The sequence below is a fragment of the Oceaniferula marina genome, assembly GCF_013391475.1.
In the GTDB taxonomy this organism is placed as follows: Bacteria; Verrucomicrobiota; Verrucomicrobiia; order Verrucomicrobiales; family Akkermansiaceae; genus Oceaniferula; species Oceaniferula marina.
Genome location: NZ_JACBAZ010000002.1, coordinates 461373 through 576715 on the forward strand (window position 1 = coordinate 461373; position 115343 = coordinate 576715).

A 115343-nucleotide genomic window follows, 5' to 3' on the forward strand; every position below is an offset into this window, starting at 1 on the left:
CTGATGAGGAGGAAATCTATTTGATTCCGGCATGGCCGGAGGGGTGGAATGCTTCTTTCAAGTTGCACGCACCGGACAATACCACGGTTGAAGCCTGCGTAAAGGACGGGAAAGTGACGCATCTCAAGGTGCAGCCCGAGTCGAGGAAGCAGGATGTGATCATCAAAAGCGCACAGTAGTGTGCCCACATGGAAGAACGAAATAGATAGTGATGACGAATCAAATGACTCCGGATCTCCAGATTGTAGTAGGCTCACATGGTATCGATGTGTCGTTGAAGTTTGCTGTGGAATCGGCGGATGCCGGTGCAGAGTGGGTGGAGCAGGGGAAACGTTGGGTCTGTTTGTCCCCTCAACTTCACTGTGAAGTATGCTTGAGTCAGCTGGGTGACCATTGTGTCTATGAACTCCGGGTTTCCAACTGTGGAGATCGGCCTGTTGCGATTCAGGGTATGAGCCTGGGGCCGGATCGCGTGAAATGGACGCGTGGCTTGGACCAACCGCATGCACTTTATGCGTTGCATCCCCGGGTGACGGGTGTCAATGATTACGATGCGGATGAGGTGTTGGGCTTGCCCCCGCTTGCTGCATTACCGAAGGACGAGTGGCATGCCTTGAGTGAGCGCTGTGCCGAGTTGCCCCACCTTGAGGCTTTGGTTCTGACCGATGCTTGGGACCGCCCGTCCCTGGTCGAAGGCCCACTGAGCCAGAATCACGCGCATCAGCGGAAACGGGTGCGCTGGACAGGGGCGGGTCAGATCGATTTCGAGAGCACCTATCGGTTTATGGGCATTCGCGAACGGGTCTTGGCTCCGGGAGAATCCATTGCCGAATCAGGTTTTATCCAGTGTCTGCCGAATGGTGATTTGAACAACGCGCTGCGCGATTATTTGGATGCTTTGGTGGCATCCACTGGAACGCGAGCTCCTCTCAACCCGCTGGTTGATCAACGGTTCTTCTGCACTTGGAATAATTACATTTACTGGGAAGCGAATCAGGAAGAAATCCTGCCATCCGTTCGTAAGGTTAAAGAGAAGCTTCCGGCCGTGCAGTGGTATCTGCTCGATGACGGCTACATGGTTTCGCAAGGGTCATCCTCGAAGCTGGAGCGTAAGGAAAATGGTGAACGTATCCATAGCCTGGAGCGGGAGTTGCCGTGGTTTCATCATTGCCCCGGGATATCGTTTCTTTTCGATGGTGGCGAGGGGGTTGATGATGAAAAATTTCCGGACGGGTTGGACGGCTTCGCCCGCAAGGTGAAGAGCTTGGGTATGCGTCCGGGGATTTGGATCGGAATGGAGACCTCGCGTTACGCCCCAGTGGCGGTTAAGCACCCGGATTGGTTTATTGATATCGGGCATGAGTCCCACCTGTTACCCGACTTGTCTGTTCCCGAGGTTCGAGTTCAGATGGAGAAGGCCTTTAGCATTTTGTTTCACGATTGGGGGTTTGAGGCGGTGAAGATTGATTTTGTTACGCATCTAACTGATCACCCGAAGTTGAATTACCGATACCAGGAGAAGAGCGGGGCGGAGTTGAGGCGGTGGTTGTTTTCCACTGTGCGGGAGTATCTGCCCGAGGATGGATTTATTTCACTCGCCTGCTGGCTTTGTATGGGGTCTCCTTGGATTGCCCCCTGGGTGGATAGTTATCGGGACTCGATGGATGCCCGCGATGGCAATTGGCAAACCGTGCTGAGCAATGTGCGTTGGAGTATCCTACCAGCTCTGAGTGGTGGCTCCGGTCAGCCGATTCCCGATGCTGATAGCGTGAGTGTTTTCAAGGGGCTGGAGAAACAAGCCATGCAAACCTGGGTGAACTATGCGCGTGTCGGAGGCATGGTGCTTGAGGCGGGAGGTGATCTCTTGCGTTGGAGCGACAAAGAGGCGGCGCAGGTCAATGATAGCCTTATCGACGGGCAAGCGGGTGGTCGGGTATATTTTGCGGATACAACGTTTTGGTCACGCGATGGACTACCATGTGCCAGCTACCGTGCGCTTGATGATGAGAGCTACATCCTCGGACTCTATAACTGGCAGGATCATGAGACGAACGTCAGCCCCGATTGGGTCGGTCCTATTGGAGCATGCTCAAAATTCATCTCACTGCTAACCGAGGAGGTGCTTTCACGTGATGATCTTACCCATTATCGACTACCTGCACGCGGTAGCGCCCTCTTTCGTGCAATCTAACTAAATTTTACAAATTGAATATTTAACAAACAACCCAAACAACAGAGAAAAAATGAAGAAACATATCCTTAGCTATGGCCTGGCGGCTATAACGTTGACGAGTTCTCTTGGCCAAGCAGGGACATTCCATGTAGCTCCAGATGGTGACGACGCCTATCCGGGAACCAAAGCCAAGCCGTTTGCCTCCCTTGAACGGGCTCGTACGGCCGCCCGGCAGTCAAAAAAATCGACGGTTGTTCTTGCTGAAGGAACCTATCGCCGGACGAAGACCTTTGAATTAAATGAAAAAGATTCCGGGACGACTTACCGTGCAGAGGAGGGGGCCGAAGTCAGGATTACAGGGAGTATTGATGTGCCGTCCCGTGTGGTGAAGCCTGTTTCCAGTCCGGCGATCCTTAAGCGATTGCTGCCAGAGGTGAGTGACAAGGTGCTGGAGATTGATTTACACGCGTATGGAATCAAAGATTTTGGTGAGGTGGGGCCACGAGGTTTTCGTCGACCCTATATTCCGGCACCACTGGAACTGATTGTCAACGATCAGCCATTGGCCATTGCCCAGTGGCCGAACCCAGGCAAGCCGGGAGTGCGTATTGGTAAGGTGTTGGATCGGGGTTCGATCACTCGTAACGGAGAAAAACCGGTTCGAGGCGGAGTTTTTCAATTCGATACCGATCGTCCCGCGCGCTGGGCCAAGGCCAAGGATATTTGGATCACCGGACTTTTTCAAAATGGGTATGCCGATAATACGGTCAAGGTGAAGTCCATTGACATGGATAAGAAGACTCTCACTACCGTCCACCCACATATGTATGGCTTTTCCTCAGGCAGGTCGTGGAACCGCTGGACCGCCATGAATTTGATCGAAGAGATTGATCTTCCCGGTGAGTTTTGCGCCGATGAGGCATCAGGTAAAATATACTTCCTGCCGCCTGCGGGTCTGGAGATGGGCAAAGCCAAGTTGACGATCACGATGCTGAAAGATCCCATGGTGGCCATCGAAGGCGCAAGCGAAGTGGTGTTTGAGGGAATGATCTTTGAAAATGCCAGGGGGATGGGGGTTTATATTGAGCGGGGAGCTAACAACCGGATTCAAGCTTGTACACTGCGTAACTTCGGCATGGTTGCTGTCTGCATCGGTAAGGGGGTTTCTCCGGATCCGGATTACCGTCACGCATTTACCGGAAAACCCGTTTCTCGTGAACTCGGGTCTTGGCATGAACATATTTACGATAACATTCTCTTCGAGCGTGAGGCCGGAACAGGTCACGGAGTCGTGAGTTGTGATATCTACAATATTGGTGAGGGGGCGATATCATTGGGCGGCGGTGATCGAAAAACGCTCACTCCAGCAGGTAATTTTGTGAAGAATTGCGATATCAGTCATTTCAACCGCTGGGATCGGACTTACCGAGGAGCGGTGAATATCGATGGCGTGGGTAACCGGATTGCTCATTGTAAAATCCACCAGGCCCCAGCACTCGCGATTTATTTGCATGGCAACGATCACATCATTGAATACAACGACATTCACCATGTCATGATGGAGGGAGATGATATGGGGGCCTTCTACATGGGGCGTGACCCGACTGAACGAGGTAACATCATTCGTTATAATTATTGGCATCATCTTGCTCCGGCGCATATGACCTGGTGTCTGTATTTTGATGATTCTGGAGGAGACTCCAGCCAGGTGATTGGCAATGTATTTTATCGTGCAGGTAACCGCAGCAGTGTCTTCGTTGCTGGTGGCAGTGATTTTAAGGTGGAGAACAACCTGTTCATCAACTGCCGCAAGGCGATCGAGCCACAGAGGTTCCGTGGGCGCTGCGCTCCCATTTTCAAGGAGCGTATGGCTGAGGTTAACTATAATAAGGGGGTGTGGGCAGAACGCTACCCCGGGTTTGTCGACTACTGGGAGAAGCCAAGACCCCATAATAATTCCTTTAAGAATAATTGGATCACCAACGATCAGGACGAACGCTTCGTTAATCCAAGCGGTGGCGACTTCACGCTCAAGTCCGGTGCTGATAACGGAGTGGCCGAGTGGAAACCCATTCCGTTTGGCAAGATCGGATTGTATGTAGGAGACGGCAGGACATCACTGCCCTTTGGTAAGCCAACGATTCAGACTAACACCCTTATCTTTGAAGATGAGCTGGAAGTAAAACTGGATGTGCCGAAAAATGCAGAGGGCCTTGTCTACACTTTGGACGGAAGTGAGCCTGACGCATCTTCGAAGCGATACACCAAGCCAATCCGCTTGACCAAAACAAGCACTCTAACGGTCAGAGCCGTCGGGGCGGGTGAACACCCGGTGCTTAGCCCCTCAGTAAGCCAAACCTATACAAAAATCAGTCGGGAGAACTTAGTCGCAAAGATTAACTTTCAGCCTTCGGATAAGGCAGCGCCTGACGGCTGGCTGAGCGATGATGGGTCCGTATACAAAAAGCATGGCAAGGGGATCGCTTACGGTTGGAGCAAAGACAATCGTAAGGCCGCCCGCCGTCGTGGCAAGGTGGCCAATGATCTTACCGACACCTTGGTGCATTTTGCAGCCGGCAACCAATGGCAAATGGAATTGGAGAACGGGAAATACCAAGTGGTGGTGTGTTTGGGTGATTCAGAATTTCATTCGAACAAAGCCGTTTTGGCCATCGGTGCAAAGCAGGTTGTGAAAGGTGAGCATCTTCAAGCCAAGCAGTTTCGACTGTTGGCTTTCGAGGTGGAGGTCAAGGATGGCAAGTTGACGTTGTCTTCGGACGCCAGTACGCATGGACCTGACTTGACCCGTATGAACTATATCCTGGTTGAGAAGATGTAGCTTGAATGATGGGTTATCCATACACTTATACCAAGCAGTAAACAGACGGAACTCTCATGGATCACGCAGAGCTTTTCCAAATACCTCAACAACGATCAATCGTTTCGTCTGTTTTGCGGAGTGGTATTATACCAACTCAAAAAACTATCTGGTAGAATTTGAGGTGATCTCGTTTAACCATTGGCTTCGCAGGGAAAAAATTTCGGTAATTTTGGCTCTCTATTTGATGGGTGGCTCCGGGGTACTTTTCGGATCGAATAGATTGAAATAGCCGGTCCCTTTCAGATCCAGTCTTTGAAGCATAGGCTTCAGCCGCTTTTCAAAATCCGCGTAATCCTTCCCTTCCACGGGTGTCCATGTGGTTTCAGCCAAGGCAAATAATCGGGGGTAGATCAGGAAATCCGCCCGTTTTTTGTTGGTGACCTTTTCGGTCCAAAGCGCAAGCTGAATACCAAGCACTTTCGACCAATCTTTTTGGTTGAAGCCGTCCAGAGACTTGGGATAGTCATAAATATTGGGGGTCGAACAAAGTGTTTTCCACCGGCGGAGAATTCGGTGACTCTCGTGCTGCGCAGTAGATATATAACAGGGAATATGAGGGCACAGGATCACATCGTATCCGCTTTTAACAAAATCGTGTCGAAGTTTATTTTTACCATCCATCCACCAGATCTGCACAACATCTTCAGTGGGAACTTTGGCTGCTAGCATGTTCCCCCAGGAAACCCCCTTTTTTCCCAAGGCTTTGACCTGTGAGGCTACACGGCGGTGAAAATGGTTTTCCAAGTCATGTGTGTCCTTATAGGCATGCTTGGACATAAGCTCCTTAACTCCAGGAAGGGAAAGCCAATTCAGTTTGATAAAATGAACTTCATCTCCCCCGGTATGAATCCATTGACCCGGGAACAGACCGGCAAGTTCAGTAAATACATCATTGGTGAAGGTGTAGACATCTTCGTTCGCCGGGTTGAGTGTGAAGCCCGGAAGCCTTTTATTCCCACCACCCGAAAATTCGGGGTAAGCCCTGGTAATCGCCCCTGAGTGACCAGGCATGTCAATTTCAGGTATGATGGTGATATGTCGAGCCTCAGCATAGGCAACGATTTCTCTGATTTGATCCTGCGTGTAAAACGTACCCGGAGCACGCTCCGCCGTTAGCTTGGGGTGTTTTTTTATTTCAATCACCCATCCCTCTTGATCCGTCAAATGCCAGTGCAGTCGGTTCATTTTGCACATCGCCATATTATCGAGTAGTTCGAGAACATACGCTTTACCTAAAAAATGACGAGCCTCGTCCAGCATGATGCCGCGCCAGCTAAAGCGAGGGGAGTCGATGATGCGTGCCGTTGGAATTTGCCACATCCTGTCCTTGATTACCTTGGTGGATTCAATCTCCGGAGGTAGTAAGTGCCTGAGACTTTGGCTGCCATAAAAGAGTCCTGCGGCATCTTTTGCCACGATGTGGATTAGGTTTTTCTGAATGTTTATCTGGTAGCCTTCTGGTTTCAGATCCTTATCACCGGACAGTGAAAATGAAATATGGTTGTTTGTGGGTGGCGCAGCCGGAGAGGTTTGCACGACGAGATCAAACCCTGTGGCTTGTTTGAGAAACTTTGAAAAGTGGCGGGCACATGCTACCGCCTTTGGCTCTGTAGCGTGTATCACCGTCTTTGAGTTAAGCTCAAAGTGGCCCACACCGGCTCGATAAGATACTGGTTTAGGCGTAATCGGGCAGAGCGAAACGTCTGCGGCCCCTACTGTTTGGGCTGACCAAGCGGTGAAGAGGGTCACCTGAAGAGTAGCCACTACGAGGATCCGCTTGATTCGTGATAAAATATTCATTCTTTTGTTCGTAGGATTTATGATTTGGCGAAGGATGGGTGTGGTAGTGTAAAACTTTGCGCCACCCTCTCCGGGGTGCAAGTGCCCGTCCAAAGCTTTTAAATGAAAGTTCTAACACAGTCAAATAAGGCATTGAACGGAAAGAGCCAAACTACACATAACGAAAAAATCATCAACCTTCTTCTCTCCGACGGACTTGAAAATAGTCTCTCGAAAATTGCCGAACTCTTCTTGAATGCCGCCATGCTCCTTGAGCGCATCCACCATATTGGAGCCGGCCCCTACGAAAGGAATGCGGAGCAACGCACCGCCAATGCCTGCGATACACTCAACAGCCAGATCAAACGCCGCACCCGGGTCCCCCAATGAGGACTCGTTACTGCGTCTCGTCACCGCTTTGCTGATCGAAATCTCCGAGACCTGGGAAACAGGGAAATCCTACCTCAAGCTCAACTAACCAAACAACAAACAGAAGCAAAATTCAAACCTTCAACAAAAATAATCAGCCTCTTACAGAAAAATGAGAGAGCGGCGGTGCGTTCCACAGGAAAAATTTCGTAATGGCCCGCTGCTTGCGACAGAGGATAGAAATTTTAGCGTGCCGCGATTTTTATTCACAGATGCTGGCAATTTTCATGTCGCCGATTTAGACTCTGCCTATGGCATCAGCTATGGAGAAAGTTTTGAAAAAAGCAAGGCTGGCATTGCAGTCTTCATTTTTTTTTCTGTAACTGATGCCATGGTCAAAGTCTATAGAATTAACCATGAACATGACAAGTTTCTGTGAAGAAAATCCAAGAGTTCAATCCAAGCTTTCAACACCTAGACTGTGGACATCATTCCATACTTCTTGCGCCATCGGTGCCGGGTAGCCACGGATATTTGCTTCTGCTGACAGAAGCTCTCTTGGCTCATGTCACTGGCATCGCATTCGCGTAATAGAAGGGAGATTTTCTCGGGTTTGTGTCTTTTCTGTTTGTTCATGTTGTTTGGATTTGGATGTTACCAAATCCTCTCACTCAACATGGATCACTTTTTCTGGCGGCGGCCATGGTTATATCTGTCTGAATTATCGCTGAAACGATGTGAGACGCAGGTTTTCTAGAGCCTACTCTTCTTGCATTGAGATTTTGCCTTGCAACGCTACTTATCAGAGGGGCTCACTATTCTCGTCAACTCGAAGAAGTCGACATTGATCACCGCCTTTGATTTTTTCGTGTTCTTAAGACGAATCAACACTTTGTTGGCCTCTTCGATGCGGATGCTCTTCAATGCTATCTCTTGCGAAAGCTTTCCTAGGGTCGCTGTCTTGTAACTTGCGGATACTTGAGCTGCATCATTCTCCACAATGGCATACGACACTTCGATCTGAGATGCAGTCTTACCAGCTTCATGCCCAATCGAAAGTTGATACGTTCCAGGTGCCATATCGACAACAAACTCAACATAGCTTCCAGCCCCCTTAATGAGCGCAGCCGATAGGACCTTGCCCCCTGAAGCCTGCCTAGAGCTACCTACATAATGATAGTTTCCGCGGCTTCGATACTCAGCAGAAGTTTGACGCGCTACACTTTCAGCCTCCAGTTTCACCCTACTTTCAACACGAGGTACAGAAAAAGTCAAATGCTCTGATAGTTTGTCAATCACCGCCTGGCTTTCCTTTTTAGCTGCTATATTTCGAAACTCGTGAGGATCATTTCTGAGATCATACAGCTCGACTTCTCCTGTAATCAACCTTGTCATTCTATACTGATTGCTCAGCACTACATCATAGCGGACACCATCTTCTTCATGTGACATGACCACTGGCTTGTCCCACTCAAGCTCTGACTCATCGGGATCTATCAACTTACTCAGGTTTCGCCCGTCCAAAACATGCGTTTTAGGAAGTTCTATCCCCATCTCAGAAACTAAGGTGGGGTAGAGATCGAGCAACGACACGGCATGGTCACAGCGCCGATCTTTCGCAACCCCAGGGCCCGCTATGATGAAATGTGAACGACAAGAATCGTACCATGGCTTAAACTTCCCCCATCCGCCTTTCTCGCCGAGCATGAAACCATGATCACTCCACAACACAATGTAGCCGTTTTTTGAATGAGGTGATGCATCCCAGGCGTCGAGTAATCTACCGAGCTGTTCGTCAGCGAAAGTAACTGCAGCCAAATACGCTCGCGCGAAATTCTTATCTTGACCCGCATCAACCAACTTCTGATGATATCCTTTATCAAACTTCGCTTTATTGCGTGCTAACAATTTCAGCCTTTCTGGAAGATCGCCAATGTCATTGTTTTGCATCTTCGGCATCTGAAACTTATTCAAGGGGTGCATCTCAAAGAAGCGCTTTGGCAGTATCCATTTCACGTGAGGCTTGTAAATCCCAACGCAAAATAAACTGTGTCCTTCCGAGGACTGTATCTTCTTAATACCCCAATCAACCATCAGCTCATCTGGCATTTTTTCGCCAGGCTTAGCGTAAGCCCATCCAAGAGGCCCTGACGAAAATCCAACACCGGGTAATTTTGTGGGCTCCTTCTTCTTTAAAGGTAGGTATTCCTCAAATTCGCTGTCATTCCTACCATGTAGATTTTTCCCACACGCATAAGTTGCCCAACCGTTATCCGCTAGGTGTTTAGGTAAAGTCCTTGCGTTCTTGGTGTAAAATTTCCATTCCTTCGCCCAATTGAAGTTTGATACGGCTCCTGACTTCGATGGGTGAATTCCACTATAAATAGCTGTTCGCGAAGGAAAACAAACTGGCGAAGGGCAAATGGTGTTTGTGAACACAGTGCCACGCTTCGCCAAACGATCCAAATTTGGGGTTATAGCTTGCGGATGTCCTCTTAAGACAGTCGTCCAGTCGTTCAAATCATCGATGTTTACCATCAACACACTAGGTTTCTGATAAGTATTATCTTCACGACCAAACCCGATTTCGGATAAAAACAGGCAACAGCCAAATGTAACTAGCAATTTCATAATTTAATTTCCTTTCTTCATTTCACGTTGCCATGCCACAAGCTTCTGCTTTAGCTCAGCGACTACTTCTGGGTTATGCTCAAGTAGATTATTCATCTCACCGATATCCTTTGATAGATCATACAGCCGCCAGCCAATCACTGAATCCACAATCTGCAGACGAGAATTTGGGGGTTTATCTGTGTGAACGAGTTTCCACTTTCCTTGCCGCACGGCTTGTTCACTGTGCGTAGCCCAAAACAACGGACGTTCCGCCAACAACTTCCCATCGATTGCCTCGATAAGATTGGTTCCATCCATCTTAGCATGACCTGGGTGAGTTAACACTTTGGAAAACGTCGCGAAGAGATCCGTAGACATTACCGGCTGCTCGACGGTCCTAGCCTTCTTCCCTGGCCAACGCACTACCATCGGAACTCTCACACCACCTTCGTCCAAGGTATACTTGCCACCTTTCAATGGTATGTTGTTAGCATAGGTTACTAACGATCCACCATTATCACTAAGCAGCACAACGACTGTGTTTTTACCAACCTCCGCTAAAACCTTATCAATCTCCTTGTCCAGCAAATGTAACTGTCCTCGGTAGTAATCACGCCCATGCTGGTCATTTGGGAAACCTATCTTCTTTCTCCAGTGCCAATACTTCTCATCCTTAGGTTGGAAGTCGGCGAGTTTCGGCAGCTTATGGGCTTTTAAATAGCCATCTGGCAACTGGTGCACGTAATTATGCACTGCGTTGAATGACAGCATTAGAAAGTAGGGCTTTTCTGACTGCTCGTTGATAAAGTTGCGAGCTCTCACACCAAACATCTCGGTGAGAAATCCATCACATTGTAATCGTTTTTTCCCGTCCCATAACGCCCCCTGATGCACCATATCTCCCTTGAAAGAATAGGCATCGCGATGACGAAGGTAATGCTTCGTTCCTCCTGAAAACCCAAAGAAAGTCTCAAATCCGTGATTCATCGGGAAATCTCGCCCGTCTGTTGACTTATTCGTAGCACCATAGTGAAACTTTCCCACATAGCCTGTGCGATATCCCTTCTCTTGAAACATCTCCCCTAAGGTCGGGACGTCTGCTGGCAACCCTTTGCTCGTATACCAATACGTCCCAAACCGTTGCTGATACGCACCAGTCATCAAGCCTATGCGCGAGGCATTGCAAATCGGCGAAGTCACGTAGGCCGCGTTAAAGCTCACACCCTCGCGAAACAGACGGTCCATCGCAGGCGTTTTCACCTTCGGGTCCTTCGACCACAGCCCGACGTCATTGTAACCCAAGTCATCTACCACGATCATAACCACATTTAGCGGCGCTTCTTTAGCCTGAGCTGACATACTCGCTAGCCCAAGTATTCCAAATATTGCAAGTTTCCTCATCATACTTAGAGAATGTCTTACCTGCTACTGGTTAACACAACAAATTTTATGACCTAGGTCTAGGTTTTGGCTTTTTTTCTTTTCTTCTTAGTCTCAGGATTAGGAGCACTTGCTCGCTCTTTTCTGATGTCAGATTGCATGATCCACTTCTTTTTCTCTATGAGCATTTGCTGAACGTTTTTCAAGGTACTAGCGTGCTCTGGATCTTTCACTAAGTTAACGAACTGCTGCGGATCTTTGACCATGTCATAGAGCTCAGCTCCATTGTCACCGTTTGCGTATTCAATATAGGCCCAGTTCTTGGTGCGCAGCAGCATGCCGCGACCATTCATAGACAGGGCTGCATCACGGACACTGTGGGCCGGGTCATCGAATGTCTTATAGAGGCTCTTGCCTTGAATGTTTTTTGGGATATCAAGACCACAGGCTTCGCTGATCGTGGGGTAGAGGTCTACCAGCTCTGTTAGAGTGTGGCAAACAGTGGCTTCTTTCCCTGGTACTTTGATGATCATTGGGACTCTAGCAGACTCTTCATGAACGCTAATTTTCATCCAGAAGTTGTGCTCACCTAGATGGTATCCATGGTCGCTAGTGAAAATGATGATAGTATCGTCTTCTAAACCTTGTTCCTTCAATGTGGTTAGTACTTTGCCGACCTGTGCGTCCATGTGCGCCACTGCGGCGTAGTAGGCTGCCACTGCTTTTTTCTCCTGAAGTGGAGTGACCTTGCGTTCGCTGCTAGTGAACTGCCCCAAGCCAGCTTCTGGGATATCCTCGTGATCTCCTTCTACTTTTTTAGGCATGACGACCTGATCGATAGGGTAGGCCTCAAAGTATGATTTAGGGGCTACGAATGGGACATGTGGACGAACAAAGCCAACAGCTAAGAAAAAAGGCTTGTCCAAGCTCTGCTTATACTCCTTCAGTAATTCACAGGCTTTGTCCGCAGCTTGAGCATCGGCGTAAAGTTCATCCGCTTCACCGCCTTTAACATACTGGAGGTGGTTGCCGAATTTTACAGGTTTGGTTCCGTCTGGATTACGTTCGAGCATTTCGCCTTCCCCCTCCATATGCATTTCTTGAGCTTTGACGTTGTGGCGCTCGTTCCAGGAAAGAGCGTCATCAGCGCCATTAGAGCCGCTACAGATATTACCAGGAACATTCATGTGGAAAATCTTGCTAACACGGGCGGTGTGGTAGCCGTTGTTTTGAAAGTGCTGCGTCCAGGTGATGCGATCACCAATTTGTTTGCGCCCGCTGGCGTAACCCATAGCGCCACTGCCCAGTGGGTAGTAACCTGACATTAATGAGGCACGTGATGGGCCGCAGACCGGGAACTGGCAGTAGGTGCGAGTGTAGCGAATGCCTTCAGTGGCAAGCTTGTCGATATTGGGAGTTTTACTGGCTTTGTTCTCATAGCATGACAAGGCTCTAGCTGTGAGGTCATCAGCAATGATGAATAGAACGTTCTTCTTTTTCTCAGCGGCAGCACTGAACGTACAGCTAAGCAGTAAAGCTCCAGTTAGAATTTTTAGGTGTCGGTGTATCATATAATCGGTGTGCGTTATTAATGGGCAGTATTTAGGGCTGCATAGCGAATCTCGAGCTAAAGAAACATTTCTTACTCGATTGGGTGATTTTTTGGTCTACGTATTTAAGTGATGATGGCATCCTTCCAGTTTATGGTCCGCCTTGAATCGATTGATGGGTGATCTTACTTCTACTTCTTTTGATAAGGCTTAGCCGCAATCATAGAGTAACCCCGTCAAGCGGACAGTTCAAAAGTAGATCATTGTGGTGAAAATTCGGGAACCGCTTCCCAAGTTCCCAAATACTGAATTTTTGTTCATATAATCCTGCCATACCCTCTAAATGTCCTGACCGCCCGGAAATAACACAAACTTATAAAATTTGTGTTACTTTACCCTTCTGGTTACATATTATCAATATCGATGGAGAGTTCTCGACAGGATCTGGATAATATCAAGCTGAGCCAAACAGGTGACCTGAATGCGTTTGGTGTGCTAGTGCGGGCCCATGAGGGCTGGCTTCGGGCTTGGTTGAGATCTCGACTCGCTGATTGGACGGCGGCAGACGATCTCGCGCAGGATACCTTTGTGACAGCATTTCTGAAAATCCGTGATTTTCGGGGTGAGGGCAGCTTTGAAGCGTGGCTGCAGCGTATTGCCCACAACCATATTCGGAATTATCGCCGGAAAATGCGGGAGGAATACATCGGAGGCGATCCTGAACTTCAGGTACTTTTAGCAACGGATGATCCGAATGAAACGGTCCACGGTAACGCATCACTCGATGCCCTGCACGAATGTCTGACACTTGTGGCAAAACCCGAAATCAAGCTGCTCAATGATCGTTACGCCCTTGGTAAAACCTTGCGAGAGGTTGCTCAGGAAACAGGGGCTGGCTATTCCGCTCTGACGATGAAGTTTCATCGGCTCAGACAGTCCCTCGCAGATTGTATTGAAACTAAGTTAAACCCGAAAACACCATGAATAAGAAAAACCATATTTTGGCATTATTGGCTCTTGTGCAGGACGGTGAGGCGACACCAGTCCAGGTCTCCGAGTTAAAAGAGGTCCTGCGTGAAGATGCGTCTCTCCTTGAATTGGCTAGAACGCAGAACCAAATGCATGCCCGGCTCAGTGTTATTCTTGAGGACGAGGTCTCCAGCGAAAGAAGAGTTCAGGGCATTTTAGACAGCCTGAAGGATGCCGAGACGAATCAGTTTGTCGACAGGGTAGGGCGAAGGTTGAGTCTGCTTCGCTGGAGGAAGTGGGCGATGACTGCTGCAGCATTGGTGATGATTGGTTTGGTTTCAGGGATATATTTTTATCAGCACAGGTCGGCTCAGCACAGGTCGGATCAATCCGTGATGGCAACTTTGCAGCGGGCTATTGGAGTGCAGTGGTCAGGTGCCGCTATCGGCAATGGTTCGGTGCTCACGGCTGGGGCATCGGTAGAGATTGAAAAGGGTCTGTTGGAGTTCGAACTGGCCGGTCGAGGTCGACTGATCGTGGAGGGTCCCGCCCAACTGAATTTTCCGGAAGACGGGCGTGCCATTTTACATCAGGGACGTGTCGTAATGCGGGCCACGGAGAAAGGGCGCGGCTACAGGATAGAAACGCCTCAAGGCAAGATTATCGATATTAGTACCGAGTTCGGTGTTGCCGTGCTTTCCAATGGGCTGGTGGAAACTCACGTTATCGAGGGCAGTATCGAGGCAATTTCTAACGATGGTAAACGTGTGACTTTGACCCGCAATGATGCTATGGAAATGGGGCCCGATGGAGGCAAGCTAATCGCTGCCGATGCCGGTCAGTTTTATACCCTGATGCCGCCTCCGTCCGAATCGAAACCCGAGTTTATCCACTGGTCATTTAACGAAGCCGAAGGCAACATCGCTCACAGCCGGGGTGAGTTGGCCGCAACGATAGCAAACAAAGCCGATATGATTTTTCACAAGATGGGTCAGGGGGCATTACCATCAAGGGTTCCGGGGCCGACCCCTGAGGCGGGAAATGCCCTGCGTTTTGACGGCAAGGGGAGTTATGCCGAGAGTGGTTACCGTGGTATTGGCGGCGGGAAACCCCGCACGGTATGTTTCTGGCTTAAGGTGCCTGAAGACTTTTCTGTGAGACAGGGATTTGGAATTGTATCCTGGGGAAAACATCCTCTTCCTGGTGAGGTCTGGCAGCTATCGGTTAATCCACTGGCTAAAGATGGCCCCATCGGGCGACTCCGGTTGGGCCTTGAGGGGGGGCAAATCATAGGTTCGTCCGACTTGCGTGACGGCAAATGGCATCACATCGGTGTTGTCATGTATGGAGGGGGTCAACCGAATGTGGGGACCCATGTTATTCTTTATATTGATGGTGAACTGGAGCGTCTATCTCGCAGATCTTTGCAGGAAGTCCGCACAGAAATCGATCAGGCCACGCACGGTGTCTGGCTTGGACGTAATGTCGTCTATTTGAAAGATCGACCACACCCGCACGGCGGTTTCTTCCGTGGTGAAATTGATGATCTCTACATCTTTGATGCCTCATTGAGTCAGAGTGAGTTGCTGCAATTAATGGAGGGAAACTGAACGACCCCGGGCGATTCTATCTGATCCAGGGAGTAACATTCTCCGAGAAGCCCTTCTCCAAGTCTGCCAATCCAGCTCAATTCAACGGCCCGCCCCTAAAATCGGGCCGCTAATCCCGCCATTGTTTTCAGGAATTGAGGGTGATTTGGGCGCTTGCATGAAAAAAATGCAATTCCATGTGTTACTTTTTGCGTGCCGTTACTTCTTATATCTAAGAGAGAACATTTTAAAGTTCATCTTGAAGCGCCGAGATCACGTCTGCAATGATAGATTTAAGGCCACAAACTAACATGAATCAAACGATATGAAAACAAACTACCATCAATCAAACGATATGAATAATTTGAACCAGGCAAGCACCTGGGGCAATTATATGACCCGTTCCGTATCACTCACCGTCCTAGGCCTCGCACTGAGTTCAGCTTCCCATGCCGCAGTCCTCGTCGAATATCCGTTTGCCGGTTCATTGGTCTCAACCGACAGCTCGATCTACTCGTCCGTGTCCACCTACGACGTGCGCTCCGCAGCCATCGGGGCGGCTGACGACCCCGGCACGGACTATGACGATGACTCAGCTATCTCAGGCAATGACGGTGTCTTCATGCGTGCGCAGAACACCCCCACCAACACCAGCCCGGTTGGCGTATTCTACCACTCTTTCAGTATGACGGTTCAGAACCTCGGCGTGGGTGAGATTCTCAATCTCACCACTCTTGACTTCAAGTATTACGCGAGCAGAATCGACGGAACCTTCTCCCTTGGTCTCTATTCGGATGCGGTCGGATACACCGGCACGGGCGACAAGCTCACCACTACCACTAACATCAACGCCAACGAGGGATCCACCTTCAGTATCGACCTGACCTCGACCAACACGGTTGCAGGCACTGCCTTTACCGGCCTCACCAACGGCGATACGATCGATTTTCGCTTCTATTTCGCCGACAATGCCTCCTCCATTAACACCGATAACCAAATCCACCGTCTCGACGATATCTCCATCAACGGGGTAGTCACAGCCATTCCCGAGCCATCCTCCGCAGCGCTGCTCGGACTCGGCCTCCTGACACTCTGCAATCGTCGTCGGCGCTAGTTAAAGTCATAAAAATTGGGAAAGGCTGGCGTCCCTGTGTGGGTTCCAGCCTTTTTCCTAGGTGACCGCACTCCAGACACTATCAGATCAAACCATTTAATAGGGTTCAATGAATCATTGTACCCTATCAAATGACATTCACGGTGTAAGAGTGGTTGTTGAAATCCGCTAAGATAACCCCTCAAATTTGAGTGGAAAATATCCCAACCTTAAAAATATATGAAAATATACCTACTAGCCTTTACCTGTCTTTTCACCGCGTTCTCCACGGCTGATGCAGAAGAGCAATACAGCGGTGTTTACCCGCACCTGACAATGTATAACAATGAGGGCGAGTGCGGCACCGGCGCTGTGGTTCCGTGGGCGGGGAAACTCTGGGTGATTACCTATGCCCCACATTTGCCAAAGGGCTCATCTGATAAGCTCTATGAAATCACGGCTGACTTGAAACAGCTTATCCGACCCGAGAGCATCGGTGGCACACCTGCCAACCGGATGATTCATCGTGAATCTAAGCAACTTTTCATCGGACCCTACGCGATCGATGCCGAAGGTAAGGTCCGCGTGATTCCTTATGATAAAATGCCTGGACGGCATACTGGCAATGCAAGGCACCTAACTGACCCTGCTGGCAAGATTTACTATGCGACCATGGAAGAAGGGCTCTATACCGTTAATGTGGATACATTGGCCGTGGAAGAGCATATCAAAGATGGGAACTCTGGAATCAAAGTGGTTGGAGAGGGTGTGAAATCCATGCTGCATGGCTATCACGGGAAAGGACTCTATTCCGGACAGGGGCGTGTGATCTATTCCAATAACGGGATGAAGAGTGGAGCGGCCAGGAAAAACCCCACAACGACATCCGGTGCCCTTGCTCAATGGTTTGGTGAGGGCGACTGGCAGCTCGTCCGAAAAAACCAGTTTACCGAAGTCACTGGACCTGGTGGAATATATGGAAGCAAACACCCCGCAACGGATCCCGTCTGGACCATGGGCTGGGACGCGCGCTCACTTCTTCTCGGGCTGCTTGAAAACGGAGAATGGACGTTTTACCGCCTGCCCAAAGGCAGTCACTCCTACGATGGTGCTCACGGCTGGAATACCGAATGGCCCCGTATCCGCGAAATCGGAGAAGATGATTTTCTCGCCACTATGCATGGCACCTTTTGGCGCTTTCCGCCAACGTTCTCTACAGCCAATTCGGCTGGCATTGTTCCACGTTCCAACTACCTCAAGGTTATCGGTGATTTTTGCAAATGGAACGACCGGATCGTCTTCGGTTGTGATGACTCAGCCAAAGCGGAATTTCTGAACACGCGGACTTACAAGGCCAAACACGGGGCCGCTAGGCAGTCCAACTCCAACCTCTGGTTTGTTGAGCCGACGCAGCTCGACACCCTCGGCCCTCTCATCGGACGCGGTTCCGTCTGGTTGCGCGACGACGTCAAAGCCAATGTCGCCAGCGACCCCTACCTCTTTTCTGGCTATGATTATCGCCAACTCTGCTTAACGCACTCCAGCTCTTCACCTGTCACCTTCACTCTCGAAGTGGATAAGGAAGGGACTGGCAAATGGACGACGCTCCGCAACATCACAGTCGGCTCTAACGGATCGGCCATTCACCAGTTCACGGCAGAGGAAATAGGCGAATGGATTCGGCTCACGGCGGATCAGAATGCCACCGGTGTTAGCGCCCATTTCCAATTCCGCAATCGCGACCTGCGCCCGGCGATAAACGATTCGTTGTTCGACGGTATTGCTACTCTGGAGAAGACTGCAACTACCACCGGCGTAATGCGTAGCCTCGCTTATGACAAACTGGGCATCGCGCTCACGGATGGCGGCTACTATGAGCTGAACCCGCAAATGGAGTTCACCAAAGTTAATGATGCTAAACAGGCTGCAGCATTGATCAAAGCGGTCAAACAGCCAGCCAAGGCATTTCGCGTCGATGCAGCATCGGTGATACTGGAAGAAGACGGGCAGCGCTATCGGTTTCCGAAGAGTGATCGCTATACATCCCCATCCTCGCCACCTGTAAAGCTCGAGAACCTGGCCGCAGGGGCAAAGGTTGTCGCCAGTTCAACACACCAGACAGACTTCGCCGCCGCAAATATTGTGGACGGTAAGACGGGGGAAGATTCCCGCTGGATTTCCAAACAGTCCGGTGAAAAATGGGTCGAGATCGATCTCGGTGAAACAAAGCAATTTCGTAGTATTCAAATCATCACCGGATGGAAGCGTGAAGCCAACTACAGCGTCGACAACATCGCAGTGCAAACCAAGGTGGATGGCGCATGGGAAACACTCCCGGGAGCTGAAATTCGTGATAATCAATCGATAGAAATCACCATTAATTTGCCGAAGCCTGTTTCCGCGCAAGAGTTGCGATTGGTTTCGACTGATCAGCGGCATGTTCGCATTTACGAAGTGGCACTCTACAACCAGATCCTGCAACCAGCCGTCACTGAAAGTCTGGCGCGGGTCTGTCGTGAAGTCGCCACCGAGCGCGATCTGCTCAACCTGCACGGCACCTTCTACGAATTGCCTGCTCGCAATGCGCAGGGCGTCGCCAAGGTCCGCCCCGTGGCGAGTCATAACCTTGCCATCCACGATTTCTGCTCCCACAACGGACTGCTTTACTTCACCGGGTTGGACGCTGAAACAAAGAGTAGGCACATTCTACGCAGTGCAGACGGCAAGGCCGCCATCTGGGCAGGTGTGGTCGATGATCTTTGGAAGCTCGGCAAGCCGCGTGGGCAAGGCGGCCCGTGGAAAGATTCGCAGGTCAAAGCCGGCGTCCCGTCCGATCCCTATCTCATGACTGCCTACGACGAAAAAAGTGTCGAACTCTCTGCTGAATCGGATGCGCGTATCACATTAGAAGTGGATCTTGATGGCACAGGTCTGTGGGTGCCTTATAATATTTTCGAACTCAAAGCCGAAGAGACCGTGACGCACAATTTCCCAGAAGGCTTCAGCGCCTATTGGGTGCGTGCAGTGAGCGATGCCGACACTACAGCAACTGTCTGGTTTAAATATGAATAGTTTGCTGAAACCGATTGTCGCCGCCGTGTTCGCGTTGCTCCCGGTTTGTTCTCTGGGAGCTGCGCCCGTGGGGGACGATCTGGGCTATGTCGACCTGTCCTACACGGGGTTGGCCAAAGTTTCGTATAAATCCGGAGGAGCAACGTTCACACGAAAATACCTTTGTTTCCGTTAACCATCATGCAACAAGTAAAGACAATGAAAATAGACCTGATTAGCCATATTTGTAATCATCTTATGCTCGGCCTGACTATAGGCTTCGCATTGCTTATGGACAGCACCATGGCATCTGTGTTGCCCAAAACGGATCAACCGAATATTATCATTATTATGACGGACGATATGGGGTTCTCTGATCTCGGTTGCTACGGCAGTGAAATCAAAACACCCCACCTTGATACTCTCGCCCATAAAGGTATTCGCTTTACCCGGTTCTATAACACGGGACGCTGTTGCCCAACCCGTGCCAGCCTCTTGACCGGTCTATACCAGCACCAAGCAGGTGTTGGCAATATGACGAATGACGCGGGTCCAAGCAAACCGGGTTATCGTGGTAGGTTGATGGAACGTTGCGTCACGATTGCTGAAGTTCTTGGACAAGGCGGATACAGGACTATTCAAACAGGCAAGTGGCATGTGGGCGACAAGAAAAAGGAGTGGCTGCCGTCGGGCCGAGGTTTTGACCGTAACTACAGTTGCCCTCAGGGTGGTGGGTTCTACTTCCGCCCATCGGCATTTAAAAAAGAGCGTCATGTAGTCCGTGGGAATGAAGTCCTCTACAACAAACAGAAGGATCCTCCCGAAGGTTGGTATGCCACCGATGCGTGGACGGACGAAGGCCTCAAGTATGTCCGCGAAGCGGTTGAAGAGAAGAAGCCATTTCTATGGTATCTCGCCCATAATGCCCCGCATTACCCACTGAAAGCAAAGCCGGAAGATATCGCCAAGTACCGTGGTAAATACAAAATAGGGTGGGATGCGATACGCCAGCAACGCTACGAAAAACTCATCAAACTTGGCATCATTGACCCGAAGTGGAAGCTCTCTACCCGCGAGAAAGGCATTCCCGCATGGGACAGTCTTTCAGAGAAGCAGAAGGATGAGCAGGATCTAAGAATGGCAACCTATGCCGCCATGATTGACTGCGTTGATCAAAATGTTGGAAAGATCGTGGCAACCTTGAAGCAGCTAGAGGTTTACGAGAACACACTGATTCTATTCCTTCATGATAATGGCGGATGCGCCGAAGGTGGAACCATGGGTAGAAATACAGGTAAAGGCATTTGTGGCACAGCGGAATCGTTTGCTCTTTACGGAGCATGCTGGGCGAATGTGTCTGATACGCCGTTCCGGAAGTATAAAAAATTTATTCACGAAGGTGGCATTTCCTCACCGTTGATTGCCCACTGGCCCAAAGGTATCAATGCCAAATTAAACGGAAAACTTACCTCTGAACCCACCCACCTTATTGACTTAATGGCTACCTGCGTGGATCTATCTGGCAGCTCCTACCCAGAATCCTTTAAGGGAAACGAGATCATTCCTATGGAGGGAGTCAGCCTTAACCCCATCTTTCAAGGGAAGCAATTTAAACGCAACGCACCTCTCTTTTTTGAACATGTTGGCAATCGAGGAATCCGTTACGGCAAGTGGAAACTTGTAGCCGTCAAAGGAAAACCATGGGAACTCTACGATATGCAGGCCGACCGAACAGAACGCAACAACATGGCAAAAGAACTTCCAGAGAAAGTAAAGGAGCTGACGAACCTTTATAAAGCGTGGGCCGAACGGAGTTTCGTTACAAAAAACATGAACTTTATCAAGTATGATGAGTTTAAGAGCCCCATTATCAACCCCTTATCAACTCATTATCAACTCATTATCAACTCATTATCAACTCATTATCAACTCATTATCAACCCATGAAAGCCCTTCCCGCCACCTTACCAAAAAAGGAAATTTCTAGCAGTATGTTTTATTTAGCTGTATGTTTTATTTTAAACAAGAGCCAACTCACTATGATAAAAAAAGTAGCTCAAATGGGCTTGGTGGGGCTTTTGACAAGCTCTGCTTTAGCGGGAGAGAAGCCAAATATTATCTTCATTTTTGCAGATGATATGGGGGTGGGCGATGTGTCGCACACCACGGGGAGGGCCCCAACGCCGCATCTCGACCGACTAGCCAAGGAAGGCATGCAATTCACGGACGCGCATACAACCTCCTCTGTCTGCACACCATCACGCTATGGGCTGCTCACTGGCAGATACAACTGGCGCACGCGATTGCAAAAATGGGTGTTCAGCAAGCCAGAGTGTCAGCCTTTGATCAAGGAAGGTGAGTCTACAGTGGCTTCGCTGTTGAAATCACAAGGGTATGATACTGCTATCGTAGGAAAGTGGCATTTGGGGATAGGTTGGCACATTATTGATGGCTCCAAGCCTAAGAAAGGCCAAACAGGGCCTGGATGGAACATCGACTACATAAAACCTGCTGTGACACCAACTTCGAATGGGTTTGATTATTTCTACGGGATTGCTGCTTCGTTAGATATGCCCCCGTATGTATATATTCATAACAACAAAGCCATACAGGTTCCGTCTGTTTCAAAGGGTGTTCCATCTATCAAGGGCGGGATTGCTCGGGTTGGTGCTGCGGCATCTGATTTCGAAGCCAACGAGTGCCTCAAAGTGTTTGCTCAGAAATCGGTTGAATATATCAATGAGCAGAAGAATTCCGAGAGGCCGTTCTTCCTCTATCTGCCACTGACCTCACCACACACACCGATTGTGCCGAGTAAGGAGTGGTTAGGGAAATCACCAATCGGTAAGTATGGCGACTTCTTGATGGAAACCGATTGGGTTGTTGGGGAGGTGTTGAAAGCCCTTGATGACAACCAGCTTGCGGCGAATACGTTGATCATTTTTTCCACTGATAACGGCTGCTCTCCCGCTGCTAATATCAAGGCTCTCCAAAAGAAGGGACATTTTCCGAGTGGTGAACTACGAGGCCACAAGGCGGATATTTATGAAGGGGGGCATCGAGTTCCTACAATTGCTCGATGGCCGAAGGTGATCAAGCCAGGTACTAAGACTGATCGTCTCACCACCCTTGCGGATTTCTATGCGACCTGTGCTGAGATTACTGGGGTCAAGATGGCTCCTAAGGCAGGGGTGGATAGCGTCTCGTTTCTACCGTCTTTGAAGAACCCAAAGCTAGTCGATCGTAGCGCGATAGTGATGCACTCCGCTACTGGTTCCTTTGCGATCCGTCAGGGTGACTGGAAATTATGCTTCTGCGGTGGCTCTGCTGGTTGGAGTAAACCGGCGCAAGCTCCTCCTGGAGCACCAAAGTGGCAGCTGTATAATCTAAAGGATGACTTGGCGGAGACCAAGAACCTCTACGATGAACATCCTGAAAGAGTGAAAGAGCTCCACAGTCTGATGCTGGAATACATCACGAATGGGCGTAGCACTCCTGGGCCCAAGCAGGCGAATGACGTCAAGGGGGTCAGTCTCGGAAAAGAAAAGCGAAAGAAGTCAAAAACAAAGAAGTAAAGTTCATGAACTTTACACCCTTTATATGTGCCTTGGCAGTGCCTTTAATCAACCACGGCAAGCATAAATTCAGCTCCATCATCGGTGGCCGGTCAGGTGAAGCCTGTAGCTTGACATCAGTGCGTAGGCAAGGCCTACTGTCCCGATATTGACTCAAAACAGGAAACAAAACATGACGAATAACAAGGTAATCGCGACACTTTGTGCAGTTACGACAATCGCAAGCGGTTGCGGAGTCCAAGCTGCGGAGCCACCTATAGAGAACAAGCCAAACGTACTGTTTGTCCTGATCGACGACTTTGGTTGGAAAGACGTTGGCTACAACGGTTCTACGTTTTACGAAACTCCGGAACTCGACAAGCTGTCCAAGGACTTTATGCGGTTTGACCGGTGTTACACCCCCAGCCCCATGTGCTCTCCCACCCGAGTCAGTATAATGACCGGCAAGAACCCGGCCCGCCACGGCGTTACCCAATGGTTGCCTGGGAAAGCGACATGGCCGAATCACCCGGTTGCGCATCAACGCGTTATCTGCAAAGTGCCAAAGAGCCCAGCCATCAAAAATTCGGAAGTAACACTTGGAGAGGCACTGCAGAAGGTCGGATATGAAACGGCATTCTATGGCAAATGGCACATGGGACCATTGAAGAAGACAGGGGGGCCGAAGGCTCACGGATTCGACAGTCAGATGGCTGTCATCGAAGCCAACAGGTGCGCCATGTTCTATCCATTCAGAGGACATCCGGAGTATTTTCCAGCGGCCAAAGAAGGCGACAATTTCACTGACCTTCTCACGAATAATGCCATTGAGTTTGTCAGTAAGAAGCGGGATAAGCCGTTCTTCCTTTACCTAGCCCACTTTGCCATGCATGCCCCCATTGCGTCAAAGCCGGAACTGGAAAAGAAATTTGCAGAGAAAGCCAGGAAACTTTCACCCATGTCGGAAGACGAATTAAAGGTTAAGGATTCTCATGCACATCAGCCCTATAACCGGCGTCAACAGTTCCCCGACTACGCTGGCGAGCTTGCCACACTGGATGAGAATATTGGCAAACTGATCCAGTCACTGAAGGATACAGGCCAATATGACAACACCATCATCTTCATCACCGGCGACAATGGTGGGCGCACCGCGTTCTTCCATAGTTCGCCGACTGCCGTCCAACCCTTGCGCGCCGGCAAGACTTTCACCTTCGAAGGCGGTCTCAGAACTCCACTTCTGATCCATTGGCCGGGAGCCACCAAACCCGGCATGCACACTCAAACGTCAGTCACCAGCACCGACTTTTACCCAACCATCCTCGGCATGCTCGGCTTGCCACTTCAGCCGGAACAACACAAGGATGGCGTCAGCTTGCTCCCGTTGTTCAAGGACCGTAAGTTGTCTCGAAATGCTATGTATTGGCATTTCCCTCACTACCAAGGCGAAGGCAGCTATCCGAGCAGTGCTATCCGTCAGGACGACTTCAAACTGATCGTCAACTATCATCTCAAAGACGTACAACTATTTAACGTTGTCGACGATATTGGTGAGACCAATGACCTTGCCGGTAGCATGCCGGAAAAGGTTAAGGTCATGAGAAATAAACTGATGGATTATCTCAAGGAAACGGGTGCGCACATTCCGACCGACAACCCAAGATACAATCCCAAAGCAAAGCCCATCCCGGCAAAGAAGGCTAAGGACGCCAAGGAAAAGAAGAAGTAGAAATCCAGGGTGATGGCCACACTGCCGAGCTTTCTCCACCTACAGAACCGTTCTCCCGCGCTTCAACATTCTGTTGGCAAGGAAGACCTCTGGAACGACACCAAGGTCGTTGCCTTGGTCGGGTTGGTATAGAATGAAAAGGTTAACGGATGATCTCAACCAACTTCGAAGCCAGCCCTCATGGGCGCACATCAGCATACCAAACGCATTCAGATCATTTGTTTGGCTCAGTTTGATTGTCGAGTGCTCTCCATTGATATTAATATGTAACCAAAAGGGGGGAGTAACAAAAATTTCATAAGTTTGTGTTATTTCCGGGCGGCTAGGACATTTAGAGAGTATGGCATTAAGTTACTATAATGAAAAACGAGCAAATCATACGCGGCATCGCACAGCGGAAGTAAAAAACAAAAAGTAATAATCTTTAATAACAATAATATGCATACAAAACATTTCATTTTGATTTTAGTCTTACTAACATCTATAAGTATCCCATGTTTCTCCCAGGAGAAAGATCTTACATGGGAAGAATTACGCGAGCATTATGAATGTCCAAGCTGGTTTGCTGAAGCCCGGTTTGGTATTTGGGCACATTGGGGAGCGCAAACACAGCCTGAAATGGGTGGCGGTTGGTATGCTCGGCATATGTATCAGCAGGACGTTGGAGGACAGCAATGGGGAAAGAATGCCTACGAGTACCATTGTAAAACGTATGGACACCCTTCAGAAATAGGATTCAAAGATGTAATCAATGAATGGAAAGCAGAAAAGTTAGATACCGACGCTCTACTAAAGTATTTCAAGAGCATAGGAGCTAAGTACTTTATGATTATGGCGAATCACCACGACCGTTTTGATAATTTCAATTCAACACATCATAAATGGAATTCTGTAAATATAGGACCAAAGCGTGATATCGTTGGAGAATTTGAAAAATCTTCAAGAAAATATGGGCTCCCTTTCGCTGTAAGCTCGCATGATGATCGATCTCTTAGCTGGTGGTTACCTGCATTTGGTGCAGATAAAAGCGGACCCTACAAAGGGGTTCCTTATGATGGACACATGACCAAAGAAGATGGTATTGGGAAATGGTGGGAAGGATTTGACCCATCTGAGCTTTATGGCTTACCTCCAGAAAAGAGAACGCCCGAATGGATTAAACAGATGAAGGAAAATTGGGTTTTACGTCATAAAGAACTGGTGACAAAATATGATATAGACATGCTTTGGTTTGATGGCGGGGGGTTCCCGTATGGAAATTATGGAAAAGAAGTATGCACAACTTATTATAATCATAGGCTGAATGAAGATGGTAAATTAGATGCTGTGGTGGTTGGTAAATTTAAGAATGAACCATCAACAATCGGTGATGTTGAACAAGGCGGATCCAACAAAATACTTCCTTCTCCTTGGCAAGGTACAATCACATTTAACAGTTGGTTTTATAAGAAAGACAGACCAAGCAGATATAACGCTCGCGTAGTAATTGAAATGTTGGCTGACATGAATAGTAAGAATGGAAACATGTTGTTGAATGTAGAGTTATTGCCAGATGGTACCATACCAAAAGACCACAAGGTAATTCTCGACGAGGTCGGAGCATGGGTTAATCTAAACAGTGAAGCTATTTACGCAAGTAAACCATGGAGGATTTATGGTGACAATCTTGATTCTTATAAAAGGGATCCTGAAAGAAAGAATATTAGTGAAGTTGATGTGAGAGGTCTTAAAAAGAGAAAAGATAACACTCATTTTAACTCAAGAACCATAAATAGCCCGGCTTTTGGAAACGATGAGGTGCGCTTTACAACAAAGGGCGATGCATTGTACGTTTTTGTGCTTAATCCGAAAGAAGGAGAAATTGAACTAACGTCGCTGGGCTCAACGTCAACCAACAACGCTAAAAAAATTAGTTCCATCAAAATGTTGGGAAGCGATTCTGTAATTGAGTTTAAACAATATCCCAAAAAGTTGGTGCTTAAAGTCCCGGGCAAGCGGCCGAGTAAGTATGCAAGCGTTTTTAAAGTTGAGTAGTTGTTAGTAGGTGTTGAAGGAGCGTGTCTCATTCTTAAGCCGCCGGCCGCAGTTACATTAACCTTGGCTGCTCCTGCTGACCTGCTGGATAATACCGACTTCTGCTATGAAGTTAAAACGGGCATTGAGACACAATTTCCATTGACTGACCGCCGCCAGAAAAAGTGGTCCATGTTGAGTGAGAGGATTTGCTAACATCCAAATCCAAACAACATGAACAAACAGAAAGGACAAAACCCGAGGAAATCATCCTTCTATTACGCGAATGCGATGCCAGTGAACTGAGCCAGGAGAGCTTCTGTCAGCAGAAGCAAATATCCGTGGCTATCCGGCACCGATGGCGCAAGAAGTATGGAATGATGGACGTGGCAGACGCGAAGAGGCTCAAGGCGCTTGAAAAGGAAAACGCCACCTTTTTCAACTAACAAGGTCTGATTTACCAGACGCATCAGCCATATAATCTCACACAAAGCAACAAAAATACATATGAAATCACTAGCAAGTTTTTTGGTGTTCTATGCCATCTTGACCCTTTCACCTCAGGCTAAGGAAGAATCTTTTCAGATCGTCCATAAAAGCAAGAGTGTTCCCATCATTTTCGACCGTAATGATGCTGAGGTTGTCGCGATTTCGAGCAACGCGATGGCGGAGGATATAAAACTGATTACCGGTATCCGGCCTGAAATTTCATCAAAACCAAAGCCGGATGCCTCAGCGGCTATCATCATCGGCACACTGGGCAAGTCCGCAATGATTGGGGATCTTATCGACAGGGGGAAAATCTCAAAAGGATTACTGGATGGAAAATGGGAAACATTCCTGATTCAGATCGTCAAAAACCCATTTCATGGCCTGGATCATGCGTTGGTTATCGCGGGTAGTGATCCGCGGGGTACGGCATTTGGTGTCTTTGAGCTTTCCAAGCGTTTGGGCGTATCACCATGGGTATACTGGGCTGACGTCAAACCTGCCAAGCGTAGAGATTTGACAGTTACACTCAATCAAGTCGTTATGGGGCCGCCTTCGGTTAAATATCGCGGCATCTTTCTGAATGACGAGGACTGGGGGTTGCAGCCGTGGGCTGCAAAGAATATTGATACAGACATCAAGGATATAGGCCCGAAGACCTATGCCAGAATATTCGAGTTGATGTTGAGATTGAAGGCCAACTATGTCTGGCCCGCGATGCATAAGTGCACCAAGGCATTCTTCTATTATGACGAGAACCCCAAGGTCGCGGCTCAATACGGCATCGTCCTGGGGGCGACCCACTGCGAACCAATGCTCCGTAACAATGTGGATGAGTGGCAGAAGAACTTTTTCAAAGAGTACGGAAGCAAACCGGGTCCATGGCGTTACGACACAAATGAGAAAGAAATCAAGAGATACTGGAACGACCGTGTCAAGGAGGTCGCAGACCGAAAAGTGGATGCGGTATTCACTGTTGGAATGAGGGGGATCCATGACGGTAAAATGCCGGGACCGAAATCGACTACAGGAAAAATCAAGTTAATGGACAAGGTTATTAAGGATCAGCGAAACATGATTGCTGAACACTTTAAGCGAGACTTTTCCGAAATCCCCCAGATATTCTGCCCTTATAAAGAGGTGCTCCAACTCTATCAGCAGGGAGCGGAGGTTCCGGAGGATGTGACCATCGTCTGGGCGGATGACAATCATGGCTACATCCGCCAGCTTTCGACGCCGGAGGAGCAAAAGCGCTCAGGGCGCAGCGGAGTCTACTATCATCTGTCCTACTGGGGGCCCCCGGAGGACTACCTGTGGCTCAGCTCCGTCTCGCCGACATTGATCTCCTACGAAATGAATAAAGCGTATGCTTACGGTGCAGACCGTCTCTGGGTCTTCAACGTTGGGGATATCAAACCCGCTGAACTGGAAACTGAATTCGCAATGGATCTGGCGTGGGATATAGAGGCATGGCCGCCCGAAGAGGCGGCGGATTATGTTGAGCAGTGGGCCGCACGAACACTTGGTCAGTCATTCGCCGGCGAGGTTGCTGAAATTAAAGCGGAATACTACCGACTGGCCGCGTCAGGTAAACCCGAGCATATTAATCTCGTTTCGTTTTCAGAGCAGGAAGCGGGAAGGCGGCTGGAAGCGTATCAGGCGATCGAACGTAAAGCAATTGACCTAAAAAAACGCATCCCGGCTCACCTCCAGAATGCCTACTTTCAGTTGATCTACTACCCCGTTATCTGTGCCGCGAAAATGAACGAAAAGCATCTCTATGCCAGGATGGGAGATCATGGCAGGTCCCAAGATGCCCACAGTGAGATCAAAAAACTCACCCAAGCCTACAACAAGGAGCTCGCAGGCGGCAAGTGGGATGGCATGATGAGCATGAATCCGCGCAACCGTCCGGTCTTCGGAATGCCGAAGATTCAAAATAGAGAGACGCCACAGGAGGCATCCAACACCTCCATTAAGACCATAAATGTTAGTGAATTGCAGTTTGACAGCAGTAAGCTGCAGGTTATTCGGGGCCTCGGTGTGGATGGGGAAAGTCTGTCGCGTATCAGGTTTGATGGACTAAGCTACGAGGACGCAGGAAACGCGCCCACCGCATCGATTCGGCTGAACCTGCCCGCCGGCCTGCGCCGCATAAAGCTGGTCTGTGTTCCCACTCACGCTATTCATGAGGGGCGCTCGTTGCGCTGCTCCGTTAAAATAGATGGCCGTCAACACAAAGTTCTAGACGTAAATTCAGGTTCCAAATCGAAAAAGTGGACAAAGAATGTGATCCGGGGGTATTCCTCGGCAGAGGTCGTATTTGATCTGAAAAAGGGAGGGAGTGTAGACCTGCAATTGGCCTTACTTGATCCCGGCTTGGCCATCAGCAGTATTGTGGTTTATTGACAGAATGCGAACAAGGCAGTGCAGTCAACGAGGACAAGCCGCCTAACTGACCTTGGACGTTATGCAAAAAATGAAACCAATATTAATCCTAATCGCCCTTCTCATGTTGTCTAGTTGCGGAGACTCGACACGCAAATCTAATGCCCTTGAACAATGGATTGGCACAGAAGTTACAGTCTACTTTCGGCGAGACATGTTAGGAGCGGCAGGCTCTCCGATCGGTCCTACAACCACTTAGCTCAACAATTCGAAGGTTTCACTCAAAGGGAAGATCATTACAGTTCATCATGATGGCATCTTCTTCGAAAGCCATCACAAGGCGAATTCTGGTGATAAGAATCTGAGACATTCCGTTTTTTGGATACCAAACGAATCTGTACTTGTCACCTAAAAACAGTCCGTTTTTAGGTGACAAGTACACTCCTGCTGACCTGCTGGATAATACCGACTTCTGCTATGAAGTTAAAACGGGCATTGAGACACAATTTCCATTGACGTTTATCCCGGACAATTTGAAGTTAAGAAGAAAGACAAGGTTATCAAAATGAAACATTATTTATTACGTGCGACATTGGCAGCTATGGCTACACTCGGATCAGCGGCAGCCGCACCGGAATCACCCGATCTGCTTGAAGGTTTAAACGCCCGACTCCAGCACGTGGGCTACGCAATCAATGATCCAGAATTTCATATTTGGGGATGTTCGCCCATCATGGATATTGAGGGCAAGGTACATCTCTTCGTAGCCCGTTGGTCCAGCAAACACAATCACTTTGCCTGGAAGACTCATTGCGAGATCGCTCACTATGTTGGCAACAAGCCTGAAGGTCCCTTTGAGTTTTCTGACATTGTAGTCCAGGGAACAGGTGGAGACGAATGGGACTCTAAGTCTCCCCATAACCCCTGTATCCGAAAAGTGGATGATAAGTATGTTCTGCTTTACATCGCAAATAGTGGTAAACCATTCCCTGCAAGTCAGCGCATAGGCATGAAAATATCCGATTCCCTCTATGGTCCTTGGAAGAAAATAGGCAAGGATGGGATGGTATTGGCTCCATCGACAGACCCCAAAAGCTGGACACATAAGTCGGGTTGCGGCGTCAACAACCCGGCATTTGTCAAATCCGATGATGGTCGCTACTTTCTTTACTTTAAATCCCAAACACTAGAAGAGAAGCCCAAGAAGATGGGCCTTGCCATCGCCGATAAACTGGAAGGTCCTTACATCATTCAGGAGACACCGGTCACGAATAATAAGAGTGTAATAGAAGACGGTTACGCCTTCAGATATAATAACCATTTCTTTATGATCACAACCGACAATCATGGCATGTTCAATCGAGGTGGCGGTCTCCTTTGGCGGTCAAAAAACGGATTGACTTTTGATCATGTGGAACCGGCCTTCCTACTAATGGATCAGTATATACCGAAATCCATGTTCATAAAACCAACATTCGTCAAAGGCAACAATTATAAATTTGAACGACCACAGGTTTTATCTATAGAGGGTAAACCGTCGTATATCTACATGCCATCACAATGCAACCTTGAAGGAAACAAGGTTTCCGCTTCCTTTATATTGAAAATCACACCGGGAAATAAATAGAAGCAATTTCAAGCACGTCTGACCGCCGCCAGAAAAAGTGGTCCATGTTGAGTGAGAGGATTTGGTAACATCCAAATCCAAACAACATGAACAAACAGAAAGGACAAAACCCGAGGAAATCATTCTTCTATTACGCGAATGCGATGCCAGTGAACTGAGCCAGGAGAGCTTCTGTCAGCAGAAGCAAATATCCGTGGCTACCCTGCACCGGTGGCGCAAGAAGTATGGAATGATGTCCACAGTCTAGGTGTTGAAAGCTTGGATTGAACTCTTGGATTTTCTTCACAGAAACTTGTCATGTTCATGGTTAACTCTATAGACTTTGACCATGGCATCAGTTACAGAAAAAAAAATGAAGACGGCGAGGCAGGCATTGCAGTCTGAGAATTTTCGTGTGGCAGCCTCGCATTACCGGAAGCTTGTCAAGGTGTATGCCAACCATCCCATTATTTTACTGGAGGCTGTTCGCGCATTGACTCATGTAGGTGATTTGAAGTTAGCTCGGCAACTATTAAAACAGGTCGAAGCTTTAAAATTAGTCGAGTTCGTGGTGCCTATGGCATCTGGATACTTTAAAATGGGCGATTATGGCGAGGCTTCTCGAATCCTGAGAGAATCGTGGACAGAGACGCAGCGTGCTGATGTCGGGATAGCCTTAGTAGAGGTTTGCGAGAGAATGGGTGAGTTGACCGAATGTATGGAGATTTTGAACCAGCTTCCAGCAGAGTCTGTTCGAGCAGAATTGTTAAAGGGAGTGATTCACTCACGACAAGGAGATGTAGATACTGCTCAAGTCAGTTTTGAGAGTATTGTAAGTGGTAAGTATGCTCGGGTTGATCAAGGGACAACGTTGAGGGCATCTTTGTTATTGGCGATGTGTTATGAACAACAAGGACTTTACCAGAAAGCTTGGACGACGATGACTGGCGCTAGACGAGATGCATACCCAGAGGCTAGTGTTGAACAAGTCATGGATGCTCAATGGCAAAACGATCTTGAGCTTTCAAATAGAGTTTATGATGGTTTTGAGTTGCCTTCTAACAAGTCAGCAACTGATGGTCTATCTCCAGTTCTAGTAGCGGGACACCCTCGGTCTGGCACCTCAATCGTTGCTGTTCATTTAGCCAAGGAATTGCAATGTATCGGTCTGGATGAAGTTGGAAGTTTTATGAGAGTATTAGATGGTGGTCGCTATCTCAGTAAAAATCCGAGCAGTCTAAAGCTCAGCGATAAACAGAAGATTCAGAAACAATATGCCGATCAAATGCAATTGTTTGTGCCTGGACTATCCCAAGACCAGCCATGGCTTGATAAAAATCCAGGAATGGAATGGTGGGCTCCCTACTGGCTGTCTGTATTTCCTGAGACGCAAATCTATTTGGTGAGACGTCACCCTTTGGATTGCTTACTCAGCTGTATGTTTACCTATCTACCTTTAAATGCTTTTTCCTTGCAGTTTTATACTGCTGAGCGGGCCGCTCGTTCGATTCAAGCTAGCTTGCAAATTCAAGAGCGCTTGATTCAAGCGGCTCCGGATGTGGTTCAGGTGATTCAGTATGAAGATTTTGTGATATCCCACAGGGGCAAGCAAATTGAAGATAGCAGTCTTTCACTTGGAGGAAGTCAGAACTCTCCTAACTACGCCGCAGCAAAAGAAAAAGTGCATAGCAAACAAGTTCAACGCTATGAAAAATATTTGGAGTTATTGCCTCCCCATCTGGTGGATCAATTGACTCAGTATGTGTAAAAAAACGCTCGGAACTAAAGCTCCGAGCGTTTGAGAGTGAAATTAATTTTGGGTGTTCCTTTACTTGCGACGGCGCAAGATCAAAGCCAATCCACCAAGACCAAGCAGGGCGGCAGAAGAAGGTTCAGGAACAGCTGTTAAACCTATGTTGTCTACGAAGACGTGGTTGCCATCGGGGCTGTTAGCGGAAGATAGTTGGATCTGATATTCACCACCCACCGTTGCAGTGAAGTTTGATGAAACAAATTGAATGGTTCCGTCTGTGGTGTCTACAAATGTACCAACGGTGATGTCATTTCCTGTATTGGCACCCGTGCCAATCAGTTCTACGAGGAGTTCAGCACCCAGATTACTTTGACCATAAAGCTCGGTGGTAAACTGGTATTCTTGAGCGACGGTTAGATTGATGCCAGTCTGGATGAGTCTTTCAGGCACTCCGTTTGGGTTCCCGTTACTTGCAGCATCGAGACGAACCGCGTAGCTGCCAGAAATGACGTCATCTTTTCCCTGATCGGTTACAGACCAAATACGGGTTTCACCAGGTCCAGTAGTCCAGTTGTCAGGTAGTGAGGCTCCATAGGTGGGAGGACCATAATTGAGGTCCCCTAGCTCAGAACCAAGACTGTAGTTGTGAAAACCGCTGAGACCAGTTTCGAAATCACCGTTGATGATGAGGCTAGTTGCAGCTGAAGCGTTGGCGACCAGAGCCATCGCAGATGCGGAGATGATATATTTAAGTTTCATTGTATTGTTATATTGTATTTTTTCAGGATGTTGAAATTAGCTATTTTGTCTGTTCACCGAAGGAAAATAGCCATTTGTCATGCAATAATTACACATAATTATGTATGCTGGTGAACTGGTGTAAAGTATGTAATTTGGGAATTCACCCCAATAATCTGGGATGTATTGACCATGACCTTCGCTGATGTCCCTTCAGCTCGTCTCGGGTGAAATTTGTCTAAACTTTCCGGGTGAAAGTTTTGTCTGAGTTTTAAAAAAGGAGCTTAATGTGGAGTCATTCATAAATCCTGTTTCGGTCGCAATTTGAGTGATTGTCAGTGAGGTGTGCTGGAGTAGATACTTGATTTGACCGAGGCGGATACGTGTCAATTCCTGACTGACGGTCCTCCCGAGTTCATTTTTAAAGTCCCGATCTAATAGTGAACGAGATACACCCACTTCTTCGGCTATTTGTTCGGTGGCGATTGACTGACCGTAATGCTTGCGCATGTAGCGGACTGCATTGGCTACATGCTCTTTATTGAATGCAATCAGGTCTGTAGATGGACGTTCAATGATTTGAATGGGTGGAATCTTTTGATGAAGTGGCACCGAGCTTCTCTGATCAATCAATTGCTGAAGCGTATGGGCACCCTCATAACCATGTTTATCTAAGTTTGGGGAGATCGAAGAAATTGAGGGGACTCCCATTTGACAAATCAACGGATCGTTATCGACACCAAGAATGATGACATCTTCAGGAACTTTGATGTTGTTGATCCTACAGGCTGACGAAACATCCAGCGCTCGCACATCATTACAAGCGAATATGGCGATGGGTTTGGGGAGTGACTTGATCCATGCGGTTAGGTCGAGCTCTCGGTTTTCTCTCCATGCTTCGCGCTCGATAATGGACGAAGTTTGGGAAAGTTGGTGGCTGTAATTATGAACGGTGAGTCCATGCTTTTCAGCCTCTTTCTGGAATGCTTTGAGCCTTTTATCTGAGAAATAAATGCCACTGTAGCCACAGTAGGCAATTTGATGAAAACCCGCTTGTAAAAAGAAACCGAGTGCCATTTTGGAGACCGCTTGATGGTCGACATCGATGGTAGAGATCCTAGGGTGTTTGATTTCCCCAAGAAGATCGACAGTGGGGATGCCCCTGCCGGAGAGCAATTGAGCATCCTGTTTGTGGGTGATCCGGGTGATAATTCCGTCCCAGTTGTGTTGATCCACCCAGTCGGCAAGTTTCATCTGCAGCGTGCTTTCATGGTAGAAAAGCTGCCAGTCATCACGCTTGGCCGCAAAATCGCAAATCCCCTGAATCAATCCACGACCGAAGGCTCGAGAGCTTTCGACTGAGACTGCTATCTTTTTGATTTTCATGGCTCATGAAGGGAGGGGGGATAGCGTAGGCTCTATTTTACGCCTGTCATTTTTATTCGCTTGTCTTTTGCTGAATGATTGGGTGCGTTTGCAATTCTCACTTTCGGGGTGGTGCCGTTATTTGAAGTGATGGTGGCGGATTTGAGTTTTCCGTTGGCCCATTCCATATCGATCTCGTAGTTGCCACGGGCTTTGAGTCCTTTGATTTTGCCATCGGGCCATGAGGATGGAAGTGACGGCAGTAGGTGGATTTCTCCGAGGTGAGACTGCATTAGAAGTTCACAGAATCCGGAGGCGTAACCGAAGTTAGCTTCGATCTGGAAGGGTGGGTGAGCCATCAACAGGTTCGGGTAAGTTCCTCCGGCGTAGTTCATAACAATCTGAGTGGTTTTGCAGACTCGGAGTGAGTTTTGTAAAATGCGGTGGGCGCGGTCGCCATCGTTGAGTCGAGCCCAGAGGTTGATTTTCCATCCTATGGACCATCCAGTGCCATCGTCACCCCGGGCATCGAGTGAGGTGGCGGCTGCTTTGGCTAACTCGGGAGTGGTGAGTGGGGCGATCTGTCGTCCCGGGTAAACGGCAATCAGGTGCGACAGGTGGCGGTGTTGGTTCTTAGGGTCATCCCGGTCTTCCATCCACTCTTGGAGTTGCCCCCATTTTCCGATTTGGGGTCCGAGAAGTTTGGATCGCATCTCGGTGACTTTTTTGCGGTAATCGGCATCGATGTCGAGATCGGTAGATGCCTCGATGTAGTTGGTGAAGAGATCATACATAAGCTGGTCTTCGTAGGAATTGCCGGGGAGTTTAGGGCCGTGTTCGGGAGAAACACTCGGGGGGCTGATGAGTTTGCCGTCTTTGGTTTTGATCGCGTAATCCTCCCAAAATTCACAGAGCTCCTTGAGGATGGGGTAGGCTGTGTTTTTGAGATAGCTTTTATCGCGGGTGTAGGCGTAGTGGTCCCAGAGATTTTGGGCGAGCCATGCAGCATCCCCAGGCACCCAGAGGTAGCTTGACCCTCCGAAGATGCCATTTTCCGAGCGAGTCGCCCAGCCGCGGATATGATCGCCAAATTGTTTTTTAGTGGCATCGATCCGAGCACCGCGCACAGAAAATTGGTAATCGGCAAGCGGTTGGAAACACTCTGAAATATTTGTTTGGTCGACAAACCAGTAGTTCATCTGGAGATTGACATCCGAGTGGTAATCGCAGCGCCATGGTGGATTGATACTTTCATTCCAGAGACCTTGAAGGTTGGCTGGTAATGACCCTGGACGCGAACAGGCAATCATCAGGTAGCGGGCATAGTGCAGCTGGAGTGCCTCTAACGATAGGTCAGAGCGTTCGCTTTGGTAAGCAGTCAAGCGTTGGTCAGTGGGTAACTTGCTATTTTTTCCATCGGGTAGCCTGACCTCGAAGCGATTATAGAGCCGTTGGAAATCGGCAATATGTTGTTTTTTAAGTTCGCCGTAGGGAGTTTTGGCGGCTGTCGTGATTTGTCGGCTGATCCGCTGGTGGGGGTGTTCACCCTTCCATCCTTTGTCTCTTTGGTTGAGGTAATTGGTTCCTGCGCCGACGATGACAGTGAGGCTATCACATCCTTTAAAAGCAATTTTCCCTTCGTGAATTTTAATTTGTCCACCTTCGTTGATGACCTTGACCTGGGATTCGTAGTCGAGAGCGATTTGGTAGGTGGGTTTACTTTGGCGTTCTGTTTTTGGGTATTTATAACCGACTAAATCACCGCTGGCGGTGAGAGTTGTTCCTTCACCTTGAATCTTAGCCTCGTGTAAATCAGTGAGTTCGATGGTTCCGGTGTGAGCTGCTTTTTGGTTGGCCTCAAATCGAAACACCATGACGCCAGCGGGAGCACTTGAAAAGGCCTCGCGTCGGTAATTGACTCCGTTATAGGTGTAGGTGGTTTCGTGAACGGCTTGTTGAATGTCGAGCTTTCTACGGTAGTTCGAATACTGAGTGGTTGATTGAGCCTGGATGTTGAGATTGATATCAGCGACCTGAAAATGAGTGCTTGTTTTGCTGGCTTCAAAAATAAAGCGGTAGTGCGCGTAGGCGGTTTTATTTTTGATTTTAAATGTTTTGGTCTGTTTCCGCTTTGGCCATGGTGGGATGTCATTTTGTTGATCGAGAGTATTCCAGTTTCTTTGGTCGTTAGATCCTTGAAGTTTCCAGGTGCTTGGATCGCGATCGGGAACGTCGTTGCCGGAGACGATGCTGTATTCTGTGAGAGGTCTGGCTTTGCCTCCGACTTCGATAATGGCGACAATTGCTTGGTTTTTATGTTCAAAACACCATTTGCTGTTGGCGTTATTATCAAATGCCTGATCGATGCCTTCACCTCCGCTTTGCCCCGCATTTGGGCTGTTAAATTTCAATGAAAAGGCCTCGGGGTGGAGTTGAATAAAGACATCACCAAACCCTTGGTAAGATCCCGTGTCACCTTCATCACCAATCCACAGACTGTCTTCGTTGAACATGATGCGTTCACGTTCGACTTGGCCAAAAACCATGGCCCCGAGTTTGCCGTTTCCGATAGGAAGGGCTTCGGTTTGCCAGTTGTCAGCCGGTTGCTGGTACCAAAGTGTGTGACTGGTGGGGGATGCTACGGTACTGAAGCTGCTTGTTATAAGAGTTGCTATTGCGAGCGTAAGCGGACAAGAAATGATATGGGGCTGTTTCATGTTAAATGCTATGTAAGATTGAGTTCGATTGAAGGGGATGAATGAAGGGGGGGGCTGGATATCGCATGAATGATCATCATGCGACGTTTGATGACTTTATTAATTATGACTCTACCAGTAATAGTGGTGAGGCATATTTGCTCCAGTAACCATTATCGTCCTTTGTATTTAAGGTTGGGTGTTGGTAATTTGGCTCCTACCTCTTTGTGCCAGGCATGTAATTTTTCGAGAAGTTCTTTGGTTTTGGCTGATTGGGATTCTGCAAGATCGGAGGTTTCGCCGATGTCATTTCTGAGATTGTAAAGTTCGACATGCTTGTCTTCAAAAAATTCGATAAGTTTCCAATCTCCTTGTCTTATGGCAGAGCTTGGTCGTCCGCCTAGCCCTCCTGAGTAATGGGGGTAATGCCAGTAGATCGCCCTTTCTGCGGTATCATTACCTTTTAACAAGGGCACGATGCTCATTCCGTCGAGGTGTTGCTGTGGCTGAAGAGGGGCGCCTACGAGTTCCAATAGAGTGGGGTAAAAGTCTGTACTTGTGACAGGGGTTGTACATGTTGATCCAGCAAGGGTGACTCCTGGAGCTTTAATAATGAGGGGTTCTCGAATGCCTCCTTCATAGATCCAGCCTTTGCCAGCTCGTAGTGGCAGGTTGGAAGTAGGATGGGCGCCATCGGTTGAGACGCCACCGTTATCTGACATAAAGATCACAACGGTATTTTTATCGAGCCCTAGCTCAGTTAGTTTGCTAAGAACTCGACCAACAGCAAGATCCATACCCTCCACCATGCCTGCATACACGGCATCGTTTTGATTGAGGCGGACTTTTTTATTGGCTTCGACTCCCCACTGGGTCTCTGGCTTTTTTTTCGTATCGTATTTCTTTTTGAGATCAGGTCTTGAGATCTGTGGGCTATGCACTGAATAGAAAGATAGATAAGCGAAGAAGGGCTTATCCTTGTTCGTTTCCATGAATTGAATGGTTTCGGATGCCAAGCGGTCGGGCAGATGTTCACCATCTGGGCCATTTGAGAGGCGTGGATTACCATAAGGAGAGAAGTATTTTTTACCTCCATAGGGGCCACCTGCTGAGTGCCCACCTTTGTTGATGTCGAACCCTTGATTTTCAGGCCAGAATTGAGGGCTGTGCCCGAGGTGCCACTTTCCTGCGAAGAACGTTGCGTAGCCCTGTTCTTTAAGTGCCTCAGCCAGTGTCTTTTCTTCCAGGAGCATTCTACTGATGTAAGGAGCTGGCTGCAAAATGGTATTTCTATTGTACTTTGGTCCTGGCTGGGGACCTCCAAAGTATTCAGTGTTCCCTGTCCTTCCTGGGTTTTTTCCTGTTAGGATGCTTGATCGTGTTGGACTGCAGACAGGAGAGGCCGCATAGCCATCGGTGAAACGCATACCTTGTTTGGCTAGGTTGTCGATGTGAGGCGTTTCGTAAAAGCTGCTACCGTAGCACCCCACGTCACTCCAGCCTAAGTCATCGACCAAGATGAATAGAATGTTCCTGTGTGTGGTTTGATTTGCTGATACGGAGGAGGCTCCATGTGAGATACATCCTGTTAGGAGGAGGGTGAAGGCAGTGAGCAATTTTTTTTGAAAGATGAGTTTCATGACTTTGTTAATTAGGAACTTAGTTTGAGATCAGGGTAATTGTTTGATCTGGCTGTAAAATTACAGTGATGACCCTAAAACTGGAGTGTCATTGGCATTCCAGCAGAAAGCTTCACTGTTTTTGTGCTGTTCAAATAACGAACTTGAAACGTCCCCCCGCGTGCTGAGGTAAGAGTGACCTTCAGCTTGTCAGGAGACCAATTAGCATCGATGCTTACACCGCCCCGAGCGCGGAGACCCATGAATGAGCCGGTATTCCACTCCTTCGGCAGGCTAGGTAAAAGGTGGATGACCTCATTATGGCTCTGCAAAAGCGCCTCGACCATTCCAGCCGTGAATGCTCCATTGCCATCCATGCAATAGGGACGGGCACCCCACTTTTTACATAAGTTAGGTTCTAGGCCTTTCTTCATGAAATCCAGCAAGGTTTTGTAGAAGTTCTCAGGTTCTTGAAAACGAGCCCAAAACCCTAACATCCATCCGCGTTGCCAAATAATGCCGCCGGGTCCAAAATCGCCCTTTCCACCGGTCAAGCGGTGCACCAGCGATTTTCGGACAGCTGCGGCTTCTTCCGGATTTCCCTCTTTCGTGATTCGCTGACCAGGGTGAAAGCCGTAGAGGTGCGACACATGGCGATGCCTGGGGTCATCCTCTTCGCGCTCTTCCCTCCATTCCATCAAGCGCCCGTCCTTGGCAATGCGCGGAAGAGCCAACCTCGGCAAGGCCTCTTTGACCCGGACAGTAAATGCGTCATCTATCCCCAAATCCTTGGCTGCTCTCAAGCAATTGGTATAGATTTCATAGGCAATCTCCTGATCAATACTGATTCCGTAATCGACGGTGGTTCGCTTCCCTTTATAGACAAAGCCGTTTTCAGGAGAACCTGAAGGACCGAGCATCAGTTTGCCCGTTTGAGGATCGGTTATGCTGTAGTCCAGATAAAACTCGGCCACGGCTTTCATGATAGGCCATGCGCGGTTTCGTAGGTAAACTTTATCTCCGTTAAAGGCATAGTGCTCCCAGACATCCTGAGTGATCCATCCCATGCCGCCGATCCATTGCATCGCATAGTAGTTCATGCCAAAAGGGTGAGTATTCAACCACCCATCCACATTTAATGCGCAGACAGCACCCGAGCATCCAAACACATCATTCGCCGTTTTCCTAGCATTCGGCAAAAGGTCTTCAATCAAGTCGATCAACGGCCCATGACATTCGCCCAGTCCGGTAAGTTCGGCAGGCCAATAGTTTTCAGAAATGTTAATATCAAGATGATAGGCGCAATTGTATCCCTTTGCTCCATAGCTACCCGGCCAAATGCCGTGTAAGGTTGCCGCTTGGGTTCCGGGGCGGGAACTGTTAATCAAGAGATAACGTCCCATATGGAACATTTGTTCTTCAAGATCCACGTCTCGCTCACCCGTTTTGTTGATTCGGCTGACACGCTCATCAGTCGGTAGAGCACGTTGTGCCTGCGTTGAAGTCCCCAAATCAAGAGTAGCCCTCCTGAAGAGTTCCCGATGCTCATCCATGTGCTCCTCGAGCATTTGCCGGTAGGGGCGCTTGCTGGCTTTTGCGAGCTGTTGCTGGCACGTTATCGCCGGATCAGGCCCGCTAACCGTTCCTTTCTTAAAGTTGGTCGCCGCTGTAAGGATAAGAACCACTCTATCAGCACCTTCTACATGAATTGATTTCCCTTGAGTCGTCATCTTGCCACCCGTCGGGGTAATTTTCAGTTGGGTTTCGAACTTAAGCCCGGCCTTCACGGGATCTCCAGTACCGCGTAATACCAAGGTATCCTGGCCTTGAGGTAAAACAAAACTCTCTGAATTGTAAAACTTGATAGAGCTCCGTGCCATCTTCTTTGTGATCAGTTCACGTGCAAAATTCACATCGAAGGTTAGACGTCCCGGCTGATCGCAATCCAATGTCATGATAAGCGCCTGATCAATAACGGAAACAAAGGTATTTCGTGTGAACGTTGCTCCTCCGGATTTATACGAAACTTTGGCCACGGCCGAATCAAAACTCAATTCGCGGCGGTAATCGGAAACTTCCCCGTGATTAGCGAAATTCAGATACAGTTCACCCATCATTTCTTGACGCCGTGGCCAATAAGGCAAAAGCATCTCTTTTGAGACGTCCTGTGCTTCATCAAACTTACCTTCGGTCAATAGCTTGGTCAGATTAGGGACATGCTTACTTGCCCCCTCCCTGCCTGAGGGTTCCGGGTATCCCGCCCATAATGTTTCCTCGCTCAAATGAATTTTTTCAGTTTCAACGCCGCCAAAAACAAGAGCGCCAATTCGACCATTTCCCAACGGCAATGTTTGACTGCGTTTTGTGGCTGGTTGGGTGAACCAGATTTTCATTTCCTCAAAATTTCTTGAGGGCGATGCCGGTTCAGACGCTTCGCCTATGGATGTCGAGCAGGTGACACAGCCCACAAGAAGAGACAGAAACGCATGATTATACTTGGTCATATTTTTTAAAATTTGTTAATTAGGGAGCTTAGTTTGAGATCAGGGTAATTGATTGATCTGGCTGTAGAACTACCGCGATGATTTCGTTATCGATTTTTGTGGGTATGTTGCTTTTGAATCCCTTTGACCCGAATGGGTTTTGTAGCCTGAGTGTTGATTTTTTTTGTGATGTGATGGTTACTTTTTGAGTTTGCTTGTTCTTTCTTACAGCACTGACTTTGAAACCTCCCTCTGCACGCAGGTTGGTGAAGCTTGCATCGTCCCATGTGTCGGGAACACTGGGGAAAATTCGGATTTTATCACCCCAACTTTGCAAATACATTTCATGAATGGCATCCATCAATAGGAAGTTTCCTTCGAGGGTAAATGGGCGGTAGGTGAATCCGCTGAGTCCGGATTTTGTTTGATCTCCGTTTACGTGGAAGCCGTTTCGGGTAACAAAGGCTCGTTCAAAGTCCGTAAGCAGGCGGGCTGCATCGTCGGGAAATCCAGCGCGAGCGGCGAGTGATGCGGCCCATGTGAAGGAGTATCCCACCCATGCTCCAGAGCCTTCATCGATTAATTGCCGGACGGTGGCACGTACGGCTTCGCGCTCTTTTTCGCCCTGATCGATGTTGAGTGTCGCGAGTGGGTGAATTGCCATGGCGTGTGAGAAATGCCGATGGCTGTTTTTGAAGGGAGTGCCTTTACTGACGAGAAGCGCTTTTGTCTTAGGGTCGAATTGAAGGGGCGGCATCTTTTTCTGGTAGGCAGCCCATTTTTTTGCATCGTTAGACTTGCCGAGAGCGTGCGCCATTTCCTCTAGAGCCTGGAGCGACCATGTAAGAAGCGCTTGGTCGAAATTGGAGTTGGGTTCGAGATAGGCTTCCCAGCGCTGGTCATGCCACTCTGGACTGGACGAAGTTTTGAGGTAGAGTTTTCCATTTTTTTCGTCGGTGAGTTGGAGTGTGGAGCTAGTGATTTCTTCGAACCAAGGGTAGGCTGTGTCGGCTAGGAACTGATCATCGCCAGATGTTTTCCAGTGTTGATAAAAGGCGTGACCGTTCCAAAGTCCGGCGGTAAGGCTCATGGCATATTGACCCCATCCGCCCATCGCTTGGCCTTTGTGGGTCATAACTCCAGGTACCATGGCGGTATCGAGATCAAAGAAGTCTTTACCGTATTTTCGGAACTGAGGCATACGATCAACGTAGTAGTTGATATAGGACATGCCGGGGTCAACGAGACCTGCTGCCTGCCAAGCGACGTAGGTCATTTGGGTATTGAGATCGTTGTGGTAGTCTCCTTTCCATGGTGGCAGTCCTCCGGCGTCCGCAGTCCACACGCCTTGGAGTGGCATTGGGCTGGCGTGAGCACGGCTGCCGGATCCGTAGTAGTATTTAACAAGGTTGTAGTGGTGTTGGAGTCGTGGACGTGGGATGGTGACGGAGGATGCGTTGTAGAGATTGTTCCACCAGGATTTGTGAGAGGTGTGAAGATTTTTCCAACCTGAGGAGAAGCTGTCGGCGATGATTTTGTCGACATGGTTGCGGGGGGATTTTGCATTTTCGTTTGTGGCTGTGGCGATGGCGACCAGCAGGTGGTCTTCCATTGGCTGCCAACGCACCCCGAAGGTAAATTCCAGTTCCTCAGCAGTTTTTTGAGTGTAGATGATGGAGTTGTTTTTTTTGACGATAGATGGTGCCGGGTATCCGAGTTTGTCGATGGATGCGGGACGGACAAATTTAAATTCAGTGCCCTTGGGGACGCGAAGGAGGGTGACAGGTTTGGTTGCGGAAAAGAAAGCGTGTGCGGACTTTCCGTCGGTGAGTTTTACCTCGGCGGTGGCGGTGGAGAAGTCGAGGTGAAAGGTCTTGGCCGTAGTTCCCTCAGGGAGGGTCATGACGAGTCGTCCACCAGGGATTTTAGTCCATTTGGAACCGTTGTAGGTAGCGTCGAAATACTTATTCCAAGTGGCACGGTCTTTATTCTCGATTGATTTGAGCAGTGTCTTATAGTTGCGTTTGGAGTCGTAGACATTGGCGTTTCCTCTTTCGTCCCAGAGATCTCCGCGGTCGAGTGAGAGCCGGAGTTCCCGTCCTTCACCCCATAGCAGCCCCCCAGTCATTCCATTTCCGAGAGGAATGGCATTGTCCCATTTTTTGATTGGTGCGGGCAACGTTAGTGAGTCTTTACCTAGGAGGTCATTTTGGCGCTCTTTGGATGTGACAATTTCTTCAGCATGAGAGGTAATGTGAAGAGATAGAGAGAGCGCTATGGTTAGATGCTTAAACATGATGATTTTTTGTGGTTGATCGTTGTGTGAATTATTCCTCAGGAATCAGAACAATGTCTGTGATCATGAGGTTGGGTCCAGTGGCGGCTTCGGCTTTGAGAATAAGTTGGCCATCGTTGGTGTCTTCTCGGATGAATGGGAACTCAACCCATCCGCCCTCGGTATGTGGGCCTAAGTGGTGGGTTTTTCCTTCGAAAGAAATGTTTCCGGTGCGTCCGTTTTTATTCCAGTCGTGGAAGCGAACGAGGACTTTGCCGGGAACGCCTGATCGAGGTGTGATGATTACTTTGACGTTTTTTCCGTGCCAGGCTGATCCGTCTTTATCTCGCCATACACCATCGGCTTCGACTTTGTAATCGACACCTTCGCTTTGGCGGAGAATTTGGTCCCGCCCTTTACTCCATTTAGCCGTTTGGCCATGCGTTCCTACTTTACCAGCTGCGTTGATGTAGAGGTCGGCGTTGGTAAACTTCGCTGGAAGTTTTTGGAGTTTGATCGTGGGGTCGTGAAATAGCTTATCGAGGGCTTCGGTGGCCATCATGATCTGCGGACTAAACTGCTTACCGGAGGTGTAGTGAATCAAACTTTGGCGGAGTTGCTTAACTTCCGGTAGTTTTTTTGCCTGATTCTTACTGATGTTGTAACCGCAGACGAGTAACTTTCCTTTGTCGACATTGGTTTCAAAGATGGAACCAAGCCGGCGATTGTGGTGAAAATCGGTGACGGGCTCAGCGATGGGGCGGTAAGTGTTTGGGGTGACACCTGTCAGGTCAAATCCTTTGGCTCCACGACAAATGCGGTGCCAGTTCCAATCTCCATGAGAAGGAGTCGGAAAGTCGGCAAAGGCCGGATGATCAGAGCTGATACGCAGGCCAATGGTTTCGCGGTTCTGGCCGGGGAAGAAGGGAACCGACCAGTAGAGAGGAAACCAATGTGCTTGTTTGCTGGCTTTCGGGCCTCCGAATTGGTTGGCGATGAGGATCACCTTTTTTCCTTCAGCCAGTGCTGGCTTGGCTTCGCCTTCCCAGTCGGAGGTAACGAGTACCGATGAGGGCTGGGCAGTTGCCTTGACTTCCGGATAGATCCAGAGATCGTAGCTGTTGCTTAGTGAGTGTAATGCAATCTCAATGCTGAGAGTCGCTTGTGTGGCAACTGTGACGGATGTCATGTTGGGGGTGAATGAGCCGATTGGAGTGACTGATCCCGTGGGCGCAGAGAAGGGATCGATCTTGCCCTGATCGATGAGTTTTCCGTCGTTGGTCGTAAGTTTCCAAATGGCGGCTGCCTTATCGATTTTCTGTTCGCCATAGTGGTGAATGAGGGCATCGATGCTTGGTTTCTCAGACGCTTTGTAAACGTATCCTGGCAGTTTGAGCAATGGGACCGTGGGTGCGCAGTAGTGGCGAAAACTTTTAAGGTCTGTGGTCCCTTTGCTGTCGTAGAATGAATCCAACCAACCAATCAGCGCTTCCCCTTGACCGGAGAAATCTTGCATGCCGAGGAGTTGGAAGCCACGGCACGATGGGGTGCGTAAGAAGGACTCGATTTCATCACGGTAGAGAATGCGGTTACTGGCGCCGGAGGCCATTTTGAGTTCTTCGCTGCGATCATAGAGGCCATTCTTTTTAGCCTCTTCAGCCATTTTCATCAGCCTGTAAGGTTTGAGTGGGCCGGTGTATTTGGGGAGTTCCTTTTTCCAATCGACGTAAACCGGCCATTGTCCGATTTCGTGGGAAATGATCGGGACGGAAGCCTTACTGTACTTCTCTTCATAGTCCCAGTTGGTGCCGAAATTGACTTTTTGACGAACCCAACCAATATGAGGGATGTTGTGGGTGGCATTAAAGTCGCAGAATGGAGTGATTGTGCGCGCGGTGGATGCTGCGTAGAGGTGGCGTGGGTCGTGTTTTTTGGCATCGCGCATCCAAGTTCCGGTGACATCAAAGTTAGAGGTTCCGAGTTCGTTACCAATGGCAAAAAAGATGAACGATGGATGGTTACCGTAGGTATCGATGGTGCGGCGGATTTCGGCAAGCGCAAAGCTGTCGATGCTGCGGTCGTTATGACCCAAGCCTTTGGGGTGACCAAGGGTATCCATTTCCTTGCGTTTGTTGGGTTTGGTCATCCAGTGGTCAATCCAGATCGGGGCTTCAACCTGGAGGTAGATGCCGAGTTCGTCAGCTGCTACAAAAGCGGCTTTTGGTGGGCACCATGAGTGGAAACGGGCATGGTTCAGGTTGTGGTCTTTATAAACTTGCCAGACTTTTTTCCAACCTTCTACGGTGACGGGAGGATGACCGGTAAGAGGGAAGACAGCACATTCTAGGTTGCCTCGCATAAATGCGGGTTTTCCATTGATTAGTAGTTGGTTGCCTTGGCGGGAGACTTCACGAAAGCCAAAGCGCGTAATGGAGCTATCAATGACGGTTCCACCCTGAAGCAAGTCCACTTGGACTTGATAGGTTTTCGGATTAAATTCGGACCAGGTTTGAGGCTGGTTGATTCGACTTTCGAGAGTCGTCGAAAAATGGCCCGAAGCATCGATATCGGCTTCAAATGCCCGTCCGCTGCCGTTGTTGATGCAGATGGCTTTCAGCTGAAGGGGGCCTTGACCAGAGCCGGTGACTTCTACCTTTAACTGGCCATTGTTCGATGGGAAAACGCGAACGAAGTCAATGTGGTTGTCGGGCACAGCTCGGAGTTCGATTTTTCCGACGATGCCGTTCCAAATCGATTGAGTTTGGTCACCGTAGGCGTGGCCTTTGTCACCAATGGGGTGAACCATCCGGTTATCGATCCGCACTGTGATTTGGTGCTGACCGGGAGTGAGTTTTCCTAAAACATGCTTGTGGGCTGTGTTCAGTGAGTCTTGAGGTGGGGAGATTTCCTTGCCGTCGATCCAGACACGGGATTGCCACATCACACGCTCAAGAATGAGTTGGGTGCTCATGTTTTTCCAGTCTTCAGGAATGGTGATAGTGCGTGAGTAATAGGCTGGCCCCGTATAGGCATACTCGCGGTTGAGGTGATAATTGTATGGGATGGATTTCGTGATGTGTGGGCCTTTTTTTGCCAGATCGGTAGTGCCGGGCAAAGTCATGGTGTCGTTCCATTTCCATTTGCTGGGCTCGGTTTTGATCATCTGATCACTAGGGTCTAACTGAAGATTCCAAGTGCCGGAAAGATCAATGGGTTGAGTTTGAGCTGTGAGGATGTGAGTCATCAGAAGTAAGAGTAGAGTGGTGGCTTGTAATGTCATGTTCTATTAGAGTGTGTGATTTATTGAAGCTGGTAACGTTTGACTTCTTCTTGAAGTTTTTGTTGGAGGATTTTCACTTTTTCCGGGAGTTGGGATGCGAGGTTCTTAGTTTCTCCTAGATCTTGTTTCAGGTTGTAGAGTTGTGGTTGTTTGCTGTTGATGAGCTTCCAGTTGCCTTTGCGGATCGTCATGGTCCGGCGGCCGCAGATGAGAAATTCACGTGCCGCTGCACGATGGTCCAGGAGTGCGGGGAGATGGTTTTGAGAGTCGGTCTGATGGGGGGGCTCTATTGATTGTCCGGTGAGTTTTGCCAGAGAGGCGAGCAGGTCAACTTGACTGATCACGGCATCGGAGTTTCCTGCTGCAATGGTTCCTTTCCAAGTGACAATGAAGGGGACGCGGGTACCTCCTTCGTAGGGGGTGTACTTGGTTCCGCGCAAGGGGCCTGCGGGGTTGAAGTTTTTCTTTTGAGCCGCAGCAAGCGATCCGTCCAGGTAGGCGTCTTCGAGCTTCGGCCCGTTGTCACTGGAGAAAATAATCAGGGTGTTTTGGTGGAGTTTGAGTTGAGTGAGTTCCCGGGTGAGTTGACCAACACAGTCGTCGAGCTGCAGGGTCATGTCACCGCGAGGTCCGAGTCCGCTTTTACCGGAAAAACGAGGATGAAATAGCCGCGGGGCGTGGATGTCAGCAGTGGAGAAGTAGAGAAAAAATGGTTGGTCTTTGTGTTTGCGGATATACTGGATGGCCTTGGCTGCGAGGTCGTCAGCCATGGTTTCATCGTCCCAGCGGGCTGCCATACCACCGGTCATGGTGCCGATGCGGCCAACTCCTCCGTGAATGGTGCCGTTGTGGTGATCTCCGGGACGGCATTTGACCTTCACCCGATCCGGGAACTCTTTGACGGTCGGCTCAGTCCCTACTTTTTTACCGTAACTAACAAACAGAGGGTCGGAGGGGTCGAGATTGGCTACGCGTCCGTTTTCGAGGTAGACACACGGCGTGCGGTCATTGGTAGCGGGAATGATGTAGCTGTAGTCAAAGCCGATTTCGTTTGGACCCGGTTTGATCTTGGTGTTCCAGTTGATCGGAGCCTTGCCATCACCCAGACCAAGATGCCATTTGCCGATACAGGCTGTGGCATACCCGGCCTGTTTGAGCATCGACGGTAGTGTTTGGTGTTCGGGGTTGATGATGAGTTTGGCATCACCACGGGCAATGCCTGTTCCGTTTTGGCGGAAGGGAAGCTTACCGGTCAACAGGGAGTAGCGTGAGGGGGTGCAGGTCGCAGCAGCAGCGTAGCCATCGGTGAAGCGGATGCCATCTTTTGCCAGTTGGTCAATGTGGGGTGTTCGAATCGCAGTCGCGCCGTAACAGGATAGGTCACCGTATCCCAAATCATCCGTGTAGATGATGATGATGTTAGGTCGGGTGCTTGCGAGTGAGAGGGATGACAGCGCAATGAGTGTCAGGAGGATTTTCATGGGTTCGTGTTGGTTAAGAACGGTTTTGTTACGTATGCTTGATCATTTGAAGCCCGTCTTCTGCTTGTTTGATCAGGGACCTGGCTTCTTGATCCTGACGAGCCTGTAGGTCATCATCAAAAACCAGCAGGTTGGGAAGGCTGGTAGCGAAATAATCGATAGTGGCCTTTTGTTGAAGTTTTTGTTTCCCGTAATGAAGCAAGCTTTCAAACAGCGCGTTTGCTTCATTTTTTCGATCAAGCTCGAGCAGTGCCAGACCTCGATAGTAACTCAGAGGGCTGTGTTCGATGGCTTCCATTCCTGCAAAGTCACCGATTTCTTCTGCGGCTTCTGTGAATCTGGAGGCCGCTTCGTCGTACTTGCCCATGGCGTTGAGACTGCGGCCTAACCAATAGTTGACATTGGCTTTGGCCTGTAGCGGGTGGTAGGCTTCGCCGAGTGATTCCGGGGTGTCCATGGCAGCGCGGAAGTGCTTGAGTGCTTCTTCTGCATTTCCTCCATCCAGGTGTTTTTGTCCCAGGAGAAGGTGAGCGGTGGTGTATTGTTTGAGCACCATACCCTCACCTCCTTCCCACGGGTGGAAGCGACGTGATATGATCAGATCGAGCGCTGCGTCCGGGCGCCCGGATTCGTTGAGCAGCGTGGCGAGCGCGACGACGGCGTCATCGCGCTGCATCACGAGTTCGCGGTGGTTTTCGAGAAATGCGAGACGTTGTCCGGAGTTCCGTCCTCCTTTGTCGGCGAGTTGGTCTGCTTCTGCGATCAGTCGGGCATCACTAGGCGCCAGAGCGATCGCCCTTTGGTAATAGTGGTTCGCTTGTTCGTAGTCATGTTGTTGGTTCCAGACCGCGATGCCGAGGTTGCGGTAAATTTGCGGGATCTTACTCTGCGCTTGTTCGGCTGTTTGCCAGACGCGAATGGCATCAGCGTGGCGCTTTTTATCGTAGTAGTAGTTGCCCAGCGCGTAGCAGGCGAGAGGGTCGCCTCCGGGTTCTTCGATTGCCCACTCGAGGATCAGCATTTCCTCGGCGCGGGATGGGAAGAAGTAGTCGGATGATTGATCTCTGGCTTGGCTGAGTGTTTGCTCGCTCTCGGGGATGCCGGCTTGTTGCTCAAGCCATGCCTGGACGTAACGGGTCATGGCGCTTCGTTCCGACGGGTTGGGAACCGCAACCTCGATGACGGGGTGGCTGTGATGCCATTCCAGCAGCAGCAGGGCTTCGGAATGGAATCCGGCTTCGATATAATCAAAGACGAGATCGAGAATGGTTTGGGCGTCGTTGCGACAGCGGTCGAGGAACTCGGTTTTCAGACATGGGTCATTGCTGATTAGAGCCTGCTCAAAGCGGGCCCAGTGGTCGAGCGGATCCTGGTCAAGCAGGTGGTGGATCGTGGTGGATGCGGCATCGGTTTCACCGAGTGGCCTGCGGATGGCTGCTTTAAGAACTTGGGCTTTATTGTTTTGACGATTGGTGTCGAGTGACGATTCGAGGTGCTCGAGAGCACTTGCCCAGTCGTGACGGCAGGCATCGATACATGCAATCTGGTAGTATGCCGGACTCCGCCATGCGTAATCCCAGGTGGCTTTATAGAAGAGGGGGTATGCTTCGTTATTTTTGCCGAGCCGGAGGAGGCAAAGCCCCAAAAAGTAGTGGGCTTCGCCGGTGACCGGGTTCGGATGCCGGTGGGTGAGTTGCTGGATCGATTCGTTCAGGTGCTGGGCGGCTTCGGTGAGTTGTCCGCGCTCGAGGAGACGTTTTCCGAGGGCCAGGTGGCAGCGGCAATCGGCGGGGTCGCGTTCTAAGGCTTCGTTCCAGTAGTCTTCGGGGTTGCGGGTCGGGTGACGGTATTGCTCGAGGTGCTCTCCGGTGAGGAAGAGGCTGTCTTGGGACGGGATATCCTCGGGCATCGGCGGTTCGGTGGCCAGTGGGCGTTCGCGTTCGAGTTTGGAGGGGTCGACGCCCTGGTACTTCAGGATGGCTTGGCCACTTGCACTGAGCAATCGCACCTGAAGATCAGCTGGCGATTCGCCGGGGAAGCGGGTGGCATCGTTTTTCCAGCTTTCACCGGGTTGGAGGCTGAGGGTGAATTCAGTGAGTAATTCCCCACGGTAGTAGAGGATGAGCTTGGCTTCTGAGATGGCTTTGGACACACACAGTCCGAGTTCGATGTTGCGGTCTTCACGGATAGAGCATGCGAGTGCGGCTTCCTGGTTTGCCTGTTGCACCGGGCCGATGTTTTGGATCGGCCACCAGAACTGGGAGAACGTTTTGGTTTCGTAGGGGGCGAGGTAGGTGAAGTCCGGCTGGTTATCTGTAAAGACACCGGCCATGAGTTCGACATAAGGGCCGTTGTTGTCGGTCAGTTCACGATCCCAGGCCCAGCCAAAGGCGTCGTTGCCCCAGGTCCATTGTTTTTTTCCGGGGGAAACGTGACGGTTGGCCACGTGGACAAAGCCACCGTTGGCAAGATGGTCGTATCCGCCGAAAAAGCCGTCGTTCGTCTGGCAGACCATGTAGCTGGTGGGGACCGGGATGTTTTTGTACCAACTCAGGTCATTGGCATCTGGTCGGTCCTGATAGGGGATGTCGTAGTATGGATTGTTGGCAACGGGGAACGAGGACATCGCGCGCACGGCGTGGTCTGCGACATAGTGGACGTCCGGCGGGAAAAACGATTGGTATTGGTCGTGGACCATGGCCGCGACGTTGGCCCACCAGAGGAAGGTGTGGGTCAGTGGCGTGCGGTTGTAGAGGCGCGCGCGCAGCTCGATGAGTGACGAGTCAGGGCGCAGGCGAATGCCGTGCATGCCCTTGAGCCGGTTGAGCGGGTCGTGCTCTGACATCCAAACGGTGCGGGCACCATCGGATTCTTCTTCGATGTGTATATCTGTGGGAAGGTAGGTTCCTGGTCGGTGGTGCTGTGGCCAATTGAACTCGACACCACCCGATATCCAAGGTCCTGCGAGACCGACGAGGGCAGGTTTGATGACATCCTGACGGTAGAAAAAGTCGTAGTTGTTATTGGTTTTATCCTGACCGGTGAATATGCGCCCGCCGATCTCGGGTAGCATGCTCAGTCGGACAAAATCGTTTTCCAGCAGAACGGATTGATAGGATGCATCGACGGGTTCGTCATAAACTTTATCGACGAAGGGGACGGGGTAGACTTTCCCGCAGCTTCCTTGATAGACGCGCTTTTCGAAGAAAAGTGGGTTTTTCTCAGGTTCTCCGAGCGGATAAGTCGGGATCGATTGACGGGAGATGTGTGCTTGAACAGACATATGGGTGAGTTGAAATGGGATGATCTTCTATTTCTAACTGACGAGTTCGGTTTCAATTTGTTCGAGGCTTTTTCCTTTGGTTTCCGGGATGTGTGAACGGATGTAGAGGATGCCGACGAGGCAGATACCCGCATAAGTCCAGAAGGTTCCTGCGGGGCCGAGGCTGTCGCGTAGAATGGGGAAGGTGAATGAAAGGATGAAATTGGCCACCCAGAGTGAGAGCACGGCAATCGACATCGCAACGCCACGAATGGCATTGGGGAAAATCTCAGAGATGAGCACCCATGCGACCGGACCGAGAGTGGCAGCAAAGACGGCAACGGCAAGCAGGGCGAAAGCGACGACATACCAGCCGGTGTTACCACTGTAATAACACCAACCAATCGCGAGGTGGGAAATGAGTAATCCCGCCGAACCGATCAGCATCAGAGGTTTGCGCCCTAGGCGGTCGATCGTTGCCATGCCGACAAAGGTGAATGCCATGTTCGTCAGGCCGATAATGACCAGGCTGAACATGATGCCACTCACGGTGAATCCTGCGTCACGGAAAATATCCGGGGCGTAGTTGAAGATGACGTTGATGCCGCACCATTGCTGGAAAACGGCGATGAAGATGCCGACGAGTAAGATTTTAGACATCGGCCGTTGAAACACGGCACTGGCTTTTAGCTGTTTGTGTTCCTTGTCGAGGGTTGCTTCAATTTCCTTCAGCGTTTGAGTGGCATATGCCGAACCGCCGATACGCTCGAGCACGCCATAGGCTTCATCGTCGCGGCTTTGTTTGGTAAGCCATCTGGGGCTGGGCGGGACAAAAAACATCAACAAGAAAAAGAGCCCGGCAGGAATGGCTTCGGCTGCAAACATCAGTCGCCACCCGGTGGTTCCGTTCCAAGTTTGTTTGAGTTCTTGGTTGGTATACTTACGCAGCGCAACCAAATCGATCGAGGAGACGGGGATGGGGTCGGATGAACGAAGTGCGGAACGAAGCTCGGCCGTATTTACAATCTCGACAGGAAGGTCAGTCAGAATTTCCTCATTGAGAATGGCCTGGCGTTGAGACTCGGTAAATAGGTCTTGGCTGTAATGATTGTCCTCAGTGTTGGATTGGGCTGCTGTTTTGATTTGGAGATCGGCAGCCAGTGCGCACTCCTCTTGAATGCGCTGGGGCACGGGGTGGTATTCGGAGATTTGATAGTTGATCAGCTGGGCCAGGAGGATGCCGATGACGATGGTCAGCTGGTTGAGTGAAACAAATCGGCCGCGGTAGCGGGCCGGGGAGATCTCAGCGATGTACATCGGCGAGAGGGTGGAAGCCATTCCCATCCCGATGCCACCGAGCAGGCGGTAGGCGATAAATTGATGGAAACTTGGGGCATAGCCCGACCCAATGGCGGAGATGAAGAATAAAAGGGCGGAAACCATGAGCAGCTTGACCCGCCCGTAGCGGTCGGCCGCTTTGCCAACACCGAGGGCTCCGATGATGCAGCCGACGATGCAGGAGCTGACGGCCCAGCCCTGCAGAACAGGGGAGTCGAGATTGAAATGCAGCTCGTAGAATTGTTTAGCTCCTGAAATCACCAGAAGGTCATAACCAAAAAGCAGTCCGCCTAAAGCTGAGCTCAAGGAGATAAATAGAATAAAGCCCATATTGAATGAGGTGCTTGCAGGCTTATTGCAGGCTCGGGCTGACGAGTTTGCCGGTCGGTCATGTTTTTTCATATGGCAGCTTGAGAAAATCATATTTACCAAGTGATTGGAATAGATTATCTTCCGTCACATATGGACGATCTTACGTATTATAGGAAGGAAGGGTTTGATCGCCAAAAGCTGTATCGTATACCGAAACGGGCTGAAAAAAGGATGAAAAATCAACCTTTTACAAGTGAATTGATGGTGACTGATATTGGTTACTACCCATGTGCTGAAGCTCATTTTGTGGAGCGAATGGATGGTTTAAATGGACATATCCTCGTATTTTGTCTGGACGGTCGAGGGTGGTTTTCATGGGGTGGGGAGCGTATGGAGGTCGCTCCGATGGAGGTGTTTTGGGTTCCGGCTAGGCAGGCTCACAGCTATGGAAGTTTTAGGGACGGGGGTTGGGAGATCTATTGGGTTCACGTCGAGGGAGAGGATGTGGAACCCTTGTTGGGCTGGACGCCGTTAAGCCGAGACCAGCCGCTAATTTCGTTTACCAATGCTCATGCATTGCGGAGGCAGTTCAACATGATGTTGCAGAGTTTGGAGTCGGGGTTTTCCGATCATGTTTTGTTCCAGTTGTCTCGCTTTATGATTACGCTTGTGGGTTTGCTGCATGTGGATGCGGGATCCAGCAGGGCAGCCGAGCGGCGTGAACGCATGGAGTTGGCCATTGAACAGATGCGGTCATCGGTATCGGAACCGCTTGCGCTGGAGGCCTATGCGCGGACCAGTGGATTTGCGGTTTCCCAGTTCAGCAGCCTATTTAAGCAGTACTACGGAAGTAGTCCGATGGCTTACTTGGCGGAATTACGAGTGCAGAGGGCGTGCGAATTGTTTGATACGACTGGGATGTCGGTGAAGGAGGTGGCTTTCGCCCTCGGATTTGAGGACCCCTTGTACTTTTCCCGGATGTTTAAAAAGGTGGCTGGCGTTGCTCCGAGTGCGTATCGACTGGAGCAAAGTTGATCCCTGGATTGGAAGCCTTCATTGATTCGCTCGAAAGGATGGTAAAAAAACACCCCTGATGCCGGGTGGGCATCAAGGGTGTGGATGATTGGTTTAGGTGTGGCTGATTTTTCAGCCGGTCCTTTGGGCTAGAGGTTGCGAAGGCCCTGTTTCGCTTGTTTGGCTTTTTCGAGTTGCTCAGCCATCGCCTTGGCCCGTTCAGGCTGCTGGGCGATGATGTTGTTTTGCTCTCCGACATCGGAGTCGAGGTTGTAGAGCTGGGCTTTACCTTTTTTGCCGCGTGGCTGGATGTATTTCCATGGCCCTTGACGTAGCGCGAGGATGCCGGCCTCTTCGATCATGTATGGCAGTCCTTTTTCATCCTGACCGAGCAAGGCGGGCAGCATGTTGCGGCTGTCAATCCCCTGAGTGGCGGTGAGTTCGACACCGACGAGCGAGGCAAAGGAGGCAAGGAAGTCGATCTGGCTGACCAGAGCTTCCGATTTTCCGGGTTTGATTTTGCCAGGCCATTTGATCAGGAAGGGAACGCGGGTGCCGCCCTCGTAGATTTGATACTTGCCGCCGCGGTATGGGCCGGAGCCGTCGTGGCCACGGTCGCTTTCCTTGGTGGATGTCTGTACGGTGGTGCCGTCTTTATAGCCGTCGTCGTAGACCGGGCCATTGTCACTTGAGAAGATGACAATCGTATTGTCGGTCAGTCCGTGTTCGTCCAGAGCTTTGAGCACTTCACCGGATGCCCAGTCGAACTGGACCATGGCGTCTCCACGATAGGAGAGTTTGCTTTTGCCTTTGAAACGTGGGTGAGGGGTGCGTGGCACGTGGATGTCCTGGGAAGCGAAGTAGAGGAAGAACGGCTTCTTTTTGTCGATTCCTGCGAGGTATTTTTTCGTTTGATTGACGAATTCGTCGGCCATGGTTTCATCGTTCCAGAGAGCGGCTTTACCTCCCCATTGGTAGCCGATTCGGCCGATGCCGTTGATGACGGAGTTGTTGTGGCCGTGGCTGCTTTCGTAGTAAGTCATGGCCGAGCGGTCTTTTTTGCCGTCGGGGTAGACGGTGCCTTTGAACCCTTCGGGTGGTTTTTTACCGACGTAGAGTGGGTCGGCCGGATCCAAGTTCACCACCCGGTGGTTTTCGAGGTAGACACAAGGGACGCGGTCGTTGGTGGAGGGCAGGAGAAAGGAGTAGTCGAATCCAATTTCGAGAGGTCCTGGTTTGACGTCGGCGTTCCAATCGACGGCTGTTTTGCCATCGCCGATGCCGAGGTGCCATTTGCCGATGACGGCGGTCTGGTATCCTGCCTTTTTGAACATTTGCGGCAAGGTGAACATCTCGGGTTTGATTTTCATCGGCGCGTTGGGTGCCAGCACGCGGACACCGTGGCGGAAGCCGTGGATGCCGGTCAGCATGGAAAAACGCGAAGGGGTGCAGGTGGCTGCAGAGCAATGGCCGTCGGTAAACTGAAGGCTTTCCTTGGCGAGCTTGTCCAGGTTCGGCGTGGGGATCAGTTTGGCCCCGTAGGCTCCGAGGTCTCCAAATCCGACATCGTCTCCGTAGATGATGACGACGTTGGGCTTTTGCGGTGTCTGGACTTCTGCAGAGAGGATGCCGGTCGAGCCGGCGATCAGTGCGGTAATCAACAAGTGGGTTCGTTTCATGGTTGGCAATGATACTGCATGACCATGGATCTCTTTCAAATCAATTACTCATCGTTAATTTTGACGAGAGTCAGGAAAGAACCGTCTGTACACGCGATGTCGAACAAGAAGCGTTTTCCCTGCAGTGGAAAGTGCCCGGTGGTCGGGCGGGCTCGACGGGCCGCGTGGTTTAGAGTGGTGGAATGATCAGTTCGTCACCCACTTTAACATCAACCGCTCCTCCGGGGAAGGTTCCGGGGAGGGGGTCGGCAAAAACGGCGCCTTCTTCAATGTTGGAAACGGTGACCCGGCCGATGATGCCGGTGCCACGGCGGATCGCGAGTTCGGTGTTGATGCGAACGGACTCTGGCCGTTTGACATCCAGAACGATCAGGAAAATCCCTTGATCTTGAGCCACCTCCTTAACTTGGGCCATGATCATCGCCTGGCTGATGATCCGGGCCCTGCGAGCGGCCTTGTCATATTTTTCCGCATGACGTTCGTTCATGGCGAGGGTTTCATCCTCGGCTTGTTTGGCTTTTTTTTCCGAGCGGAGAACTTGTTCACGCAGCAGTTTGTTGGCGGTTTCCAGCTCTTCGAGTTTGCTGGTGCTGATGGATTCCGGGGCCTCGATGGGCTGGATGGGCGTGGTCAGCGGTTGGCCGGTGCGGAGTCGGCGCAGGGATGCTTCATAGCGGGCGTTGTCCTGAAGGAGTTCGACGGCTCGCTGTTTGCGGTGATCTCCCTCTTCGTCTTTACGCATGGAGATATAGGAAAGGCCCAGCGCAGCCAAAAGGATGGCAGCTGTGGCGCTGAGTAGAATTTGCGTGATGTTCATGATGGGATTTTGTGAAAATACCCGCTTTTTTCAAGGAGAAGAAACGTCTATTTCTTCAGTTTCATGAGTTTTGCGGGGAGAAAATCGCCAGTTCCTGATTGTTCCTTGGTTTCTTTGTAGTGGCGGACGGTCATGCCGACGGCCACACCAACCACCATGAGGATGAGGACAATGACAGTTTTGAGCGCCTCACGGGCTGGGGAACTTGGCTTGGCTGGTCTTTTCTTGTGTTTGGCTCTGGGTGATTCCGTGCTGGGTCGGTGCTCATCTTCGAGCTCGTCGCCATCGACAGGTGGCAACTTTTTCCGTTGGTGGGTGCTGAACTCTTCTTCTGCAAGAACCTCGATTTCTTCGTCAGAAAGGCGGAATTTCAATGGAACATCCCCGACAAGCACCTCCATACCATCGAACAAATCAATGACGTCCATCAGGGTGTCATCCTGCTTGATACCATTGGTCGATTCGTTGTCCTTGAGGATGTATCCTCCTTCGACCCGATTCATCATACAGTGATGGGTGGAGCAGGAGCCGCACTCGATGATGATGTCGTTGTCGCTGCCCCGACCGATGTTGATCGTGGTGCGTTCGAGTTTAAAACGGTAGGGTTGCGGGGTCTTTCCAGGTTCGGAGATGGTGACGCGAGGCATGGTAATGAAACAGGCTGGTGATGAAAGTCATTCATTCACTAGCGAATTGTTGGCCAAATAGCAATGGCTAACATTGAATCTGTGAGGATTGATGCATCGGCGCAAGCGATCATCGGTTCGAGGTGGGGAGTCACACACCGGGGAGTCAGGCTTATTCGACCGTTGCCACAGGCTCGGTGAGCTCGACAGAAGCGGGTTGATTTGCAGGTTCGCTTTCACCGGTTTCCATGTCAGAAGCAGCTGGATCGCCTGATTCCTGAGCCGCTGGCCGCTGAACGTGGGATGGCTGGTCTTTTAGTTCCTGGGAACCGAAATTGGCCTGAAAGGAGGCCGCCAGCCATAAGGCCAGCATGAGAGATGTGCCGATGATAAAAATGCGGATATTTTTCATGCCGGTGAATGATTGATGGGCTGCAAGGGATCTTGTTGCGGGGGCGGGGCATAAGCTGCCATCCACAGACCTGTCCACTCTAAAATAAAGGTATATGCTTAGTAAAGCTAAATAATCAACCTAACGCGGTTTTGACTTCGGCTGTAGGGTGATGGACAGGATCTACTTGGCAAGCACTCTCTGGCGGCTGGTGGTGCCGTAGCGGTCCACAGCACTGATGGCGATGGCGTCGGGGCTGCCTTGCAGGGTGGTGGATAATTTGCCGGCGGGGACGACTTGCACGGTGAACCAGGCTTTGCCGTAGCGGGCTTGGATGGCATATTTACTGGCACCTCGGACCGTTGACCAGTGAACCGTGACGCTACGGCCGTTGCCCTTGGCCTTCGCGTTTGGAGTGGCGGGCTGTTTGGTGCTGAGCCATGGCATCGGGGGCACCAGAGCGGGGTAGCGGTAAGCGCCTTGGCCAAGAGCCTTGGTGATGCCGCCCCGGTTTTGGCGGAGTGATTTCATGCTCCAGTGGACATGACCGACGTAGTTGCGGCCGAGGGTTCGGGAGAGGTTCACTTGGTTGACAATTTCCGACGCTGGTCGGCCGGGGTCCTCGGAACTGTTGATTCGGGCGGTGGCGATACCGGGCCAGACCGGGCGGCGGCTTTGGGCGCGCCACCAGTTGAGTAGCTTGGTGTAACTTTGAGGTCCATGGATCCGCCAGTAGAGTTGTGGGCTCATGTAGTCGCACCACCCTTGCTGAAGCCACTTGCGGGAGTCAGCCGCCAGGTGTTCGTAGGCATTGATCGATGCGGTGGTTCCCGCGGGAACCCCTGGTTTCCAGATACCAAAGGGGCTGATTCCGACCCGAACCCAGGGTTTTTGTTTTTTGACTGATCGATACATGCCATGGACAAAACCATCGACATAGCCACGGCGTTGGGATGGTGATTTGCCGTCGGGAAATTGGCGTTTCGGGTTGTTGTTGTTATCGAGGTCGGGATAGGGGTAGAAGTAGTCGTCGATATGAATGCCGTCGACGTCATAGCGGCGGGTAACATCGGAGATGACACTGAGTGCGCGGTTGCGGGTAAAGCTATTGGCGGGGTCCATCCACTTGTAGGTTTTGAATTTTTTGACAATGGACGGGTGGGTGCGGGTGATGTGGTTTCGGGCGGGGCTGATCCCCTCGCTGGGCATCGCCCGGAAGGGGTTGAACCAAGCGTGGACTTCGATGCCTCGTGCGTGGGCCTGGGAAATACAGTAGGCCAGTGGATCATATCCGGGGGATTTGCCCATGGTGCCGCTCAGCCAGTGGCTCCAGGGTTCGATGCTGGATTGATAAAGGGCATCTCCATTCGGGCGGACCTGGAACAAGATGGCATTGAGTTTCAGCTTGGCCGCCTGATCCAGTAGTGAGCGCAGCTCAGCTTGCTGCGATGAGGCCGAAAGCCCTTTTTTGCTTGGCCAGTCGATATTGAAGACCGTCGCCACCCAGGCGGCGCGAAACTCACGGGTCACCATGGGAGGTTGCTCACTCGATGGGCGGTAGTTCTGGGCTAAAGCGCTGGGCGCCATGAGCAGAAGGAGCTGGGTGAGTAGTAGAGTAAGTGAGGGGGTGATCCGATGACGACCGTTCATGATGGGCAAACTCGCAGAGGGTCTATGGATTGCAAGGGGAAATCGGTGCCATGTCAGGCCGAATTCAGCGAGGTGGATCAAGCTCATCCACTTGATGGTTTCCGCTTAAGTTGAAAGCTTTGTTTTCTTTTTGTTCTTCATGGAGTTGATGGTGTCGAGCAAGGAACCGATACGGACGTGTTTTTCCAGTGAGTGGCGGAGCCACATGTTCCGGTTGATGGTGTAGATGTTGCGCCGCCCTTGTTTTTCGATTGATAAAAATCCATCGCTTGCGAGTTCGGAGAGGATCCGTTGGACCGCTCGTTCTGTAATGCCGATTTCCACCGCCATGTCGCGAATGCGGGCATCAGGATCCTGGTCGAGGACCACCAACACGTGGGTGTGGTTGGTCAGAAAATTCCACTGTGATGGTTGCGACTCTTTCATATGAAATAAATTTCGTGTTTTCGTTTGCGTGTAATTTGTTTCATGTAATATTGCTGTGTATTCGGAACTGAACAAGTAAAAACAGGAGAAAATCTGCCGAATTAGTGAGTGAATCGTAAAAAACAGCCAGGAAAGAACCCCAGTTATGAACAAGCTAGACTTAAAAAAGCATTTGATTGCATTGGCCACTTTACCGGAGACGGGTTCTCCGATTTTGAGTGTCTACATGAATAAAAGCACTCCGCTTGATGAACACCGTAAAAACCTCAAGGACTGGGCTACTTTGGCGAGACATACGTTCAAGGGCCGGCAGCAGTCTGATTTTGAGGATGCACTGGAGGAGGTCTTTACTTTTATGGAAACAGCAAATGACCGGCAAAGTCTGGTGGTTTTCAGTCGCTGGGGTGAATACCCCATGTTGTTGCCTATTCATTTGAAAGTACCGGTGGAGACTCAGTTTCACGCTGGTTCCCTGCCTGTGATTTTCCCTCTCGTAGAACTCAAGGACCGATTCCACCGTTTTGTATTGGTGGCGATGAACTCGGAGGCTGCCAGGATTTTTGAAATCAATCTCGGTGAGATTTCAGAATCATTGTTAGAAAGACGGCCGGAATTGAGAAAGCGTCTTGGTCGCGAGTGGACCCGGGAGCATTATCAAAACCACCGTAAGAAGCGGAGTGGTCAATTTGTGAAGGAGAAGATCGCGGTGATTGAGCAGCTGATGACAAAGCGTGGGCATAATTCGTTGATTCTCGCAGGAGAGCCTCGATTTGTGAATCGCCTGAAAGAACAACTTCCCAAACACCTCAAGGCGAAACTTGCCGGGGAAGTTCGCTCTGGATTTAGTAAAAATGCTTTAAACAAAGTGGTGAACCAATCGATTCAAGTCTTTTTGGATCAGGAAAACATGGAAAGTCAGGATGCTGTAAAACGGTTAGAATATGCGCTGAGTTCGAATGGCCTCGCCGTTGTTGGTTTCCATGCCGCAGTGGAGGCTCTCGAAATGTATTGTGCGGATCAGTTGATTCTTTCGACCAACTTGCCTGACCGCGAACGCGAATATTTAAGCCGACTCGCATCCACGCAGGATATCTCGATTGAAACGGTGCAAAATAACAAGACGCTGGAGCAATTTGGAGGTGTCGGGTGTTTGCTTCGTTACCTTCCATCGTGGGATGAACGAGCTATTAAGCCTGAGGTTCATGCTTCGGTTGCGTAAGGATCATATTATTCATTTTGGTTGTGCTGGAAGAGGTTGCCTGAAAAGTGGCGGCCTCTTCTTATTTCAGTATACTGTATATTTCAAAGTGTATTACATGCTTTGAAGTATGCAGTTTTTTCTTGTTTGATGTTGTCGGCTGAAAAGCTTGATTTTATCGCATTTGTTGGATTGTTAGTTGGTTGGTGTGTTCTTGTCCCCTGGAGAAACAGGTGCGTTTAAGTTGCCTTTTGAATTCAAAGTTGTGTAACAATCGTCGTTAAGTCTATCAGAATGCGCGTCTTAAGGCGTTGGTTTTCTGATAGGCTGAGGCGAATGTGGGCGGATGCATGAACACATAACCATACATAACAATGAAAAATAAAAAGACCCTTTGGGCTGCCGGCTTGTTGGTAGTTCTTACTCTAACTTTGGTATTGCTGACCTTGCGGTCAGGAGACCATCACAAACCGTTGGCCGGTGATACCCGGGCCGGGCGGCAGATGACGGCAGATGATCGACATAATGTCGGTGATCGGTCATGGGAAGTTGTCAGGTCTGCTTCAGCTGGTGCCGTTGGTGCCGACTCGAGCAGCGGAGCAGTGAAGACGGAATACTCCGGTGAGTTGAAGTCCTTGGTTGATGCGGTTAACGAAGGGCGTCCATTGATGTTGCGTCTCGGAGGGACCGAACGACAGTTGCATTTGAAGGCGAAAAAGATTTTTGCCGACGGCGCGAAGGTTCGATTGTCGGACGGAACCCAAGTGTATCACCCCGGGAGTGACATTCGAGTTTTCGGTGGTGTGGTTGGACTCAAATCGGCTTCCCTGCATGGTGACTTTCAGGGTGTTAGAGCGGAGTCGACAAGTTCTGACTTGGTTCCTCTATCCGGGATGAAGCCACTGGATCTCTTTGCTGAATTTGATGCCCAGGCGGTTAGTATGTCAGTGGTCGGTGATCAGTACACGCTTTCGCTGCGTAACCAGCATCGTGACCGCTTGATGCTGCGTAACAATCCGGTGAGCGGGGCGTTGGAGATGCGTTACGAGCCTGAGGCTATGCATCAGCAGGCTTTTGGTCAGTGTTCTTCAGGGAAGTGTGATCATACGGGTCATCAGGGCGCGGTTGGAATGGAGGAAGCGGTGGCTGCTACTCCGGGTATGGATCCTGAGCTTGCGAAGCAGTTTGACCAATGGATCACCTTGGGGGGAGGTCCAGGAGGGGACTACGGCTTTGAGCCCGGCGAATATCAAGCGATTAATACCACACCTGGAATTGACCCATTGACGGGCCGGGGGGGGAAAGCCGCCGACCCGATTCCATTTGGTGAAAAATACAACGAATCGTTGCAGGAGTTTCAGTATTGGGCGCAGACCGGCCCGGACTTGCTTTCGGGTGACAAGGAGAACCCAACGGATGCGGAGATCGCCGCGATGTTGACACGTATCCTGATTACCTTTGAGGAGATTGATGAAATCTATGAGCGTAATATGGCCACCAAGATGTTGGTCGCGGAGCTCATGATTCGGAGGGAGAACGATGGAGGTCCGGACAAGGGGACGATTATGGGAAGCTGGCGCAATGGTAATGAAGCCCTTGTCGGCCACGGAAATTTCTACGGCTGGGGTGGCGGAGGGGCTGCCGCCGGCAATTCCTTTAATATTTCCTCATGGCCGGTGGGAGCTGCGCACGAGTTGGGCCATATCTTAAGCATGGGGCACTCCGACGGCTCAGATTTGATGGGGCCGGGGGGTGGACCCGCTCACTTTTGGGGCTATCTGACGCCCGGGCCACATAGTCTTCCTGTGACCGCCCACCAGCTATGGCGTGAGTTTTCCGGTAGAGCCCAGCTGCGGACACGTGGGATCAAGGAGCATGGGAAGATCGATGGTGAGGACGACTATGATCTTCGCACGGCCAATGGAACGAACCGTTTACGTCACCCTGCCGAAACTGCCTTTGCCAATGATGACACGGTGGTCACCGCGGTGGATACCCCGGTTACGTTTGACCCGCTGGCCAATGATGACCGGGCCACACCTGGTAGCCCTTATTACAACGATCACCTTTTTGTTGAGGAGGTTTCCAGGATCGTCCCTCCGGGGGCCGGCACTTTGGACATTGTGAATCAGGGTAAGGAAATACAGTTTACTCCCTCAGCCGGGTTTGAGGGATCTGTGTATTTCAATTACACCCTGAGAGGGTCGGTTGGAAACAACGGGCGTGGCTGGCTCTCCCGGGCTCCGGTGGTCATTACTGTGGGAAGTCCGGTGAATGATCCCAACACGATCAACCTGGCAGCGGGGCAGGACCAGTGGACAATTTTTCCGGCATCATTGGCCCAGGTGGATTACCCGACGATGTCGGATATGTTTATCAGTGGAGATTCCATGCTGTTGCGTTCCCATCCCGATGCGACGGGAAGTGAGCAGATCACGGTGAGTGTCGGTGGATCGAACCAGACAGTGACGATCAATTACATCACGCCGACGATTGCCGCTGTTGATGACCTGGTACAAACAGACGGCGAGCGGGTGCTTCGATTCAACCCACTGGTGAATGATGTCGTTACCGGGCAACTAAGAAATGAATGGAACATCAGCACCGTGGTTGCCCAGAGCTTGAATCTGAGCACGGAAAAAAATACGGGTTTTGCAAGATCCTATGTTCTGACTTCGGCAAGTTTGGACACCCCGGCGATGGGCACCTTGGAGTTGGAGAAAACGTTTCATATCTTCCCTGACGGTAGCACGGGCGTTCATCCGAATGGCTTCCTGCGTTTCACTCCATCGGAGGGTGCCAGTGGCTTTGCCGTGATTTCCTACACGGCCCAGGATGTGGATGGACGCGTTCTCAATGGCACCTCGCGTGTCTTGGTTGGGATTGCGGATGTGCTCCGCCCGGCCCGTACCTACACCCGCATCCGTGAGGATCATGGGCTGGTCTTGGAAAGCCGGCGCATTGCAGCCACGGGCCCGGATTTCAGTGGGACCAGCACGCTGCAATGGGACGTTGTGGATCAACCCGCAGGATCCGCAGTGAGCTTTGAAGGTGAGGCCAGCGAGTATGCGGTGGCAACATTCAGCGAACCCGGGCGGTATCGCTTGCGTCTGAGAGCGACAGATAATGGCCACACCAAGATGGTAGAGCGTTGGGTCATCGTGGAGGCTGCTCCGCTGCTTGCTAATAAAGGAGAGGAGCGTGCGCCCTGGGCAATGGTGAACCATTTGGAACTGGTCGGATGGAATCAAGGGTCTTGGAATACTTCCGAGTTGGTGTCCGGAGTTAGCGATGATCGTTTTGCCGGATTGGTGGACTTGGCTCCCGATGGAACGGCGACCCGATCCGACGGTAACCATGCGGAGGCCCAGACGATTGTCACACCTTCAGAATATCACGCTTTTACTCAGTATTACGGCAACCAAAATGGTGAGTTTGGTAGTCAGGGGAGTCTTGCCTGGTGGGAGCTTGATTTGGGCGCTGAAAAACCAGTGCAGTGGGTGGATGTCAATCTTGCCCTGAGTGCTCTGGAAGACTCTGATTATGGACGTTATGGGTTAGTGGCGAAGTTGCTCGATGCCGGTCGTAACGAAATAGCATCCCAGAAGCTGATGCCGAAGAGTGAACATCATTTTGCGCATCGTATTCCGCTGAGTCTGGCTGGTGAGCACTCAGTCCGCTATGTCCGGATTGAGAAACCGGAGGCGCTGAATACCTTGGCGCTTTGGGAAGTCCGGGTAATGGGTCTTCGGGATAGCGATACCGATCTTACTTTGTGGGGGCGTGTGAGTCAGTCGACAACTCCGGACAGCGACTTCGATGCCTATAAGGCGGTCAATAAACTACGTGGCGGAATCAATGGTTCCCGAACAGATACAAGCAGTGATGGAAACTGGTGGGAGTTGACACTGGATGAGGAACTTCCTCTGTCACGCGTGCGGATGCATCTGGAGACTGCCATGAGTGGTGGTACGGTGACGGCATACAACGCTTCGGAAGTGCAGACATGGCAGGTGACTTTGGATGGTAATGCCGTTCAGGTGTTGAATGCGATCCCGGCTAACACATTGGCCAAGCGTATCCGGGTGGAGTTGCCGAGCGGGCTAACCAATGCCTCCGGAGACAAGGCGGTCCTCATCAATGAATTCTGGGCTTGGGGGGAGAAGGATCTTTCTCCAGTAACTACGTGGAGTCAGGTTTCCGGGCCAGCTGGCGTGAGCTTTACCGATGCTTCAGCAGTACAAACCTCTGTCACACTACCCGCCGCCGGGATTTATGTGCTGCGCCTGACATCCGATGATCATTGGAATAAAACGGTGCGCGATTTTACGGTGCAGTATGATGGAGCCAGCACTGGTCCGGTCGGATACGGCTTGGCGGATCTTGATCTGGATGTAGCCGGAGGAAATTATGTTGTAGACCTGTTCGCTGCCTTTGATGATGCAGAGACAGCGGATACTTCGATGAGTTTCGAAGTTGTTTCTGTTAGTAATGCTGGAATTTTCACTGCTGACCCGACAGGAGTGGTTGCCGATCCTGTGAACTTCAATCTGGCGATGCTTGCAGGAGCAAGTGGTAGTTCTACGGTGACCATCCGGGCGACGGATGCCCACTCCAACAGTACGGATCTGGTGTTCGAGGTGGCGAGTGCGAACCAAGCACCTGTGGTGCCTGATGTGTTGGAAGTCTTGGTGCTTGAATTGACAAGTTTAAATACGGTGCTGGTGGATCTCGCTTCTCATGTAAGCGACCCCGATGGTGATAATCTGACCTTTACGGTACATGATGATCTGATTAACCGTCGTTACTCGGGAACACTTCGTTTGGCCTCCGACGGCAAGTTGAGCCTGATTGGTGAGTTGCCTGCCCTGAGTAGCCAATACTCGGCTGGAGCTCTCATAATGGAGGTGCATGATGGGGTGAATCCTATCCAGAAGTTTACCGTGCAGTTAACTATCGTGGATGAGAATCGGCCACCAAGCATGGAGGATCAAACTGTAACTGCTGAGGAGACAAGCGTGGTGAATCATTCGTTCTATGCTGTTCAGTTGGATGAAAATAATGACCCTGATGACTCCTACACATGGCAGATTCTTTCTGGTAACGAAGCGGGAGATTGGATGATGGATGCAGACAGCGGGGAGTTGATCCCCTTGGTCGCGATGATCGCAGCCCGTACATCCAGCTACCAGTTGGTCGTGCAGGCTACTGATAATGGAGTCCCGGCGAAATCAGGCACAGCCACAGTGACTGTGAATGTAGGTGCGAGTGAAGGTCATGTTCTCGAGGACTTCTATACAGAGATCACAGGTAGCTCTGTTGCCGATATGACAGGGCAGGGGAACTACCCCGACAGCCCTACTAAGCAGAGTGTGGTAGAACTCAATGGTTTGCACTTCAGTGATGCGGGTCAAAGCAATTTTGGCCGTCGAGTTCGGGGGATATTGAAGGTTCCAACGGATGGCGACTACACATTTCATTTGGCATCGGATGATGCCAGTGAGTTTTGGCTCAGTGCGGACGCCAGTGCGTCAAATCTGGTCAAGATTGTCGAACTCACAGGGTATACCGGAGAACTGAATTTTGATGGTCCGGTGAGTTCGGCCATGACCTTGCAGGCAGGGCAACATTACTTTTTTGAGATTCTTCACAAAGAAGGGGGTGGTGGTGATCACGTGGCTGTCGCTTGGTCCGGACCAGAGGGCCTTTCCAAACAACTTATCCCCAATGCGTATTTTCAACCACCGTATGATGTTGATGCTGATGGCTTGCATGACTGGTGGGAGAATAAGTATATCGGAAGTTTGGCCTATGGTGCCGCCGATGACCTTGACCAGGATGGTCTGACCAACGCCCAGGAATTGGCTGCGCTATCCCACCCGATGATATCCGGCGGGGCCTTGAGTTGGCTGAGTGAGGTCGCACAAGGAACTTCCCCTGATCAGAGCAGTATTGCCCCTTTGGCTGGCAATACCACACGGAGTGTCGATCTCTCCGACATTGTAGGAGACGCCACCTATGAGTTTTATGTCAATGGTGAAGACCTTGGACAGACAGGTGTTGATCTTTTGAATGGCAATGGCTGGGGCTTGAAGTATGAGCAGTGGAACAACCGTGGTGTTTTTGGGATGACCCGATTTGGTCAGAGTGATTGGAGTTTCTCTGCAGAACCGGGGCAGAGTGTCGCGACACCATACGGAACATTGACTCAAATTGTAATCGTGGTAGATACCGTCCAATCTGAGACGCGTCTCTATCTGGCTGGCGTGCACGTGGGCACATTGGGGCAGATTCCTGATTTTGCCGCAAGCTCCGTCACGCTGGGTTCTGGCAATTTACGTGATGATGCGGAAGCCGGGGTTTACGCTTTTGCCGCCTACAATAGTGCTTTGGGGCAAGCCGAGATCGCAGCTCATAACGATGCATGGTTAGGCAACCAGGCACCCGTGGCCGTGGACGCCTATCACCTTGTTGCCGAGGATTTAAGCGTGGGTGCGTCTTTGGGAACCGTGACTGCACTTGATGCCGATGCCGGGGATACATTGAGTTATGCCATTACTTCAGGTAACACCGGAGGAACATTCGCCATCGACAGCATTACAGGAGAATTGACTGTTGCTTCAGCCATGGATTACGACACGGTTCCGAGCTACGCCCTGACGGTGACGGTAAGTGATAACGGCAATCCCATAAAAATGGGGACCGCCACTATTACGGTTGATCTGAGTGAAGTGGTTGTCGGAGGAGTCGGCGACTGGGAGTTGGCCGTTGATACAGGTAGTGCCGCAGTTCATAAGCGGACATCTCCTTTGGCTGGAAATGCCACTACTACGGTTGACTTGTCCGCCATTTCCGGTGATGCCACTTATGAGTTTATCATTGATGGTGAGGATTTGGGGCAGGCCAATTTGGATATACTCACTGGCAATAGTCGGGGATTGAAATTCGAGCAATGGAACAATACCGGAGCCCTCGGAGCGACTCATTTTGGTGTGGCTGACTGGTCGTTTACCGCTGAAGCCGGCCAATCGGTGGCATCACCTTATGGTGCCGTTCACCAGTTGGCCTTTGTGGTCGATTCGACCGGTGGTGAAACCCGAGTTTATGTCGATGGTATGCATGTGGGTAGCATGGCCCAGGTCATTGACGTGGCATCGGCCACGGCGACTCTCGGAGCGAGTAATTTGCGCTTGGATGGCACTGTGGGCATTCATGCTTTTGCCGCTTATAACAATGCTCTACCGACAAGTGAGCTCATCGAGCATGCCAATGCATGGTTTGGTATTGTTGGAAATACCGCACCAGTTGTCAGTAATGCTACTTATGCGGTAGCGGAGAACCGTAATGCAGGAACTGTCGTTGGAACGGTGATGGCCACTGATGCCGATGCGGGTGACTCATTGAGCTATTCGATCACAGGGGGAAATGCGGGCGGTGAGTTTGCCATCCAGAGCAATACCGGTGAAATTACAACGACTGCGGTGCTCGATCACGAGACCACGGGGCAGTATGTATTGACGGTTTCTGTAAGCGATGATGGTAATCCATCCTTGAACGATACCGCAGATATCACCATCAAGGTGACGGATGTGAATGAAGCTCCTGTGGCCCATGATGCCAGCGCTAGCATTGCAGAAAATAGTGATCTTGGTGTGACGGTTGCTGCCGTGACCGCGAATGACCTCGATGCCGGTGACAGCCTGAGTTACGCCATTACGGCGGGGAATACAGGAAGTGCCTTTGGGATCGATAACAGCGGTATGATCACAACCACCACGGAACTGAACTATGAAACTGTTTCTTTGTATAACCTGATCGTGACTGTTACTGATAGTGGAGGTCTGGTGGATACTGCCGCTGTTAGTATATCGGTGAATAATGTGAACGAGGCTCCTGTGGTGAATGATGCGACAGGAACCGTTGCTGAGGATGCGAGTATGGGAGCTGGGGTGTTGACTCTTGTTGCCAGTGATCCGGATGGTGACGGACTGAGCTATCAGATTATTGGAGGTAATGGTTCCGGCCTCTTTGCAGTGGATGCGGGCGGTCAGATTATTGTTGCTGGATCACTCGACTATGAGACGACGATTCAGTATGTGCTCACGGTTCAAGTCACTGACACGCTTCTGAGTGATGTCGCGACAGTGACTGTGGATGTGGTTGACGTCAACGAAGCTCCGGTGGCATCGGATGACTCAACCGTTGTGGATGAAGACGAATCAGTGGTTGTGGCTGTTCTGGACAATGACACCGATGTGGATTCATCGATTTCTGTGGAATGGGTAACCCAAGGGACGAACGGAACGGTTTCAACTGATGGAACGACGGTGACCTATACTCCCGATGCCGAGTACTTCGGGGATGACTCGTTTACTTACACCATTACCGATGGTGAACTTACGGATACTGCAAGCGTTTCGGTCACCGTGAATCAAGTTCATGAAGACTTGGCAGTTGGAGATGTCATAGCTGTCGATTTAAGTTCTGTATCAGGAAGTGCAGCCAATTATAACGTGATGGGCACCGGGAACGGCTCCATTTCCTCGGGCTCTGTGGTCAAGTACGGCGATGGATCCACTGTGGCTGATAATGTCTCCGTGACTTTGGCCAATGTGTATGACGCTGGCGGAGATGATGGGAATACCACCTGGTCAGGAACGGTTGCTGACACCTACTACGTGGCCGAGGCGGACGACTTGGTCTATAACGCTCCATCCAACCCAATCACCGTGACTTTCTCCGGCTTGGATGATGCTCTAACGTATAACGCGAGAGTCTATGCCATTTATGATGACGGTGGTGGCGCCACAGACACATACACCGTAACCAATGGTGCAGGGGTGGATTCATCGGTGATGGCCAGAGCTGACCGGAGATCAAAAGCGACGCTTGAGGAAGCTGGTGGCGTATTCAACTACATCACCACCGACGGCAGCGGAAACATCACCGTAGGAGTCCAAGTCACAGGAGGAACTGGTTGGACGGCGTTCTCGGCAGTCGTGCTCGAAGTGGTCGATCCTAACCAGACACCAACAGCGGCCGATGTGAATTTGACTATCGCGGAAAACGGAACAACCAATGAAGTTGTGGGGGCTGTTGTTGGTATCGACTCCAACGCTGGAGATACGCTGGACTATACGATTACCGCGGGTAATGCAGGTGGTGAGTTTGCCATCGACAAGGCCACGGGTGAAATCACCACGACGGGAGCCTTGGATTTCGAAGCCGCAAGCCAGTATGTGCTCACTGTGACTGTGACCGATAGCGGACAGCTGAGCGATTCCGCAACGGTGACGGTGGATGTGACAGACGTGAATGAAGCGCCGGTGGCCAATGACGCCAGTGGCAGTATTGCCGAAGATGCCGGTATGGGCTCCGCAGTGGTGACGGTCACATCCAGTGATGTGGATGCGGGTGACTCCCTGGTATATGCGATCACCGCTGGGAATATTGGTGGTGCCTTTGCGATTGATAGTAGCGGCAACATCACCACGGCCGGCTCCCTCGATTACGAAACACTCAACCAATACGTGTTGACGGTAACTGTAACCGATATCGCCTCCCTGACGGACACAGCCAGTGTGGCCATTGATGTGACGGATGTGTTGGAGATAAGCGCCCCGCTCGTGAGTTCCGGATCGGCGTCAGCCATTACCCAGACAAGTGCGGACATTGTTTATAGTGTCACTGATGACGGTGGTGAAGCCCCGACGGTTATTGTTTATTATGGAACAAGTGACGGCGGTCAGATTCCGGGTAACTGGAACAGCAGTATTGGCCAGGGGGCGAGGGACAATGGGTCTCATATGGCATCATTGTCCGGATTGGCTGAGGGGACGACTTATTACTACGCCGTGCATGCTGTTAACAGTGCGGGTGAGAGTTGGGGCAGCAGCGGCAGCTTTACGACAGAAGCTGATACCTCGCCGAAGCTGGTGCGCACGACGGTCAGTGCGGTGAGTTCCAGTAACTGGACCACGGTGGATCTCGGGCAGAGTTACAACTCGGCTGTGATTGTGGCAACTCCGGTCTACGACGGTAGCACCCAGGTGCCGGTGGTGACTCGGATCCGCAATGTCGGCGGGAGCAGCTTTGAACTGAAGCTCGACCGGGCCGATGGGTTGACAACAGCCTTGAGTATGGATGTATCGGTGATCGCTGTCGAAGAGGGTGTTTATACCCAGTCCACGGACGGAGTGGCGATGGAAGCTGTAAAGTACACCTCCACGGTGACAGCGGATAATAACAACTGGGTGGGTGAATCCCGAAGCTACCAGAATAGCTACACCAATCCGGTGGTGGTTGGCCAAGTGATGAGTGCCAATGACGCCAATTGGTCGGTGTTTTGGAGTATGGGAAGCTCCCGCACAGCTCCGGCGAGTGCGTCTGTTCTCAACGTCGGTAAACACGTGGGAGAAGATCCGAACACAGCGCGGGCCAACGAGACGATCGGTTACATCGTAATCGAAAGCGGAAGTGGTAGCATCAACGGAGTGGCCTACGAGGCTGCGCTCGGTGCGGACACTGTCCGTGGTTTCGGCAATAGCAGCAGCCCTTACACCTACAGTCTGAGCGGCACATTGAGCAGCTCGAGTGCGGCCGCAGTGAGCGTCTCGGGGATGGATGGAAACAACGGAGCTTGGGCGGTCTTGTCGGGGTCACCGGCGCTGACAACGACAAGCATTGGCTTGCACGCTGTTGAAGATCAGATGGCTGACAGCGAGCAAAGTCACACGACAACTCAGGTGGGATATATTGTGTTGGAGTGATCTAACCTTAATGGTAAATACCTCTTAATAAATCCCCTTGTCATGATGGATGACGAGGGGGTTTTTTTTGTGTCAAGGGGGTATATTTGATTTCTTGCGTCGAAATGGGTTGACGGAGGTATGCATACTATGTAGTCACACTATTCATTCTGTATCTTTGCCGTATCGATAATAGATAGAAATTAATATCTTCGTTAGGTCGCTTGATGTGGAATGACTGATCGAGCAGTTAGCTCAGACGGGAAATTTTATTGTTTAGGCAATAAGATGTTCTGAGCGTCGGCTGCTTCTTCAGTAGGGGAGCACTGCATGTTTCCCTAACACGAACACGAACACACACATGAAAACACACACAACCCATGAAAGATGGGGTCGTGCAGGGGGCTTGTTGCCATCGGTCTTGGGCCGGTTCGGGCAGCATAGTATACTTCTGATGACCTTTTGCTCCTCGGCTTATGCCTTGGAAATTGAAATCCCTACGGTGGCGGTAACCACGGTAGGTCAGGCGAAGACCTTTTCGCAAAGTGGGCATGACCCGGTGACTCTCAGTGGAGTGCTTGATGTTGCAGATACGCTGACGCTATCGGTAACGTCCGGAACATTAAGCCTATCTGGCACCACTGGATTAACCTTTGTCGCCGGGGATGGTGTGTCGGACAGCACGATGACGTTCAGTGGTTCGCTGGCAGATGTGAATGCGGCACTCGAGGGGCTTTCGTTTTTACCAAGTTCCGGAGCGGCGGGAAGTGTGACGATGAATTTGACGGTGGCAGGGACTCAGAGTGTCACCAATAGTTTGAAGCTTGCGGTGAATGCTGCGATTGATGCGGAAGCCGCAAGAGATCAAATCTTGGCAGGGGTGAGTTCACTAGCTGATCCTACGCAGCCTGGTCGTATGGTGGTGTATGGTGATTCTGCCTGCAGCATCAGCAACTACCCCGGTGCTGGAATCGATAACCCGATGGTTGCAGGTGCCAGATGGGGTGCGGGTAAGGTGATCGCCATGCCAGACCACCAGTGGCTGAACATGGGTAGCTATGGTGGCGATGCCAGTACGGGAACCTTCTACACCAATGGTATGGCTTGGCTTGCGGGATCCACAAGTCTGGGCGTTAAGGTTGTCACTTACAACAATCAGGCGAACGCAGACTGGCTCATTGCCCAAGGGTTTACGAATGTGGTGAATACAACGGCTGCCAACTTGGCTACCGATCTGGTAGGTGCGGATGTGTTTGTCGCCGGGTGGATTGGCACCAGCATCAGTCAGAGTATGAGTGATACCATACGTGATTATGTGACAGCTGGTGGAGGTTTGTTTATTTCCGAGTATGGTCCGGGTTACAGTTGGTGGTGGGGAAAATCGACAGAGGATATCCCTGGAAATATCCTTTTGCGTGAGGCAGGCATTGGTTTCACTCAGGCATGGCCCGCTGGAGGGGTGCAGACTATCAACCGCGGCAGTGGTCAGATGACTGGAGATGATGTTTTAGCCATCATTCAGACGCCGGGCAGCTACAGTGAATCTGAGAAAAATCTAGCAGCTTCCATTTTTGATAAACTGAATGCCGTGCTGAAGGAGACAGACCCCTTGCAGCTTCAGTTGGATGATGTGTTCTGGACAAAGATTGCGACGATCAACCCAACCCCGACGACACCGGTGAGTGACTCGCTGGAAAAAGCACTGCTGAATCGTGAGGGACAAATTTTGAGAGAGCTTCCTGTGGCTCAAATGACGGCTCACCGTACGGCCTTGCCCGTGGGAGCTTCCGCCGCCCGCGTGAACAAGTCGGTGACTTTACCGGAAACCGTGGCCGGTCACGATTACTGGGTGATTGACACCGGTCTTTATGCTGCACCCGGTGAAGTGGTGAGCATCACAGTGCCCGCTGCACTTGTCGGCATTGGCCTGGATGTTCAAATTGGCCACCTTCGTACGGATACGGGCGATACCAATTATTACACCATGCCTTATCAACAGCTGTTCTTTGATGTGGATACTGCGACCTTGGACGTGGCCAGCCCTCATGGTGGATTGTTGATGTTTGTTGCTCCTTCGGGAACCGAGTGGACCGGAGCCCAGTCGGTTCAGGTCAACGGCGCGGTCGAAGCCCCTTATTTTGAATATGGGGTGAATACCAATGCCGAGTGGATCGCAGGTGTGCGGGATCGTGAGACACCTTTCGGGGTTCTTGTTTCCGACACGCACGTATTGGTCATCGAGTCTGAACAGTATCTGCGCAGTTTGGATAACCCGGAGGGTGTGATGGAAATTCATCGGAACATGATCTGGTGGATTGATGATTTTTACAATTACCATCGCGGTCGTCCTTTGCGGACGCATCACGATTATCAACCGGTGGGTGGAGCGTCTTCGATGCCTCTATCCTATGGAATGGGATCGAATATCACGGATTACGACTCACTGGTGGTTGGAGGTGAGGCGCTTACCATGCATGAGCATGGGCACCACGCTGACCATAACAATATTTTGTTCCATGAGTTCGGCGAAACGGCTCCCAATCTGGGAGGCAAGTATGCCCAGCAAATGTACCTGCCGTTTTCCTGGAAGCAGGAACTCGATGTGGGGCGGATCAATAACTATCAGCGATCGCTGACGGATGACTTGTGGAACCACTACAACCACTACGCGGTGGATGTGAAAGGAACGTTTTATGATTCCGTTGGGGCAGTATTTGGCTGGGATAAAATCCGCACGATCGTTCATGCGATTAGTAATGATGCCACGATATCAACCGCACAGGATAAGTTGGATGCGCTCTTGGTTCATATGTCCCAAACCGTAGGATATGATGTGAGTCCGTTTTTGCAACAATGGCAGCTAAGCTTTAGTGCCACGGCCCTGAGCACAGTGAGTGTATTACCACAGTGGAATATGGTGGAAACCGTGGGTGAGGATATCATCACCAAGCAGGATGCCGCAGTGACATTCGGTAACCCTAGTTTGAATGACTTCAGTTATGACGGTACTTTGACTTTTACCGGGATGACGAACCCCACAAGCGGGTCCTTGGTAGACAACGGAAACGGAACCTACACATACACTCCGAACGCTGGGTTTACCGGTGATGATGTCATCCAATACACGGTGGTGAATGCTACTGGAAATACCTATACCGGCACCATCAACATCACCGTGAATGCCGCGGCAAACTACCCGACATTTGAATCCGGTGATACCCATGTATCCACAACGGGGTGGACAACCGTCAACCTCGGCGAAAGCTACAGCTCGATGGTTGTGGTGGCTCAGCCGGTTGTCACGGAAAGCACGCCCCCCGTGGTGACCCGGATCCGCAATGCTTCAGGTAATTCCTTCGAAGTGATGCTGCAACGTGCCGATGGTCAGTCGGGAGATGTGAGCAACGTGCAGGTGCGTTATCTCGCGGTGGAAGAAGGCGTCTATGACGTCGCCACCCACGGGGTGAAAATGGAAGCGGTCAAGTTTACTTCCAACGTCACGGATACCACCGGTAGCTTTGTTGGCGAAACCCGGACGATGGCTCACAACTTGTTTGATCATTACTTTATCCCCACCGTGTTTGGACAGGTGATGAGTTACAACGATACCGCGTGGTCGACATTCTGGTATAAACAAATCAAGGATAAGCTCCAAGTCGGAAAACACGTTGGTGAAGATACCAATGTGACCCGCGCCAACGAAACGGTGGGTTACATCATCATGGAAGCTGGCAGTCTGCAGATTGGCGATTACCGCATACAGGTGGGAGGTCTCGGATACGACGCTTACAATGGCTTCAGTGGTCTGAGCAATAGCACTGCCAGTCACGACTTCACTCGTTTTCCAACCATTACCTCGGGACTTGTTTGCGCTGATATTTCGGTGCCATGGGGAGGATCCAACCCCGGCGACGAAGGGTTCTGGGTGGTGCAAAAACAAGGAGGCACCGGTAATACGATTGCTGCTACAATACTCGAAGATCAGATTGCAGATGCTGAACAGGATGCCGGAAACAAAGGAGGCTCCTATTTGTTGGTGTCTTACACCGGAAATAATCCTGTAACTCGAGATGATAGCGCTGTGGCCTTGGAAGGCTTTAGTTCGCTGATCGATCTTCTGGGCAATGATGTTGCAGGACCCAACGGGTCACTGAGCATTACCGGATTAACTCAACCAACGAATGGAACGGTGGTCGATAATGGAGATGGGACTGTGACCTACACCCCCAATGCTTCATATACAGGACCTGATGCTTTCACCTACACAACCAACAATGGTAGTGGATCAGACACGGCGGTGGTGAACGTGGATGTGCAGGCAAGTTCCATCAGCCAGTCGGGAATCCAACGCGACAAATGGACCAGTGTGAGTGGTGGTAATATCTCAGACCTCACAGGCAATGCCAACTATCCTGATAGTCCGACATCAACATCGATTCTGACTTCTTTTGAAGCTCCCACCGGAGATGGTGACAGTTATGGTCAACGCTTGACAGGATATTTGGTTCCTCCCACGACGGGAGACTATACGTTCTGGATTGCTTCTGATGATGACGGCGACCTCTATCTCAGCACGGATCATCAGGCGGCGAATGCCAGTCGGATTGCCTATGTAGATGGGTGGACCAGTGAGAAAGCGTGGACTGCCAAATCCTCCCAGACTTCGGCGACGATTTCGCTCGAAGCAGGGAAAGCGTATTACATTGAAGCCATCCATAAAGAAGGTGGCGGAGGTGATCACCTTGCGGTGGCTTGGCAGGGTCCGGGAATCGCTCAGGCAGTTATCGATGGTCAGTATCTATACACCTTGGGTAATAGTGGTCCTAGCGTGGCCAATGCGGTAGCGGATGTGCAGGTGAATGAAGATGCTGCAGATACCGTGCTTGATCTGAGCAATGTGTTTGCGGATTCTGATGTTGGTGACCCTCTGACGATTGAGCTTGCAGGTAATACCAACGGAGCTCTGGTAGGTGCTGTTCTGAATGGAACACAACTGACTCTGAGTTATGCACCCGGACAGTATGGTACGGCACAAATTTCCGTGCGAGCTCTTGATCGCTTGAATACGGTGGCTGTCGATACCTTCCAGGTGGAAGTGGTTCACGTTAATATGCCGCCCGTCTTGGGGGATGCTGTCTTTGCTGTGGCCGAAGACGTATCTGTGGCAACGACGGTAGGTTCGGTTGTCGGATCTGACCCCGATGCAGGAGATGTTCTGACTTATAGCATCACTGCGGGGAATACCGGAGGCGCATTTGCCATCGATTCCAACTCAGGGTTGATCACTGTGGCATCTGGTCTGAATTATGAAGCGGTGTCAAGTTACGCTTTGACGGTTCAGGTTTCGGATGTCGGGGGTCTAACTGATACGGCTACGGTTACCGTGAATGTATCCAATGTGGATACTGAGGATTCTGATGGTGATGGAGTGCTGGATGCGCTTGAAATCGCCTTAGGCACAGACCCCAATAGTGCAGCGTCAACGCCTGGATCTTCTTATGTCAATTTATTGGCATGGATGAAAATGGAAGAAGGCACCGGAACAACAAGTGCCGATTCGTCAGGCTACGGTCGCAGTGGTGCACTGTCTGGCTCTCCATCATGGATGAGCGGATATGTCGGCAGTCACGCCATCGATTTCGATGGGGTAGACGACACGTTGACCGTGAGCCCTTCTTTGGGGGTAACCAGTAATACGGCAACCATCAGTGGTTGGATCAAACGCAATGGAGCGCAAGTGGATTATTCCGGTGTGGTCTTTATGCGGGGAAGTGGCATTGCCGCTGGAGTTGATATCGCAGGTAATACTTTGCGATATCACTGGGATAACGGGCATTGGGGGTGGAACTCCGGTCTCACCCCTCCTGACGGTGAATGGTGTTTCTTCTCGCTGGTCATTGAACCCACAAAGGCAACCATGTATATGGGAACTCAGGATGGTGTCTTGCAGTCGGCTGAGAATGTGGCGACTCATTCCGCAGAGACATTAACAGCTCCTCTGCTGATCGGTCAGGATTCCAATAGTTCGGCCCGACGCTTCAAAGGAGGTATCGATGATGTGAGGTTCTTTAATCGCTCGATGAGCAGTGCTGATATTCAAACTCTCTTTGGTGAAAGTTTGCTGAACAGTGCTCCCAATGCCACGGATGCCAGCTTCAACCTAGCCGAAGGTGTTGCGACGGGTTCAAGTGTGGGAACCGTGACAGCGTCAGATATCAACATCAATGACACATTGAGCTATGCAATTACTGCAGGTAATACGGGAGGCGAGTTTGCCATCAACAGCAGCACCGGTGAGATCACCACAGTGGCTGTCCCTGATTACGAAACGGTCAGTCAGTATGTGCTCACGGTATCCGTTGCTGATGATGGAGCGCCGGTTGAGACTGATACGGCAACAATTACAGTGAATGTTACCAATGTCAACGAGGCCCCGGTCGCAAATGCCACGGGTGGAAGTATTGCCGAAAATGTAGCAAGTGGCGCTAGCATCACAACGGTTGTCGCTAATGACCCAGATGCCGGTGACTCGCTGAGTTATGCCATTACCTCAGGCAACGCCGGTGGTGAATTTGCCATCAACTCAGGCACTGGTGAAGTGACTACGACAACCGCACTCGATTATGAAACAGCTCAGCAGTATGTGCTAACTGTCACGGTATCCGATGCCGGATTACTAGCAGATACCGCTACGGTGACTATCGATGTGACAGATGTGAATGAGGCTCCAACAGCCAATGATGCCAGTGGCGCCGTGGCTGAAAATCTGGCCCCGGGAACCTCAGTGGCATCGGTTGTTGCCAGCGATCCTGATGCCGGTGACGCCCTGTCCTATACCATCAGTTCAGGTAACACAGGCAATGCTTTTGCTATTGATAGCTTAGGGAACATTACCACCGCTGCAGCATTAAATTTCGAAGCCATCAGTAACTATCTCTTAACCGTGACGGTTACCGATAGTGGTTCGTTAAGTGATACCGCCACCATCAATGTGACGGTGAATGATCTTAACGAGGCTCCCGTTGCTAACGATACCAGTGGTAGCATAGCAGAAGATGCTGCCATCGGTTCAGCCGTAGCTACGGTGATGGGCAGTGATGTTGATGCCGGAAGTGTCCTTAGTTATGCCATTACGGCAGGGAATACTGGCGGTGCGTTTCTCATTGATAGCAGTGGTCATATCACAACCGCGACGACACTCGATTTCGAGACCGTTGCAGCTTACTCGCTGACGGTTTTGGTCACTGACAATGGAGCTCTGACGGACACCGCCAATGTATCAATCACAGTGACTGATGTGCTGGAGGTAACCACACCATCGGTTGCTACCGGCGCGGCCAGCAACTTGACCCAGAGCAGTGCGGACGTTGCCTACAGCGTGACCGATGACGGAGGTGAAGACCCGACGCTTACTCTTTACTATGGAGAAAGTGATGGGGGATCTACCGCAGGTAACTGGACCAATAGCCAGGCCCTAGGAACACAATCTACGGGAGCCTATAACACAACGCTTAGCGGACTGACTGAAGGAACCGCTTACTACTTCACCGTTCATGCTAGCAATAGCGCGGGCGAGTCATGGGGGGCGAGTGGTAGTTTCACCACGGCGGCCGATACATCACCCAAACTGGTTCGGACCACAGTGAGTAATGTTAGCAATAGCAGTTGGACCAGCGTTGACTTGGGTAAAAACTACAACTCGGCCGTGATTGTTGCGACCCCGATATATGATGGGACTAGTCAGATTCCCGTGGTGACACGGATCACCAATGTGAGCGGTAGCGGCTTTGATCTGAAAATCGACCGAGTCGATGGATTAAGCACAGCACACAGCGTCGATGTGTCCATCATTGCTGTCGAAGAAGGTGTTTACACCCAGGCAACAGACGGCGTGACGATGGAGGCTGTAAAATACACCTCCACAGTAACGGCGGAGAACAATAGTTGGGTGGGTGAATCCAAGACCTACCAAAATACCTATACCTCTCCCGTGGTGGTCGGCCAGGTGATGAGTGCGAATGACGCGAACTGGTCGGTGTTTTGGAGTATGGGGAACTCTCGCACGGCTCCGGCCAGCGCGTCGGCGCTCAATGTCGGAAAACACGTCGGTGAGGATCCCAATACAAGCCGAGCCAACGAGACAGTTGGTTACATCGTGATTGAATCCGGAAGTGGTGTCATCAACGGCGTTGCTTATGAAGCTGCTCTGGGTGCAGACAGTGTGCGAGGCTTAGGTAACTCATCAAGTCCTTATACCTACAGCTTGAGTGGGAACTTGAGTTCCGTGAGTGCGGCTGCGGTGAGCATCTCCGGTATGGATGGTAACAATGGTGCCTGGGCCGCGTTGTCGGGTTCGCCAGCATTGACGACGACCAGCATCGGACTGCATGCCGTTGAGGATCAGCTGAATGATAGTGAGATGAGTCATACGACAACCCAGGTGGGTTACCTGATTGTCGAATAAAAGATTGCGGGCAACGAAACACACACACAATGAGAAAGGCGTCCTCTTGATTGAGGGCGCCTTTTTTTGCGGTTTGAAATACCATTCCCACATGCTAGTTTGTCGGAATCGAGCAATGGTAAAGAGATTGCTGAGAAAGTAAGTCAGCATAGCTGATGAGAAGCAAAAGCGGTGCTTCTTTGGTTTGAATTCAGCATTTTGCCTCATCCATGTGGTTCGCTACATGGCCTCGTCATGCATAGCCTTTTATGATGTTAAGTCTATGTTAGGTTGATGCTTACCTTGTTTTTGTTCAAGTCACACAAGGCCTCCTTTATATATGCCTCGAATAGGGTAAAGCGTAACAAGAAAAATGCTTTTTGTAAAAGAAAGCGATGGCGCGAAATAATTATAGATGAATTTAGATTCCTTTTTTAATGACGGATGGCATGAATTTGGACGCTCAACCATAGGATCGATTCATATTGAGTATCTTATGATACGTTGGGTGTTTGAATGTATTACGTGTAAAAATGGTTTTTAATAAATGGTTAAATCGTGTGTGTCTGTTTCGACCTTTTCATCAAAGGGCGCAAGAGAGTGGGTGGATGTCGAGAGGGCTGGGGAGAAATAGGGTCGTGTCATCCTTGGTCTTTCTTCTGTGTGCTTTGCCATTGGTAGCTCATCCTCCTCAGAATTTAATGAAGGTTGGCTTTGAATTGAAAAAGGATTCATTGTTTTGCACCGCAGAGGTTCATTATGGGGAGCTGTATTCCTTACAGAGAAAACAGGGGGGGGAGGTGAGTTCGAAAGATTTTCCTTCGATTGTCAGGTCCTTTCATATGAATTGTCCTGTGAAGATCGATGGTGTCTTGATTGAGCCACAGTTGGTGAGTTTTGATCGTCCCGGCAAGGCATGGGGGATGCATTATTTGGATCACGCCTTACCGGATGAAGAGATTCGGATCGCACGCATTGTCTTGAAATACGATTGCCCTGATGTGCCAGAGCAGGTCGCCGTGAGTTGGCAGTTAATTCCACGTGCAATGGATCGTTTGGAGATTCCTTTTGTGCATGGCGATACGACCGTCATGTTTCCAGTGAGTCATGGGCAATCGGATTTGACTTGGCAGCCTGATAGCGAAGCAGCCAACAAGCATGAAAGTTCCTTTGGACCGGCACAGCGAGAAGTTTCACGAAGCAGAGGGGTGTCGCCTGATGATACATCGCTTGAAGCCGGGTCTTCTTCATCTGACGAAAAAGCCGTTCACGCTATTCCTTATGCCGCTGGCGTTTCGGGCGTGATCATCCTTCTTGCCTTAGGGCTATGGATTTTACGCCCCCGCAGAAAATCATAAACCATAGAAAACAAAACAATGAAACACACATACACACTGACGAAATGGCTTGGCTTTGCCGGGCTATTATCGACTCCTTTGCTAGCTCAGACTCCGGTGACATGGGAATATGTCACGAGTCCTGAAGCTTTGACCCTATGGGAGTCTCACCGGGATACGGCTGATTATATTTTGGTCGAAGGTTCGGGGCCATCGAGTAACCGCTTGGACCACTTCTATTTGTCTCACTATAAGGAAGGAAATGGTGCGGCAATGGCGGTGTCCATGGAGGATATGGTTGCGGATTACAATTACCGAATCGACTGCGCCGTGGATGTGATGTTACGGGGAATCGATCGCACTGCAGATACCGGAGGATTGATCGAAGACAAGCCTCTGCTTAAACACATTTATCATCGCTACTCGCCATTTATGAAGATTTGGAAACTTGACAGTGTCAGGGTGGATTGGCCGATGTATGACGACTCGGATCATAAAGCGATGCACACTCCAATCAAAGATCGTCTTGGGGTCGAGTATTGGGGCTTGGGTGATCACAACTGGGGGGTGACCGGAGCAGGAGCGGCTGGAATCTGGGCGAACTCAAAAATTTGTTCAACCCCATATGTGGAGGTTACGGGATCGGACTGGGCATGGATTCATGAAGGTACCCATGCGCATCACAAATTGGGACACGGAAACAAAACACGCGAATTCAAGATAGATCATATCGATGGTGAGGGGCGCGGGCTCACAAGAAATGCGACCTTTGGGCCGACTGGTGGCCTTTGGGGGCAGTGGCACAGCTATATGGGTAAAGGGCGTGAGATGCCGGAGACCTATGATGGAGTCATCAGCTTGTTTCCTTCCGGTTCTTTGCTTAAAGACAACCGGTCCTCTTATATGGATCTGCTCAAGGACAATGCCTATCACTCAGAAAACCGGACGGATAACGTCATTCACGATTACTATAAAGCGTTTGATCCGATTGATTCGCATACTTACAACACCTATGCGTTGGTGGACCCTCAAAGCTTGCATGTAAATGTTGCGAGCACGGATGTCATTTTGATTCGTTGGTATGTGAACGGAACCGAGGTTCTCAGTCAGCGTGGATCGGAGGTGCTCGACGTCGCCGCTCTTGATTTGGCTGCTGGTGAATACCGCATCACGGCTGAAGCTTACGACTCTGCGATCGATTATGCTTTTACCGGAGATGCGGATCTGGATTTGGTGCGTTATGAATACGAGCAACTTTGTGACAAGACCGGATGGACCGTTCAAATGACCGGCGGGGGGTCGAATGACTATTCACAAAATGCGACACTGACCCTGGATGGGGATGGTGCGTTGAGTGGAGGTAGTTTCAATACGGGGACGGGAGGCAAAACGGTTGTTCTCCCCTATAACAAGCAAGTGGCGACCTTGACTGGTTCATCGAATCTGAGCATGGATGGAGTGCGTATCGAGGGAGATTATCTTATCTCGGGTGGGGAGCTGAGTGTCGCAACAGGTGGAATGCATGCACTGCCAAACAGCAGCGCGGTTCTTGGATCCAACATGACCTTTGCGGGTGGATTGACCAAAACCGGTCATGGAGAGATCACCTTGGCTGGCGCGAATAGTGTTGGGAGTAATGAAATAGATGTGCAGGAGGGCACGCTTATAGCCGCATCTTCGGGCGCCTTCGGTGCAGATTCCAATCTAACCATTCGGCGTGGTGCCGAGGTGAAGCTGAATGCCGGGGTGACCCTTGCGAACACAACGATGGAGGGCTTCAGTGCCATTTGGGCTGACTCTGGATCAGGGACAGCGACCATCAACAACCTGAGCCTGAGCCGTATGGGTGACAGCACGATAGGTTATCAATTTCACGGTTACTTAAAGATGGGCACGGGTAATCTGGCCATCGGAGGAAACAGTATCTTGACGAACAGTGTCTTGGTTCTCACGGGAGACAACCCAACGGGTGACTTTGATATGAACGACGAAAGTAATGTGATTGAGTCACGTCGTCATTGGTTCACTGATATGGGACGCGGTGGCATGTTTACGATCGGAGGATCGCTTAGCGGAACCGGAAGTATGATTTGCAAACATGGTGGCGAGGTTCGCATCACCGGTGATGTGGACCTTCAGGGTGAGAGTGATGATCCTACATATTTCAACGGGATGATGGTGGTGATGTATGGCACCCGACTGGTTGTCGAGCCGAGTGGCAGCCTGAGTGCCGACACTATTTCGATCGATCCGGTATCGAGCTTCGAATACAATGCTACGGTTCCGTTGACCTCCCGGATCATTCCTCCTCACATGACGAGAACGGGTGAGGACGAAACCTTGGATTTGAATGGTTTCTTTGGAACCTTGGGTGGCACAGGAGACATTGCTACCCAGGTGGTGATGCGTTATGGTTCGGCCATTGCACCGGGTGTGTCCGGTCAGGTGGGGCGGCAGAATTTTACGGCCGGTATGTTTGTGGATAATATTGCCAGTTACCAATGGCAGCTCGGGGATGCTGCGGCTGCGAATGATGCCGATGGTATCCCGACGGGTTGGGATGTGATTAGGGTGACTGGTGCGCTCGATCTCAATGGTGTGGTGCCCAGCAATTTGTGGATCAGTAAGGGAAAGGAGGTGACCGAGCCTGCAGACGAGGTGGTGGATATGACGATTTCGATTTCAGATTTGGGACGTTCATTGGTGGAAATGAATTTCGACCCAACGCAAAGCCAAAGTTTTGTTATTTTGCAGGCAGACACAGTCACTGGGTTTTCTGCAGATAAATTTACGATTCACGTGGATGCTGAATCAACGCTGGCAACTGTTGGTGGTGCGTGGTCAGTGGAATTGCAAAATGGCAACCAGGTTGCGCTTGTATACCAACCTGGAGCCGGAGGGAACGCCGCACCAACATGGGTATCATCGGAAATTGATTTACCCGTCGCGATTGATGGCAATGCCTACACAGGGTCTCTCAGCACCTATGCTTTGGATGGAGATGGGCAGCCACTTTATTTTACCAAAATCTCAGGGCCGGAATGGCTATCAGTCGCTGCTGATGGCAGCCTTAGCGGAACACCTGCTGCCAGTGATATAGGCTTGGCTGTCTTTGTGGTGTCGATGACGGATGGCATCGAGGCTGCGGTCAATGCAACCTTGAATATTGAGGTGTTTTCGAACGAACTGGCCTTCAAGTCAGGAACGCTGGATTACGGAAGGGCTCGCATAGGTTCTGATTATTCAGATAGTCTTGTTCGTGATGTGATTGCACCCTCAGCATACACGGTGAATGTGCTCTCAGGGCCGGCTTGGTTGTCGGTGGATCCTGATGGCTCGCTCTCCGGTCGGCCCACAGCATCGGATGCAGGTGCTAACAGCTGGCTGGTGGAGTTGAGTGATGGCACGAATACCGATACGGCAAACCTGACACTTGTTGTCTTTGATGCCTTACCTGCTAGTTTGACCAATGCCAGTTTTGAAGATCCAGCATTGGCCACAGGCGCGTTGAGTAATGACATCAATGGATGGTATGATGGTGTCGGCTATACATATACCCAGGATGATTCGGCTGGAGCTGATATTTATCCGGACTCTCCCTATGGGGATAACTGGGTGGAACTCGGTCGCGGGCGCTGGCTTTATCAGCAGATAGGGACTTATGAAGAAAATATCGATGTGACCGTGCAGTATTTGGTAGGTGCCAAATCCGGAACCGCAGCGACGACGACTTACGTTGAGTTGTATGCCGGGGGTGATGTTGGGCTCGCTGCAGATTCCAATGTGAAGTGGGGGGCGAGCAACCCTCTGATCAATACGGTGGGGGCGACACTTGTAGCCAGTTCGGTTGGAACACCAGCTCCGGCGACGACCCAGGAGGTTTCTGTTACACTAAGTACGGGGGCAGGCCATACTCCGGGTTCTCCACTTTGGTTGGTGATCTATGCTATTGATGCATCTTCCCGCACGCTCATTGACAATGTGCGGGTCAGCTATGAGGCTCCACAGGTGCGCCCACTGTTTATAAGCAATCCGGTTGCTTTGGCTTCAGCCTCGGAGGACTTGGCATTCAGCGGGACGCTCGTTGGCAGTGCCAGCGATGACAATGGGGATAGCCTCACGTTTAGTAAGGTTTCGGGGCCTGCATGGCTCACTGTGGCAAACGATGGAATGCTTTCAGGCACTCCCTTGCATGCTGACATCGGTCTGAATACTTGGGTGGTCGAGGTGTCTGATGATCATGGTGGAACCGACCGAACGGAATTGCAAATCGAGGTGTTGTCCACGAACAATTCACCAACGGCAGGCGATGCGACGTTTGCTGTTTCCGAGGATGCGGGTGTGGGAACCAGCGTCGGTGTGGTGACTGCCAGTGATCCTGATGCGACGGACAGCCTGACGTATGCTATCACATCAGGGGATAGCGCGTTTGCCATTCATCCCGCCAATGGAGAGATTGTGGTGGTCGGAGTTCTTGATTACGAAGAGAATGCTCAGCACCTCCTGACGGTGATGGTTACCGACGGTGAAGGGGCCAGTGGTACGGCGACGGTGACGATCGACGTCAGTGACGTGGCGGGGGATGATTCCGATGGTGACGGGCTTGATGATGCCTGGGAGCTGGTTCACTTCGGCGGGACCTCCGCGCAGGATGCTACGGGTGATGCCGATGCCGATGGATTCTCCAACGAAACGGAACAAGCGCTGGGCACCAACCCAACGGATGCGGCCGAGCCCAATCGTTTCACCGACGCCGGAGCGACGGTCGGCAACATCTGCGATCCTGCCAATTGGTCGGGAGGAGTCTTGCCGGGTGTTGAGGCTGGCTACATCACTGGGGATGCAGTGTGGTGGAAAGGTGAGGATGTGAATAGCCCGGGCACCGGGAGCACGTCAGCGGGGAATAATATCATCACCGGTTATCAGCTGGTGGTCACTGGAGGCACTTTGAGCCGCAATACAAGCTTCATTCCGGAGTTTACCGACTGCATCATCAACTTGCAGGGAGGCAACATGAGCAACGATGGCCCCGGTGGTCGTGTCTTCCGTATTTCCGGAAGCACCGTTATCACGGTCGGCGCAGGCAGCCTGCTCGAAGCGGATTCAGACAACGACAGGATCGAATATCAAGCGGACGGTGTCGGTCAAGCTGCTGTGATTGTGGCTGGAGGAGTGGTGGATATTGGCACGTTGAGCGTGAGTTCTGATCCTGTGCCGTATGCCTTCCTTGAACTTGCTGCAGGTGGTGGCTCGGTCACGACAAATACGATCGACCTCAATGTGGCCGGGCCTTACATTAACTTTGTTACCGGCACGACAGGAACCTTGACGGTGAACGGGGCGGACAGCTCTTATTATCAGTCGCTGTGGGATAACGCTAGCCTGAGGCTCGACTCCGCCAATGCGGTTACTTTTGCTGCTTACTTTGAAGTGAGTGGCTCGACACTCTCGCTTCGTAGCGCACCACTCAGTGCACCAGTGCTTGACGATGTTTCGCTGGCGCTGGACGAAAATGCAGCGGCAGGCACGGAGCTGGGCACGCTGGCGACGGCAAGCAGCACCGGTGTTCTGAACTGGTCGCTGACCGACGATGCAGGTGGCTTGTTCGCTATCGACTCCGCCACTGGTGAAATCACCAATACGGCAGCTGTGGATTTTGAAACGGTGCAGAGCTACACGCTGATTGTCGAGGTCAGCGATGAATCGACTCTGGCTGATACCGCGACGATTACGGTGAATGTCAATGACGTGAATGAGGCTCCTCTTGTTGTCAATTCCAGCGGCTCGGTGGTCGAAAACCTAGCCGCTGGAGAGCTGGTGGCTACGGTGTCCGCCACGGATCCGGATGCGGGCGACACGCTTGCTTATGCGATCTCGGCAGGCAACACTAGCGGAGCTTTTGCCATTGATGCTAGTGGGGCGATTACGACGACCAGTCCGTTGGACTTCGAGTCGGTGAACCATTACACACTCACAGTTGCTGTCACTGACCTGGGGGGGCTTAGTCGTCAGGCGACGGTGACTGTGAGTGTTATTGACTCGAATGAAGCTCCTGCTCTAGCCGATACGAATGTCACCCTCGCTGAAGATGTGATGATGGGATCGAGTGTGCTGACGCTGACTGGTTTCGATCCTGATGCCGGAGACAGCCTGACATACGCCCTGGTTTCTGGAAGTGGTTTTGCCGTCAACAGCAGCACCGGTGAAATGACCACAACCGCTGGGCTTGATTATGAAGCCTCCACGCAACATGTGCTCACTCTGAGTGTGACCGATGCCGGTGGCTTAAGTGACACCGCGACGGTGACGGTTGACGTGAGCAACGTGAACGAAGCACCCGAGCTTGCCGATACGAATGTCACCCTCGCTGAAGATACGATGATGGGATCGAGTGTGCTGACGCTTGGCGGCACCGATGTGGATGCCGGAGACAGCCTGACATACGCTCTGGTTTCTGGAAGTGGTTTTGCCGTTAACAGCAACACCGGTGAAATGACCACAACCGCTGGGCTTGATTATGAAGCCTCCACGCAACATGTGCTCACCGTGAGTGTGACCGATGCCGGTGGCCTAAGTGACACCGCGACGGTGACGGTTGACGTGAGTAATGTGAACGAAGCACCCGAGCTTGCCGATACGAATGTCACCCTCGCTGAAGATGTGATGATTGGATCGAGTGTGCTGACGCTTGGCGGCACCGATGTGGATGCCGGAGACAGCCTGACATACGCTCTGGTTTCTGGAAGTGGTTTTGCCGTCAACAGTAACACCGGTGAAATGACCACGACGGCTGGGCTTGATTATGAAACCTCCACGCAACATGTGCTCACTCTGAGTGTGACCGATGCCGGTGGCTTAAGTGACACCGCGACGGTGACGGTTGACGTGAGTAACGTGAACGAAGCACCCGAGCTTGCCGATACGAATGTCACCCTCGCTGAAGATGCAGTGATTGGATCGAGTGTGCTGACGCTGACTGGTTCCGATCCTGATGCCGGGGATTCGCTGAGTTACGCCCTGGTTTCTGGAAGTGGTTTTGCCGTCAACAGCAACACCGGTGAGATCACCACCACCGCAGAGCTCGATTATGAAGCCTCCATGCAACATGTGCTCACTCTGAGTGTGACCGATGCCGGTGGCCTAAGTGACACCGCGACGGTGACGGTTGACGTGAGNAGCTTGCCGATACGAATGTCACCCTCGCTGAAGATACGATGATGGGATCGAGTGTGCTGACGCTTGGCGGCACCGATGTGGATGCCGGAGACAGCCTGACATACGCTCTGGTTTCTGGAAGTGGTTTTGCCGTCAACAGCAACACCGGTGAGATCACCACCACCGCAGAGCTCGATTATGAAGCCTCCATGCAACATGTGCTCACTCTGAGTGTGACCGATGCCGGTGGCCTAAGTGACACCGCGACGGTGACGGTTGATGTGAGTAATGTGAACGAAGCACCCGAGCTTACCGATGCCAACGTTAGCCTCGCTGAAGATGCGGTGATTGGATCGAGTGTGCTGACGCTTGGCGGCACCGATGTGGATGCCGGAGACAGCCTGACATACGCTCTGGTTTCTGGAAGTGGTTTTGCCGTCAACAGCAACACCGGTGAGATCACCACCACCGCAGAGCTCGATTATGAAGCCTCCATGCAACATGTGCTCACTCTGAGTGTGACCGATGCCGGTGGCCTAAGTGACACCGCGACGGTGACGGTTGATGTGAGTAATGTGAACGAAGCACCCGAGCTTACCGATGCCAACGTTAGCCTTGCTGAAGATGTGATGATTGGATCGAGTGTGCTGACGCTTGGCGGCACCGATGTGGATGCCGGAGACAGCCTGACATACGCTCTGGTTTCTGGAAGTGGTTTTGCCGTCAACAGTAACACCGGTGAAATGACCACGACGGCTGGGCTTGATTATGAAGCCTCCACGCAACATGTGCTCACTCTGAGTGTGACCGATGCCGGTGGCTTAAGTGACACCGCGACGGTGACGGTTGACGTGAGCAACGTGAACGAAGCACCCGAGCTTACCGATGCCAACGTTAGCCTCGCTGAAGATGCGGTGATTGGATCGAGTGTGCTGACCCTTGCCGGTTCCGATCCTGATGCCGGGGATTCGTTGAGTTACGCGATTACAAGCGGCAGTGGCTTTGCGATCAATAGCACCACCGGTGAGATCACCACCACCGCAGAGCTCGATTACGAGACGGAGACGCAACATGCGTTAACGGTCAGCGTCACGGACCTTGGAGGCCTGAATGATATCGCGACGGTGACGATCAATATTGCTGATGTCATTGAGATGCCAGAGATAGCCACAGGGGCAGCATCGAATCTGGCAATGGAGTCGGCAGATGTTGCTTATACCTTGAATGATGATGGCGGTGAGTCGACAAGTGTGACGCTCTATTACGGTGAGACGGACGGCGGAACGAGTGCCGCTGCCTGGACGGGTAGTCTCTCTCTCGGTAGCCAAACCGAGGGGGGGTATATGGCGAACCTTACTGGCTTGGTCGAGAACACGATGTACTATTATGCCGTAAGCGCCTCCAATAGTGCGGGCGAGGCCTGGGGCGGAAGCGGAAGTTTCACCACACTTGCCGACACCTCACCGAAGCTGGTTCGTACGACGGTGAACAACGTCAGCAGTAGCAATTGGACAACGGTTGATCTTGGGAAGAACTACACATCTGCTGTGATTGTTGCCACGCCGATCTATCCGGATAGTAACCGGCCACCGGTTGTGACTCGGATCAAGAACGTCAGTGGGAGTAGCTTTGATTTGAAGCTCGACCGTTGTGATGGCTTGACCTCGGAGGTGAATCTGGATGTTTCGATCATCGCTGTGGAAGAGGGGGTTTACACGCAAGCTCTTGATGGTGTGACGATGGAAGCCGTGAAGTTTACCTCGACGGTGACGGCACGAAAGAACAATTGGAATGCCGAAGCCCAAAGCTTCCAGAATAGTTATACCTCTCCTGTTGTGGTTGGTCAGGTGATGAGTGCCAATGACTCCCATTGGTCGGTTTTCTGGAGCATGGGAGGGAGCCGGACAACACCGGTCAATGCCGGTAGTTTAAGTTTGGGCAAACATGTCGGTGAAGATAGCAATACGACCCGGGCTGATGAGACGATCGGTTATATTGTGATTGAGTCCGGAACTGGCACCATCAATGGCATCGCCTATGAAGCAGGTCTGGGTAGCGACATTGTGGAAGGTGTTGGTGAAACGTCTACCGGGTGGAGCTACAGCCTGAGTGGTCATTTAAGCACTACAACTGCAGTTGCGCTGAGCCAATCGGCGATGGACGGCAATGATGGCAGCTGGGCGGTTCTGTATGGGAACTCAGCATTCGGCCCGACATCGTTGACGACTGCTGTTGATGAGGATGTGATCGGAGACAGTGAGCGGAACCATGGAACCGAGCAGATTGGTTATATTGTGTTTGAATAATTCGACAAGGAGCCTTTGTCTTACCCCTTGCCTCTTGTGTTTTTTCACAGAGGCAGCAGGGCGAATAGACTAGGAACTAACAGCCTGCGGTGCTGAAAAGATTCACATGATTGAAGAGGATTTACAGGATTTTTATAGAGGGTAGCGATAGGTTTTGGACAAACCTTGATCTTTGAAAATTAAAAATCCTGACCATCCTGTCAGCGCCGCAGGTATCACCGAGATAATCTCCCTGATGTAGGAGTCCTGACGGAGGCAGGATGTTTTTTTCTCGCCTCGTGGCGGGATTGATTTATCAATGCTCTATGCAGATGAAAACCTTGATAGCTTGTTTTTTGTGTATCGTGGGAGGGTTCATGATTGGACGTGTGATTCCCTCGAGTGGGGGAGATGCTTCTGCGCCGTCATCTCAAGAAGGATTGGATGAGGTGCGGGTTGGGCATCGGACAGCGTCAACAGCAAATGGGGCGGGCGCCAACCGGCGGACCCGGTCGGCCGCTGATGCCGCGGTGTTGGATCTGGATTCCGGCCTTGCTGACCCTGATCGTGATGGACGACTGGTGGTTGTGCCGGCATCCTTGCTAGGGACACTCAGCCAGGCCGCCGGAAAGCGTTCGATGGATCAGGATTTGTTTAGCCAGGATGGTGCACTGGAGGCTTATTTACAGATCACAGACCGGGAAAAAAAATACGTGCAGCAAGCATGGCGCTCGGTGCAAAAGGAGATGCGGCAATATGAAAGCAATGCCGCCCAAGCGGAAGATCTCGATGATGGTTCTGTCAAAATTACGGTGCCTGACATGAGTTTGGCGATGAAAGGCTTCGGAGATGAGTTTTCGGACACCGTGAAAAATGCACTTGGTGAGAACCGGGCAGATGCCTTTTTGCAGATGAAACAAGTGGGGCGTTTGCTAACAGCTGTGGAAGGTGAGCAGGTGTATAAAGTAAAAGTGGAATCTGTCGGCGATGGCCGCTGGCGATACCATATGGCTTATGAAAGCCCTGGCGGTCGTCGGGTCTGGGTGGGTGAGCGTGTACCGGATGCCATCCGCCATTTGACGGATGCGGCTAATATTGACCCCGATATGAACCCTGAGGAGTCCGGCGGGGTGAGCGAGGAGTAATACCACTCCACAAAACAGACGAGACGATTGATCGTTGTTGAGGTATGTGGAAAAGCACTGCGTGATCCATGAGAGTTCCGGATGAATGACTCCTTTGGCTTTGTTTCTCCTTAGTCATGGTGCCCGCACCATTGCTTCGTCGCGCCTTACCAAAGAGCTCATTCATCTCGGCTATCGTCCCGTCTGTTTACGACTTGGTATAAGACCTGTCCGGCGTTGGTGTTTTTTGTGATGATTACCAGAGTTCAGGCTGTTCCAGAGCTTGGACGCATTTGATTTTTTCAGCACTCGTAGGAACCATATCTGAGTCGAAGATCAAGGCCTGCCAACCGTTCGGGTATTCAAGTTCATACGGGGGGAGGTATGGTGCCGCCAAATCTTCTTGGAAGCCGAACCGTCCGTAATAATTGGGGTCACCATAGACGATGAGCGAACCGATCCCTCGTTGCTTCAGCATGTCGATCCCATGATGCACAAGTGCTGAACCGATTCCCTTTTTGTGTTGTCCAGGAATGACGGCCAGAGGAGCCAGAATATAGCCGAGGAGTTGGTGCTTGTTGTTGGACCAAACCGGGCTGAAGGCAACATGCCCGACCGGGAGGTGGTCGAGTTTGGCAACAAGGTGGATTGTTTCAGGGATGGTGGGTTCATGCAGCAGGTCGCATGCAAGTCCTGCAACAAGCTCGTTTTCACTGCTGTCAAATGCTTGCAGATGGATTCGGCGTACCTGAGCCTCGTCTGATATTTTTGCTTCTCTGATGATCATGTTTCGCACGGTTGGGGTGTTTGCCTCAAGAGGGCGAGTGTGCTCAGTGCTCATCTGTCCGTCCAGAAGAAAATCGGAACCCGAAAGGCAGGGCGAATACGCTAGAGTCTAACAGCCTGCGGCGCTGACAGGATTTACATGATTGAAGAGGATTTAGAGGATTTTTTTAGAAGTAAGTGATAGGTTTTAGGAAAACCTTGATCTTTGAAAATGAAAATTCTGACCATCCTGTCAGCGCCGCAGGCAGCACCGAGGTCATCTCCCTAATGGAGGAGCGCTGACCCGAAAGGCAGGATAGGAAATCTGGACCGGCTGAATCAACGTGCGTGCCGATTATTTAAGTGTCCGGATATAGGCGAGTAGGTTGGCAACACTTTGTTCGTCCATGTTGTCGATCAATCCCTTGGGCATAACGGAACGTCCGTTGACAAAGCCTTGGGATCGGATGTCGCTCGCGGAAATAAATGCCGAGCTGCCTCCCATAAATCGAAGGGTTGATCCTCGTTCATCTTTCTTTTCCAGATACCCTTCGAGAGTGGAGCCATCTTTTTTGGTTACTCGATAGAGCGTGTAGTTGCCTTCCATGGCAGCGTCCGGATCGAGAATGGCGGTGAGAAGAGCTTCATTATCACGGTGGGCGGAGCCATCCAGTGCCGGAGCAAAGCCTGCTCCTTCGTCGCCAACGGCGTGACAGCTCAGGCAGAGGGCCGTGAACAAGGGTTTGCCCATGACCGGGTCTCCACCTTTTTTATCTGCGATGGTGATAAAGCGTTTAAGGGTTTCCTGTTGTTGGGCTTTTTCTTGTTTTGCTTTTACCTGCATGTCTGCCAGCAGAGATTTGGCTTGTTTGTTTTTGCGGTGGCTCTGATGGATGCGCTCGGCCTGGCTCAGGGTGAAGTCGCTTTCCTTGAGCTGTTTCTGGCTGAGTAGTTGGAGTAGGATGCCGCCACCCTGAGGGCTGGCGGACAGGGTGCTGACGAGATCGCTTTTTTCAGCAGGGTTGATTGAGCTCAGTAGATCACTTGTGACTCGAGTAGCAAATTTACTGTCTTGTTTGGCCAAACTGGCTAGGGCGAGTTTTTTGAGCCCGAAAGAAGTGCTTTTATCTTTCAGTAAGTCAGCTAACAAATCTTTGTTTTTGCCTCCGGTGTGCTCCATTGCTTGGAGGCACAGCCTTTTCATGGCATCACTCGATGCGGGGTTTTTGAAAATGGCGATGATGGCATCGTGTTGATTCGGTATCTTGAGTCGGCCGACAGCTTCAAGACCTCGCTGTTGGTCCTTGGAATCTTGTTGTTCAAGTAAGTGGTTGGTTGACTTCTGTAGGATGCGTGACAGCTCCGGTGACTGCACCTGGTTTTGGTGTTTGAGCGCGAGTTTAATCGTATGCTGCGCATGTTTGGGATCCTCAAAGACAGGGGTAAGAGCTTTGAACACGGCTGGACTCGAGAGTAGCTGGCTAACAGCAATGAAGGTGGAGTCGTCGAGCTTTTCTATCTTGGCTTGTTGCCAGATGCGAAGGAGTTGAATCTCCCTTTCTTTTTCAGGAAGTGCCTGGCTTGCCCACAGCAGATGACTGACAGGTTGGGTTTTGGCTTTTTCTGTTCCCAGATACTGTTGGAGCTCTGACGGGTATTTTTCCAAAGCCATGCGGGCGAGGTAACGTTCGAAGCTACGTTCGTAGGATCCTCCCAGTTTCAGGCCGGGGAGCTCTGGTCGGCAGGCTGCAACGAGGAGATGGATGCTGTTGGCATCGGCCTGGTTGATCTCAGACAAGGTTCGAAGCGCTTGTGACCGGACCATGACGTTGTCGTCGTGGATATGGTTTGAGAGCAAAGCTGCGACTTCACCCGCTTTGAGTGAAAAGCTGGCGAGTGAGCGAACTGCCTCTCTGCGCAGGTCTCCATCGTCCTCTTTGAGTAAGTTGCTGATCAGGGTGGAGTCATAATGAGCAATGCCTTCCAGGGACCATAGTGCGTGAATGCGAGTAGTGACGTCCCGATTCCTATCGGCTGCCATGGCGACGAGAGCAGGCGCAGCTTGCGTGACTTTTCGATCGCTGATTTGGTGCCACGCGGCTCGCTTTTCCCATAGTGAGTCAGACAGCAAGTGGTTCACGAGTTGGGTATCGGACACTTTATACATGTTAGGCACTTCGCGGGCTTTTTGGCTGACGTGGCGAATGCGCCAGATACGGCCATGTTTTTTATCTCGGTCGGGGTGCGTGGTAGGAAGTTCGTTGTGGGAAATGATTTTGTTATACCAGTCCGCAATGTAGAGGCAGCCGTCGGGACCAAACTCGATATTGACGGGGCGAAACCAATCATCATCCGATGTCAGCAGGTCGGGTAGATGTTTCGCCGTGATGGTTCCATCCGGGTTGCGAGCGATCCTGACGGCATTGATTTTACTGGTGATCGGGTTGGCCAGGAAGGCAACATCCTTCCATGCCGGTGGGAATGACCCTGAGCTGTCATCGGCGAAAGCTGCTCCGGAGATGCCGGTGCCGCCGACCCGGAATGAATGAGGAGCTGGCATCCATGGTTGATAGGGGCGGATGCGGTCGTTGCCGATTCCTCTGAAGCCAGTGCCGGGCTCCATGGGGACAATCGACCAGCCCATGTCATTGGCCTCGGTGCCATACCACTGACCGTTGTTGCGCAGTGTGAACCCCCAGATGTTTTGGAGTCCGGAACTGACGAGTTCGAGTTGTTCACCATCGAGTGAGTAGCGTGCGATTTTGCAGTAATCGATGCGGGTCTTTTGGCCGCTGCGCACTGCGGTGACTTCCCCTTTGTTCAGAGCGCCGTGGGAGAAGTGGATCCAGTTTCCCGGGCCCCGCACCAGCAAGTGAGCCATGGTGTGGGTATCGGTAAACCCGAATCCTGTTAGGATGGGGGTGCGTTTGTCAGCCTTGCCGTCGTTGTTGGTATCACTGAGGGCGAAGAGTTCGGACCCTTGGGCGACAAAGGCACCATTTTTATGGGGAAGGATACTTTGAGGAATGGCCAGTCCGTCAGCCCAAACATCCACTTTGGCTTCTTGTTTTGAGCCGTAAAGGTTCGAGAGGATCAGGATTTTGTCCTTCCCTTTGGTTTTCCCTTGATAGAGATCGAGGATTCTTTTGAATTCGGGTACTTTTTGTTGTTCCTCGGGGTGCTCCATGAGTTTGAGCAATTTGTTCCATGGGATATCCGCAACAGGGTCCAGTGGATACATTTCGGCGGTCTGCGTCCAGAGTCGGCCAGCATCGTCGAATGTCAGGTCGATGGGGTTGATGATGCCGTCCTTTTCACTGGCGACGAGTTCGATGATGAATCCTTCCGGGAGTTTGAAGCCGGCGAGTTCTTCTTCCGGGCTGAGCACTCCAGTTCGGCTCGACCCGGTTTTTTTGGCTAAAAGAAAAGGGCTGGCAGCGATTGTTGCGGCGAGGATGATGCTGGTATTTTTCATAGGCTCTGGAGAGTTGACCACGGATCACACTGAAAACTCGGAAGGTTTTAGTGTGTCTCGTAGATGAATTATAGTTCTTTGATGGTGACGTTTTTGAACTCGATTTTGGCGTTGCCACCACTATGTAATTGGATGCCGATGATTCCCTTGGCTGGTATGTTAGTGTCGAGTTCAGTGAATTCATTCACCTTGACGCCATTGATGAAGAGTTCGTGACGGTTGCCAATGCAGCGGATGGTGTAGCTGTTCCAAGCATCTTCCTTGAGGGTTTTGAAGAGTTCTTCGGTATTGCCTTTGACGAGGGCTTTATTTCTCCGGTGTTCGTCGTAGATGTCTCCCCAGTAGCCTTTGCCAATGTCCGCCTGGTAACCGATGATTTTTCCATTTTTAATCTGGGACCGGTACTGAATGCCGCTGTTGATCAGACCGGTTTTGTGATCTCCGCTCAGGCGGAATTCGCATTTGAATTCGAAGTCGCCATATTCTTTGGTGGTGCATAGGTAGGTATTGCCTTTGACCTTGTTCTTACCATCTCCGCTTGTGATCACTCCGTCGACAACGGACCAACGTTTGGCATTTTGGGTTTTGCAGGTTTTCCACCCGTTCAGGGACTTGCCATCGAAAAGGGAGACGGAATTCGGGGTCGCTTCGGCAAATAGCGGAGAGACTAACAGAGTGAGGATTAGCAGAGGTTTCATGTATATGTGATTTTAGAGGTTGAAGTCGAAAACGACGAGACGTTCCAGCTTGGGTTGGATGAGATCGACCACTTTAAGGTGGTCTGGATGTGGTAGATAGGCGTCACGGGCTTCGGGGGAATCGAAGGTCATGATGAATCCGTGAGTGAAACCATCATTGAGCCCCTCGTCGGATTGATAGGGGCCGTGTTCGACACTTTGCAGGCCGGGGATTTTGTTTTGAAGATCCACGAGCGCTTCGAAACAGGCGTAGATTTGCTCCTGGGTGATATCAGCTTTGAATTGGAATACTCCGAAATGTCTGGTCATGGTTAGGTTGTGGTTCGGGTTGGTTGTTGTGTTCAATTACGTTGAAGTCATACGGTGGTTTATCCCCAAGGGTTTATTCGATATCCACATGCATGTTCACTGTTGAATGAAGGCGAATACGCCCTTTTTATTGCTAATGGCTATGTCGACTTTTCCGTCTCCATTGAGGTCACCTGCGCTGATTTGGCGCCCGACGCCGGAATCATCATCGATGAGGTAGGGAACGAGTTCCGTCTTGCCATCCGGGTGGCGGGTGGTTCGGAACCAGTAGAGTACGGCGGGGTCTTCGGCCCCCGGATCTTTCCCATTGTGGGCGTAGTAGCATTTCCCGGTGACGATGTCCCGGATTCCATCGCCATCGATGTCGGCACTTGCCATGGCGTGCGGTTGGGAAAAACAGACTCCGTAGGGGTTGCCATCAAGCTTGTCTGTCATGACGGTATGGGCTTTGAAGTGGATTTTTCCACCGTGTTTGATTTGTTCATACCATGCGAGGCCATACCGGTGGGCGTTCAATGCGGTGACCACGTCATTGAGGCCGTCACCATTGATGTCGAAGCAATACATTTGGGCTCCTCCTTGTTGGGGAGCGAAGGGGTATGGGTGATGCTTCCATGGTGATTGACGATCCCAATCTTTCGGTTGTTCCCACCATCCGGATTTTTCCAAGATGTCTGTGAGGCCGTCTTGATTGATATCACCAACGCCCAGACCGTGGGTGTATTTGTGAAATTGGCGTGGTTGCTTTGAACTAACAGGGAGGACTTTCCATGCTTGTTTGGATGCGTCCGTATTTTTGTCGCTCGGAATAGCCAGCGTTATTTGACCGTGACTGAATGCGAGTAGTTCCGGCCGCTTGTCTCCAATGACATCGACAAGTTGCGGGGATTCATTGCAGATGTTTTTTTGCCCCGGATGGTGTGGACAGGATGCTTTTTGATTGTCAGCCGGGAGTGGTTTTTTTCCAGGGTTTATGGCCCACTGGCTGTCTTCTCCGGGAAGTCCGACGTTGATGAGATCCATCCATTTGTCTTCGGTGAGGTGGAGAGGGAAATTAAAAAAGTGTCGGGAGTAGCCAGAGAGGCCGGGGCCTTGGATGGGTGGATAGATTACGGGAGCGTAAGCATGGCTTTGTTTGAATTCGGGTCCCTGCCACCAGAGGGGGCCGGCAATGATATCCATATGCCCGTCGGCATTGAGGTCGCCGATGGCAGCTCCTTCACTGACGTATTTGTCGAGAAGGGTGAGCTTGGTGAATTTGACCTCAGTAAGTGGTGGGAATTTTGGAGTGCCATGGGCCGGAGCAAGCAGAGAGAGCGAGGTTGAGGCAACGGCCAGAGCTTTGCCTAGAGTGCTTGGTGAAATGTTGGTGAGTGATCGGAACATGGTGATGTGACGGGGGGGGAGTTTAACTCAGGCTTTAGACTGAGTATTTTGTATCAGCTTCAATAAAGTCTGAGCGGCGGCTTCGGCAAAAGCCGGACTATTGATTTCCTCGTCCATGAAAGTGACCGGAACCTTGGCGTGTTCGGAGATGGCAGAGAACAGTGCTTTGTCGGCGTCGGGGTCATGAAAATCTTTTCCCTCAGCATTGATCACGCTGAGAGCTTTGCGTGGAATCAGAATCTGGGTAGGTGCAGGGTTGGCGTTGGCTTTCTGCGCGAGGATGCGGCCGATTTTGGCATTTTCTTCGGCAGATGTGCGCATCAGGGTCACCTGTGGATTGTGGATGTAGAATTGGCGGTCGGCGTATTGTCCAGGCACAGAATCCCGTTCCCCGAAATTGGCCATATCAACACAGCCCGGCGCGATCACGGCGGGTACTTGCGCCTTGCTCATGGCATCCATGCGCTCCGGTCCCGCAGATAGGGTGGCTCCCACAACTTCATCGGCCCATTCGGTGGTGGTGAGATCGAGCACGCCGCTGACCATGCCACTTTCGATCAGCGATTCCATCGTGCGTCCTCCGGTCCCGGTAGCCGCAAATACGAGCACTTCGTATCCAGCTTCTTCGAGGATGGGTTTGGCGTGGTTGATGCATTCGGTTGTGTTACCAAACATGCTGGCAACGATCAGAGGTTTTTCGCTGTCATTGTTTTGTTTGGTTTCCACCATGCCGCAGATGGCTCCCGCGGCCCTGGAAAACATCATTTTGGAAATTCGGTTCAGCCCGGCGACGTCGACGATGCTCGGCATCATGACGATGTCCTTGGTCCCGACGTAGTGGGCGGTGTTACCGCTCGCCAGAGTGGAGACCATGAGTTTGGGGAAGCCGATCGGTAGGGCACGCATCGCTGCGGTGGCTAGCGCAGTTCCTCCGCCACCACCGAGTGAGATGATGCCATCGATTTTGCCTTCGCTGACAAGCTTGGATACAAGAACTGGTGCGGCCTTGGACATCGCAACCATGCAAGCGCCCCGATCTTGTTGATCGATTAGTGCTTGGAGGTCCAGCCCTGCAGCCTCGGCGATTTCGTAGCGGCTGATATCCGGGGTGATCTGTGGGGTGCCGCCCGTTCCGAGATCGATCAACAACACCTTGTGACCTCGGGTATGAATTTCTTCAGCGAGGAAGGTGTGTTCTTTTCCTTTCGAATCGAGGGTGCCGATGACTGCGATGGTGGCCATGATTTGATTAAGCTTTTCGTTTGACTGGGATGGATTTGAACTGGCGGGTCAACTCGGTGAGTGGATTCTCCACAGCCATACGTTCCAGGCTGGATGCTCCTACGAATCCGACGGCATCACTGTGCTCATTGACGTAGGCGGCGTGCTCCGGTGTCAGGATGGGACCGCCGTGACTCAGCACCAGTGTGCGCGGATTCACCGAGTGGGCCGCCTCGCAGATTGATTGTGTGGCCGCTACGGCATCGTCCATGCTGCACGTGGCATCGGTGACTCCGATGGATCCTCCGACGGTGCAGCCGACGTGGGCGATGATGACATCGGCACCGGCTTCTGCCATATCTTTGGCCTCCTCGGGGGTAACGACATAGGGCATGGTAAACATGCCCATTTTGTGAGCCAGAGCAATCATCTCGACTTCTTTCTGCACACCCATGCCGGTTTCTTCCAGCGTCTGGCGATAGTGGCCATCGACGATGGTATGGGTGGGGAAATTGTTGACGCCGCTGAAGCCCATGTCTTTGACCTGGCCGAGGAAGTGCCACATACGCCGGCGGGGGTCGGTTGCGTGGACTCCACAGATGACCGGGATTTCCTCGACGACCGGGAGGACTTCGAATTCGCCAATTTCCATGGCGATGGCGTTGGCGTCGCCGTAGGACATCAAGCCGGCGGTTGACCCTGCTCCGGCCATGCGGAAGCGTCCGGAGTTGTAGATGATGATGAGGTCGGCACCGCCTTTTTCGATGAATTTGGCACTGATGCCGGTCCCGGCACCGGCGGCAATGATGGCTTCATTTTTGGAGAGCGTGTTTTGCAGTCGCTCGATCATTTCGTCGCGTGTGTAGGGGTTTCCTACTCCTGTCCATGGGTTCGGCATATTGAAGAATGAGAGTTGAGTTCCTATTCTTACGTCTGAAAAATGCTATTGCAATCAAGATTGAAGCACGATTGCATATCACAGATCCACATTGATGGTGGTATAAGCAAGTAACGATGACGATAGGCCGTAAAAAGAAAGCGATGGCAAACGATAAGGCATGCGGGCTAGGAAGCCATGGATGGGACGAGGATGTTCACATCCTGGGTGAGGGGACCCGCCATGTGGTGGTGGCGGCGGATGATTCGGACTCCCGTGCCTGGTTGGCTGAAGCTCCACGCTGTCCCTTGCTTGCGCAGGATAACATCCTGCATACGGGTATGATGTGGGTGGAGTCGGGTTTGGAAGTGATTCGGACGGATCAGTCGGGCTCGTATTTTATGGCCTGCATGGGTGGGATGGGAGAGGTGATGTTTGACGGTGGTTGGAAGCGCTTGCGTTCTGGCCAGGCCTGTTTACTGCCACCTTTTGTTATGAATGCCTTTCGGTCGGTTCCCGGGAGCCCGTGGTCATTGATCTGGGTGCGTTATTTGGAGCAGCGGGATGTTGTGCCCTTAGCGACTTCTCATTCTCCGGTGCGTGGGGATTTTGACTATGCCCCCATGAAGGCGGCGGTCGAAGGCTTGCATGCCGAGTGTATCGGCGGTCAGGGACCGGCATTGCTTCATTTATGGACGGAGTTGATTCACCAGTATGTGTTGCGTTTTTCCCAGCCTGAGCAGAGCGACAAGCGGCTCTGGAAATTGTGGAATGAAGTGGAAAAACATTTGGCCTACCCGTGGACGTTGGGAGAGCTTTCTGATGCCGGTCACCTCAGTGCGGAGCACTTGAGGCGCCTGTGTAAAAAGCAGCTTGGGCGGAGCCCGATGCAGCATCTGACTTTTTTGCGGATGAAACAGGCACGCCACCTGTTGAGCACGAGCGACGAAAAGATCGAAGTCATCGCCCGGGCCGTTGGATATGAAAGCCCGTTTACGTTTTCCAATACCTTCAAAAAGTGGGTTGGTTGGCGGCCATCTTCGCTGAGGCCGCGGTAGGGTCGCTTTGTGAACGCCCTATTTTTTCTCCCAGTTGAATTTGAACGTGTCGTTGGTCGTACGGGCTTTATCGAAGGTTTTTTTCACCGTGTCGATGAGTTCGGGGTGTTGTTTGGAAACATCCTTTTCTTCGCGTGGGTCCTTTTTCAAGTTGTAGAGGGCGATGGGAGCATCCTTGTTTTTTGAGGCTTTGAGTTGGATAGCTTTCCATTGTCCATCTTTACCGAAGCGCAAGGCACGCTTGCCTCCCTGTTCCATAAACTCCCAGTAAAGATAGGCGTGCTTTTTCTGGGGTTTTCCGAGGAGTTCAGGCAGGTAGGAAATGCCATCGAGTCCTCCTGGAGTTTCGGTGCCACTGATCTCGCAGAGGGTGGGGAAGACATCCCAGTGGGCGGAGATGTGCTCTGACTTACTGCCGGCTTTGATGGTGCCGGGCCAGCGGACGAGCAGAGGGGTGCGGATGCCTCCTTCGGAGAGGGCGCGTTTATGGCCGCGCATGCCACCGTTGGAGTTAAAGAAGTCGGGCATGTGTCCACCTTCGCGGTGGGCCCCGTTGTCAGAGGTAAACATGACCACCGTGTTGTCGTCGATGCCGAGATCCTTGATCAGGCTCATCAGACGGCCGATGTCTTCATCGAGCAGAGTCATCATGCCGGCAAACATGGCAGCCGGATTGCGGACGTTGGGGCCGGCGTAACGGCCGATCTTGTTTTCAAACTGAGGAAATTTTTTCCGGAAAGGGGCGGCGTATTTTTCCGGCACGTGCATGGCGGCGTGTGGAATGGTGATGGGCAGGTAGCAGAAAAAGGGAGCTTTTTTGTCGCTGCCTTGCTCTTTGATCCATGCGAGGCACTCGTCCATGATCAGCGTGTGGGAGTATGTTTTTCCATCGAGTGTGATCTTGGTTTTATCATCGTAAAGCCAGGTCGGGTAGTAGGTGTGGGCGTTGCGTTGGCAGTTGTAACCGTAGAAGCGGTCGAACCCCTGATTGAGAGGGTCTCCTTCAGATCCAGGGTAGCCAAGCCCCCATTTGCCAAAGGCGCCAGTGGCGTAGCCATGTTGTTTAAGTAACTTGGCGATGGTCAGGGTATCGGCGGGCAGTGGTTTTTGGCCGACAGGTTTGACTTCCGAGTTTCCCCGGATCGGCGTGTGTCCGGTATGCAGGCCCGTCATCAGAACCGAGCGAGTCGGGGCGCAGACGGTTGAGCCGGAGTAGTGGTCAGTAAACTGCATGCCTTCAGTGGCCAGTTTATCAATGTTGGGGGTCTGAAATTTTTCCTGACCGTAGCAGGAAAAATCTCCGTAGCCGGCGTCATCAAGCAGGATGTAGATAATATTCGGTTTGTCGGCAGCGATGGCGGAGCCGAGCGCGAACAAGGCACTGCTCGCGAGTGTGAGAAGGTGGCGGGTCATGAGGATGAGTGGATTGATAAAAAAGTGACTTCGGGGGACTTTCCCCGTGGCAAGTCATACGCGGGGACTTGTTGGATTATTTCTTGGCTTTTTCAGGCTTTGGCATGATCGGGCTTTGCATGTCCTGGAGATCGGCGGGTTGCACCCCTTTGACGTGGCCATTCATACGGAAGGTGGTCGGTTGATAGGGGCCGACGAAGCTGATTGCGTTGTCGGGCCGGATGGCTTGTTCCAGTCCCGCGGCCCAGAAAATACCATTGACGATCATCCGGCGGTAGTTCGGGTCGAGGATGTCTTCGGACGCCCCTTGGGTTGAGTGAAACACGCGTGCCTGCTTGCCATCTTTGGCGGTGTAGTGCCGAGTCCAGGTGGATGGCATCGGTGGTTTTTTCGGGTCGGGTTTGGCATCGGGCTGCATCGATACCAGTGGCTGGCTGTTGGTGAGCACGGTGAAGCCTTCACGTGGGTTTCCAACGTATCCTCCGGCGTGGCAGAATGCGTTGTCGTTTACTCCCCGGAGGATCGGGTGTTGTTTTTGTTCCGGGATGAGTTGGATGCGAGTCCCTTGTTTGTGGTTTTTGCCGTAGTGCCCGACCCAAGTGTTGCCGAGGATTTGATGCCCGAATCCTTTTTCGTAATCTTTGCCTGAGTATTTGAAATCGAACCGTTCGTAGGTGGACCCTTTCGGGATTTTGAATGCATGGGACGAGGTGCGAAGTCCGACGACGGGGCCGCCGCGCTCAAGGTAGTCGACGATGTGTTTCATCTGGGCATCCGGCAGGTTGAGGAAGCGGGCAAAGATGACCATGAGGTCGGCCTGTTGGAGTGCTTCCAATCCAGGAATGTTCGAGGCTCCGGCCTGGATGTTCCCCTTGTTGTCCAAACCAAAGAGCACGGTGCATTGGAATCCATGGTGTTGGGCGAGGATGCGGGCGATCGCCGGGCAGGTCTCTTCGGATCGGTATTCGTGATCCGAGGCGACAAAGACGATGTGCTTTCCTTTTCCCGGGCCGTTGTCGCCTTGGTAGGTGATTTGCGCGGAGAGAGTGGTGCTGAGTACGGTGCTGACGGCGAGGATGTGTTTGAGAGGTTTCATGGTTGTTGGGTTATTCAGGTGAGCCATGCGTGGAGGCTGAAGGAAAGGATGAGGATTCCGGAGAGTGTGATGGAAATGATGAGTGAGAGAATGAGCGAGAGCCAGAACAAGGGATTGGCCATGAGGCTCAGTGATTTGATGTTTCCTGTGAGTGTGAGAGCCTGATCTGCACCTGAGGCCAGATCTTTGATGATGCCTCCGATGAGGCGATACGTTTTCCAGCGGGTGATGCTTGCAAATTGGTGGGACATGATTTCCCGGGCTTTCTCCGGGTGGGATTCATAGACCCGGATGATGCTGTCTTTGAATGCTTCCAAATGCTGCGGGGCCTCACGGAGTTGACCGAGCATGTGGGCGTAAAAGGCCAGCAATACGGCCGGGGTGGCTGTGATTAGAGCATACACGAGGCTCAGGATCCAGTGAGCATCCTGCAGCAACATGAGGTAAGCCAGCCCTGCGAATAGGCAGAAGAGGGAAAGCCCGAGAATCAATCGGACAAATCTGAGACTGTGCCGGGCCATGCTTGCTCCGGCAGACAGCAACAAGTTCAGGTAGGAATACAGCGGGTTGTCCTGTTCTTGGGACAACCCGCTGTTGGATGAATGTTTGCTCCTTGGCTCCTGTTCGGAGTTTGGCATGTTTTAGTAATTTAATTTTGCCAGTGACTTGGGCAGGAACAAGCCATCCTTGCGGATGAGTTTGCCGTCGAAATAAATTTCGCCGCCGCCGTAGTCTTTGCGTTGGATGGTGACCATGTCCCAGTGGACTTGGGAGCGGTTACCATTATCGGCATCTTCGTAGGCCTGCCCCGGAGTGAAGTGGAATGACCCTGCGATTTTTTCATCGAAGAGGATATCGCGCATCGGTTCTTTGATTCCGGGGTGGAATCCGAGGGCAAACTCTCCAACGTAGCGGGCACCGGGATCGGCATTGAGGATACGGTTGAGTTCTTTGTTCATCCCGGGAGATTCGGCTTTGACGATTTTGCCTTTTTCGAATTCGAGGCGGATGTTGTCGAAGGGGATCCCCTGATAAATGGTTGGGGCGTTGTGGGTGATGACGCCTTCGACGCTGTTTTTGACGGGTGCGGTGAAGACCTCGCCATCGGGGATGTTGTAGTTGCCACCGCAGACGATCGCCGGGATGTCTTTGATAGAAAAGGTGAGATCGGTGCCTTTGCCGACGATATGCACCTGGTCGGTTTTTTCCATCAGGCGCTTCAGTGCGTTCATCGCCGGTAGCATGGATTTGTAATCAGCCAGACAGACATCAAAGTAAAAGTCTTCGAAGGCTTCGGTGCTCATACCGGCTTGTTGGGCCATGGCAGGGTGGGGCCAGCGCAGGACGCACCACTTGGTTTTTTTCACCCGGTGGTCCATCACTTTACGCATCCGGCTCATGATGGTTTTCATTTTTGCTGCCGGGACATCGCTGGTTTCACAGATGTTATGAGATCCACGGATGGCGATGTAAGCGTCCATGTCCTTCATTTCGCTGAGCTGGTGTTTGGCGATCAGGGCATACTGGTCGTCGGTGGCACCTTTGGCCAGTTCGCGTCCGATGCGGCCATTTTCCAGTTTGACGACCGGGATGGCTTTTTTTGCCCGAATTTCACGGACAAGGCTGATGCCGAGTTCTTCGGGAACATCGAAGAGATGAAGCATCACTTTTTCCCCTTTTTTGATCGAGGTCGAGTAGCGGACAAGTTGGCGGGCGAGTTGGGCAATTCGTGGATCTTGCATACCGTTGAAGATTTTCCACTGAGCGAGAATGTCAAGAGGATCTCGCCGCCAAGAGCTTTTGAGTAAGGCCTCAGGAGCAATGGTTTGCTTTCATATACTGTTCGATGGCGAGGCGAATCCCCTTTGCCTTGTCGAGCGTCTCCTGGTATTCGGCCGCAGGGTCGGAGTCGGCGACGATGCCGGCGCCGACGTGGTATTGGAGATGGTCGTTTTCCCGAACCAGCGTGCGGATCGGGATGTTAAACTGGCTTTCCCCGTTGAAGCTGACATAGCCGACGGCGCCGGTGTAGAGGCCGCGGGGAACGGGTTCCAGCTCATTGATGATTTCCATTGCCCGTTTTTTCGGAGCTCCGGTGATGCTGCCTCCGGGGAAACAGGCTTTGAGTGCCTGCCAGTGGCTGACCTCTTGTCGCAAGGTGCCGGTGACGGTGGAGACCAGATGATAGACCTGCTCGAGGGTTTCCAGCGCCAGCATTTCGGCGACGCGCACGGTGCCGAAGTCACACACTTGCCCGAGATCGTTGCGTTCGAGATCGGTGATCATGGTGAGCTCTGCATTTTCTTTTTCCGAGGCGAGCAGTTCGTTGGCATTGGCGGCATCCGTCACGGAGGTGGAACCACGGGGGCGGGTGCCTTTGATGGGGCGGGTTTCGATTGACCTTCCGCTCATGCGCAGGAAGGTTTCCGGGGAGGAGGAAAGGATTTCCCGCTTGTCGAGCTGCATCCAGCAGGCAAGGGGTGCCGGGCTACTGGTCCGGAGGTGTTGGTAAAGTGGGAATAGAGATCCACCTCGCGCGGGGGCATGGAACGACTGGGTCAGGTTAACTTGATAGATGTCACCGGCGGCGATGTATTCGTGGATGGCCCGCACCTTGGACTCGTAGTCGTGGCGGGTCATTTCAGCCTGGAAGGAACCCATCTCGGGAGATGCTGAGGTGTCTGTTGCTGGTCGTAGTTCTCGGGCAAGGTTGCCACACTGCCACCATTGCTTGCGATCGTGTTGATAGATCAACATTTCGGGGTAGATGCCAAAGCAGTAGTCCCCTTCATAATCGACCCATCCGCAGGCAGCTCCGGCAGGGAAGCCGATCGAGGGCGTGTGGCATTGGTATTGTTCAAGTGCTCGATCGAGGGCCTCCGTATCGCTGATATGTCCGCGGAGAATGTCGACGGGGCGGGCGGCAATGATGGACACCGGAGGGTGGCTGCGTGAAGGCAGGTTGCCAGCCGAATCAAAGAACAGCATTCCGGGAAGGTGTTGCAAGGCCGCAGCAACCTGTTCCGGTGACCCGATCTGGTTTTCTGGAAGATATTCCTGAAGCCGGACGGGTTGGGGTGGGGGTGCTGATGTGGCTTGTTCCGGATGTGTGGCCATCGCGGCGCTATAAAAGTTGAAATGGCGCCGGGATCAAGCGGAATGCCGAGGAATATCGACATTTTTGCTATTTGGGCAATCGACCCTGTGAGGGTATTCTCCCATTCTCTGAGGCATTATTTCGGAGCTGTCCCTCCCTTTGTCAGGGTGTCGATTTGATCCAGCAGGCGGGCGCATGTGCCTTTCATGGAAAAGATGATGTTGGTGGCGGATTTACTGATGGTGTACTTGCTTGCCGAGTCACTGGATGCCCGGCGGGACATGGTGGCGAGGCGGCGGTACTCGTTGACCAGAGAGAGCGTTTCTTGATAGAGGTCGTCATGGGACCGGTCGACGATACGTTCCATGGCGTCAAGTTGCTCGCGGTAGTCGCTGTGTCTTTTTTTCAGTTCTGATGATGAGGGCAGATGCTTATCGATTCCAGATGACAGGTGTTTTTGCACATTTCTGATGATTGGGCGAAGTTCGTGAGCCAGGGTGACTTCGCTGATGCGCATTGGGCGTTTGCCACTTCCTTGGAGGAGCAGGGCGGAAGCGGAAAAGTGGTTCGGGTTGAGGCTTTTGATTTCAGTCAGGCGCTTGCGGACCGCTTTGTTGACTGCGAGTTTGGTTACGTCGTTGGTGCGGGTAAGGCTTTGGATTGATTGAAACAGTTCGTCGGCCTTGGCAATGGACTCCGGGCTGGTTTTGACGGCTGCCTCCATCGCCTCATCGAGGTTTTTGGCTCCGTAGACCTCCCAGGACGTAAAGAAATCAGGCTCACCATAGACCAGAATCTGAGTGAGCAGTGATGCGCTTTCATGGGCGACGATGAGCCGTCCTCCGGTTTCTTGTTCACGAAGGATTTTGAGTAGTTTCCAGAAATTGCTCGGCTGTTGGAATGAACCGTTCGTCTGGAGGGATGCGCAGACGTAGACGTCTTCCCGAATGGGGCGGTTGCTGGCCGAGGCTTCGATCATGAGGGCAATGGAAGCTGCGAGTACATCCCGGTTGGACAGGGCGTAGGTGCCTTGATCGACAGTGACATCGACTTGGCTGGGTTTGAGTTGGGGGTGACGTTTGGCGATGACTTGTTTGACCACGTCGGGGATCCAGGATGCCAATTGCTTTTGTTTACTTTCCGAATCGATTTTTTGGTAGGGGATCTTGGGTGAGATATTGATTTCGAGTGATTTGCTGTGAGCCGCACCCGGGCTGCAGCTGAGGGAAACTTTGCAGGGGCCTTGTTTGGTGTTGGTTTTATAGCGCTCGATGTTGAGTTTGGGGTCTAGGTATTTGTGTTTGGTTTCGGTTGAAATGGCAAGGTGGCTTGCGAGTTTGGGGATGTGAAGGGAGGTTTGCTGTGTGGATTGATCTACGGTTTCTTTGGGCGGGGCGGCCTCTCCAGGGTCGGGTGTGACCACCGGGTCAGGGTCAGGGCGTGTGTTATTGTCGGCTACTGCGGGAATTGGTTTGGACGGTTGATAGGCGGAGATGGCGGGGATGACGCCATTCCATTGCGCGCTGTCGGGTTGGGCTTCGGTGTCTGGTGTGAGGGCTTGATTGATGTCATCGAGGCATTTTGAGAGCTGGTTGGCATCGGGGCCGGCATCTTCGCTGGCGAGCCAGGTTTTGTAGAACCGAAGTTGTGAGCGGGCCTTGGCGAGGCTGGCCTGATCCGGGTGGGGCGCTTGTTTTCCTTTGCTGAGATCGATATCGATCTTACGAGCCTGTTGGTTGGTTGGATCGAGCTGGATGGCGAGTGCGAGCATCTGGGCGCTTGCCCGCTGTTGTGCCGGTGATTGGTTGTGCTCACGGCTGGCGATCAGGACCAGCTGTTTGGACATTTCTTTCATGCTGTTGACCTTGAGGGGGACTTTTTCGAGCTGAAAGAGCTCTTTTGAGAGGTCGGGTCGCAGATACTTTGCGGCGTGCCCGCTCTCGTAGAAAGCCGTGAATAGGGTGATCACGATGAGGGTCAGTGTGCGTATGGAAGAAGCGATCATGGTATCTATTGCTATACGACGGTATTGAGCGTTCTATTTCAAGCCCTCAATTGCTCAATTCGGGGGATTCTGTGGACAATCCGCTCTCGGTCGTATTTTGTACGTGATGTATGGGCCCGGATATGGTTTGCATCGTGCGTGACTTCGCCCGCAGAGCCCTTGATCCAGTACTTGCGTCAACTTGAGACGTCCGGCCAGACGCATGTGCATGTGGATGACGAAGCCAGGCAGTTGTTGCGCGCTTTTTATCGCCGTGCACAGGGAGGCCAGGCATCGGTAGCCTCACAAGCAGCAGCTGTTCCAACTGTTGTGGGCGCTGGTGGATCGGATGCTTCTACTACGCGTGCTCCGTCCGAACTTGCTGCGCCGGTGGCCTCGTCTGCAGCATTGCCGGAGATTCAAGGGGATTCTCCGGAGCAATGTTTATCTGGCTTAAAAGCCCAAGCTCAGGATTGGGCTCCGGCGAAGGCTCTCGGTGGGTTTCGTCAGACGATGGTGTTTTCGTCTGGAAATCTGGGAGCGGATTTGATGCTGGTGGGGGAGGCTCCGGGATTTGACGAAGAACGGCTGGGTGAGCCCTTCGTCGGCATGGCAGGCCAGAAATTGGACGCCATCTTACGAGCAATGGGAACGGACCGACAACAGGTGTATTTGTCCAATATCTTGAAATTCAGGCCCCAGATGCCGAATCAGACGGTGAACAACCGCAAACCGACCGCCAAGGAGTTGGAGGTGTGGTTGCCATTTCTTCAGGCGGAGGTGGAGCTTGTCCGGCCGAAGGTGATCATTGCTCTCGGCGTGACGACAGCTCGTGCCTTGTTGGGCTTGGATCAGTCGGTTGAGGATATGCGTGGGGAGTTTCATACCTATCGTGGTACGCCCTTACGGGTGACGTTTCACCCGTCTTATATCCTGAATGATGAGGCGACACCCGAGAAGCGGATGTTATGGGAGGATATGCTGGCTGTGATGGAGCGCCTGGGGATGCCGATCAGTGAGAAGCAACGAGCTTATTTTAAGCGTTAGTTTTGTAAAATTGATGAATACGGTCAGGGATTTAAAATTGTTAGTTGTTACGGTGGGAGGAACCATCGACAAGGTGTACTTTGACGCGAGTTCTGAGTATGAGGTCGGGGATCCGATGGTGCCTCACGTGTTTCAGGGGACGCATGTGTCATTGGATTATTCAGTGTTACCTTTGATGCGTAAAGATAGTCTGGAGATGACAGGCGAGGATCGGCAGATGATACGGGAAACCTGTGAGCAGGCTGACGAATCTTGTATTCTTATTACGCATGGAACAGACACCATGGCGGATACGGCCGAGTATTTGATGGGGATCGAGGGGAAAACGATCGTGTTGACCGGAGCCTTGGCTCCTGCCCGCTTCCGGGAGACGGATGCCATCTACAATCTGGGATGTGCTACCGGCGCGGTACAGTCGCTTCCTCCCGGGGTGTATGTGACCATGAACGGTCGGGTGTTTCCCGCTGGGCAGGTTCGTAAAAACCGTGCGGCGCAGTGTTTTGAGTGGGTTGAAAAGCATTAAGTTTTTAGTAAGCTATGGCCTCAGTCACCTTGCATCATTTGGAAAAAACATACCCCGGGGAGGGGAAATCCAAGCAGGTGCTGGCAGTTAAAAATATTGATTTGGAGATTCGGGACGGTGAGTTCATGGTTTTGGTCGGGCCTTCCGGCTGTGCCAAGTCGACCACGCTCCGGATGATTGCGGGCCTGGAAAGCATCACAGGCGGTGAAGTCCTGATCGACGGTCGATGTGTCAATCGGGTGGCGCCGAAAAACCGGGACATTGCCATGGTCTTTCAGAACTATGCCCTGTATCCACACATGTCCGTGTATGATAACATGGCGTTTGGCTTGAAATTGCAGAAGCTGGGCAAGAAGGAGATTCGTGCCAGAGTGGACGAAGCGGCCGAAATCCTTGGTTTGGAGTCGTTGCTTCAGCGTAAGCCCAAGGCTCTGTCAGGAGGTCAGCGTCAGCGGGTAGCTGTGGGGCGTGCCATTGTAAGAAAGCCCAAGGTGTTTTTATTTGATGAACCATTGTCGAACCTGGATGCCAAGATGCGGGTGTCGATGCGTTCCGAGATTATCCGGCTGCATGAACGTCTTGGCGCGACGATGATTTACGTGACGCATGATCAAACGGAGGCGATGACCATGGGAGACCGGATCACTGTGATGCATGAGGGAGAAATCATGCAGGTGGATACGCCCTTGAATTTGTACCACCGACCGGCCAACCGCTTTGTCGCAGGCTTTATTGGGAGCCCGCAGATGAATTTTATCCCTGGGGAAGTGCAGAGCCGTGACGGACATTTGTGGTTTATCGAGCACGGGAAGGGGGGCTTTGAGTTGGAACTGCCGCAGCCCCGCTTTGATCGGGTGGAAAACCGCCGCGTGGTGCTCGGAATTCGTCCTGAGGACATTGCTTGGAGTGAGCGGCGAGGGATTGGAGTGAAGATCCGGAATACCGAACCCATGGGGGCGGAAACCTACGTGCATTGTCGGAGCGAAGCCGGTGCCGAAGTGACGCTTCGGGTTGATGGCGATTGTTTGTGTGAGGTGGGTTCCAGTGCGTCCATTGACTTGGTCTCCGAGAGGATTCACTTGTTTGATGCCAATAGCGGACAATCCTTGTTAGCTGAAGAGCTGGGTAGTGCGTAATGGATGCGTCCGTGCTCTTGTGGATTCGTTAAGCATGGGCTGAATATCGGGCACGATGAGTGTGCGCCCTGTGACGATTCCGTGCTTGAACTCATCCTGATCTGTGGTGTCGTGGAGGCATGCCAAACAAGCACCCGTTTTTAGCTGAAGATTATCATATCCGCTGGTCTACGCTCACGCCCGAGCACGTTGAGGCCGATATCGACATGGCTCTGGAACAAGCCGAAGCCGCTCTTGACCAAATCCGTAACCTCGACGACCAGGAGGTGACGTATACCAATACCTTTATGGCGTTGGAAACGGCGACAGAAGGTTTGGATCGGGCATGGGGACGATTGAACCATTTGGATTCAGTCAGCAATAGTGAGGAGCAGCGCCAGGCCTTGAATGCCGTGTTGCCCAAAGTGTCTGCCTTTTACTCGGCCATTCCTCTCGACCCGGTGATTTGGTCCAAGCTCAAAGCCTTTTCCCATACCCCAGAGTGTTCTTCTCTGGATGCAACGCGCTCACGGCATGTTGAGGAAACCTGTGCCAGTTTTGTCCAGTCGGGTGCCGAGCTTCCCGATGATAAAAAGAGCCGGGTGTCCGATATCCAGGCGCGCCTCTCTGAGATTACCCAGAAATTCAGTGAGAATGTGTTGGATTCAACCAATGCCTGGGAACTCGTGATCGAAGACCCCCAGCGCTTGGCTGGGTTGCCTGATTCCGCTGTGGCGGCAGCACTGGCCGATGCTCAGTCCAAGGGGCTCGGGGATGAGGCTGAGCCCAAATGGCGTTTTACCCTCCAGTATCCTTCGATGGGACCTGTGATGGAATATGCCGCCGATGATGAGTTGCGCAAGGAGATCTGGGAAGCCGGGAACACGGTTGGCTTTGACGGAGATTTTGATAACACCGATCTGATTTGGGAGATTTTGAAGTTGCGTCAAGAAAAGGCTGAGTTGTTAGGATTCGGCGATTTTGCAGATTTGACACTTGAGCGGAGAATGGCACGGGATGGTCATACGGCTCTCCAGTTCACAGAAAAACTGCATGACCAAATTGAGTCCCGCTTCCGTCAGGAAATGGAATCGCTCAAGGAGTGGAAGGCGGAGCAAATCGGTGAAACTCCCGAGTTGATGCAGCCGTGGGAGGTCAGCTACTGGGCTGAAAAACGTCGTAAGGCCGAGTATGATATCGATGATGAAGCCCTGCGTCCCTACTTCCCGCTGGACCGGGTGATGGACGGTATGTTCAGCATCGTTAGCAAGCTTTACAATATCCGGATTGAAGAACGTGCAACCGGAGAAGACATTGAAACCTGGCATCCGGAGTGTTGTTTTTATGACCTCTATGATCATCAGACAGGTGAGTTGTTAGGATCTTTTTATGCCGATTGGCATCCGCGCGAAAGTAAACGTGGTGGCGCATGGATGAACTCCTTCGAAACCGGCTTGCCACCGATGGATGGTGAACCGCGTGAACCGCACCTTGGCTTGATGGTTGGTAATATGACCAAGCCAATCGGTGATCAGCCGGCGCTGATGACCCACCGTGAGGTGGAAACGATTTTTCATGAATTCGGGCACCTACTGCATCATTTGTTAGGAAATGTAACGGTTAAGTCTTTAGCGGGAACCAATGTTGCCTGGGACTTCGTTGAGTTGCCGTCCCAGATCATGGAGAACTTCTGCTGGGCGCGTGGCAGTTTGGATCATTTTGCCCGTCATTATGAAACCGGCGAGCCGATTCCTGAAGCGTTGTATCAGAAGATGCTGGCCGCTCGGAATTACATGAGTGCCACGGCATTCATGCGTCAGTTGGCGTTGGGTAAATTGGATTTGGATTTGCACATCAACCAGGGTGCCTATCAGGGGTGGGATTTGGATGAAGTGGACCGGGAAATCCTTGCAGATTATCGTGTCGCGATGGCCAGCGAGGGGCCGACGATGGCTCGTCGATTCAACCATCTGTTTTCTTCACCCACGGGTTATGCTGCCGGGTATTATTCTTATAAATGGGCGGAGGTGTTGGATGCGGATGCCTTCACTCGTTTTGAGAAAGAAGGCATTCTCAACCCGGAAACCGGGATGGCATTTCGCGAGTGTATTTTGAGTAAAGGAAACTCGCTGCCTGCGGATGAGCTGTATCGTAGTTTCATGGGCAGGGATCCCGACCAGCAGGCCCTGCTTCGTCGAGCCGGACTGGCTTGATCGAATGGTGCCTTGTCATTGCCGTTCCTCGTTTAATCGATGATCAAATTTTCCAAATTCAACCGACTGTTTCACCGTTGGGGGTCGATCTTGATTGCCCTGCCGGTGTTGCTGGTCATTGTGACCGGCATTCTGCTGTTGTTGAAAAAGGATTCGGATTGGATCCAGCCTCCGACGCAGACTGGATCCTCCAAGGACTTGCTTGTATCGTTTGACCAGGTGCTTGAGGTCGTGAGGTCGGTTCCTGAAGCTGAGGTTGAGAGCTGGCAGGATGTTGACCGGCTCGATGTCCGGCCAGGCAAGGGCATGCTCAAGCTGCGATCAAAGAACGGCTGGGAGGTTCAG

At 51.4% G+C, this 115343-nt stretch carries 67 protein-coding genes (2 of these 67 cut by a window edge); 33 read left to right on the forward strand and 34 right to left on the reverse strand.

The genetic code is table 11. From position 1 onward, the window contains the following. The 3 genes in view from HW115_RS06450 to HW115_RS06460 are tightly spaced (at most 52 nt apart) and all read left to right on the forward strand, a layout consistent with a single transcriptional unit that may run on beyond the window. On the forward strand, positions 1–179 hold the final stretch of the coding sequence (locus HW115_RS06450; protein ID WP_178931770.1) for a DUF5703 domain-containing protein. 2095 nt of this gene lie to the left of the window's left edge; only the last 179 of its 2274 coding nucleotides appear in the window; the start codon falls outside the window, past its left edge; its stop codon occupies positions 177–179. Positions 180–211: 32 nt separating this feature from the next. Then, positions 212–2191, forward strand: a complete 1980-nt coding sequence (locus HW115_RS06455) for an alpha-galactosidase (protein WP_227021366.1) — start codon at positions 212–214, stop codon at positions 2189–2191. A gap of 52 nt (positions 2192–2243) precedes the next feature. Then, positions 2244–5012, forward strand: coding sequence for a right-handed parallel beta-helix repeat-containing protein (locus HW115_RS06460; RefSeq protein ID WP_178931772.1), 2769 nt, complete (start codon positions 2244–2246; stop codon positions 5010–5012). Between the two features lie 219 nt (positions 5013–5231). Here HW115_RS06460 and HW115_RS06465 read toward each other — a convergent pair whose 3' ends face one another. Next, complete coding sequence (locus HW115_RS06465; RefSeq protein WP_178931773.1) at positions 5232–6854, reverse strand: beta-N-acetylhexosaminidase; 1623 nt, start codon at positions 6852–6854, stop codon at positions 5232–5234. Positions 6855–6956: 102 nt separating this feature from the next. Here HW115_RS06465 and HW115_RS06470 point away from each other — a divergent pair, with 102 nt between their 5' ends. Together HW115_RS06470 and HW115_RS06475 are read left to right on the forward strand one after the other, a co-directional pair. Further along, positions 6957–7223: a hypothetical protein gene (locus HW115_RS06470; protein WP_178931774.1), complete on the forward strand. Its 267-nt coding sequence runs from the start codon at positions 6957–6959 to the stop codon at positions 7221–7223. A 151-nt stretch (positions 7224–7374) separates the two neighbouring features. Next, positions 7375–7641, forward strand: a complete 267-nt coding sequence (locus tag HW115_RS06475) for a hypothetical protein (RefSeq protein WP_178931775.1) — start codon at positions 7375–7377, stop codon at positions 7639–7641. A 35-nt stretch (positions 7642–7676) separates the two neighbouring features. Here the strand turns inward: HW115_RS06475 and tnpA (HW115_RS20320) are convergent, their stop codons facing one another. The 4 genes from tnpA (HW115_RS20320) to HW115_RS06495 form a co-directional block, all read right to left on the reverse strand. Further along, positions 7677–7838, reverse strand: coding sequence for an IS66 family insertion sequence element accessory protein TnpA (gene tnpA / locus HW115_RS20320; RefSeq protein ID WP_178931776.1), 162 nt, complete (start codon positions 7836–7838; stop codon positions 7677–7679). 159 nt (positions 7839–7997) lie between these two features. Beyond that, the gene (locus HW115_RS06485) at positions 7998–9833 is read right to left on the reverse strand and encodes a sulfatase-like hydrolase/transferase (RefSeq protein ID WP_178931777.1); all 1836 of its coding nucleotides are present in this window, start codon (positions 9831–9833) and stop codon (positions 7998–8000) included. Between the two features lie 3 nt (positions 9834–9836). Continuing rightward, complete coding sequence (locus HW115_RS06490) at positions 9837–11174, reverse strand: sulfatase-like hydrolase/transferase (RefSeq protein WP_178931778.1); 1338 nt, start codon at positions 11172–11174, stop codon at positions 9837–9839. A 101-nt stretch (positions 11175–11275) separates the two neighbouring features. Further along, a complete protein-coding gene (locus HW115_RS06495) occupies positions 11276–12766 on the reverse strand; it encodes a sulfatase (RefSeq protein WP_178931779.1) in 1491 nt (496 codons plus the stop codon). 402 nt (positions 12767–13168) lie between these two features. On the opposite strand from HW115_RS06495, the gene HW115_RS06500 reads away from it, so the two are divergent. The 14 genes from HW115_RS06500 to HW115_RS06555 all read left to right on the forward strand — a co-directional run bounded on the left by HW115_RS06500 (position 13169) and on the right by HW115_RS06555 (position 32994). Beyond that, entirely contained in the window at positions 13169–13729 is a 561-nt protein-coding gene (locus HW115_RS06500; protein WP_178931780.1) for an RNA polymerase sigma factor, read from the forward strand. Then, positions 13726–15324, forward strand: coding sequence for a LamG-like jellyroll fold domain-containing protein (locus HW115_RS06505; RefSeq protein ID WP_178931781.1), 1599 nt, complete (start codon positions 13726–13728; stop codon positions 15322–15324). Before HW115_RS06500 ends, HW115_RS06505 begins: the two co-directional genes overlap by 4 nt. 334 nt (positions 15325–15658) lie before the next feature. Next, a complete protein-coding gene (locus HW115_RS06510; protein ID WP_178931782.1) occupies positions 15659–16417 on the forward strand; it encodes a PEP-CTERM sorting domain-containing protein in 759 nt (252 codons plus the stop codon). Positions 16418–16636: 219 nt separating this feature from the next. Then, entirely contained in the window at positions 16637–19468 is a 2832-nt protein-coding gene (locus tag HW115_RS06515; protein ID WP_227021324.1) for a discoidin domain-containing protein, read from the forward strand. Further along, positions 19461–19643 carry a hypothetical protein gene (locus tag HW115_RS06520; protein WP_178931783.1) on the forward strand — a complete coding sequence of 61 codons (183 nt, stop codon included), beginning with the start codon at positions 19461–19463 and terminating at the stop codon, positions 19641–19643. Before HW115_RS06515 ends, HW115_RS06520 begins: the two co-directional genes overlap by 8 nt. 5 nt (positions 19644–19648) lie before the next feature. Further along, positions 19649–21394: an arylsulfatase gene (locus HW115_RS06525; RefSeq protein ID WP_227021325.1), complete on the forward strand. Its 1746-nt coding sequence runs from the start codon at positions 19649–19651 to the stop codon at positions 21392–21394. Next, positions 21391–23022 carry a sulfatase family protein gene (locus HW115_RS06530; RefSeq protein ID WP_227021326.1) on the forward strand — a complete coding sequence of 544 codons (1632 nt, stop codon included), beginning with the start codon at positions 21391–21393 and terminating at the stop codon, positions 23020–23022. Before HW115_RS06525 ends, HW115_RS06530 begins: the two co-directional genes overlap by 4 nt. A gap of 172 nt (positions 23023–23194) precedes the next feature. After that, a complete protein-coding gene (locus HW115_RS06535; RefSeq protein ID WP_178931784.1) occupies positions 23195–24730 on the forward strand; it encodes a sulfatase in 1536 nt (511 codons plus the stop codon). Positions 24731–25168: 438 nt separating this feature from the next. Beyond that, complete coding sequence (locus tag HW115_RS06540; protein ID WP_178931785.1) at positions 25169–26764, forward strand: alpha-L-fucosidase; 1596 nt, start codon at positions 25169–25171, stop codon at positions 26762–26764. A gap of 188 nt (positions 26765–26952) precedes the next feature. Beyond that, the gene (gene tnpA, locus HW115_RS20325) at positions 26953–27189 is read left to right on the forward strand and encodes an IS66 family insertion sequence element accessory protein TnpA (RefSeq protein ID WP_425498133.1); all 237 of its coding nucleotides are present in this window, start codon (positions 26953–26955) and stop codon (positions 27187–27189) included. A 61-nt stretch (positions 27190–27250) separates the two neighbouring features. Further along, entirely contained in the window at positions 27251–29641 is a 2391-nt protein-coding gene (locus HW115_RS06545; protein ID WP_178931786.1) for a glycosyl hydrolase 115 family protein, read from the forward strand. Positions 29642–30185: 544 nt separating this feature from the next. After that, positions 30186–31247 carry a glycoside hydrolase family protein gene (locus tag HW115_RS06550; protein ID WP_178931787.1) on the forward strand — a complete coding sequence of 354 codons (1062 nt, stop codon included), beginning with the start codon at positions 30186–30188 and terminating at the stop codon, positions 31245–31247. A 61-nt stretch (positions 31248–31308) separates the two neighbouring features. Further along, the gene (gene tnpA / locus HW115_RS20330; RefSeq protein ID WP_425498134.1) at positions 31309–31494 is read left to right on the forward strand and encodes an IS66 family insertion sequence element accessory protein TnpA; all 186 of its coding nucleotides are present in this window, start codon (positions 31309–31311) and stop codon (positions 31492–31494) included. An 81-nt stretch (positions 31495–31575) separates the two neighbouring features. After that, positions 31576–32994 (forward strand): sulfotransferase, encoded by a 1419-nt coding sequence (locus tag HW115_RS06555; protein ID WP_178931788.1) that lies wholly within the window; start codon positions 31576–31578, stop codon positions 32992–32994. 60 nt (positions 32995–33054) lie between these two features. Here the strand turns inward: HW115_RS06555 and HW115_RS19735 are convergent, their stop codons facing one another. The 10 genes from HW115_RS19735 to HW115_RS06605 form a co-directional block, all read right to left on the reverse strand. After that, a complete protein-coding gene (locus HW115_RS19735; protein ID WP_227021327.1) occupies positions 33055–33738 on the reverse strand; it encodes a PEP-CTERM sorting domain-containing protein in 684 nt (227 codons plus the stop codon). Positions 33739–33930: 192 nt separating this feature from the next. Beyond that, positions 33931–35103: an AraC family transcriptional regulator gene (locus HW115_RS06565; protein WP_178931789.1), complete on the reverse strand. Its 1173-nt coding sequence runs from the start codon at positions 35101–35103 to the stop codon at positions 33931–33933. A 32-nt stretch (positions 35104–35135) separates the two neighbouring features. Further along, a complete protein-coding gene (locus HW115_RS06570) occupies positions 35136–37799 on the reverse strand; it encodes a glycosyl hydrolase family 95 catalytic domain-containing protein (protein ID WP_178931790.1) in 2664 nt (887 codons plus the stop codon). 152 nt (positions 37800–37951) lie between these two features. Beyond that, positions 37952–39418 carry a sulfatase gene (locus HW115_RS06575; protein ID WP_178931791.1) on the reverse strand — a complete coding sequence of 489 codons (1467 nt, stop codon included), beginning with the start codon at positions 39416–39418 and terminating at the stop codon, positions 37952–37954. A 74-nt stretch (positions 39419–39492) separates the two neighbouring features. After that, a complete protein-coding gene (locus HW115_RS06580; protein WP_178931792.1) occupies positions 39493–41901 on the reverse strand; it encodes a glycoside hydrolase family 95 protein in 2409 nt (802 codons plus the stop codon). 28 nt (positions 41902–41929) lie between these two features. Beyond that, positions 41930–44176, reverse strand: a complete 2247-nt coding sequence (locus HW115_RS06585) for a glycosyl hydrolase family 95 catalytic domain-containing protein (protein WP_178931793.1) — start codon at positions 44174–44176, stop codon at positions 41930–41932. Between the two features lie 31 nt (positions 44177–44207). Beyond that, positions 44208–47435: a DUF8487 domain-containing protein gene (locus HW115_RS06590; RefSeq protein WP_178931794.1), complete on the reverse strand. Its 3228-nt coding sequence runs from the start codon at positions 47433–47435 to the stop codon at positions 44208–44210. 20 nt (positions 47436–47455) lie between these two features. Beyond that, positions 47456–48916 (reverse strand): sulfatase family protein, encoded by a 1461-nt coding sequence (locus HW115_RS06595; RefSeq protein WP_178931795.1) that lies wholly within the window; start codon positions 48914–48916, stop codon positions 47456–47458. A gap of 28 nt (positions 48917–48944) precedes the next feature. Continuing rightward, on the reverse strand, positions 48945–52199 hold the full coding sequence (locus HW115_RS06600) for a DUF5107 domain-containing protein (protein WP_178931796.1): 3255 nt from the start codon (positions 52197–52199) through the stop codon (positions 48945–48947). Positions 52200–52232: 33 nt separating this feature from the next. After that, positions 52233–53846, reverse strand: a complete 1614-nt coding sequence (locus HW115_RS06605; protein ID WP_425498135.1) for a sugar porter family MFS transporter — start codon at positions 53844–53846, stop codon at positions 52233–52235. A 213-nt stretch (positions 53847–54059) separates the two neighbouring features. Here HW115_RS06605 and HW115_RS06610 point away from each other — a divergent pair, with 213 nt between their 5' ends. Then, positions 54060–54863 (forward strand): helix-turn-helix domain-containing protein, encoded by an 804-nt coding sequence (locus HW115_RS06610; RefSeq protein ID WP_178931798.1) that lies wholly within the window; start codon positions 54060–54062, stop codon positions 54861–54863. Positions 54864–54991: 128 nt separating this feature from the next. On the opposite strand, the gene HW115_RS06615 is transcribed toward HW115_RS06610, so the two are convergent. The 6 genes from HW115_RS06615 to HW115_RS06640 all read right to left on the reverse strand — a co-directional run bounded on the left by HW115_RS06615 (position 54992) and on the right by HW115_RS06640 (position 60431). Continuing rightward, positions 54992–56521 (reverse strand): sulfatase family protein, encoded by a 1530-nt coding sequence (locus HW115_RS06615; protein ID WP_178931799.1) that lies wholly within the window; start codon positions 56519–56521, stop codon positions 54992–54994. A gap of 169 nt (positions 56522–56690) precedes the next feature. Continuing rightward, positions 56691–57338: a hypothetical protein gene (locus HW115_RS06620; RefSeq protein ID WP_178931800.1), complete on the reverse strand. Its 648-nt coding sequence runs from the start codon at positions 57336–57338 to the stop codon at positions 56691–56693. A gap of 47 nt (positions 57339–57385) precedes the next feature. After that, positions 57386–57985 (reverse strand): FHA domain-containing protein, encoded by a 600-nt coding sequence (locus HW115_RS06625; RefSeq protein ID WP_178931801.1) that lies wholly within the window; start codon positions 57983–57985, stop codon positions 57386–57388. 151 nt (positions 57986–58136) lie between these two features. Beyond that, positions 58137–58376, reverse strand: a complete 240-nt coding sequence (locus tag HW115_RS06630; protein ID WP_178931802.1) for a hypothetical protein — start codon at positions 58374–58376, stop codon at positions 58137–58139. Positions 58377–58538: 162 nt separating this feature from the next. Beyond that, entirely contained in the window at positions 58539–60005 is a 1467-nt protein-coding gene (locus tag HW115_RS06635; RefSeq protein WP_227021328.1) for a glycoside hydrolase family 10-like protein, read from the reverse strand. Between the two features lie 105 nt (positions 60006–60110). Continuing rightward, entirely contained in the window at positions 60111–60431 is a 321-nt protein-coding gene (locus tag HW115_RS06640) for a helix-turn-helix transcriptional regulator (protein ID WP_178931803.1), read from the reverse strand. Between the two features lie 145 nt (positions 60432–60576). Here HW115_RS06640 and HW115_RS06645 point away from each other — a divergent pair, with 145 nt between their 5' ends. From HW115_RS06645 to HW115_RS06675, 7 genes are all read left to right on the forward strand, one after another. After that, positions 60577–61650, forward strand: coding sequence for a baeRF10 domain-containing protein (locus tag HW115_RS06645; protein WP_178931804.1), 1074 nt, complete (start codon positions 60577–60579; stop codon positions 61648–61650). Between the two features lie 353 nt (positions 61651–62003). Further along, positions 62004–72398 (forward strand): cadherin domain-containing protein, encoded by a 10395-nt coding sequence (locus tag HW115_RS06650; protein ID WP_178931805.1) that lies wholly within the window; start codon positions 62004–62006, stop codon positions 72396–72398. Positions 72399–72738: 340 nt separating this feature from the next. Then, positions 72739–80841 (forward strand): cadherin domain-containing protein, encoded by an 8103-nt coding sequence (locus tag HW115_RS06655; RefSeq protein ID WP_178931806.1) that lies wholly within the window; start codon positions 72739–72741, stop codon positions 80839–80841. 491 nt (positions 80842–81332) lie between these two features. Continuing rightward, the gene (locus tag HW115_RS06660) at positions 81333–82178 is read left to right on the forward strand and encodes a hypothetical protein (protein ID WP_178931807.1); all 846 of its coding nucleotides are present in this window, start codon (positions 81333–81335) and stop codon (positions 82176–82178) included. Positions 82179–84866: 2688 nt separating this feature from the next. After that, positions 84867–89375 carry a cadherin domain-containing protein gene (locus tag HW115_RS20335; RefSeq protein ID WP_425498136.1) on the forward strand — a complete coding sequence of 1503 codons (4509 nt, stop codon included), beginning with the start codon at positions 84867–84869 and terminating at the stop codon, positions 89373–89375. Beyond that, positions 89372–91618 carry a cadherin domain-containing protein gene (locus HW115_RS06670; RefSeq protein ID WP_178931809.1) on the forward strand — a complete coding sequence of 749 codons (2247 nt, stop codon included), beginning with the start codon at positions 89372–89374 and terminating at the stop codon, positions 91616–91618. The genes HW115_RS20335 and HW115_RS06670 overlap by 4 nt, the downstream gene beginning before the upstream one ends. 311 nt (positions 91619–91929) lie before the next feature. After that, positions 91930–92742 carry a hypothetical protein gene (locus tag HW115_RS06675; protein WP_178931810.1) on the forward strand — a complete coding sequence of 271 codons (813 nt, stop codon included), beginning with the start codon at positions 91930–91932 and terminating at the stop codon, positions 92740–92742. 235 nt (positions 92743–92977) lie between these two features. Here the strand turns inward: HW115_RS06675 and HW115_RS06680 are convergent, their stop codons facing one another. From HW115_RS06680 to HW115_RS06710, 7 genes are all read right to left on the reverse strand, one after another. After that, on the reverse strand, positions 92978–93508 hold the full coding sequence (locus tag HW115_RS06680; protein WP_178931811.1) for a GNAT family N-acetyltransferase: 531 nt from the start codon (positions 93506–93508) through the stop codon (positions 92978–92980). Between the two features lie 333 nt (positions 93509–93841). After that, positions 93842–96961: a DUF7133 domain-containing protein gene (locus tag HW115_RS06685; protein WP_178931812.1), complete on the reverse strand. Its 3120-nt coding sequence runs from the start codon at positions 96959–96961 to the stop codon at positions 93842–93844. A 68-nt stretch (positions 96962–97029) separates the two neighbouring features. After that, positions 97030–97659: a 3-keto-disaccharide hydrolase gene (locus tag HW115_RS06690; protein ID WP_178931813.1), complete on the reverse strand. Its 630-nt coding sequence runs from the start codon at positions 97657–97659 to the stop codon at positions 97030–97032. A gap of 12 nt (positions 97660–97671) precedes the next feature. Continuing rightward, positions 97672–97968 carry a Dabb family protein gene (locus tag HW115_RS06695; protein ID WP_178931814.1) on the reverse strand — a complete coding sequence of 99 codons (297 nt, stop codon included), beginning with the start codon at positions 97966–97968 and terminating at the stop codon, positions 97672–97674. A 96-nt stretch (positions 97969–98064) separates the two neighbouring features. Next, the gene (locus HW115_RS06700) at positions 98065–99354 is read right to left on the reverse strand and encodes an FG-GAP repeat domain-containing protein (RefSeq protein WP_178931815.1); all 1290 of its coding nucleotides are present in this window, start codon (positions 99352–99354) and stop codon (positions 98065–98067) included. 27 nt (positions 99355–99381) lie between these two features. Beyond that, the gene (locus HW115_RS06705; protein WP_178931816.1) at positions 99382–100596 is read right to left on the reverse strand and encodes a Tm-1-like ATP-binding domain-containing protein; all 1215 of its coding nucleotides are present in this window, start codon (positions 100594–100596) and stop codon (positions 99382–99384) included. A gap of 7 nt (positions 100597–100603) precedes the next feature. Next, complete coding sequence (locus tag HW115_RS06710) at positions 100604–101473, reverse strand: phosphoenolpyruvate hydrolase family protein (RefSeq protein WP_178931817.1); 870 nt, start codon at positions 101471–101473, stop codon at positions 100604–100606. Between the two features lie 116 nt (positions 101474–101589). On the opposite strand from HW115_RS06710, the gene HW115_RS06715 reads away from it, so the two are divergent. Beyond that, positions 101590–102510, forward strand: coding sequence for a helix-turn-helix transcriptional regulator (locus HW115_RS06715; protein ID WP_227021329.1), 921 nt, complete (start codon positions 101590–101592; stop codon positions 102508–102510). 18 nt (positions 102511–102528) lie between these two features. Here HW115_RS06715 and HW115_RS06720 read toward each other — a convergent pair whose 3' ends face one another. From HW115_RS06720 to HW115_RS06745, 6 genes are all read right to left on the reverse strand, one after another. After that, entirely contained in the window at positions 102529–103923 is a 1395-nt protein-coding gene (locus HW115_RS06720; RefSeq protein ID WP_178931818.1) for an arylsulfatase, read from the reverse strand. A 76-nt stretch (positions 103924–103999) separates the two neighbouring features. Then, complete coding sequence (locus tag HW115_RS06725; protein ID WP_178931819.1) at positions 104000–105019, reverse strand: ThuA domain-containing protein; 1020 nt, start codon at positions 105017–105019, stop codon at positions 104000–104002. A gap of 14 nt (positions 105020–105033) precedes the next feature. Continuing rightward, positions 105034–105657, reverse strand: a complete 624-nt coding sequence (locus HW115_RS06730; RefSeq protein ID WP_178931820.1) for a hypothetical protein — start codon at positions 105655–105657, stop codon at positions 105034–105036. A gap of 3 nt (positions 105658–105660) precedes the next feature. Next, positions 105661–106761: an aminopeptidase gene (locus tag HW115_RS06735; RefSeq protein WP_178931821.1), complete on the reverse strand. Its 1101-nt coding sequence runs from the start codon at positions 106759–106761 to the stop codon at positions 105661–105663. Positions 106762–106831: 70 nt separating this feature from the next. After that, on the reverse strand, positions 106832–108136 hold the full coding sequence (gene pabB / locus HW115_RS06740) for an aminodeoxychorismate synthase component I (protein WP_178931822.1): 1305 nt from the start codon (positions 108134–108136) through the stop codon (positions 106832–106834). A gap of 116 nt (positions 108137–108252) precedes the next feature. After that, on the reverse strand, positions 108253–110121 hold the full coding sequence (locus HW115_RS06745) for a hypothetical protein (RefSeq protein ID WP_178931823.1): 1869 nt from the start codon (positions 110119–110121) through the stop codon (positions 108253–108255). A gap of 138 nt (positions 110122–110259) precedes the next feature. On the opposite strand from HW115_RS06745, the gene HW115_RS20040 reads away from it, so the two are divergent. The 5 genes from HW115_RS20040 to HW115_RS06770 all read left to right on the forward strand — a co-directional run. Beyond that, entirely contained in the window at positions 110260–111147 is an 888-nt protein-coding gene (locus tag HW115_RS20040; RefSeq protein WP_319609279.1) for a uracil-DNA glycosylase, read from the forward strand. A 13-nt stretch (positions 111148–111160) separates the two neighbouring features. Further along, positions 111161–111670 (forward strand): asparaginase domain-containing protein, encoded by a 510-nt coding sequence (locus tag HW115_RS06755; protein WP_178931824.1) that lies wholly within the window; start codon positions 111161–111163, stop codon positions 111668–111670. A 14-nt stretch (positions 111671–111684) separates the two neighbouring features. Next, on the forward strand, positions 111685–112806 hold the full coding sequence (locus tag HW115_RS06760; RefSeq protein ID WP_178931825.1) for an ABC transporter ATP-binding protein: 1122 nt from the start codon (positions 111685–111687) through the stop codon (positions 112804–112806). A gap of 119 nt (positions 112807–112925) precedes the next feature. Continuing rightward, entirely contained in the window at positions 112926–114998 is a 2073-nt protein-coding gene (locus HW115_RS06765; protein ID WP_178931826.1) for a M3 family metallopeptidase, read from the forward strand. Positions 114999–115037: 39 nt separating this feature from the next. Continuing rightward, positions 115038–115343 carry the 5' portion of a PepSY-associated TM helix domain-containing protein gene (locus HW115_RS06770; RefSeq protein WP_178931827.1) on the forward strand. 216 nt of this gene lie beyond the right edge of the window, so the window shows 306 of its 522 coding nt (coding positions 1–306); its start codon is at positions 115038–115040; its stop codon lies off the right edge, out of view.

Bases quoted from the DNA above. Each gene is read 5' to 3' on its own strand.
- HW115_RS06705 (WP_178931816.1), bottom strand. From the start codon at position 100,596: ATGGCCACCATCGCAGTCATCGGCACCCTCGATTCGAAAGGAAAAGAA.
- HW115_RS06565 (WP_178931789.1), bottom strand. From the start codon at position 35,103: ATGAAAATCAAAAAGATAGCAGTCTCAGTCGAAAGCTCTCGAGCCTTC.
- HW115_RS06585 (WP_178931793.1), bottom strand. From the start codon at position 44,176: ATGTTTAAGCATCTAACCATAGCGCTCTCTCTATCTCTTCACATTACC.
- HW115_RS06530 (WP_227021326.1), top strand. From the start codon at position 21,391: ATGAAAGCCCTTCCCGCCACCTTACCAAAAAAGGAAATTTCTAGCAGT.
- HW115_RS06525 (WP_227021325.1), top strand. From the start codon at position 19,649: ATGCAACAAGTAAAGACAATGAAAATAGACCTGATTAGCCATATTTGT.
- pabB (WP_178931822.1), bottom strand. From the start codon at position 108,136: ATGGCCACACATCCGGAACAAGCCACATCAGCACCCCCACCCCAACCC.
- HW115_RS06550 (WP_178931787.1), top strand. From the start codon at position 30,186: ATGAAACATTATTTATTACGTGCGACATTGGCAGCTATGGCTACACTC.
- HW115_RS06725 (WP_178931819.1), bottom strand. From the start codon at position 105,019: ATGAAACCTCTCAAACACATCCTCGCCGTCAGCACCGTACTCAGCACC.
- HW115_RS06570 (WP_178931790.1), bottom strand. From the start codon at position 37,799: ATGAAACAGCCCCATATCATTTCTTGTCCGCTTACGCTCGCAATAGCA.
- HW115_RS06470 (WP_178931774.1), top strand. From the start codon at position 6,957: ATGAAAGTTCTAACACAGTCAAATAAGGCATTGAACGGAAAGAGCCAA.
- HW115_RS06460 (WP_178931772.1), top strand. From the start codon at position 2,244: ATGAAGAAACATATCCTTAGCTATGGCCTGGCGGCTATAACGTTGACG.
- HW115_RS06490 (WP_178931778.1), bottom strand. From the start codon at position 11,174: ATGTCAGCTCAGGCTAAAGAAGCGCCGCTAAATGTGGTTATGATCGTG.
- HW115_RS06720 (WP_178931818.1), bottom strand. From the start codon at position 103,923: ATGACCCGCCACCTTCTCACACTCGCGAGCAGTGCCTTGTTCGCGCTC.
- HW115_RS06610 (WP_178931798.1), top strand. From the start codon at position 54,060: ATGAAAAATCAACCTTTTACAAGTGAATTGATGGTGACTGATATTGGT.
- HW115_RS06465 (WP_178931773.1), bottom strand. From the start codon at position 6,854: ATGAATATTTTATCACGAATCAAGCGGATCCTCGTAGTGGCTACTCTT.
- HW115_RS06615 (WP_178931799.1), bottom strand. From the start codon at position 56,521: ATGAAACGAACCCACTTGTTGATTACCGCACTGATCGCCGGCTCGACC.
- HW115_RS06620 (WP_178931800.1), bottom strand. From the start codon at position 57,338: ATGAACATCACGCAAATTCTACTCAGCGCCACAGCTGCCATCCTTTTG.
- HW115_RS06755 (WP_178931824.1), top strand. From the start codon at position 111,161: ATGAATACGGTCAGGGATTTAAAATTGTTAGTTGTTACGGTGGGAGGA.
- HW115_RS06685 (WP_178931812.1), bottom strand. From the start codon at position 96,961: ATGAAAAATACCAGCATCATCCTCGCCGCAACAATCGCTGCCAGCCCT.
- HW115_RS19735 (WP_227021327.1), bottom strand. From the start codon at position 33,738: ATGAAACTTAAATATATCATCTCCGCATCTGCGATGGCTCTGGTCGCC.
- HW115_RS06635 (WP_227021328.1), bottom strand. From the start codon at position 60,005: ATGAACGGTCGTCATCGGATCACCCCCTCACTTACTCTACTACTCACC.
- HW115_RS06630 (WP_178931802.1), bottom strand. From the start codon at position 58,376: ATGAAAAATATCCGCATTTTTATCATCGGCACATCTCTCATGCTGGCC.
- HW115_RS06715 (WP_227021329.1), top strand. From the start codon at position 101,590: ATGACGATAGGCCGTAAAAAGAAAGCGATGGCAAACGATAAGGCATGC.
- HW115_RS06700 (WP_178931815.1), bottom strand. From the start codon at position 99,354: ATGTTCCGATCACTCACCAACATTTCACCAAGCACTCTAGGCAAAGCT.
- HW115_RS06500 (WP_178931780.1), top strand. From the start codon at position 13,169: ATGGAGAGTTCTCGACAGGATCTGGATAATATCAAGCTGAGCCAAACA.
- HW115_RS06650 (WP_178931805.1), top strand. From the start codon at position 62,004: ATGAAAAATAAAAAGACCCTTTGGGCTGCCGGCTTGTTGGTAGTTCTT.
- HW115_RS06475 (WP_178931775.1), top strand. From the start codon at position 7,375: ATGAGAGAGCGGCGGTGCGTTCCACAGGAAAAATTTCGTAATGGCCCG.
- HW115_RS06505 (WP_178931781.1), top strand. From the start codon at position 13,726: ATGAATAAGAAAAACCATATTTTGGCATTATTGGCTCTTGTGCAGGAC.
- HW115_RS06625 (WP_178931801.1), bottom strand. From the start codon at position 57,985: ATGCCTCGCGTCACCATCTCCGAACCTGGAAAGACCCCGCAACCCTAC.
- HW115_RS06600 (WP_178931796.1), bottom strand. From the start codon at position 52,199: ATGTCTGTTCAAGCACACATCTCCCGTCAATCGATCCCGACTTATCCG.
- HW115_RS06545 (WP_178931786.1), top strand. From the start codon at position 27,251: ATGAAATCACTAGCAAGTTTTTTGGTGTTCTATGCCATCTTGACCCTT.
- HW115_RS06540 (WP_178931785.1), top strand. From the start codon at position 25,169: ATGCATACAAAACATTTCATTTTGATTTTAGTCTTACTAACATCTATA.
- HW115_RS06765 (WP_178931826.1), top strand. From the start codon at position 112,926: ATGCCAAACAAGCACCCGTTTTTAGCTGAAGATTATCATATCCGCTGG.
- HW115_RS06670 (WP_178931809.1), top strand. From the start codon at position 89,372: ATGATGGGATCGAGTGTGCTGACGCTTGGCGGCACCGATGTGGATGCC.
- HW115_RS06735 (WP_178931821.1), bottom strand. From the start codon at position 106,761: ATGCAAGATCCACGAATTGCCCAACTCGCCCGCCAACTTGTCCGCTAC.
- HW115_RS06495 (WP_178931779.1), bottom strand. From the start codon at position 12,766: ATGATACACCGACACCTAAAAATTCTAACTGGAGCTTTACTGCTTAGC.
- HW115_RS06580 (WP_178931792.1), bottom strand. From the start codon at position 41,901: ATGACCAAGTATAATCATGCGTTTCTGTCTCTTCTTGTGGGCTGTGTC.
- HW115_RS06695 (WP_178931814.1), bottom strand. From the start codon at position 97,968: ATGACCAGACATTTCGGAGTATTCCAATTCAAAGCTGATATCACCCAG.
- HW115_RS06590 (WP_178931794.1), bottom strand. From the start codon at position 47,435: ATGACATTACAAGCCACCACTCTACTCTTACTTCTGATGACTCACATC.
- HW115_RS06745 (WP_178931823.1), bottom strand. From the start codon at position 110,121: ATGATCGCTTCTTCCATACGCACACTGACCCTCATCGTGATCACCCTA.
- HW115_RS06485 (WP_178931777.1), bottom strand. From the start codon at position 9,833: ATGAAATTGCTAGTTACATTTGGCTGTTGCCTGTTTTTATCCGAAATC.
- HW115_RS06555 (WP_178931788.1), top strand. From the start codon at position 31,576: ATGGCATCAGTTACAGAAAAAAAAATGAAGACGGCGAGGCAGGCATTG.
- HW115_RS06760 (WP_178931825.1), top strand. From the start codon at position 111,685: ATGGCCTCAGTCACCTTGCATCATTTGGAAAAAACATACCCCGGGGAG.
- HW115_RS06730 (WP_178931820.1), bottom strand. From the start codon at position 105,657: ATGCCAAACTCCGAACAGGAGCCAAGGAGCAAACATTCATCCAACAGC.
- HW115_RS06655 (WP_178931806.1), top strand. From the start codon at position 72,739: ATGAAAACACACACAACCCATGAAAGATGGGGTCGTGCAGGGGGCTTG.
- HW115_RS06455 (WP_227021366.1), top strand. From the start codon at position 212: ATGACGAATCAAATGACTCCGGATCTCCAGATTGTAGTAGGCTCACAT.
- HW115_RS06645 (WP_178931804.1), top strand. From the start codon at position 60,577: ATGAACAAGCTAGACTTAAAAAAGCATTTGATTGCATTGGCCACTTTA.
- HW115_RS06510 (WP_178931782.1), top strand. From the start codon at position 15,659: ATGAATAATTTGAACCAGGCAAGCACCTGGGGCAATTATATGACCCGT.
- HW115_RS06575 (WP_178931791.1), bottom strand. From the start codon at position 39,418: ATGAAACTCATCTTTCAAAAAAAATTGCTCACTGCCTTCACCCTCCTC.
- HW115_RS06690 (WP_178931813.1), bottom strand. From the start codon at position 97,659: ATGAAACCTCTGCTAATCCTCACTCTGTTAGTCTCTCCGCTATTTGCC.
- HW115_RS06640 (WP_178931803.1), bottom strand. From the start codon at position 60,431: ATGAAAGAGTCGCAACCATCACAGTGGAATTTTCTGACCAACCACACC.
- HW115_RS06595 (WP_178931795.1), bottom strand. From the start codon at position 48,916: ATGAAAATCCTCCTGACACTCATTGCGCTGTCATCCCTCTCACTCGCA.
- HW115_RS06535 (WP_178931784.1), top strand. From the start codon at position 23,195: ATGACGAATAACAAGGTAATCGCGACACTTTGTGCAGTTACGACAATC.
- HW115_RS06675 (WP_178931810.1), top strand. From the start codon at position 91,930: ATGAAAACCTTGATAGCTTGTTTTTTGTGTATCGTGGGAGGGTTCATG.
- tnpA (WP_178931776.1), bottom strand. From the start codon at position 7,838: ATGAACAAACAGAAAAGACACAAACCCGAGAAAATCTCCCTTCTATTA.
- HW115_RS06605 (WP_425498135.1), bottom strand. From the start codon at position 53,846: ATGGGCTTTATTCTATTTATCTCCTTGAGCTCAGCTTTAGGCGGACTG.
- HW115_RS06515 (WP_227021324.1), top strand. From the start codon at position 16,637: ATGAAAATATACCTACTAGCCTTTACCTGTCTTTTCACCGCGTTCTCC.
- HW115_RS06520 (WP_178931783.1), top strand. From the start codon at position 19,461: ATGAATAGTTTGCTGAAACCGATTGTCGCCGCCGTGTTCGCGTTGCTC.
- HW115_RS06680 (WP_178931811.1), bottom strand. From the start codon at position 93,508: ATGATCATCAGAGAAGCAAAAATATCAGACGAGGCTCAGGTACGCCGA.
- HW115_RS06710 (WP_178931817.1), bottom strand. From the start codon at position 101,473: ATGCCGAACCCATGGACAGGAGTAGGAAACCCCTACACACGCGACGAA.